Origin of the sequence: Mucilaginibacter oryzae (assembly GCF_003148845.1) — a bacterium.
In the GTDB taxonomy this organism is placed as follows: Bacteria; Bacteroidota; Bacteroidia; order Sphingobacteriales; family Sphingobacteriaceae; genus Mucilaginibacter; species Mucilaginibacter oryzae.
Genome location: NZ_QGHA01000005.1, coordinates 295,446 through 410,788, shown reverse-complemented (window position 1 = coordinate 410,788; position 115,343 = coordinate 295,446). Strand labels below are relative to the sequence as shown.

Genomic DNA, 115,343 nt, shown 5'->3' with positions numbered 1-115,343 from the left:
ACTAAGGTATTTGTAAATTGCTGTCTACACGATGAATGCGGAACAATCAAGGTTAAAGGATACAAGTTGGAAAAAATGGGGGCCTTATGTAAGTGACCGCCAATGGGGCACCGTGCGCGAAGACTACAGCGCTAACGGGGATGCATGGAACTATATTACCCATGATATGGCCCGAAGCAAAGCCTACCGCTGGGGAGAGGAGGGAATTGCCGGTATTTGCGACAGGCAGCAGTACCTCTGCTTTGCCATAGCGCTCTGGAATAAAAAGGACCCAATTATTAAAGAGCGCTATTTTGGTTTAAGCAACCCCGAGGGGAACCATGGCGAGGATGTGAAGGAGATGTATTATTACCTGGATAGCACCCCCACGCACTCGTACATGAAAACACTGTACAAGTATCCTCAAAACGAATTTCCGTACAAACGCCTGGTTGATGAAAACAAGAGCCGCGGCAGGCAGGATCCGGAGTTTGAATTGATGGATACCGGTATTTTTGATGAAAACGAATACTTTGATGTTTTTACAGAATATGCTAAGGCCGCGCAGGAAGATATCCTGATTAAGATAACCATTCATAACCGCGGCGATAAAGACTCGCCGCTGAATATAATGCCTTCATTGTGGTTCCGTAACACCTGGGGCTGGGGGTATGATTCGCGCAAGCCCGATCTCACAGCACATTCAAACAAAGTGATCAGCGTTTTTCAGAAAGAACTTGGCCAGATGTGGCTGCATGTTGAAGGCGGGGCCGAACTGTTGTTTTGTGATAATGAAACCAACTCGCGCAGGTTATATAATTATAACGATGGGCGAAAATATTATAAAGATGGCATCAACGACTATATCGTTTCCGGTGCTGATACTGTTAACCCCAAAAAAACAGGCACTAAGGCGGCGGCGAATTATGACCTGGTGATACCCGGCGGAGAAAGTGTTACCTTACGCTTACGCCTCTCGGAAGATGCGAAATACAGTTTCGAGGATTTTGACCAGATTTTTGCCACCCGCCTTACCGAGGCCGACCAGTTTTATAATGATATCCACGGCGAAGCCATGAGTGCCGACCGCAGGCTGATCCAGCGGCAGGCTTTTGCCGGTATGTTGTGGAATAAGCAGTTTTATTACTCCGATATCCGCCACTGGCTTAGCGGTGATAAGGGCATGCCCAAACCGCCCGCCCAACGCCAGAATGCCCGCAACAGCAAATGGAAGCATTTAAACACCCGCGATATCATATCCATGCCCGATAAATGGGAGTATCCCTGGTTTGCCGCCTGGGACCTGGCCTTTCATTGCCTGCCGCTGGCTACTGTTGATATGGCTTTTGCCAAAAATCAGCTGGTGCTGCTTACCCGCGATTGGTATATGCACCCTAACGGGCAGTTGCCGGCCTACGAGTGGGATTTTGGTGATGCCAATCCCCCCGTACATGCCATGGCGGTATGGAATATTTACAAGGCTGATAAGGAAGCCAACAATGGTAAGGGTGACACCTATTTTCTGGAACGCGTTTTTCATAAACTGATGCTCAACTTTACCTGGTGGGTAAACCGTAAGGACGAGTCGGGGAATAACATTTTTGAAGGTGGCTTTTTGGGGATGGATAATGTTGGCGTTTTTGACAGGAATATGCATTTGCCCTGGGGGCAGCACCTGGAGCAGGCCGATGGTACCAGCTGGATGGCCATGTACTCGCTTAACCTGCTGCGCATAGCTACCGAACTCGCGCAAACAGATAAAGCCTATTCTGATATCGCCTCTAAATTTTTTGAGCACTTTATTTATATCGTTGGCGCGATGTCGAACTTTGGCGAACACGATGAGGGGCTTTGGGACGATGAGGATGGCTTTTTTTACGACCAGATCCGCTTTCCGGATGATGGTTCGGTAAAATTACGGGTAAGGAGCATTGTTGGTCTGATCCCCCTGTTTGCTACCGAAGTGTTGGAAGAAAAGGATATTATGGATAACCCTATTTTTCAGGATCGCCTGAAATGGTTTGCCGAAAAACGACCGGACCTCGCTTCTCTGGTATCGCGCTGGGGCGAAAAGGGTAATGAAAGCAGGCACCTGATCAGCCTGTTGCGGGGTTACCGCATGAAATCCCTGTTGAAATACATGCTGGATGAAAACGAGTTTTTAAGCGAGTATGGCATCCGTTCCTTATCAAAATACCATTTAAAACATCCATACCATGTTTCGGTGAATGGTGTTGAGTTTGGGATAAGCTATGTGCCCGGCGATAGCGACAGCGGCCTTTTTGGCGGCAACAGTAACTGGCGCGGCCCCATCTGGATGCCTATTAATTACCTGATTATTGATAGCCTTCACCGTTTCCATCAATATTACGGCAACGATTTTAAAATTGAATGCCCCACCGGCTCAGGTAATTTTATGAACCTGAAGGAGGTAGCCAACGAGCTTTACGCCCGGGTATCAAAACTGTTTTTGCGCAATGAAAAAGAGGAGAGGCCCGTATACGGTAAAAACGGAAAGCTGCAAACCGATCCGTATTTTAAAGATCACATCCTGTTTTACGAGTTTTTTGATGGCGATACGGGCAAAGGCCTCGGCGCTGCACACCAAACCGGTTGGACAGGTTTGATTGCCAATTGTTTGTATGTGGATTGATTTTAATTTCGGTTATCGGAACCGGCCTGTGGCTAAGGCTTGTGCAGTATGAGCGGATAGCCCGGCCGCTGGCAACGCCCATATTATTGCTAATGCTGTTAATAAACACAAAGAAAAACCGATAAATTCATCAGCTCATAAAAAAAACAAATGGCAGATCAGGACACCTTACCCCCAAATAAAGAGCAAACCGCTGAGGTAGATTTAGGTATTGAAACTTTGTTGAAAGTTACCTCCAGCACCGATCAGCGTTTAAGTGATATGGCAGATAACAAAGCCCAGATCCTGATTACCGTTAATTCCATCATCATATCGGCCATTATAAGTTTGGTGCTGCGTAAACTAAAGGATAATTCGTTTTTGATGGTGCCCTCGTACCTTTTACTCACGGTGAGCCTGGTCACCATGATCCTCGCTATTTTATCAACCCGGCCATCTATACCGCGTGGTAAGTTCAGCGTAAAAGACCTGGAGAATAAAAAAGCAAACCTGCTGTTTTTCGGTAATTTTTACCGTATGAGGCTGGATGACTTTTCTGTTGGCATGAAGCTGGTTTTAAACGATAAGGAATACTTGTACGAAACCCTGATTAAGGATATCCATACGCAGGGCGTAGTGCTGGGGCGTAAATACCGCCTTTTAAGGGCCGCCTATAATGTGTTTATGTTCGGGCTGATTATTGCTATAATCACTTTCATTGTATCATCCATGAAGCATAACAGCCTGCCGGATATTGTTAATTAGTAAATCACGCATTCTGATAATCATCGTGTCTTTTTTACACAATAATTTAATTTGCTGATAATTAATAATTAGCTTTACTGTACCAGTTAATTATTAACCATTATCAAAACATGATTTACAGCAGGAGAAACTTTATTAAAGGCGCCGGTGCGCTTGCTTTGGGCGGCATGGCTTTATCAGGTAAGGCGGCCGGCTTTTTAACGCCAATGGAACATCATCCGGTTGGTTTGCAGTTGTTCACCTTTTTCGGCGTTATAGATGAAGACGTTAAGGGTACGCTTACTAAAATTGCGGGTATAGGCTATAAGGAATTAGAATCGGCCTTTAGTAAAAAAGGCGGGTATTATGGCATGAAACCCAAAGAGTTTAAGGCCATGGCAAATGATCTTGGCCTGAGCTGGGTGTCGCACCACGTATTGGGCGCGCCGTTTAAATTGCCCCCCGGAACCAAAATGCCGGTAGGCGCGGATGGTAAGCCTTTAGTATTGCCCCCTGTATTGAACCTGCGCGATAACATGCAGCAGGTAATTGATGAAGCTGCCGAGGGCGGCGTGAAATACCTGGTTTGCGCAAACTCGCCAACTGCAACCTTAGAGGAAGTGAAAAGCACCATCGGGGTATTGAACAAAACCGGCGAAGCCGCAAAAAAAGCCGGACTTGTGTTTGCTTATCATAACCATGACATGGAGTTTAAAGCAGTTGACGGTAAAGTGCCTTACGATTTATTACTGAGCGAAACTGACGCCCGGAATGTTAAAATGGAACTTGACCTGGCCTGGGCCGTAAAGGCCGGCAAAAATCCGGTTGAGATGTTTAAAGCACATCCGGGACGTTTCCCGCTTTGGCATGTGAAAGACCTGGATGCTTCGCGCGAGAACATTCAACCCGTTGGTAGCGGCACTATTGATTTTAAACCTATTTTCGCCGCGGCAAAATCGGCAGGTATGAAGCACTTTTTTGTAGAGCACGATATGCCTAAGGATGCTTACGCCAGCATAACGGCCAGTATGGGGTATTTAAAAGATAAGTTGATGGTATAGTTGCCCTGCTTCCCGATTTTTTATGACAATAATTACTGCCGGTAAGCAATTTTCCGGCATTTTTATTGTTTGCCGGTCTTAATGGCGAAGAGTAATCGTTTATTTGATGGGATGTTAAGTAAAAACGACTTGTTACGCGATGAATTGGGCTTGATTTCAAAAAAATAATCGTTAACAATTCCATAACGTCTTTCGATTTTGATTTAACTTGTTGTTTAAGTAATTTAAGCCGCTAATTATTATTTGAATCGGGCAGTTTATGGCAGAAAAATCTACAGAGCAATTAAAAAAAGTATTAAAACCAGTTCATTTATGGGCAATTGCTGTAGGTTTAGTTATTTCGGGCGAGTATTTTGGCTGGAATTTGGGGTGGGGGGTATCGGGCACGGTGGGATTGTTGATAGCCACGCTGGTTATCACCCTTATGTACATCGCTTTTATTTTTAGTTATACCGAACTTACTACTTCTATACCTCATGCAGGCGGCGCGTTTGCCTATGCTTACCGCGCTATGGGGCCTTTAGGAGGGCTGATTGCAGGCTACGCCACACTGGTTGATTTTTTGGTGGCTACACCCGCCGTAGCTGTATCGTTAGGCAGCTACCTACACTTTTTATACCCCGGTATCCCGGTAACCGAAGCGGCCGTGGGTTTTGTGGCGGTGTTTATCGTACTCAATATGTTGGGTGTGAAGGAGTCGGCTACGTTTTCGGTGTTTATCACCATTTTGGCGGTAATTGAGCTGATGCTTTACCTGGGCATCGTATCTCCCCATTTCAAAACATCCAATTTCCTTGCCGATCCGATGCCATTTGGCTGGTCGGGCGTTTTTGCTGCTTTACCCTATGCCGTTTGGTTTTATTTAGCTATTGAAGGCGTGGCCATGGTGGCCGAAGAGGTAGATAACCCTAAAAAGAATATACCACGCGGCTATATATCGGCCATCATAACGCTGGTAGTACTGGCTTTAGGCGTAATGATCATCACCGGCGGCCTAACAGACTGGCATAAGCTAAGCCATCTGGATTATCCGCTACCCGAAGCTATAGGCATTGTGCTTGGTAAAGGCAACGGCCTTACCAAAGTATTTGCAAGCATTGGTTTATTCGGTTTGATAGCCTCCCTGCATGGTATTATCCTGGCATCATCAAGACAGGTTTTTGCTATGGCGCGAAGCGGTTACTTGCCAAAGGTGCTGTCTGATATCAACCATAAGTTTAAAACCCCGCACTGGGCGCTTTTGGTAAGCGGCGCTGTAAGCTATGTGTTCATATACAAATTTAAAACCGATCAGATCATTATGCTATCGGTACTGGGCGCGGTAGTGATGTACATTATGAGTATGCTGAGCATTTTCATATTACGCAAAAAAGAGCCGCGTTTAAACAGGCCATTTACCGCGCCGTTTTATCCGTTTTTTCCGGCAATTGCCCTGGTTATTTGCGTGGTATGCCTTTTGGCATCGGTGTATTTTAACCCCGATATGAGTTTGATTTTTGCAGGAGGGATCGCATTGGTATGCATCATTTTTGTTGCATTAGGAAAACACAAAGTTGCTTTAGATGAGGCGATGATGAATGCACCGGTTGAGGAGGGTATCGAGTCATTGGGGCATTGAGTCATTAAGTCATTGCCTTGGCTATTCGGGTGCATGCAAACGACCAAATCACCATGACTTAATGAAACAAAGCAAAAATGACCTAATGACCTAATGAAATAAAAAATGACGCGCAGCAAATGACCTAATGAAATAAAATATGTACCGCCATACCATACATCACCGCGTTTATAAATTTGCCGATCTGAAGGTTTTGCTCGGCAAGGCCTCGCCCTACCGATCGGGCGATGAGCTGGCCGGTTTGTGTGCCGGGGGGTATGAGGAGCGGGTGGCAGCGCAAATTACGCTGGCTGATGTTCCGCTTAAAAACTTTTTGAACGAAACCGTTATCCCATACGAACACGACGAAATTACCCGCCTTATTATTGATGAACATGATACTTTAGCTTTCAGCCAGATCAGTCATCTTACCGTCGGCGAACTGCGCGACTGGCTGTTAAGTGACGAAACCGACTGCCGTACCCTGACAGCCATTGCCCCCGGGCTTACGCCCGAAATGGTTGCAGCCGTATCTAAACTGATGCGTAACCAGGATTTGATAGCCGTAGCGGCTAAGTGCGGGGTGGTAACCCGTTTCCGTAATACCATTGGCTTAAAAGGACATTTCAGTACGCGGTTACAGCCCAATCATCCTACTGATGACCCTCGGGGCGTGGCTGCCAGTATTATTGATGGTTTATTGTTTGGCAGCGGTGATGCCGTTATAGGTATTAACCCGGCAACTGATAGCCCGGCCGCCGTGAGTAATTTACTTAATTTAATGGATGAACTGCGGTATCGGTTCGAGATCCCTACGCAAACCTGTGTATTGAGCCACATCACCACAACGCTGCAACTGGTTAACGAAGGCGCACCGGTTGACCTCTGCTTCCAATCAATCGCAGGCACAGAAAAGGCAAACGCCAGCTTTGGGGTAAATTTAAGTTTGATTGAGGAAGCTTATCAGGCCACCTTATCGTTAAAGCGGGGTACTGTGGGCAACAACGTAATGTATTTTGAAACGGGGCAGGGCAGCGCGCTTTCGGCAAATGCCCATTTCGGGGTTGATCAGCAAACCTGCGAAGTGCGGGCTTATGCGGTAGCCCGCAAGTTTAAGCCGTTGCTTGTAAATACGGTAGTAGGGTTTATCGGGCCAGAGTATCTATATGATGGCAAGCAGATTATCCGCGCGGCGCTGGAGGACCATTTTTGCGGGAAGCTGCTCGGGCTGCCCATGGGCGTTGATGTTTGTTACACCAACCACGCCGAAGCGGACCAGGACGATATGGATACCCTACTTACCCTGCTGGGTGTAGCGGGGTGTAATTTTGTGATGGGCATTCCCGGATCAGATGATATTATGTTGAATTACCAGTCAACTTCCTTTCATGATGCATTGTATCTGCGTAAGGTATTAGGTTTAAAACCGGCACCCGAATTTGAGCAATGGCTGATGAGGCAGGGGATTGTTGATGAACAAGGGAACATGCTGCCGGTAAGGGAACACGGGTTACTGGAAAGTTTAAGGTAAAAGCTGAAAGCTTTTTGACTTGCGCTCGTTTGTAACGAGCGCTTAACACGGTTTCGCGATTGCATCGCGCGGTTTGCGTTATAAACGCAAACCCAATTAAGCACTCGTTGCAAACGAACGCCGGATAATATATATGAGTAAATTACTGCCGATTAAATGAAACGAAATATCCCGCACGAAATTGAACCATTAAAAGCCTTGCAGGAATTTACCACGGCGAGGATTGCCATTGGCCGCGTGGGAACAAGCATTCCCTTAAAACAATCACTGGAGTTTAAACTGGCACATGCCCACGCGCGTGATGCCGTTTATTCAGAACTGGCAGTTGATAAACTTACTTCATCACTTGGGCAGTTCTGTGTGCCTGTTTTACATTTACACAGCCAGGTTACCGACAGGCGGCAGTACCTGCAAAGGCCAGACCTGGGGCGCAGGCTTAATGATGCGTCCTTAAATTTGTTACAGGATTACCGGACGGAAAACGATGTGGCTATTATAGTTGCAGATGGTCTTTCGGCCACGGCGGTAAATGAAAACACCAAGGGGCTGCTTGATGCGCTGATTCCTTTATTAAGCGGTAATGGTTTTAAGCTTGCGCCGATGAGCCTTGTTGAACAAGGCCGGGTGGCTATTGGTGATGACATTGGCTCTGGCCTGAATGCCAAACTTTCACTGATCCTGATAGGCGAGCGCCCCGGCCTGAGCGCGGCCGATAGCCTGGGCGCATATCTTACCTACAACCCTAAACCGGGCTTAACCGACGAATCGCGCAATTGCGTTTCAAACATCCGGCATAAGGGCCTGAGCTATAAAAAGGCTGCAAAGAAAATATTTTATTTAATCAGCGAGGCGTTTAAATTACAGCTATCCGGCGTAGAGCTAAAGGACAATGCGGGGTTGATAGCTGAAAGCTGAAAGCAAAAGGCCTAAAGCTTTATATGCTCCAGGCCCTTTTATGCTTTGTGCTTTTAGTCTTCGGCTTTCAGCTTACTTGCTCCTTGCTTCAATATAGCCTGTAAATGTAATGGCATCGCGATTGGTGCTGATCACCTGTAACGAGCCGTAACCATCCTGCGAAATGCTGAGGTTAAAGCTTTGTACATCGCGCCAGTCGGCTATGTTTTTATCTTTGGGTTTGATGATGATATTCCAGCCGCCCCCTTTTTGTACCGACGAATAGCTGAATCTGGTGGTGTTTACTTTAATACCGCCGTCGGTTGTGCCGGGGTTAGGCGCCACAAACGCCCGACCGAAATAGGGGAGGAAAGCTACCACGGTATCTTTTCCCACCGTGAAATCGTAATCCGATGTTAACTGTCTGTTGCCACCCCTCATTGGCGAAGCGTTGGTTGCTTTAAAAACAAAATTCTGCGCTTCAACCATCTCTTTAATTTTAGCGCGCTCGGCCGCTTTTTTTTCGGCCTTTGTTTTGGTTTGCGCATAAGTACTGTTAACACTGATCAATATGAATAAAGCCGCGAAGGCTAACCGGGTGAAAAGCTTCATGATAAAATGTTTAAAAAAGATTTGACAGTAATTGGTAGCTCAGGTTTAATTAATTACATCCAAATTTAAACAATGTTTCAAATAAAAAAACCACCCTTTAGGAGTGGTTTTTTTATGAAAATATGAAACTGTGGTTAATGAAATTTACCTCAAGAGGCAAAAGTTTTATATCAAACTAACACTGCGTTTAACAAACTCGGTTAAATCGGCACCGGTTAGTAAACCTTGCGATAGTAAGGCCAAATCAAACGCTTGTTTTGAAAGCTGGGCCTGTACGGCTTCATCTTCTTCCTGCAATATGCGGCTTACCAATTTGTGGTTACCGTTTACAATAACTTTGTAGTTATCCGGCATATTGCCATAAAAACCCATGCCGCCACCCATAGCTGCCATATCTTTCATACGGCGCATAAACTCGTCCATGGTAATGGTTACCGGCAGTTCATCAGGGTTTAAGCTTTCAATTTGTACGTTGTAGGCCGGTTTGTTAATAGCTTTGTTAAAGATGTCTTTAACTTTAGTGCTTTGCTCTTCGGTTAGCACGGTTTCAGGGGCATCGTCTTTTTTAATCAGTTTATCGGCAACGTCGGCATCAACGCGTTTCAACGAAGTTTTGTCGAGCTTTTGTTCTAAATGACTGATAAAGTGGTTGTCAATAGGCGAATCCATCACCAGCACATCGTACCCTTTTTTATTAGCCGACTGGATAAACGAATCCTGTTTTGCCGGGTTGTTGGTGTACAGGTAAACCAGCTGACCGTCTTTATCTGTTTGGTTGCCTTCAACTTTGTCTTTGTATTCAGGTAAAGTAAAGTTTTGTTTTTCGGTATTGGTAACCAACACAAAATCTTTGGCTTTTTCGGCAAACTTATCTTCGCTCACCATACCGTATTTTACAAACAGGCCAATGTCGGTCCATTTTTCTTCATAGGCTTTGCGGTCAGCTTTGAAAAGTTCTGCCAATTTATCAGCTACTTTCTTGGTGATATAGCTGCTGATGCGTTTTACATTGCTATCGGCCTGCAGGAAGCTGCGTGAAACGTTCAGCGGGATATCCGGTGAGTCGATCACACCGTGCAGCAGCATTAAAAATTCAGGAACAATATCTTTCACCTCGTCGGTAATAAATACCTGGCGGCTAAATAATTTGATCTTGTTTTTCTGGAACTCGAAATCGTTTTTCAGTTTAGGGAAGTAGAGTACACCGGTAAGGTTGAAAGGATAATCAACGTTCAGGTGGATCCAGAACAACGGATCTTCGCTGAAAGGATAAAGCTGTTTGTAAAAGTCGAGGTAGTCCTCATCCTTTAATTCAGAAGGGGATTTGGTCCAGATCGGGTTGGTGGTATTGATGATGTTATCAACTTCAACCGAAGTGTATTTGGTTTTACCTTCTTCGTCAACACCGTCTTCAACAGATTCTGTTTTGGTGCCGAATTTAATAGGTACAGGTAAAAATTTGCAGTATTTATCCAGGATCTCCTGCAGTTTATACTTACTTAAAAATTCGGTTGATTCCTCGTTGATATACAGCGTAATTTCGGTGCCGCGCTCTTCTAAAATACCTTCGCCAATTTCAAATTCGGTGCTGCCGTCACAAACCCAGAAAGCAGGCTCAGCGCCTTCCTGGTATGAAAGCGTCTGGATTTCCACCTTATCGGCCACCATAAACGCCGAGTAGAAGCCTAAGCCAAAACGACCGATAATCTCATTGGCATCTTTAGCTTCCTTAAACTTCTCCATGAACTCGGTAGCGCCCGAAAAAGCGATCTGGTTGATGTATTTTTTAATCTCTTCGGCGGTCATACCGATACCATTATCACTAATGGTGATTGTCTTTTTGTCGGCATCAAAAGCAACTTCAACGCGTAGGTCACCAAGTTCGCCGTTGTATTGGCCTAATGAAGCCAAACGTTTAATTTTCTGGGTAGCATCTACCGCGTTTGATACCAGTTCGCGTAAAAAGATCTCGTTATCAGAGTATAAAAACTTCTTAATGATTGGGAAAATGTTTTCGGTGTGGATCGAAATGCTGCCTTTTTCTTGCATAACTATATTTTAATAATATTTTAATAAGGTTGATTTAAAATGATTGTTACGCTTGTGCTATCAAGGGTTGTTCCAATTGTGGTTATATTGTCAAATTGGCAGGACCTGGATTTGGAATGATTTCCGGGAAGGCGGGATGACGATATGTACTAAACTTACAAAGTTCCCAAAACTTCGTAAGTTTCCCCAAAGTCATAAGTGACGCGCTTAAACTCCCCCTTTAGGGGGCCGGGGGGCTAAAACGATAATATAAACGCCGAACCTTTACCCTCGGTAGATTGCACCTGGATATTGCCTTTATGCAGCAGCATAATCTGCTTACACAAACTTAAACCAATGCCGCTGCCTGTTTTACGGGTGCTGAAAAAAGGGATAAAGATCTTATCCAACAGTTCAGGCGGCATACCTAAGCCATTATCAATCACTTTTACAAAAGTTTTGCCGCTTTGAATCTCGGCAGTGAGTGTAATGCGGGGTTCTTCGCGGTCTTTTACCGCTTCGATGGCGTTCACCAGCAAATTGATCATTACCTGTTCAATCAGGTTAATGTCGGCTTCAATAGCAAGGGCCGGGTCGCGCAGGATGATCTCCAACTCGATATTTTTTTTCTCGAGGGTAGGGGTCATCAGGCTGTTCAGGTTTTCGAAAATATCGCGAACCATGATTTTATTCAGATCGAGTTTGGTGATCTTGTTCAGGCTGCGGTAGCTTTCGGTAAATTTAAGGAGGCCTTCGCTGCGGCGTTTAATGGTATCAATGCCCAATTCGATATCTTCGAGGTCGCTATGATCAAGGTTTTCGGTAATATCCGGGCTTTGCAGGCGGTTTTTTAAGGTATCAGCCAGTGAAGAGATAGGCGCTACCGAGTTCATGATCTCATGTGTCATCACGTTAAGCAGTTTTGACCATGCTTTTGATTCGGTTTCGTCTAATGCTTCGTTCACGTTCTGGAAAGCGATGAGTTTGTACAGTTTTTCGTCGCTTCGCATCAAACTGGCGCTTACCAGTATTTTAACCTGCTGATTGCCTCGTGTTACCGTGATAATTTTGCTTTCGCCCGGTTTTAGTTTAATGAGTTGGGCGTACAAATCAGGTTGCCTTTTTTCGAGCGAGTGAACTGTTTTAAGATAAGGTACGCCAATGATGTTTTTAAAGGCCTCATTGATCCAACCCGTCTCGCCGGTTTCCTCCTCGTAGGATAAGATGCCGGTATCAACCAATTCAAGTATTTTTTGCAGGTAATGGTATTGTGTTTCGCGCTCACGGCTGATGAGCTTGAAGGTGGTATTGATATCGTTAAACCCTTTTCGTAACGGTTTCAACTCATTGGGCGCTTTTCTTACGTCAAAATGCCTCGAAAAATCACGGTATTGGATCGACTCTACAAACTGACTCACTTCATCCTGGGCTTTTCGCTGAAAACGGATCATATCCAGAACCGAGTAGGCCACGAGTGGCAGCAGGATCACCAGGTACAAAAGCTGACCAAGGTGAACTATTACAAAGGCCGTAACCACTAAAACAACCAGCAGCAAGAAAACGCGCAGCAGGAGCCGCCATTCGTAACGGTTAAATATCATATTTGCTCAATCTTCGGTATAAGGCGGTGCGGGTAAGGCCAAGTTCTTTGGCGGCACGTGTAATGTTGCCGTTATGCTTTTCAATAACCCTGAGTATGGCGTTTTTTTCGAGGGTACTTAGCGGTATGTTGTCGGCATCAGTTACGCTGCTTTCGGTATTGGTTTCCAATATCGAAAAAATCAAATCGTCGGGCCTCAAAATGTTATCATCAGCCATAATTACGGCGCGCTCAATGGTATATTGTAATTCGCGCACGTTGCCCGGGAAGTTGTACATTTTGAGTTTGTTAATGGCCGCGGCGTCAAAATCCATAGCCGGTTTCAGGTATTTGGCGGCATATTGTTTGGCAAAGTGACGCGCTAAAATTACAATGTCCTCATTGCGGCGGCGCAAAGGCGGCATATTGATCTCTACGGTATTGATGCGATAGATCAAATCCTTTCTGAACTTGTTTTCATTAGCCAGTTCGCTTAAGGGTACATTGGTAGCGCAGATCAGCCTGATATCAACGTCAACCGGTTTGTTGGTACCCAGGCGGGTTACCTGTCGGTTTTGTAAAATGGTAAGCAGTTTGGCCTGTTGCTGCAGGCTGATATTGCCTATCTCATCCAAAAAGAGGGTACCGCCCTGGGCTTCCTCAAAGCGGCCCATCCGGTCTTCCCTGGCATCGGTAAAAGCCCCTTTTTTGTGTCCGAAAAGTTCGCTTTCAAATAATGTATCTGTTAAAGCGCCAACATCCACCTTAACAAAAGGTTTATCCGCCCGTAATGAGCGTTCATGAATAGCCTTTGCCATCAAATCCTTCCCGGTGCCGTTTTCGCCCAAAATCAAAATATTGGCGTCGGTAGGGGCTATTTTGTTTACCTTATAAAAAATATCCTGCATCACGTCCGATTCGCCGAGGATCGACGTATCGCCCGCGGCGTTCTTAACGGTTGCTTTGCTGCTTTTTGTACCCCCGCCTTCTTTTTTTTCCAGCAGATCGCTTATGGTGTTGAGCAGTTTTTCATTATGCCACGGCTTCACCACAAAATCATTGGCGCCCTCTTTTAACGAGCGCACGGCCAGATCAATATCGCCGTAGGCGGTTATCATGATCACGCATACGTTGGGTTTCCATTCTTTCACTTTGCGCAGCCAGTACAGGCCCTCGTTACCGGTATTGATGGCGCTGTTAAAGTTCATATCGAGCAATACCAGGTCAACCTCGTTGCGCTGCAACAGCCAGTTAAGGTTTTCCGGGTTTTTTTCCGTGATGATTTCTTTTGCTTCTGGCTTTAATAACAGCTTAACCGCGGTTAATACATCCGGGTCGTCATCAACAATCAAAACGGTGGCTTTTTTTAGTATCATTTATATGTTAGTTAATAGTTCACAGATCATTGTTCATGGCCGCAAATCCCGATGCATGATTAATTGAAGTTGTCAATTTAACAAAAGTTATAAATTTAAAGTAAATTGTACTCCTTTATAAGGCATCGGCAAAAATAAACTTTCACATTCTGCCATGAACCATGATCCATCTACTGTGAACTGTAAAGACTTGTTAACAGCCGCATACGTTACAAAATTTATGCTAAACGCATTGTTTTTTACCATATGCAGGATGTAAATGCTTCACAATGAAGCGGAAAACCAAAGCATGCTGATTTATGCTTAAACAACTTGTAAATACACTGTATCAATACCGTACACTTGCTGTAACAGAAGCGTACGCTTTAAGTGAATAAAAGGTGTTTAAGTTATTGTAAAACAGTTATTTAATTTGTGGCATGTGTTTTTGTTGTCACTTACAAAATATTATAAAAATACAGTGGACAGAAAAATTGAGAAAAAGACCTGGAACAGCAAACGAATACTAACCATTGCAGGTATTACAGGCGTTATTATACTAATTGGGGGCAGCATTTATTTAACATCGGGCAAAAGCAAACTGGATGTTGATACCGAACGATTAACTATAAGCACTATCACTAAAGGCCCTTTCCAGGAATTTATCCCTGTTAACGGTGTGGTTATGCCGCTAACTACCATATATCTTGATGCATCTGAAGGCGGCGTTGTTGAAGAAAAGTATGTTGAAGACGGTGCTACCCTTAAAAAAGGCGACCCGATTTTGAAACTGTCAAACACAGATCTGGAACTTAACCTGGCCAACCAGGAAACCGCTGTATACGCCGAGCAAACCCAGATGCAGATTTCGCATAACAACGCCCAGCAAAATACCATCAGCAAGCTGAACACCATGGCCGATGTAGAAAATGCTTATAAAGAAGCTGAAAGGATTTACAAACTGGATAAGCACCTTTACGATCAAAAAGCTATAGGGCTGCAGGAATACCAATCTGCTAAAAATACTTATGATTACCAGGTTAACCGCTATAAACTGGCCAAACAGATTTTATCGCAGGATACCGCACTGGTTAAGCAACAGGCTTCACAAGCACAGGAACAATACAGCCACATGAAAACCACGCTCGAACTGATGCGCAAAAAAGTGGCCGGCCTGGTATTGAGGGCACCGATCGACGGGCAATTAACTTCGATGGATGCCGAAGTTGGTCAAAACAAAAACAAAGGGGAGCACCTGGGGCAGATAGACGTACAATCAGGCTTTAAGGTTAGGGTTGATATTGACGAACACTACCTTTCACGTATATACACCGGCTTAAAGGGCGATTTCCAGTTTGCCGACAAAACCTATAACCTGGTTATTAAAAAGGTGTATACACAGGTAAAATCTACAGGTAGTTTCCAGGTTGATATGCAGTTTGTAGGCGCCGCGCCGACCGGCATCCGTAAAGGGCAAACCTTGCAGGTACGTTTAGCGCTGAGCGACCAGATGCAGGCCGTGCTTGTACCTAAAGGCGGTTTCTTCCAGCAAACCGGCGGTAACTGGATTTTTAAAGTGAGCGAAGATGGCACCAGAGCCTATAAGGTGAATATACAACTTGGCCGTCAAAGCCCGGATTATTATGTGGTGACCGAAGGTTTGAACCCGGGCGATAAAGTGATCACATCAAGCTACGAAACTTATGGTGATATTCAGGAGCTTGTACTAAAAAAATAAATATTTGCTGCAACGTATCTACAGTGCGGGGCGTCATCATTATATCAAAGCCAATAAATTAATTTAGCATAAAAAAACAAAGCAGCCCCGGTAAGCCGGGGTTGAACAATGGAGGCACCAATGATAAAAATTTCCAATCTCGAAAAATTCTACCGTACCGAAGAGGTAGAAACCATCGCGTTAAACAAGCTGTCGATGGAAGTGGCAACCGGCGAGTTTGTTGCCATTATGGGGCCTTCGGGCTGCGGCAAATCAACCTTGCTTAACATCCTGGGCATGCTTGACGATCCGGATGCGGGCAGTTATATTTTTAATGACATTGAGGTGGCTCGCTTTAACGAGCGTAAACGGGCCGATCTGCGCAAGCATAACATCGGTTTCGTATTTCAAAGCTTTAACCTTATTGATGAGCTTACCGTGTTCGAAAACGTTGAACTACCGTTGATCTACACCGGCGTTGCCGCTTCAGAGCGTGTAAAAAGGGTAGAAGAGGTGTTGGATAAAATGCAGATCATGCACCGCCGTAACCACTATCCGCAGCAGTTATCAGGCGGTCAGCAGCAGCGTGTGGCCATTGCCCGCGCGGTGGTTAACAAACCCAAACTGATCCTTGCGGATGAGCCCACCGGTAACCTTGATAGCAGCAATGGTAACGATGTAATGGAACTGCTTACCGATTTGAACGAACAGGGTACAACCATTATCATGGTAACGCACTCTGAGCACGATGCCCGTTACAGCCACCGCATCATTCGATTGCTTGACGGACAAACCGTTATGGAGAATATCATGGTGTAGTTTTTGAGTTCATGGTTGATAGTTAATGGTTCGTAGCAAAGTGCTGAATTGGAACCGGGACTTAAAACTTATGGCTTAGAACTTATCACCGTCGCCTCCCAAAATCAGTTTTATAATAAGTTAATAAAATGTCTCTGCTGCCCTGCTTCGCTAACGCGGAGCGGGGCTTGTTGGAGTGTTTTTCTTTATTAAACGCCTACTCCTATGCTTAAAAACTATCTGAAAACCGCCTGGCGCAACTTAATTAACACTAAGTTTTACAGTGCCCTTAACATTGTTGGTCTCACTATAGGCCTCGCCGTTGGAATGCTGATTTTGATTTGGGTGCAGGACGAACTGAGCTATGACCGTTTTCATACCAAAGCAGACCAGATTTACAAGGTTAATGCCTCGATAGGCACAGGTGCAAGCAGGCTGGTATGGGGTGGAGTACCCGCGCCGGTAGCCGCTTTTGGCTTAAAGGAAGTGCCGGGCATAGTAACTGCTGTAAGGGTGGTTACCAGTTACAGCTATTCTGTTTTTAGGTACCAGGAAAAATTACTGAAAGAAGATTATGGTAAACTCTCATTTGTAGATGATGCCTTTTTTACACTTTTTGATTTTAAACTATTAAAGGGAAATGTTAAAACGCCTTTCCCTAACGATCAATCGGTTATAATTACAGAAAGTGCAGCCAAAAAATATTTTGGCGATCAGGACCCGATGGGCAAAACCATTTTGGGTGATAGCAAAGATCCTTACACCGTATCGGGTGTATTGGCCGATTTTCCGGCCAACTCAAGCATTGCAGGTGATATGTTATTCTCCATGAATTTGAAACGCAAGGAGTATGATGGTAAGGGCTACTGGAAGGCTATGGACGCCGATTGGGGCAATTACTACACCACCACGTTTTTGCAAGTAAGGCCCGATGCTTCAACCAAAGCCATTGCCGCCAAACTCACCGAGATCCACATGAAAAACCAACCCGGTATTAAGCCAACCGATGGTGTTTTTCAATTACAACCGTTAAAAGAGATGCATCTTTACAATCCCGACGGTTCATCGGCCGGGATCCAGATCGTAAAAATATTTTCGATTGTTGCAGTACTCATTTTATTGATTGCCTGCATCAATTATATCAATCTCTCTACCGCCCGGTCAATGCTGCGCTCAAAAGAAGTGAGCGTACGCAAAATAATAGGTGCCGAGCGGAGCCAGCTTTTTATGCAGTTTATTATCGAAACTGTATTGTGTTTTGTTGTTGCCTTGCTGCTGGCCTTCGGGCTCATTTATGCCGTTATGCCGGTGTACAATACTATCTCGGGCAAACAAATGCATTTCGACCTGTTTAACGCTAACGTATGGCAGGTTATAGCTTTAACTATTATTGCAACGCTTGTTGCATCAAGTATATACCCGGCGCTATTGCTTTCATCTTTTAAGCCCATCAATGCGCTTAAGGGTAAAATATCGGGTGCAGGCAACGCTACATTTCGTAAAATACTGGTGGTATGCCAGTTTGCCTTTTCGGTTGGCCTTATAATTGGCACGCTGATCATCAACAGGCAATTGAGTTACATCCACTCCATACAATTGGGTTATGATAAAGAGCATGTTTTTGCGCTGCCCTTACGTGCCATGCAGGATCATTATGAGGCTATCAGGGCCGAGCTGGTAACCCATCCCGAAATAAAGGGATTAAGTACCGGATCGAGCAGTGTAATAACCAGCAACGGCAGTACCAGCGATACCGATTGGGATGGAAAAGCATCGGATGTAAGTTTGCTTATCAACCCGTATGATATTGATAAGGATTTTATGGGACTGTTTAAGTTGAAGTTTGTCGCAGGCACAGGCTTTACAGGGATAAAATCGGATACAGCGCACTACATCCTTAACGAAACCGCAGTGAGGCTTGCCGGTATTAAAAATCCTATCGGCAAACGCTTTAAACTACATGATCTTAATGGCACCATTATAGGTGTTGTTAAGGACTTCCATTTTGCATCATTAAAGGAAACTATTGCGCCGGCCATATTCTCGTACCGGCCAACAGCATGGCAGCTATATGTTAAAACAACCGGTAAGGATGCACCGGCTGCTATTAAACTGGTTGAAAAGTACTGGAAACAGTATAACGCCAATTTTCCATACGAGTACACCTTTTTGGATGATGCTTATAACGATATGTATAAAACTGAACAGCATACGGCCACGCTGTTTAACATATTTGCGGGCATAGCCGTATTTATTTCATGCCTTGGCTTGTTTGGCCTGGCTACCTATACGGCGCAAATTAAAGTTAAGGAAATAGGCATCCGCAAGGTATTAGGCGCAAGTGTTGCTAATATCACAGCTATGCTGTCGCGCGATTTTTTAGTGCTGGTGCTGATAGCCATCGCCATAGCATCGCCCATAGCCTGGTATGCCATGAATAAATGGCTGATGGATTACGCCTACCGCACCGAACTGCACTGGTGGCTGGTTGCGGTGGCCGGAGCTGTTGCCGTTGTAATAGCTTTTGCAACAATAAGTTTCCAGGCTGTAAAAGCGGCACTGGCAAACCCGGTGAAGAGCCTGAGAAGTGAATAAATCAGTCATTAGGTCATTTGCTTTGCGTCATTAGGTCATTTTGATTGGCGCAAATAAAAAAATGACTTAATGACTTAATGACCCCAATGACTTAATGATATAAAGCCATGTTTAAAAACTATTTAAAAATTGCCTGGCGCAGCTTAATCAAAAACAAATTGTATTCGGCCATTAATATTGGCGGTTTGGGTGTTGGCATGGCGGTGAGTTTTATGTTGCTGCTGTATGTTTACAATGAGTTTACCTATGATGGTTTTCATCAAAATAAGGAACGCCTTTACCGCGTAATGCGTACGCAGCCCAATAACGGCGAAATTTACACCAACCAGTCGATGCCTGTACCTGCTGCGCCGGCTATGAAAAAAGATTTCCCGGAAATTGAACATGTTGCACGGACCGATTGGGGTGGTGATCATTTGTTAAATTATAATAACAAGCCGCTTAAAATGAAGCTGGTGGCCGCCGATGCCTCCTTTTTGCAAATGTTTACTGTTGATTTTGTGAAAGGCACCAGGAATGATGTTTTTCACGATCAATCATCGGTCATCTTATCCGAATCGGCTGTTAAGGCGATATTTGGAGATAAGGATCCGATAGGGCAAACCCTTAAAATAGATGGAAGAACGTCGGCAAAGGTCACCGGTGTTTTTAAAGATTTTCCTTCAAATTCAAGCTTCAAATTTAAAGCCGTGATCCCCTGGACTTTATATGAAGCCGAAAATCAATGGGTAAAACAATCGGGCTGGGGTAATTATTCGTTCCAGACTTTTGTTATGCTTAAACCGGGTGTCGATCTGGAGAAGCTTAACACCAAAATGCGCAAACTTATTGAACGCTATGATCCTAATAACAAGGAAAATAAATTGTTCCTGTATTCATTCACCCGCGGGCATTTGTACGGACAGTTTAAAAATGGCGTTAACTCCGGCGGAGCTATCGAGTATGTGCGTTTGTTCTTTTTCCTGGCTATCGGCATCCTGTTGATTGCCTGTATCAATTTCATGAACTTGTCAACCGCGCGGTCAGAACGCCGGTCGCGCGAGGTTGGGATTCGTAAGGTGGTCGGCGCGCGCAGGTTTGCTATTATCCAGCAGTTTCTGGGCGAATCGATTTTGACCGCTTTGTTTTCGCTGGTGGTTGCCGTTATATTGATGGCGGCATCAATAAATTATTTTAACGAGGTTATTAACAAACACCTTGTTATCCCTTTTAACAATGCTTGGGCCTGGGGAGCCGCCATCACGGTAACGCTGCTCACCGGCATATTGGCGGGGAGCTACCCGGCCTTGTTCCTTTCATCATTTAAACCTGTAAAAGTTTTAAAGGGAGTGAATAAAACGGGTAAGGCAACCTTGCATGCAAGGCAGGTACTGGTGGTTTTACAGTTTGTGTTTGCTACAAGCCTTATTTTGTCAAGTATATTGATATATAAGCAGATTAATTACATTAAAGATCGCCCGGTAGGCTATGTAAAAAATGGTGTGATCGAGATGGATCTCGAGGGTAACCTTGCTAAACAGTACCAGGCTTTCAGAACGGATATTATTAATTCGGGTGCAGCGGTTGATGCTACGGCAACATCAGGAAGTATAGCTAATAGCAACAGTAGCAGCTGGGGGATTAACTGGCCGGGGCAGTTACCGGGAGAGGATAAAATTCCCATCGATCAAATTGTTACTACTTTTAACTTTATATCTACCTATAAGCTTCAACTGCTAAAAGGCCGTGACTATATACCCGGCCGTATGGCCGATACTTTATCGCTCATCATGAATGAGTCGGCAGTTAAACTGATGCGTTTAAAAGAGCCGCTTGGTCAGATTGTAAAATGGCAGGGGCGAAACTGCACCGTGGTAGGGATAGTTAAAGATTTTGTATGGGGATCACCTTACGAACCCGTGAAGCCTGCCATTATAGGCTTCGATCCAAACTGGGCCAACCAGATCGGGATCCGTCTTAATCCCAATCAGCCGGTTTCAAAAAGTATAGAAACTATCGGCAATATTTATAAAAAATACAACGCTGAATATCCTTTCGAATACCAGTTTGTTGACGACAGCTTTGCCGATAAATTTGCCAACGAAAAGCTGTTGGGAACATTGTCAAGTTCGTTTACGGTGCTGGCCATTATCATCTCATGCCTTGGTTTATTTGGCCTGGCCTCATTCTCTGCCGAGCAGCGTAAAAAGGAGATCAGCATCCGCAAGGTACTGGGGGCGAGCATCAGCAGCCTGTGGTTCAATTTATCTAAAGAGTTTTTGATACTGGTTACGATATCATTTCTGATAGGTTCGGCCATAAGCTGGTATTATATGAACCAGTGGCTGTTGCATTATACTTACCGTACGGGTATCAGTATCTGGGTTTTCCTGGCAACAATAGCTATCAGCCTGCTGGTATGCATGGTTACGGTAAGCTGGCAGGCCATCAAAGCCGCCCTGAGTAACCCGGTGAAGAGTTTGAAGAATGAGTGATTGGTTTTGTGAGAGATTAGAGGTTGGTGATTGGATTTTTTGCTTAAAAAAGCGACCAACCGTTGGCAATATGAGATAAGCTGAGAAATTCTTTTAGGTGCAAGTGTAACCTCTATCGTAACCATGTTGTCGAAAGATTTGATGAAATTGGTGCTGATAGCATCGCCGCTGGCCTGGTACGGCATGAGTAAATTGCTGCGAAGCTTTGCCTATAGGGATGATATAAACCGGTGGATATTTGCTGCTGCGGGTATCATAGCAGTAATTATCGCTTTTGTAACAGTAAGCGCACAATCTGTAAAGGCGGCAAATGCCAATCCGGCGCGGAGCCTTAAAAGTGAATAAAGCCTCACCCAACCCTCTCCTGAGGAGAGGGCTTGCAGGCAAAATTATAAACAAATAATTAACTAAAATTCCTCCCTTCCGGGGAGGTAAGGAGGGGCTAATGTTTAAAAATTACCTAAAAACCGCTTATCGCACATTGAAAAAAAATGTGGGATTTACAGCCATCAATATTTTCGGTTTAGCGCTTGGTCTTGCCACCTGTATGCTGATTGTGTTTTATGTGGTTGATGAATTAAGCTACGATAAATACAATACCAGGGCCGACAGGATTTACCGTGCCAATATGCAGATCAGGTTTGGTGGTATCGATCAAAATTATGCCAGTTCGCCGGCACCGTTGGCGGGTGTTTTTAAAAAGGATTACCCGGAAGTTGAAAGTTCATGCCGTTTGTTGCAACGCGGCGGTTATAACGTAAAAAAAGGCAATCAAACCATTCATGAAGATAAGATGGTGTTTGCCGACCCGACACTGTTTGATGTTTTTACGCTGCCTGTGATAGTCGGCGATCCGGGGCATGCCCTGGTTGAGCCCAACACCGTGGTAATAACCGAAACCATAGCCAAACGTTATTTCAATACTGTACAGGCTGTAGGTAAAACCTTTACGTTTGATGACAAACTGCTGTACAAGGTTACGGGAGTCATTAAAGATCTGCCCAGGCAATCGCACTTTCATTTTGATTTTTTCCTGTCCATGGCATCGAAGGATGAGAGCAGGGAGAATGCCTGGCTCAGCAACAATTTTAATACCTATGTGCTGCTTAAACCGGGCGCTGATGTAAAACAATTTGAAGCCAAATTACCCGAGTTAATGCGCCGCAATGCCGGTCCGCAATTGCAGGATGTCCTTCATTTAAACTTCGATGCTTTTGAGAGTGCCGGTAACAGGTACCGCTTAAGCCTTGTCCCTTTGCTGGATATTCACCTTAAGTCAAACCTCATGTCTGAGCTTGACCATAACGGCAATATCCAATATGTGTACATTTTCGGCGCGGTGGCTGTTTTTATATTGCTGATAGCCTGCGTAAATTTCATGAACCTGTCTACAGCGCGCTCGGCAAACCGGGCCCGCGAGGTTGGGGTGCGTAAAGTATTAGGTTCGGCCCGTAAATATTTAATAGCCCAATTTCTGTCCGAATCAATCATGGTAACTTTTGTTGCTACGGTTATAGCCGTTGCGGCAGCATACTTATTGTTGCCTGTGTTCAACAACATATCGGGCAAAAACATCGGGTTAAACGCGGCTTCGCTTGTATGGCTTGTTCCGTGTTTGCTGGTAACAGTATTGGTTATCGGTTTCCTGGCGGGATCTTATCCCGCGTTTTTCCTTTCGGGCTTTCAACCTATTGAAGTTTTAAAGGGTAAGCTGTCGGCAGGTTTTAAGGGCGGTATGCTCAGAAGCTCGCTGGTGGTGTTCCAGTTTTTTATATCGATAGTGTTGATCATCGGTACGCTGGTGATCTATAACCAGCTGAAATATATCCAGAATAAAGATCTGGGCTATAACCGCAGCCAGGTATTGGTGGTGCATGGGGTGTACAACCTCGGCGAGCAAACCAGGGTTTTTAAAGAAGAAGTAAAGCAACTGCCGGGTGTGGCGGGGGTAACCATGACGGGCTTTTTGCCAACCTCAGATTACCGCAACAGCAGCAGCGTTTTCCAGGAGCGTGCCCTCGACCCTAAAAAAGCGGTACTTGCCCAAACCTGGACCGTTGACGATAAATACCTGCCAACCCTTGATATCAAACTGGTTAAAGGCCGTAATTTCTCAGATCAGATGCCAACCGATTCGGCAGCAATGATAGTGAATGAAACCGCCGCGAGGTTGATGGGCGTGAAAGACCCGCTTAATAAACCCATGTACCTGCCTATGGATAATATGGCCAAAACTTTTAAAGAGTACCATATTATCGGTGTAATTAAAGACTTTAATTTTGCATCGTTACGTAATAATATTAGCCCGGTAATATTGATGTACGGACAGGATAACGGCTCGTTAAGTGTAAAAATGCATACGGCCAACATTACCGGCCTAATGGCGCAGATTAAGGATAAATGGAAATCTATCCAACCAGGAAAAGAGTTTAGCTATTCATTTATGGATGATGATTTTGATGCCTCCTACCGCGCCGAGCAGCGCATGGGCACTATATTTATCATTTTTACCACGCTTACTATAGTAATTGCCTGCCTGGGTTTATTTGGACTGGCAGCCTATGCAGCCGAGCAGCGAACCAAGGAGATTGGCATCCGCAAGGTACTGGGCGCTAACGTGGCTAATATTGTAGGCATGCTTTCCAAAGATTTCATAAGGCTGGTATTGATCGCAATTATCATCGCTATTCCGTTTGCATGGTTTTTTATGCACCAGTGGTTACAGGGTTTTGCCTACCGCCAAAATATACAATGGTGGGTAATTGTTTTATCGGCGGTTGCGGCGTTGTTGATCGCTTTTGTAACCATCAGCTTTCAATCCATCAAAGCGGCGCTGGCTAATCCCGTGCGGAGCCTTAAAAATGAATAGGCAATTTGCAGCTGAAATGAACTTTATAACTTTCCCGGGCCCTTGTCATCACGGGCTTTTTTACGTGCACTATTGTGAAATAATTTCACAAACCATGCAACGTATCGGTAAAACAACCCGTCTTGTATTTATAAACCCAATAGCTTTCACTATGAAAAAGTACTTACTTGTGTTATTTGTTGCCTGCGCGGGTAATGCGGCTTTTGCCCAAAATAACTGGAAATCACCATATCTAACCAAATCATTATCGGGCCAAGCAGTTAAAGAGGTATTTGTGAATACGTCTGGTGGCAGCATCACTGTAAGCGGCGCCCCGGGCGAAGAGCCGAGGGTAGAAGTTTTTATCCAGGGAAATAACGGCAATGGTGATTTGCCGAAAGAAGAGATCCAGAAACGCCTTGATGAAAATTACGATTTTAAAGTAGATGTGAACAGCGGCGAACTGCATGCATCGGCAAAAAATAAAAAGAATAACATGGATTGGAAAAAATCGTTAAGCATTTCATTCCGTGTGTATGTTCCGGGCAACGTAACTACTACGTTAAATACCAGCGGCGGCAGTATTCATTTAGATAATTTAACCGGCGCGCAGCAGTTTGAAACCAGCGGCGGCAGCCTGCATCTGGACAAAATTGCAGGGACCATTAAAGGTCGTACCTCCGGCGGAAGCATCCATGTAAACAATTCTAATAATGATATTGATCTGCAAACTTCTGGCGGTAGTATCGAAGCTAATAACTGTACAGGTCGAATCAGGCTCGAAACTTCTGGTGGTTCGTTACACCTTAACGGCTTAAAAGGCGATATCAAGGCCACTACGTCAGGCGGCAGTATCAGCGGCAATAAAATTGACGGCAATTTTGTAACCGGAACTTCGGGTGGAAGCATTAACCTTACCGATTTATCCTGCAGCCTTGATGCTTCAACAAGTGCGGGCAGTGTTCGCGCGCAATTTTTAAGCGTAGGTAAATCGGTTAAAATTGATGTAAGCGCCGGTCGTGTTGATTTGCAATTGCCTTCAAAACAAGGTTTAAACCTTGATGTACGTGCCGATAGGGTAGTAGCTAACCTGGGCGAGGGCTTTGCCGGCAATAAAGACAAAGAGCGTGTAGAAGGCAAATTGAATGGCGGCGGCGCTTTAATAGAAGTACGTGGCGACACCCGGGTTAACCTTACTGTAAACTAATCGATTATAAAATAAACGGGAAGGCCTGCAGCGATGAGTTGCAGGCCTTTTTTAATTGCTGTAACAGTTGTATCATAACCGTACACATGGTGTTACGTCTTCGTACAGTTATAATTAAAAATAATTTATAAGTAATTGATAGTTAGTTGTTTTTGATATTGGTATGCTATTTAAAAGTATTTTTGAGTTAACCGTACGCTTATGTTAAAAAACTACCTTAAAACCGCCTGGCGAAATTTAAAGCGCAACAAAATATTTTCGTTCATCAATGTTTTCGGCCTTTCGGTAGGGTTGGCTTGCTGCATGCTAATCTGCGCCTATGTTTACAGCGAGTTAAATTACGATCAGTACCCGGCGCAGGCCAAACAAATGTACCGCGTTGGCTTACGCACCATCGAAAATAATGGCGTAAGCGAGTACCCGATGGTGGATATCGCCGTGGCACAGGGTATTAAAAATATGTTTCCTGAAGTTACAGAAACCACCAGGCTATCCGGCCGCGGACCTGTGTTTGTGAAATACAACGACCGCCAGTTTAAAGAAGAGCACGTACAACTGGTTGATCCTAACTTTTTACAATTATTTTCTATCCCGCTGATTGATGGCGATAATAAAAGCTGTTTAACCGACCCGAGCGGCATGGTCATTACCAAAGCCATGTCGGTTAAATATTTCGGTAACCAACAGGCTTTAGGTAAAACACTGGCTATTGATGGCAAGCCTTACAAAGTTACCGGGGTAATTGATAAGGTACCGGACGACTCGCATTTTCACGGCGACGCTTTTTTAAGCTTAACACCTTTTACTGAAAACGCTAAGCAAACCTGGAGCAACATCGGTTTCTTCACCTACATTGTGTTGGATAAAAACGCCGATGCCAAAAAACTGGAGGCCGCTTTCCCTGAGATGGTCCGTAAGTTTGTAGTGCCCGAAATTGCGCATGATATGGGTACCAGCGTTGCGCAGGCCGGTAAGGCCGTTAATACCTTCCTGTTTTACTTACAGCCTTTAAGCGAGATCCACCTGCATTCGGCCACTAAATATGAGCTGGAGGCAAACGGCGATATCCATTACGTGTATATTTTCGCTGCGCTGGCGGCTTTTATATTAGTATTGGCCGGTATCAATTTTACCAACCTGTCTACAGCAAGTTCGGCCAAACGCTCCAAAGAAGTAGGCATCCGCAAGGTGCTGGGTTCTGAAAAAAGCGGATTGGTTTCGCAATTCCTTACAGAATCCGTAATGCTTACCGTATTCGCTTTATTGCTGGCGTTAGGATTAGTGTACCTGCTGTTGCCCATGTTTAACAATTTAGCAGGGAAGCATATCGAACCAGCGTTTTTCTTGAGCCCTAAAGCTATCGCTATCGAATTGTTTACCGCCTTTGTGGTTGGTATACTGGCCGGGATCTACCCTGCATTCTTCCTGTCGTCATTCCAGATCATCAGCGTATTAAAAGGAAACAGCTCTACCAAAGCAGAGGGTAAAGGGGCCTTACGAAGCGGACTGATCATTTTCCAGTTCGCGGTTTCTACAGCGTTGATCATATCAACCTTTGTGGTATATCAGCAGCTGCATTTTATGCAAAATAAAAAGCTTGGGTATGATAAAGAACAGGTGTTGGTTATTAACGATACTTATACCCTTGGCCATAATGTTGATGCCTTTAAAAACCAGCTTTTACGTAACCCGCAGATAACCAGTGCTACCATATCAAGCGCTGTTCCCGGAAAATCGGGCGGGATGGATGGTACACAGATTACGGCCAAAGAATTTGATGACAAGGGGGGGCATGCCGATATCCACACCAATATTTATCATGTTGACGAAAGCTATGTTCCAACCTTAGGCTTGCAGGTTATCAAAGGGCGTAATTTTTATCCTTCCTTCCCCGGCGATTCGATGTCGGTGCTGGTGAATGAGGCGTTGGTTAAAGGTTTGGGCTGGGGCAATGCCGATCCGGTAGGCAAAACCATTGTGCGCTCGGCCCGGTCGCAATATAAGGTCGTAGGGGTGATTAAAGATTTTCACTATGCCTCGGCCAAACAAAAAATCGCCCCGTTGATGCTGCTGGCTGGTCATAACACAGGTTCGGTTATTTTGAAGGTGAAAACGGGAGATATTAAATCGCTCATCACCAATATTAAATCAGAATGGGATAGCATGAGGCCCGAAGCACCGTTCAGCTATTCGTTTTTGGATGAGCAATATGCCTCGCTTTACGCTTCAGAACAGCAAACCGGTAAAATTTTTACCGTGTTCTCCTGCGTGGCGCTCATCATTGCCAGCCTGGGCTTGTTTGGTTTAGCAGCCTTCATGATCAGGCTCAGGGTAAAGGAGATAGGCATCCGTAAAGTGCTGGGCGCTTCAACAGGAAGTATTACGGTAATGCTTTCTAAAGAGTTTTTAAAGCTGATCGTGATCGCCTCGGTAATAGCGTTCCCGGTAACCTGGTTTGCCATGAACAAATGGCTGCAGGATTTTGCCTACCGCATCAGCATACAGTGGTGGGTGTTTTTACTGGCCGGTGCAATTGCCCTTTTGGTAGCCGCGTTAACCATCAGCTTTCAATCGGTTAAAGCGGCGCTGGCCAACCCGGTTAAAAGCCTGAGGAGCGAGTAAATACGTCATTGAGTCATTTGTTGCGCGTCATTAAGTCATTGAAACGCGGGTAATTAAAAAAAAATGACTTAATGACCAAATGACTCAATGACTCTGAAGAAAATGATTTAATGACTACAAGATATGTTTAAAAACTACTTTAAAATTGCCCTGCGCAATTTCTGGCGGCACAAATTTTTTACGTTCATTAACGTAATTGGGTTGTCTATCGGTATTAGTTCTGCACTGGTGATCTACCTTATCGTGCATTACGATTTTACGTTTAACCAAAACTTTGACGATAGCGACCGCATTTACCGGGTTGTATCGAACTACACTTTTTCGGGCGAGGAAGCGCATAACCGCGGGGTATCCGGCCCGGTGCCCGAGGCTGTGCGCAACAATATAAGCGGTGTTGAATTAACCGCACCGTTTTTTGTTTTAAGCGAGCCTAACGTACTTGTTCCCGGAAAGGGAGGAGTGCCCGTTAAGTTTAAACTGCAGGATAATGTGATTCTTGCCGATGGGCGCTATTTTGGCATGTTTAAATATAACTGGCTTGCAGGCTCGGCAAAAACGGCCTTGAACGCCCCGAATCAAACAGTACTTACGGCAGACCAGGCAAAAAAATACTTTCCGCAGCTATCATATAGCCAGATGATAGGAAGGGTAGTCACTTATGATACCCTCAATGTAGCTGTTACCGGTATTGTTGAACCCTTAAAAGGTAATACCGACTTTAAGTTTCATGATTTTATTTCATATGTAACCGCCAAAAACAATAAAACTCTTGCTGATGAGCTCGGTTTTACCAACTGGGGTGGAACTACCTCGTCGTCCATCCTGTTTGTGAAGTTGTCGGCCAATGCAACAAAAGAAGGTTTTGAAAAACAACTGAATGAGTTGCTCAAAAAGAACAATCCGCCTAAACCCGAAAATAAAGGTAATACCCGTAACTTTACCCTTCAGCCACTTAGCGATCTGCATTTTAACAGCACTTACGGCACCTTTGATTCTGGCAGCCCGGCAAATAAAACCACGCTTTACGGGCTATCGGCAATAGCGGCCTTCCTGCTCTTATTAGGTTGTATCAACTTTGTTAATTTAACCACTGCCCAGGCCACGCAACGGGCAAAGGAAATAGGTGTGCGTAAAACAATGGGAAGCAGCCGCATGCAATTGATCAACCAGTTTTTAAGCGAAACATTTTTAGTCACCTTACTGGCTGTGATTATCTCGGTGGCTTTGGCTCCGGTAATTTTAAAACTATTTAAAGATTTTATCGCGGCCGGCATTCAGTTCGATCTGTTGCACCACCCCAGCCTTTTTATATTCCTGTTGCTACTTACTGTTGTGGTAAGCCTGCTATCAGGTTTTTACCCGGCAGTCTTGTTGTCGGGTTACAAGCCTGTGCTGGTACTTAAAAACCAGGCAACCTCAAACGGTAGTAAAACACGCAATGCGTGGTTACGTAAATCGCTCACCGTAACGCAGTTTGTAATAGCGCAGTTTTTTATCATGGCTACCGTGCTGGTGAGCAAGCAAATTCATTATGCGCTCACTAAGGATTTGGGCTTTAAAAAAGATGCCATCCTGATGATTAATTCGCCCTGGAAAAACCGAACTTTAAGTAAAAACCAGGTTTTTATGAACAGGCTGAAGTCCATGCCACAGGTAGCGCTGATCAGCATGGGTAAGGCGGCGCCATCATCAACCAGCACCAATTCTACAGATGCTTCTTATATCGACGGAAAAAAGGAAACCAAAGTAGAGTTATATGAAAAATATGGTGACCCTAATTATATCAAGGTATACAACATCAAATTGCTGGCTGGCCGAAATTTACAATATGCCGATAGTACGAACGCGTTCTTAATTAATAACACCTATGCCAAACTAATCGGGTTTAAAAATCCGGCTGATGCTGTGGGTAAGTATATTGATAAGTTTAACGGCGATAAAAGGATGCAGATTATCGGTGTGGTAGCCGATTTTTATTCCGAATCGCTGCACGCGGCCATAAAACCTACCTGTATCCGTATCAGCAATGGTCGTTATGACAACGGTACTTTCCACATCGCCCTTAAACCGCAAACCGCAGGTGGTAACGAGTGGAAAACGGCTATCGCATCGATGGAAAAAGCCTGGAAGGAAGTTTATCCCGAAGATGATTTTGAATACAACTTTTTTGATGAAAGCATAGCTAAATTTTACGACTCGGAACAACATACTTCAACCCTGTTAACCTGTGCAACCGGCTTATCGATCTTTATAAGCTGCCTTGGTTTATTGGGCCTGGCAATTTATAACACCAACCAACGCACTAAAGAGATAGGCGTACGTAAGGTGCTTGGTGCAACCGTAGCGCAGATTGCAACCTTACTTTCGCGCGAGCTGGTCATGCTTATCGGGTTGGCCTTTGTAATAGTTACGCCGGTGGCCTGGTACGCTATGAACAAATGGATGCAGACCTTTGCCGACAGAACAGCGATAAGCTGGTGGATTTTCGCGGCAAGCGGGGCAGGGATGTTACTTACAGCATTGATCACCTCAAGTTTTCAAACCATTAAAGCCGCGTTAGCTAACCCGACTAAAAGTTTGCGTTCTGAATAGGTTGCTCATTGAGTCATTGGCTTCGCTCATTAAGTCATTTTTTGATAGATGAGAAAAGAAAATGACCCAATGACATAATGACCCAATGACTGAAATATATGTTGAAGAATTATTTTAAAGTAGCATTTCGTAATTTAATTAAGCACCGCGCCACTTCGTTTATCAATATTGCAGGGCTTACCGTTGGTATCAGCGCGGCGGTATTCATCATGCTGTGGGTGCAAAACGAACTTAGTTTTGATAATTATCATCAGGATGCGGCCAATATTTATCGGGTAAAAACCAAACTTGATTTAACCAGGAACGAAACATGGATCTGGGAATCATCGCCTTATGTATTGGGTAGCGTTGCCAAAAAGGAAATCCCCGGTATACAGCAATATACTTTTTTGTGGCCCGGTTACATGGTTACTGTTCACAACAACGGCAAACTCATCTCCGAAAAAAAATACGCTTATGTTGATGCCAACTGGTTTAATGTTTTTCATTATAATTTTGTGGGAGGCAGTGCCGAAAGTTTTACCAAAAACCCGTTCAGTTTAATTCTTACGCAATCAACAGCGAAAAAATACTTTGGTGATGCCGATGCGGTTGGCAAAACGCTAAAGGTTGACAGCGTAAATTACCAGGTTCAGGCGGTTGTTAAGGATAACCCGGCCAATTCATCCTTTCAGTATGATATATTAATGCCTGTTGAGGCTAAGCTCAGTAACCCGCATGAAAAAGAACAGGCAACCCATTGGGGTAATTACAATGGTTTAACCTTTATTAAACTACAACCCGGCGTAAGCACCGCGTTGATAGCCAAAGAGCTTACCGCTATAGTGCGGAAAAATAATAAAGGCAGCGAAAACACCACGCTTAGTGTTATCAAGCTAAAGGATATGCATTTTGAAAGCGATTTGCAAAGTTCATCGTTTGAACATGGCAACCGCAGGCTGGTAAATGTGTTTATGGTGCTGGCTGTTTTGCTTTTAGCCACAGCCTGTATCAACTACGTAAACCTTACTACAGCAAGGGCGAGCGTTCGATCAAAAGAAGTCAGCGTTCGTAAAATTGTTGGAGCGGGCAGGCTCCAGTTGTTCGGTCAGTTCATGTCCGAATCGTTGGTGGTGAGCGTGTTGGCCCTGGTTTTTTCTGTTGTCGCTATCCAGGTGTTTTTGCCTGCATTTAATACGGTTACCGAAAAGCACTTCACTCAGCCCTTAACTTCGGGAACAACATGGCTTATTTTATTGGGCACATTGCTCATCAGTTTTGTGTCTAACGGCTTGTACCCGGCTGTTTTATTATCATCATTTAAACCGTTAATTGTTTTTAAAGGGCGTAACGCGCTTAATTTTAAAGACGCCGGGATCCGTAAAAGCCTGGTAGTACTGCAGTTTGGTGTTTCGGTGATGCTGATCATTTGTACCATGGTTATTTACCGCCAGTTGCATTTTATGCAAAAAGTTGATCTTGGCTACAATAGGGAGCATGTGTTTACCTTCAGGGTTCCGTGGACTGCACTGGGTTTTGATGAAAAAAAACGTGTTTCGATGTTAAACAGCATCGCTAACGAACTGCGTGGACAAAGTGCTGTACGCGAGGTAGCGCAAAGCGGCGAGGACAATTTTTACAACAACGGCACTAAAATGTCCGGATCGATGGATTGGGATGGCCGCCCTGCTGATTATCAACCTTCGGCAGCTACATTGGCCGCTGATGAAAATTTCCAAAAGATGCTGAGTTTAAAAATGAAGGAAGGGCACTGGTTTGGCAAGGGTAATGTAGATCAGCATAATGTTATTTTAAATGAAACCGCGGTAAAGCAACTCGGTATTCATCAGCCGGTTATCGGGCAGCGTATGAAATTCAACGGCGATTCAGGTGTAGTGGTTGGTGTGGTGAAAGACTTTAATTTCAGGAGCCTGCACGAAAAAATTGGTCCGATGGTAATTTATAACCATACAGATTGGGCCGCCGCTTTTTATATTAAAACAGCACCCGGAAACACGGCAGGAGCCATCAAAGCGGCGCAGGATGTTTGGAGCAGGTTTGTACCCGAACAGCCATTTGCCTATACTTTTTTAGATGATGGCTATAATAAGCTATACCATGCCGAGCAGCGTTCGTCAACACTGATCACCGCCTTTGCCGGTATAGCTATAGCCATATCGGCCATGGGCTTACTTGGCCTGGCCGCATTTGCCGCCGAGCAGCGCGTAAAAGAGATCGGCATCCGCAAGGTGCTTGGTGCAAGTATACAAAGTATTATCAGGCTGCTCTCTGCCGATTTCCTGAAAACAGTACTCATTGCTAACCTCATCGCTTTCCCGGTGGCGTGGTACCTGATGAACAAATGGCTGCAGGATTTTGCCTACCGCATCCATATTTCGTGGTGGATTTTTGCCGCGGCTGCCATAGCGGCCCTGCTTGTGGCATTGGTAACGGTAAGCATCCAGTCTATCAAAGCTGCGCTGGCCAATCCGGTAAAGAGTTTGAGGAGTGAGTGATTTTGGGGTAAAAGGTTAAGGCATCAGACTTCATACCGTTATAGATTTTTAAAAGCGGCCAAAGTTTTAAAACATTGGCCGCTTTACCCACTCAATTTCGACTTTTCTTCATCATAAAACATGAGCTTTTAAACCCGTGTTTTGTTTGATATTTCCAAAAGTTGGCTGTACATGAAACTGCGTTTCTTTTTCTTTGTATTGCTCCTGGTAAAAACGATAAATTAATGATTTTTACGATGTGAGATTAGTAATTCGGAAAAATGTCCGAAAGCACCCTTAAATTGATAAGCCTTAAAATAATGGTTACCTTTTTTCTTCAAGTAGTAAATCTGACATAAATCTGAAACATTTGTTTCAAATTTGCCTACCTTTGTACCGTTATGGCCAGAAATGTAGAATTCGATGAATCGCTTGCGATACAAAAAGCAATGGAAGTTTTCTGGAAGAAAGGCTATAACGCTACCTCCCTCCGCGACCTGACCGATGCCATGCAGATCAACAGCAGCAGCTTATATAATACCATCGGCGACAAGCAGGAATTGTTTGTTCGTTGTGTGCAACACTATACCGATATCAGGAAGCAGGATTGGGAAAAGCGTTTGGCTGGTAAAAGGTCGCCTTTATCTATATTAGTAGATTACATTCACGAAGCGGTGAACGTGATCATCAATGGCGAAAGCAGTTGTATGGCTGTAAAAACTGCGTTTGAGGTGGCTACCAATGATGAGCGGGTTAAACAGATCCTGGTGGCTGACGATCAGCGTGCTTACAACTTCTTACATGACCTGATCAAAAACGCAATGGAAGAGGGGGAGATCCGTGATGACGAGGACCCTGCTTTACTGGCCGATTACTTTAACAGTACCTGGACGGGTTGGTATGAGTCGTTTATCCTGCACCAGGACCCTGTTAAGATTAAGCGGATGGCTGAATATTTCATTAAACAATTAACCAAATAATTTTTTTAACCAATTCTGAAACATTTGTTTCAGAATAATATTTGTACGAACATGGAGACACAGGATCTTAAAGGAAAAAGGGCATTGGTAACGGGTGGTACCAAGGGCATAGGTAAAGCAATTGCTGATGAGTTAGCAGCAGCGGGTGCACAGGTAATTGTAACCGCCAGAACGAAACCCTGGGAGACGCCGCATCATTTTATTGCGGCGGATCTGACCAATGCCGGGCAGGTAGCGGAACTTGCCAAACAGATCACCGATACCTTCGGCGGTATCGATATCCTGATCAATAACGCGGGTGGCCTAACTACGCCGGGTGGTGGGCATAGCACGCTGACCGATGCCCACTGGCAGCAGGAATTAGATTTAAACCTCATTTCGGCTATCCGGCTCGACAGGATTTTACTGCCGCAGATGATCGGGCAAAAGAGTGGGGTGGTCATCCATATGTCGTCTGTTTCGGGAAAACAGGCACTATGGAATTTGAACCTTGCTTATGCAGTATCAAAAGCCGCGTTGAACAGCTACAGCAAAGCCCTGGCTACAGAACTGGCTGATAAAGGTGTGCGTGTACTAACTGTTTCTCCCGGCGCCACCAGGACAGAGCCTATGATGAAATTTCTGGATGATTACTGTGCTGCAGCAGGCATCACGCCGGAGGAAGGAATGAAACAGTTGATGATACAAACCGGCGGAATCCCGATGGGGCGGATGGCAGAACCGGAAGAGGTTGCACACCTTGTTCACTTTTTGGTATCGCCATCTGCGGCTTATCTTACAGGCTCCGTTTATGCTATTGATGGCGGCTCATTGCCCGTTGTGGGTTAACCAACGTTAATAAATTAAAGAACGCAGCCAGGTGGCGGGTTTGAGATGATAATCCTTTAACTAAAGTAAAGGATCCTGTTTCGGGCCCGCCATTTTTTAATCTTAACAGAACAGAAACTGCTTGTTATCTTGTCAAGGCGCAGTTTTAAAGGATATATATTAGCCGCTAAAACTCTTTTTATTGGTATTTAAAAATCTGACTTATAGATAAATATCTATTTTTAATAAGGAATGCGAAAATGTTGGTTTGTTAGATAAGACGAAGAATGAAGTTAAAAACAAAGTTGCCGTTGTTATAGGTAGTGATATCGGAATAGGTTTCGGCATCGCAATTAGAAAAAAGATGATTTCGGCTAAACCAAACACGGATTCGGATAAGTGTTTCTGCCCTCAACCGCGGTTCTTTGTATCAACATAAAGAAACTATTATGAAAGTATTTGTTACCGGAGCCTCGGGCTTCGTAGGTGCTGCTGTTGTGCAGGAATTATTAAAAGCCGGGCACCAGGTATCTGGCCTGGCACGTTCGGAAGCATCGGCTGCCAAATTAAAAGCGGCGGGCGCCGAGGTTCATTATGGCGACCTGGAAGACCTGGATAGCCTGCGTAGAGGTACGGCACAAAGTGACGGGGTGATCCACTGCGGCTTTATTCACGATTTTACCCGCTTTGCCGAAGTTTGCGCGGTAGATGAGCTGGCCATAGAAACGATAGCCGGTGTACTGGCCGGTTCTGATCGTCCGCTGATCGTGACCTCGGGCACAGCACTGGTGACCCCGGGGAAAGTAGCTACAGAGGACATGCCGTCGCCATTTAATCCCGCCTGGCCCCGTGCTTCGGAGCGCGCGGCAGCGGCGGCTGTAGCCGCGGGTGTTCGTGCTGCTATTGTGCGTTTGCCGCCATCGGTACATGGCCAAGATGATAAACACGGCTTTATTCCTATTTTGGTGAACCTGGCGCGCGAAAAAGGATTTTCTGCCTACATCGGCGATGGCCGGAACCGCTGGAACGCGGGGCACCGGTTAGATGCAGCGTTGTTGTATCGTCTGGCTTTAGAGCAAGCTACCCCCGGTGCATGTTTCCATGCCAATACCGAGGAAAGCATCTTTGTTAAAAGCATTGCGGAGGCCATTGGTAAACAACTGAACCTGCCGGTCAAATCCATCAGCGCTGAAGAAGCAGCCGGGCATTTCGGCTGGTTTGCCCAGATGGCGGCGATCGATTGTCCGGTATCCAGCGAGTGGACACAGGAACATCTGAACTGGCACCCTTCGCATCCTTTGTTGTTAACGGATATTGAAAACGGCGTTTACACTCAATCTCACTAAAAACAAGTACCTTGTGCTATGAGCAGTTTAAAGCTTTTCCGTTTCAGTACCATCAGCGACTATCATAAGGCCGCTGGTTTGCCAAAACCTGCGCATCCGCTGATCAGCGTGGTCCATATGGAAAATATTAGGCTGCTCATTGCCGAGGTTCCGTATAGCCTTGTTAGCGACTTTTACTGGATCTCGATGAAGAAAATGCACCAATTCAAATTTAGATATGGCCGGCAGAGCAGCGATTATGATGACGGGGTGCTATTCTTTATTTCACCCGGTCAGTTATTTGGCGTGGAAAGCATGGAGCATACGGCCGACTTGAAAAAGCCGGAGGGCTGGATGATTCTGGTTCACCCTGATTTTCTTTGGGGTACGCCGCTTGCCAAAAATATCAAGCAGTATGAGTTTTTTAGTTACTCCGTGAATGAAGCGCTGTATCTTTCAGAAAAGGAGGAAGTGATGCTGACCGCTATCGTGACTCAGATTGAACAGGAATATAACACGGTAATCGATCGTTTTAGCCAAAGCGTGATCATCGCGCAGTTGGAGTTGTTACTCACCTATTCGGAACGGTTTTACCAGCGGCAATTTATCACCCGTAAGAAATCCGGTCATGAACTGCTTACGCGCCTGGAGAATTACCTGAGCGGTTATTTCAGCAGCGGCGCGTTGGCAAAGCAGGGCTTGCCCAGCGTAACGCAGATCGCCGAAATATTGAACATTTCCCCGGGTTACCTGAGCAGCCTGCTTAAAACGCTGACCGGTCAAAATATGCAGCAGCACCTGCATCATCAGCTAATTGAACTGGCCAAGGAAAAACTTTCCACCACCAACCTAAGCGTGAGCGAGATAGCTTATGAACTTGGCTTTGAACATTTGCAATCCTTCAGTAAACTGTTTAAAACGAAAACCAGCTTATCCCCGTTAGCCTTCAGGCAGTCGTTCAACTGAGTCTGGGACAGTAACTGTTCGCTGACATTTTAAAATGTTTATTCGCCGGTTAATGTGATTATAAAGCGGTGAGATATGCCTTTACAGCCATTTGCATAAAAAAATGATATTCGTCATTTTTTTATGCAAATAACCGTCATTTTCCGGATGGCGGATTAAAGTCATTTTTGGTTTCATAAATAGATCAATAATGGCTGTAAATATTTCTGCACCAACTACCTGTTACCATTGCGGCAACGATTGCGAAAAGGATCATTATGTATTGGATAATAAAGATTTTTGCTGCGTGGGCTGCAAGGGCGTTTACCAGGTGCTGGCTAACAGTGGCTTATGTAACTATTACAGTTATAACGCGCACCCCGGAGCTACACTTAAAAGTACAGAAAAGAGGTTTGAATATCTTGACGATCCTTCTATAATAAACGATCTGGTTGATTTTACAGATGATACCATCACCATCGTAACCCTGTACATCCCGTATATCCATTGCAGCTCTTGTATTTGGCTGCTTGAAAAGTTAAACAGGTTTAACCCGGCTATTTATTACAGCCGTATAGATTTTCTGAAAAAACAGGTAAACATCCGTTTTAATAACAGGGAAATAGGCTTAAGGCAGGTTGTTGAGCTTTTGACTGATATAGGTTACGAACCGCTCATCAACCTGCAGGATGTAATTAAAAAGCAGCAAACCGGCAAAGGCGATAACCTGGTAAAAAAGATAGCCGTAGCCGGGTTTTGTTTCGGCAATGTAATGCTGCTTAGCTTTCCGGAGTACCTGGGTTTATCGGCCTATGAGCAAACCTTCAGGCATTTTTTTGGCTGGGTTAATGTGATGTTCTCGTTACCGGTAGTGTTTTACAGCGGTCGTGAATATTTTATGTCGGCATATAAAAATCTGCGTAACAGGGTGCTGAATATCGATTTTCCGTTGGCCCTGGGTATCGCTGTGTTGTTTTTACGTACGCTTGCCGAGGTGTTTACTCACAGCGGTGCAGGCTTTGCCGATACGCTTTGCGGGTTGGTGTTCTTCTTGTTGGTAGGTAAGTTTGTTCAGCAAAAAACCTATTATCATATCTCTTTCGAGCGCGACTACCGTTCGTTTTTTCCGGTCGCTGTACAGGCTATTGAAAACGGCGTTGAAAAGCCGCTGCCCTTATCAGAATTAAATGTAGGCCAACGTATCCGGATCCGCAACAACGAAATTATTCCGGCCGACGCGATATTGTTAAAGGGCGATGCCCGTATAGATTTTAGCTTTGTTACCGGCGAATCGGTTCCGGTAAAAAAGGTATGGGGCGAGGTGGTTTACGCGGGCGGCAGGCAAACCGGCGAGGCCATTGAACTTGAGGTGATCAAACCGGTATCGCAAAGCTATTTAACCAGGTTATGGAACAACGAGGCCTTTACCCGGGTCCAGGATAACCGAATGCAAACTTTTAACCAAAAAGTAAGCAGGTATTTTACCATTGTTTTACTCGTTATTGCCTTTGGTTCGTTGTTGTTTTGGCTGCCGGGCGATGTTTATCTTGCGTTTTCGGCATTTACAGCGGTACTTATTGTGGCCTGTCCCTGCGCGCTGGCGCTAAGCACACCGTTTACGATGTCGGCCGCGCTGGGTGTTTTTGACCGTAATTTCTTTTACCTTAAAAATGCCGCGGTTGTTGAGCAAATGGCCGCTATTGATACCATTGTTTTAGATAAAACGGGTACAATTACCGTAGGTGGCGAAAACGGGATCAGTAAAAAGGCGCTGTTAGATAATTACCAGCAACAACTGGTGTACAGCATCTGTCGTAATTCGGCCCATCCGCTAAGCGTTCAGATCTGCAATTACCTGCATAGTTCAAAACAGCTTCCGGTTACCGATTACCTGGAACTGGCCGGTAAAGGGATCTGCGCCACGGTGGATGGTCATCTTGTTAAGGTTGGGAGCCAATCGTTTTTAACAGGGGGGGCCAACATCGCTGCAGCGACAGAAGTTCACGTGATGATTGACGAAACGTATGCCGGGTATTTCGGCTTTACAAATAAATATCGCGACGGACTTGAAGCTATCACAAAATTGGGTACTGATTACAAACTTTATCTGCTATCGGGCGACCAGGACCACGAACGGGAAGCGCTACGCCCTTACTTTAAGGACGACGGTTATATGCTCTTTAACAGATCGCCGCAGCAAAAGCTTGATTTTGTAAAGTCTTTGCAGCTCGCGGGCAAAAAGGTAATGATGATAGGCGATGGGCTCAATGATTCGGGCGCGTTAAAACAAAGCGATTTGGGGATCGCCATTACCGATAATGTAAATAACTTTTCGCCGGGCAGCGATGCTATTTTGGATGGCCGGTCGCTTAAGTTACTCCCTGTTTTTCTTAAATTCTCCAGGGATAGCATTACTATCATTTACATTTCGTTTTGTATTTCACTTTGTTATAACCTTTTTGGATTAAGTTACGCCGTAACCGGTAACCTGTCGCCGCTTTTAGCGGCTATACTTATGCCTTTAAGTACGGCAACCATTATTTCGTTTACCAGCATAGCGGCACACCTTGCTGCCAAAAAAAGAAAATTACGATGAGCATTATTTATTTTTTAATCGGGTGCAGCATACTGCTTGCACTTGTTTTTTTGGGCGCCTTTTTCTGGGCTCAACGTAACGGGCAGAATGAAGACCTGTACACACCGTCGGTAAGGATCCTGCTTGACGACGAGCCCTCGGACGAAAATAAAAAATGACTAAAGTCATTATTCCTTAAAACAATGGTCATTCTACCGGCAAAAAGCGCGCAATACTTTTACACCATCAAAATACTTAACTAATATGCAGCCCGAAAACTTTTACTATGACAATAAGATCGTCCGGAATTTTGGCATCGCCACGGTAATCTGGGGAATTATTGGGATGACCGTAGGTCTCATTGTTGCAATCCAATTGTACAGCCCGGGGATGAACATGGGCAACCAGTACACTACATTTGGCCGCATCAGGCCGCTTCATACCAACGCGGTAATTTTCGCCTTTGTTGGTAACGCTATTTTTATGGGCGTTTACTATTCCTTACAACGCCTTTTAAAAGCAAGGATGTTTAGCGATGCCCTCAGCAAAATCCACTTTTGGGGGTGGCAGCTGATCATCCTTTCGGCAGTTATTACGTTGCCTTTAGGTTTGACCACCTCGCACGAATACGCCGAACTGGAATGGCCTATTGATATAGCCATTACACTTGTATGGGTGGTATTTGGTATCAATATGTTTGGTACTATCATTAAACGCCGCGAGCGGCATTTGTATGTAGCCATCTGGTTTTACATAGCCACTTTTGTAACTATAGCGGTACTGCACATCGTAAACTCGTTCGAGCTGCCGGTATCAGCATTTAAAAGCTATATGGTTTATGCCGGTGTGCAGGATGCCCTGGTACAATGGTGGTATGGCCACAACGCGGTGGCATTCTTTTTGACCACACCTTACCTGGGCATGATGTATTACTTTTTGCCTAAAATGGCTAACAGGCCTATCTACTCCTACAAATTAAGTATCCTGCATTTCTGGGCGCTCATTTTTATCTATATATGGGCAGGCCCTCACCATTTGCTGTACACCACGCTGCCGGGTTGGGCACAGTCGTTAGGTGTTGCGTTTTCAATTATGCTTATTGCCCCAAGCTGGGGTGGCATGATCAACGGTTTGCTAACCCTGCGTGGCGCCTGGGATAAAGTGCGCGACGACGTGATCCTGAAGTTTATGGTGGTAGGCTTAACGGCCTATGGTATGGCTACCTTTGAAGGCCCCATGTTATCGTTAAAACAAGTAAACGCTATAGGGCATTTTACCGATTGGATAGTTGCCCACGTACACGTTGGCGCATTGGGCTGGAACGGTTTTTTAACCTTCGCCATTCTTTACTGGCTTATTCCGCGTATTTATAAAACACAGTTGTTTTCAAAAAAACTGGCATCCTTTCACTTCTGGATTGGTACTCTGGGTATCCTTTTTTATGCTATCCCGATGTACTGGGCCGGTTTTACCCAGGGTTTGATGCTTAAAGAGTTTACTCCCGAGGGCATCCTGAAGTATCCTGCCTTTTTAGAAACTACCATGCGTATTTTACCTATGCACGTAATGCGTTCGGTAGGCGGCGGCTTGTACCTGCTTGGGGTTATTGTAATGGCATATAACCTTTGCCGCACCGCTTTAAAGGGTAAACTTGTTGCAAACGAACCCGCAGCAGCTATGCCGCTACCCGTTTTAAGCAAAGCTAACCATGAAGAAAAATGGCACCGGGTGCTTGAGCGCAAACCAATTCAAATGATGATAGCTGCTTTACTGGTGATACTGGTGGGTACGTTTTTTGAGTTGATGCCTACTTTAACCATTTCGTCAAATATCCCTACCATAGCGGCCGTGAAACCCTATACACCGCTTGAATTACAGGGCCGTGATATTTATATCAGGGAAGGTTGTTCAAACTGCCACTCACAAACGGTAAGGCCTTTCCGGTCAGAAACGGAACGTTACGGGGAGTATAGTAAAGCCGGCGAATTTGTTTACGACCACCCGTTTTTATGGGGGTCAAAACGTACCGGTCCTGATCTGGCCCGCGAAGGTGGCAAGTATGGTAACGCCTGGCACTATAATCACCTGATGGATCCTCGCCTGATGTCGCCGGGAAGTATCATGCCTAATTATGACTGGTTGGTAAAACAAAATTTAGATACGGCTACCACCGCCGCCAAAATAAAGGCAATGCGCACCTTAGGCGTACCTTATCCTGAAGGTTACGAAAAAACAGCCAATGCTGATCTTGTTAAGCAGGAAAAGGAAATAGCCGCTAACCTTTACAATGATCATATAAAGGTTAAAAACAACAAAGAGATAGTAGCCCTTATCGCTTACCTGCAACGGTTAGGTACTGATATTAAAGCCAGTAAAACCGCCGCCAAATAATTAAAGTAATGTTTAAGCAATTTACAGAAAATGTTTCGGGTGCCCAGGCGTACCTGTTATTCTCGCTCGGTATTTTCCTTGTATTCTTTTTAGTAGTAGCTGTTTTGCTGTTCAGGCTCAGAAAGCAACATGTTGAACATATGCGCGATTTACCATTGCAAGATAGCCAAGCTGAAACCTTTAACCCCTACAATTTATGAAATACTACCGCCTGCTTATTTTAATTGTATTGATAGCAACAGTACAGCCTGCATTAGCCGAAGATGACGGCCTGATTCCGGCAAAGTTGATGAATGAAATTGGTTATGGGGCCATTATCGGGATGCTTGTATTGTTTATAGTATCCATGCTGGTACTGCTCCGCGCACTCAAAGCCTTAACAAGGCTTACCCTAAAATCGCAGGGCTACACCGAGGAGCAGATTATTGCCGAACTTAAACCTGCCAAAAAGCCTAAAAAAGCCAAAGGTGAGGTTTGGAACAAGATCCTGTCGTTAAAACCATTGTCTGAAGAGAAAGACCTGATCATTGAGCACGATTATGATGGCATCCAGGAGTTGGATAATCCTATTCCGGGCTGGTTTATGTACCTGTTTTACATTACCATCATTTTCGCGGTAGGTTACATCCTTATCTATCACGTGTTGGGTATAGGGCAGCTGCAGTATGATGAGTACAAAACCGAAATGGCCCAGGCCGACATTGCAAAAAAAGAATACCTGAGCAAAGCTGCCAACCGGGTTGACGAAAATACCGTGAAACTGGTTACTGATCCGGCTGTGCTGGCCTCAGGGCAGGCCATTTTTAAACAAAGCTGCGTACCCTGCCATGGCGATCACGCCCAAGGCGTTGTTGGCCCTAACCTTACAGATGATTACTGGCTGCACGGCGGTAAAATAAGCGATGTGTTTAAAACCATTAAATATGGTGTACAAGCCAAGGGAATGCCAACCTGGGAAAAACAGCTGTCGCCAAAGCAAATTTCTGATGTGGCTAACTATGTCAAATCACTGCACGGCAGCAACCCGGCCAACCCTAAAGAACCGCAGGGCGAAAAGGAAACAGATGATGACACCGTAAAAGGTAAAACAAAAGCATAATAACATAATAACAGGAATGATTTACCGGCGGTTATAGCGATGCGTTGCCGGTACGTCAGGGATGGTTTATCAATGGCGGCGCGGGTTTAAATACTCTTCGCGCCGCCATTTTTCCGTTCTGTATGGCGATGGTTGTTGAACAGCAGGTAAAAGTTTTACCATACAGCAGGTTGTTTTAACGGTAACCATAACTACGAATGGGGGATGATTCATCTGTTAAAAGATACTGGTTAAGACACTTCAAAAGGTGAATGCAAATTTTATAACAGCAATTAATAATTAGTATATGCACTGGGGAAAAGGAATAGTAATAGGAATGATGGCGTTTATGTGTTACATAATAGCCATGGGGGTAGCCATGTTCAGACAGCCCGACGATGTGGACTCGCATTATTACGAAAAAGGGCTTGCCTTTAATACCGATTACGATAAAGAGAAACAAGTGCTAATGGACAACGCCCAGCCAATGATCAATATAGAAGCTAATACCTTGTTGGTGAAATTTGCTAAGCCGGCGAAAGGTACTGTTGATTTAAAGCGCCCGGATAATGATAAGTTGGATAGGCATATCAACCTGCAAAGTAACCAGACAGGTAATGTAGCTATTCCGCTGAACCAGTTAAAGCAGGGTAGGTGGCAGCTTGTTTTTAACTGGGAAAGCAGCGGCAAAAAGTACCTGTACACTACGGAGGTATATACACACGGGCGCTAACCTAATTGCTTTTCAGTAACTCTTAAAGGTGAAAATATGATGACCATCACTTTTTTAGCTGACGGGCATCACCTTACAGGCGGCTGGTTAGGCCCATCTTTACATTATTAAGTAAATAAGTAAAAAGAGCTGTGATGAACAGCTTTTTTATATATACATACAAATTATTATATGCACAGCTTTCATATACCTGTTTTAGGCTTGGGATATTCTGTTGATACGCCGCTTAAGGTGGCGCGGTACGGCATCTCATCCGTTGTTTCAATTGTTGATGACGAACTTATTGAGCGCATGCGGCAATATCATTCGGCTAAAAATGATGTTCCGTTTGTCCCGATTTTCAAGGGTGAGCCCGAAAGCCGTTCAAAACGGATCACAGCTTATCTTAATCTTTTAAATCAGCTTGTTAATAAGCAGTTTGAACAGCTTAAACAGATGCCCTTCAACCAGGATACCGATCTTGACAGATACTTTAACCTGCTGCCCGAAGCAACTGCCTTAAGGCAGGGATATGAACTGATGAGCGACTATACCGAAGGAGAAAGCAAACAAATTTTTCAAAACCTGTTGAGGGCCGGGATGAGTAAAGGAGCCATTGATGTTAATATTATGGCTAAGGTTGATAAGATGAATTTTGATGCCGAAGGGAACTATACAGGCGATACCCACACCGACGCGCTCGCCGCTTTAAAAGGTTTTGCCGAAAGCGATCTTGAATCGTCGGTAGTGCTTTCGGCCGGGATGAACCCGCGCTTGTATAGCTATATTGAAAATTTTAAGGGCTTTTACCCCGATGAAGCGGGAGTGTTGCGCAAGCGGATCATATTAAAAGTGAGCGATTTCAGATCGGCGCTGATCCAGGCTAAGTTTTTAGCCAAAAAAGGCTTGTGGGTATCAGAGTTCAGGATCGAATCGGGGCTGAACTGTGGCGGCCATGCCTTTGCTACCGATGGTTTGTTGCTGGGGCCGATACTGGAAGAGTTTAAACAGCGACGGGAGGATATGATGGCCGAACTGCTGGCCCTTTATCACCCGGCCGTTGCCGAAAGAGGATTTAAACAGGCATGCCCGCAACAAAAAATTAGTGTTCAGGGTGGGATAGGCACCGTGCAGGAAGACGTTTTTTTGCGCGAACATTACCAGATGGATGCCACCGGCTGGGGAAGCCCGTTTTTGTTAGTGCCCGAGGCCACTAATGTAGACGAGGATACACTGCAAAAACTGGCCGGAGCGGAGGCTTGCGATTTTTATGTAAGCTCGTCATCGCCGCTGGGGGTTTTATTCAATAACTTCAGTAAAAGCTCGGCCGAAGAGCTGAGGCTTAGCCGGATAGCCGAAGGCCGACCAGGCAGCCCCTGCAATAAGAAATACCTCGTATCCAACACCGAATTTACCGAAGAACCAATTTGCACCGCGTCGCGCCAATACCAGAATTTAAAAATTAAGCAGCTGCAAAGTAGCGCATTACCTGCCGATGAGATTCAAAGGCAGATAGATGTCGTTACCGAAAAGATTTGCCTTTGCGAGGGCTTGTGCACATCAACCTTCATTAAAAACGGCATATTAAAACCTCGCGAAAACAAGGCCGTTACTATTTGTCCGGGACCTAATATCGCTTTCTTTTCAAAAACCTATACGCTCGATGAAATGGTTGGGCATATTTACGGGCGTAAAAATCTGCTTGAAGGAACTGCCCGCCCTAATATGTTTATCAACGAGCTTAACCTGTATATCGATTACCTGAAAAAAGATATTTCGGGTTATGTGGCAAGCTTCAACGAAAAGAAAGGTAAGTACCTTGCAAAGTTTAAAGACCAGTTGCAGCAGGGCATTTCATATTACAAACAGCTCATCCCTCAAATCAGCAACCAGACCCACGAATACCTGGAACGGATGCTTAATGATTTGCTGCTGTCTGAAGAAAAGCTGAGATCGCTGGAAATCTGAAAAACACAATGGCTTCCGGATTTCCGGAGGCCATTTTAAATAACAGCCGCTGCGGGTTTAATGATAATCGAAGGTACCCGCGGGTTGCTTTCTTTTGATGATCAGATAGGCAAGCAACAGATTGGGAATCCATGATAGCCAGGCAACGATTTTGTACGATGTGCTGAAGTTGCCGGTAACGATAATTAACAAAGGTAGCCATATCCGTAGCGTTACGGCTGCAAAACACGCGGCATAACTATAAATCATCCTGTTCCTGTGCTTTAGAAACTGCTTATTTCTGGCAGCTAAATAAGCTGTTAAAGTAGTATAAAACCAAATTGCGGCCAGGCAACTGAAGCCAAGCGAAGTCCACAGCCCTCCATCCGCAAACAGCGCTATATAAAAGCCGGAAACAGCACTTAATAAAACGGATAAAACATATACTTTGCCAATAAGCTGATGAACGCTGGGGTTATTGCGTCTGAGCATTGTACTAAACTGCACCCATCCTATTAGCAGCGCCAGGCCACCCAAAATGATATGTGTATAAAATAAAGATTTCCAGATCTCGCTATCCAGGAGCCAATCGGGTTTCGTCTTTAAAATCCCCGTCTTTCCCCGGGTTATGAGATATTTAACCGGATATAACCCGATAAGTGTAGACAATACGGCAAACAAGCCCCACAAGATCTTTTTTTTCATTTCGACAACTCAATTTTAAAAGTAAAACGGGCGGCGGCTATGAAATGATGCAGCCACACATTATTTGCAAATATGGGGGTATCGGTATTTAAACAGGTTCAAATAATTTCCAAAATAAAATTGCAGTTAATATATTTTGATATCCATAAAGTGTTAAGGTCGATTTGGAGGTACAGGACTTATCATAGTCATGTTGTATGTGTTTGTTAAGAAATTAATGATCAACCGCAAAGCGATCTATTCATTTTCTGACTGCTCAATACAGGAAGCAATAGACCATCATTGGCGCATTGTGGGTGATCTTCATATTTTGCCATGAGTTCGATCGCTTGTGGTAGTAAATATCTTCCTGTTATCAAGATGTTCAAATGTCGAACATGCTTAATAACAGTAACTTATAAGCATTCTGGTGACCACCGGTTTCACCTCTTAAAAGGTCACCTAAAGGACACCGGAACAAAGCGATTTATTAGTTTATTTTGGTGTGGGCTAAAAACAAAAAGCGCCGTAAATCATTTATTTACAGCGCTTTTGATCCTAATTGAATAATACTTGGCGGAGAGTTAGGGATTCGAACCCCAGGAACCTTTCACAGTTCAACAGTTTTCAAGACTGCCGCAATCGACCACTCTGCCAACTCTCCGGGCGCAAAAGTACAAATCCATGTGATATTCACAAATCAAAAAAATAATTTAAACAAATGTTAGTTGAGCTTTATTTACAAAGCTTCTGTAGTTCAAATTCTTAGCGATTACATTTTTTTTAAAAAAATGTAATCAATGCCAAATATTAACGGAATTGATCACATCTTATAAACTTAGCCCGGCCGGAGGATACCAACTTCATCGGTATCCGTACAGAAATAACCAAATAAAAGTCAATTCTCTTGTTTAGTACACACAACTTTTCGCTATATTTAGCTAATCAGTTATAATCTTAGATGGGGGAGGCCAAATACATCTTAAACCCTCCGGAATGAACAGCGAACCTGTTTTAAGATCAACTTTTGAAAAACGCCTTTGTCCATGCGGACGAACGGAAAGAGCAAATCTTGAACGCATCCGCCGCACCTGGTTTATGCGGTACTTTTTATTTTGGTTGCCGTTAAAACGTTATAAATGTTATGGCTGTATGACTAATAAGTGGTTGATGGATTAGGTTTGCCTATTTAATTCTGCTCATAGTCTATGGTCCGTCTGTCATAACTTTCTTTATAAATGCGGCCGGAAGCCAAGTTTTATTCCATAAGGCGATACAGCAGGATGATCGAGGTAATTAAACCTTTTGATAACATCTATCCTCAAAAACTTAAAAATATTTCCTATCCCAACCCCGCCTTCAACGTAGGGTGTACTGCCAAGCGCGAAAGTGCCGTTGGAACCGTTTGCTGCTTCCGGAAACAAATACAGGTTTTTTGAAACAGCCGGGTTGTTTTCATCGCGGATTCCCCCATATAACACTTTGAACGAAAAAAACTCACGCCACTTTAATTTACGGATCAGCGGGATCTTATTCAGAAAAAAACCGTTAAATGCCTGTGTATAATTAATCCCTATGTAGTGATCGCTTACAAATTCGAGATAATTCATTTTATTGTAGGCATTAGCATCGTACGCTATCGATTGATTGGCCCGTAAAATATTCAGCAACGGAAACGGAACCTTGCCGGTAGTGATATTACCAAGCAGCGTGATATCGGCGTAACCTAATTGCGAAAAGTAAAACCGCTTATAAATATTAGCGTCGATATTGTTATAGGTATATGTGCTGTTAAACACACCTTTAAAACCATGGGTAATTTGCAGGTTAAAAATAGGGAAGGGGCTGCGTATGGTATGGCGTTCTTCGGTACCCTGTATGATTTGTTCATGAGGCGCGTACCGCATATTAAGCTCAAGTTCGGTGGTGGTTAAATTTTTTATCAGCTTATTATCGCCGTTGTTTGACCGGAATTGAAGGGCACCGGCCGCCTGCTGGTTCCAGTTTCGGAAAGCTATATTGAACGAAAAGTGATTTTCAAAATCACGTACATAGGCAGCGGTATAGGTTTTATTATATAACCAGAAATCTGTTTTACCTGTGGTAAACGAAGTAAGAGCGGCCTGTTCAGGAATTACGGTGAGGCTATGGCCGGGTAAATCGGCATCGTAACGGTAACTCAACTTAAAATAGTTGCGCGGGTACCGGAAAGGCGATACCTGGTTTAAGGAAAAATAGGTATTAAGGTTATACTTTACTTGCTTATCCCGAAAACCGTAGGCCACATGGTCTTCAAAATAAATGGTTTTGCTGAGCGCAGGGGTTGTTCGTCCGCCGAGTTGTAGCCTTGATCCTTCCTGCGAGTCGAATGCATATGTTGAGCCAAGCGGCCCCAGTTGTAACGGACCTACCGCCGCATAGCCACCGGTAAGGGTGGAAGCAATCCAGGTATCGCGCTTGAAGGCAGCCATCTTTTCAAGTTTGGTGATATGGGCATATACTGTGGCCTGCCGTCCGCTTAATGTATCCGGACGGTGATGTGCCCAGTAACTTGTATCGTTCTGATTTGGGTTATCAACGATCTGCTGATCTTTTCCCTCATAAAACTCAGGAAGCCGGGGCGTGTTTAGTTTATAGTTGGAAAATACTGCTGTGCGGTCGCCGAATATTCCCATTCCCTTATCCTTAAATAAACCAAAATCTGCCTGTACATCGCTCTTAACCAAAAAATACCGGCCTGAATCGCGCTTAAAATCCTGCCGGATTTTGAGGCTGCGCATAAAGTTGATATTAATCTCCTTGTTTACATTCAGTTCGCATGATTTTACGGCGTAACTGCCATCCATCGTAACATATAGTTTTCCTTCAAATAGAATATCGCCTTTGTTACGTGGCGTAAAACTGATTTCAATTAACTTTTCAGCGGCATTTTTAACGGTATCTGTTATAAAGAACTTATAAAAGGCGGGTGAATGATCGGCAATGGGGCTAAGGAACTGCCTGTTAATGATAAAGATGTTATTCGAGTAAATATCCACGTTGTTCCCATAAAGCCGGTTGAGGTAGATATCAAGCCCTGTAGTATCGATAAACTTAAGGATATTGGTTTGTTTTTGTGCTTTCAGGATTTGGATAGATTTTGACGGGTTTTTGCGGTAGTAATTTTCGGAAAGTTTTTCACTGAAAAATGCGGGCAGTGAAATTTTTGTTTGCCCGTTTATTTTCGACGTACTATCCAGCATAAATTTATACTTGCTGAAAAAGTGTCCGTTCATAAATTTCTCCGACAGGTTAAAAAAGGAAAGGCCGATGCGCTCGTAAAGATCATACTGCAAATAATTTGAGCTTTGCATCCTGTTTTGCTCTTTATGATCAATAATTTGCTGTATAAGCTCAACTGCGGGATTTCCCTTGTTGCGGTAGCGTTTATTTTTTGATGAAGTAATTTTAACCTCTTTCAGCTGTGTTTGGGTGTACCTTAATTTAACAGATAGGGTATTTGCCTGCCCCGGGTTAATTTTACGGCGTTCGGATAGGTACCCCATAAGTGAAAATGAAACTTCGCTAAACAGGCCGGGGGCGCTTAGCTTGTAATTGCCCTGAGCATCTGATGTGGTGCTGTACGAACTGCCCGTAAAACTAACGTGGATAAACGGGAGGGGTGCGCCGGATGCAGCCTCGGTGATGCGACCGCTTACCTGGGTTTGTTGATCAGGGTTGTTTTGCTGCGCGGATACATTTAACGAACAACATAAAATGTAAAAAAAAATAAACTTAATAGTGTGTTTTGCGCCGCTAAACCGGACGGGACTTTGCGTAGTGATAGCCTGCAAAGTTTTGTAAATCAGAAAAATAAAAGCCAACCGAATAAATAATTTATTAATAAAAAATAAAGCAGGTATTTATAAAGTCATTCAGTTACGTTAAAGCGTTTTTATTCAGTCCTAATTTACTTATTTAAATCGGCATTTTGCGGGTAGTTTGATGCTTATTTGCGTTTATTCATACAAGCTTAACCTGTTATTCAAATAACGTAACTCTTCCTGCATTTTTTCTACGCGGGCAAGCAGATGGGATATGGCCTCGATACCTGCAATATTAATATCCAGCTGATGTAAGTTAACCAGTTTTTCCAGTTTTTGCAGTTCAGTTTGCGGGATAAAGGTAGTTTCGTTAATTACGGTAACCTCAACCAGTCCGGCGTTATGGAGCGATGTAATAAAAGTGTATTCAACATTATGATACACACAAAAATCGTTTACGGCTATTAATTCTGCTGTTTTCATGATGTTTTATTCAAGTTGATGATTTTGCCAGTTCTTCAAATAGTTGCCTTTGTTTTTCGGTAAGATTAGTCGGGATCCGGATATCGAAGGTTAAGTATAGATCGCCAAATTCGTTATCCTTTTTATAAACCGGCATCCCTTTACCTTTCAGTTTTACTTTTGTGCCGTTTTGCGTTTCAGGCTTTATTTTTAGCTTAACTTTCCCCGTCAATGTATCGGCAGTTATTTCTCCGCCTAAAACCGCTGTGTAAAGGTCAAGTTTTAAAGTAGCATACAAGTCATTGCCGTCGCGTTTAAAATCGGCATCAGGAGCAATATTAAACTTAATGAACAAGTCGCCGGCGGGGCCGCCGTTTACGCCGGGTGCGCCATGCCCGGCTATTTTAATAGTTTGTCCGTTCTCAATACCTGCGGGGATGGTGATCCGGATATTTTTACCGTTAACGGTAAGCGTTTGCTTATGGGTTTCCAATACATCGCGCAGGTTCAAATTTAGCGAGGCATTATAATCCTGTCCGCGAAATTTCGCGCTTCTGCCGCCGCGTGTACCGGAGCCTGCGCCGCCAAACATCGATTGGAAAAAGTCGGAAAAATCTTCGCTGCCAAAACCCTCGTCCTCACCGTAGCCTTGCGCGTCGCCAAATCCGGCATAACCGCCAAATCCGCCAGCTTGTTGGTTAGCTTGTTGGCGGGCCTGTTGTTCATAAGCTTCGCCGTGCTGCCAGTTTTCGCCGTATTTATCATATTTTTTGCGCTTTTCGGGGTCGCTTAGTACCTCGTTTGCCTCGTTAAGCTGCTGAAACTTTTTATTAGCCTCTTCATCATTAGGATTTAAATCGGGGTGATATTTGCGTGCCAGTTTCCGGTAAGCATTTTTGATGTCCTTTTCCGACGCGTTTTTATCAATTTCCAGTACTTTGTAGTAATCTATAAAAGCCATGGTAGCGTTAGTATTAGCAGATGCGTTATTAACTATAAATATACAGCTTGGTTTTAAACCTACTGCTTTTTTAATGTCATTTGATATCATCCAAATTCATAATACATGAAAGCTTGAACCTCTTCTGAACCGAAAATGGCGTAAAGTTTTTAAAAGCTACCGAAACGATGAAATTTGAAGTAGGTAAACGTTATTTTTGTCAACCTTAATTATTTTATAGCATGTCTGTTATTACACAAGCAACCCTTGCCGATGTTCGCGAGCTAAACGTATTAGTAAATAGCGCCTATCGCGGCGAAAGCTCCAAACAGGGCTGGACAACGGAGGCTGATTTGATAGGAGGCGACCGTATTGATGAAGATATGCTTACAACCTATATGCATGATGAAAAAGTTATCATCCTGAAGCATACCGATGATAACGGTTGTATAACAGGTTGCGTATATCTTGAAATAAGGCATCCGAAACTATATTTAGGCATGTTCAGCGTATTGCCCTTGCTGCAAAATCAAGGCGTGGGGCGCAAATTGATAGAAGAAGCCGAGGTTTATGCTCGCAAATATGGTTGTAATACGCTAATCATGACGGTGATCAGTACCCGTTCAGAACTGATTGCCTGGTACGAACGCCGGGGTTACAAACCAACCGGCGAGGTTCAGCCTTTTCACGCGCACGGCCGTTTTGGCGATGCCAAACAGCCTATCGAACTGATTGTAATGGAGAAGGGTGTTTGAGTCCGAACGTTTGTTAGTCCGAAAGTCCGTAAGTTAAAAGGCTAAAAACTTTGGGCATACATATTATTTTACCAACTCCCAAACTTCATAACAATCTCAAGCACTTCGGTTATCCTATCTACCTGTTTAAAATTTGGATGTGTTAAAACGGTTTCAACGTGTTCATGCGCCCAGGTGGTATGGTAAGGTACATGCACGGCGTAACCGCCTATGGCAATTACCGGCATCACATCAGATCGTAATGAGTTGCCTATCATCATAAATTCAGACGGTTCAATATCAAGGTGTTTGATCAGCTTGGTGTAATCAGCCTCTTTTTTGTCGCTCATAATCTCAATGTGGTGAAAATAATGCGCCAGGCCCGATTTTTTAAGCTTGCGTTCCTGGTCAAGCAGGTCGCCTTTGGTGGCTACCACAAGCCGGTATTGATTTTTTAGTGACGATAGCACGTGCTCCACATCGTTCAGCAACTCTATGGGCTGATTAAGCATCTCCTTGCCGTATTGCAAAATAGTTTCAACAACTTCAACGCTGATGTTCTTTTCAGATATGCTTAAAGCCGCTTCAATCATAGATAAAATATAGCCCTTGATGCCATAACCGTAAAGCGGCAGGTTATCAACCTCAACCTTAAAAAGCTCTTTAGAAATAGTGTGCACGGGCAAAAAGTTTTCAAGCAGGCTGCAAAATTTCTCTTCCGTGGCCTGGAAATAAGGCTCGTTTACCCAAAGGGTATCGTCGGCATCAAATGCTATTACTTTAAGGTTCATGTTGGCAGTAATTATCTATGCAATTATAATACAATGCGTTCATTTACGGGCAAAAAGGTGTTGTGATCGTGTTAAATTGGTAACCTACATTAACACCGCTATTTATGAGGCTGCTTTAACATTAAATAAATTTGTATGCAACCTTGTTCCAAAAGTTACGTCTCATAGCCTGAATGGTGATATAATATTCGTTTAGATGGAAGAGATCCTGCCACCCTTAAAAGAATTTATTGTTGACTACTGCAACAGGTATAAAATCCAAAATATTGATCCTCATAGCCTTAACCTTGATACCAGTATCGATCTCGACCTGGATATATTTGATATAGAAATCGATCTTTTCCTCGCCGATTTTACCGAACAGTTTAATATTGATGCTTCTAAATTTACCTGGTATAAATACGGCTACCCCAGGGGCTCAACACGTGTAAAAATGATCAAGCTGATTTTTGGCTATAAAACAACCTGGGCAAAGCAGCTTGCCCGGTACTGCTATACCCCCAAGTTTAAGGTACGCAACCTGCAGGACGCGGTAAAAACCGGGAAACTTGTTTAATGCGCTAATGGAAGCTGAAGCGTATTTTGTACAATCTCCGATCAAAAGAAATGAATCAGTAACATCGGCCTCATCAAAAATCCATCAAGGATTAAAGGTCTGTTACCCCGGTGTGCTTACGTTTGATAAAGTTCCTGATATCAAGCACAATCCCGGCAAAGAAATAAAATATCAGGGGGAAGCCCACTGCCAGGAATGAGGAATAAATAAAAAAAAGTCTGATTTTGGAGATAGAGATATTAAAACGCTCGCCAAGATAGGTGCATACACCAAAGGAGTACCGTTCAAAAAATGTGAGTATTCGCTGTAGCATGTCAGGCCAGTTTTAGTATTTTATTGCCAACGCCGCATTGCAGGCATTTCTTATAATTGCAGTAATTATTTTTTAATTCCAGCAAAGCCTGCGATTCGAATGCGGTTTCAATTTTCACATCTAAGTTAACAAAACCGGCGATAATATTGTTCTTTTCGGCAGGTAAATTTTCTAATAATTTAAGGCTCCGGCTGATGTAGTGTTGCTGCTGGTGCAGTTTGCCGTAACTAAACAGGAATAAAGCCACCGTATTGAGTAATAAGATATCTACTGATCCATCGCCCATGTTTTTTGATGAAGGTTTAGATGCTACGTCAAAGCGGTAATGATCGTCCCAATAGCTGTTAACCTTTAGCTCGGTAAACAAACCTCGCAGCGCTTTAACCTCTTTAATTTCCAGTATTTTAGATAGCAGGTGATTTGATTGCACAATAAGCGCGGCAAACTGTGCCAGCCTGATGGTAGGGAAGTTTTGAGGCCTGAGGCGCATAAACTTCCACAAATGGTTTTCTATTGGGTTGAGATGATACTTTTTTCGCAAATAGGCATATTCTTTTTGAAGTTTAAGCGGATATTCATCTTTAAACACCCCATCTAAAAAACCGGCTTGCCCAAATACCAGCGCTTCAATCTGCATGGGGTTGTTTTTATTTTTGGCAAGGGTGAGCTGTGGCAACGATTTAGCCATCAGTTCGAACGGCAGGGCGTTTATTTTAAAGCCGAAGTTAGCCGCTAAAAACTGGTAAAACGTTTCCTCCCAATCTCCTTTATTAAGGGCCAGGGCAGCCGCTACATTGGCCGATCGTTTTTCCATCCGTTCCACCAATACACGGGTGAGCCAGTTTTGCATGGTCAGGCCGTCTACGGTTGCGATACTGTTTTCGCAGGGGATGAAAGTTTGATTGCCGAAAACGAGTTTGTGGTATTTTTGATATAATGCTTCGCTGATCCGGTTGTGTAATTCGAGTGTAGGCACTTTACGCCCGTTCGCTAAAAACAGCGGTACATCATTACGGTAAACTACATGCAGGATCACGTTATCATAAGCGCCATCGGTTGTATGACCATGTTTTTCCCAATCAGACGCCGAAAGGTGAACTTCAACATTGCCCGCCCAAACTGTTTCGCCAATGCGGATGCGGGCATTATGAAAATCAGGCCCCGAATCAGAATTATGCAGGCCTGCCGAAAAGATCTCTAATGTTTCACCATCTGCCGTTTGCAGGCTTTCACGTTCAAACAGCCGGAACTTCCAGATATAATGCAGAAAATCTTCGGTAATTAACATTGGCAAATGGTAGATAAGGTTGGATTGTATTGATTATTTGTATTGCTCTCGTTGTTGCAAATGTACCGGTTGTGATCCGGCTATTGCAGCTCCGTTTTAAAATTCTTAATATTACGAAAACCAATAATATCCGCCAAATTTGATGAACGAAATAAAATCACTATCGCCTCAAACTACGGGCGGGCGTATCAAATCCATCATAGGCGGTTCGCTGGGTAACCTTGTTGAATGGTATGACTGGTACGCGTACACCGCTTTTTCTCTTTACTTTTCAGATGCGTTTTTTCCCTCGGATAATCAAACCGTACAGCTTTTAAATACAGCCGGCATATTTGCGATAGGTTTTTTAATGCGGCCCATAGGGGGCTGGGTGATGGGTACGTTTGCCGACAAACGCGGACGAAAAGCTGCTTTAACCGCCTCGGTGTTGCTCATGAGTATCGGTTCGCTCATCATTGCTGTTACACCCGGCTATAAATCAATAGGCGTGGCCGCGCCGGTATTGCTGGTATTGGCCCGGATTATCCAGGGCTTAAGCGTTGGCGGAGAATATGGCACCAGCGCCACCTACCTTAGCGAAATGGCTACTAAAAAGCGGCGGGGCTTTTACTCCAGTTTTCAATACGTAACGCTTATTATGGGGCAATTACTGGCGCTTGGCGTATTGGTGCTGTTGCAACGCGCCTTTCTTTCTGAAAAACAACTTCACGACTGGGGATGGCGCATCCCTTTCGGTATAGGCGCTATATTGGCTGTAACTACCATGTATTTAAGAAGAAGTTTGCAGGAATCAGCTTCGTTTGATCAGCATGGGGATAAAAAGGATGCCCTGCGTGGCACTATCAAGGCATTAACCCGGTACCCCAAAGCGGTATTTACTGTAATTGGATTAACTGTTGGCGGTACGCTGGCCTTTTATACATTTACTACCTATATGCAAAAGTTCCTGGTAAATACTTCGGGCTTCACCAAAAGCGATGCAACCTTGATTTCTACCTTAACGCTGGCTGTATTTATGCTGATACAGCCAGCGTTCGGCTTGCTGTCGGATAAGATCGGTCGTAAACCATTACTCATCGGCTTCGGCATAGCGGGCACTTTAAGTACTGTCCCTATCATGACTTTATTGAGCCATACTAAAGATGTTTGGACGGCATTTGCGCTTATTCTTTGCGCGTTAATTATTATAAGCGGCTACACCTCCATAAACGCCGTTGTAAAAGCCGAACTTTTTCCTGCTCATATACGTGCGCTTGGCGTTGGCTTTCCCTACGCCATAGCCGTTTCCCTGTTTGGCGGTACCGCCGAATACATCGCGTTCAGGTTCAAAAATGATCATCATGCCGAATGGTTTTACTGGTATGTAACGATATGTATAGCCCTTTCGCTGATACTTTATATCACCATGAACGACACCCATAAGCACTCAAAAATTGAAGACCCCTGAACCGGAATTTTCAGAATTTTAGAACGGGCAGAATAAAATACGCGGCATGTTAACATTAAGTTAGCTTATTGTTAATTGGAATACAGATCGGTTTTCGGCGGCAGCTACGTTATTCTACTTATTCTTAAAATTCTGTAAAGTCTGATCAAAGTGTTAATTTTGCCCGTTAATCACCAGGGTTGTTCCCGTAATTTATGACTGATACCAACAATTTATTTCAACAGGCGGTAACTTTGCTGCAACAGCTGATCTCGATCCCGTCGTTCAGCAAAGAGGAAAACCGTACTGCCGATCTGATCAACGAGTTTCTGCAAACGCATGGGGTAACTACGCACCGCAAACTCAATAATATCTGGGCCTGGAACAAGCATTTCGATCCGGCCAAAGAAACAATTCTGCTCAATTCGCACCACGATACCGTAAAACCCAATTCCGGCTATACCCGCGACCCATACGACGCAAAAATTGAAGATGGTAAATTGTTTGGTTTAGGCAGTAATGATGCAGGCGGATGTTTGGTATCGCTTATCGCGGTGTTTCTTTATTTTCATGATCAGGAAAACCTGAAATACAACTTCTGCCTGGCCACCACAGCCGAAGAAGAAATTTCGGGCGTAAACGGTCTTGAGCTTATTATTCCCGATCTTGGCGAACTATCATTCGGAATAGTAGGCGAACCAACGCAGATGCAGCTGGCTATTGCCGAGCGCGGCCTGATGGTATTAGATTGTACTGCTCATGGCCGTGCCGGCCATGCCGCCCGCGAAGAAGGGGAGAACGCTATCTACAAGGCGCTGACAGATATCGAGTGGTTCCGCTCGTTCAAATTCCCTAAAGAATCTGAAGTATTCGGGCCGATAAAAATGTCGGTGACTATTATCAACGCAGGTTCGCAGCATAATGTAGTACCGGCAAGCTGTGTTTACACGGTTGATGTGCGGGTTACCGATGCTTACCGTAACGAGGAGGTATTGGAGATTATCCGTGAGCACGTTGCCAGCGATGTAAAACCACGCTCTATCAGGTTGAAACCATCGTCAATACCCAAAGAACATCCCATAGTGCAGGCCGGTATAGCGCTTGGCCGCATCACTTACGGCTCACCAACCACTTCGGATCAATCGTTATTGGATATTCCTTCAATTAAAGTTGGCCCCGGCGATTCGGCCCGTTCGCATACCGCTGATGAATTTGTGTATGTTGACGAAATCAGGGAAGGTATTGAGTTGTACATTAAAATGCTGGAGCAGATCAATTAGTGTATCATGAAAACAAAATACATCTCAATTTTTATTTGATGTGTTTGATGGATAGGAACAAAACACAACAGGCGCTTTTACCAACCGGTAAGGGCCTGTTGTGTTTTAAATGAGCTTTATTTATTGAACGGCCGGGCGGAGCAGGAGGTGTTAATCCTGCCTTCCCTGCTGGTACTTATAATGTAAATTCTTCAATGTTTCTATAGTAGCTTCATCTGTAGAAACGCCGTAACCTGTTACCAAAGTGCCTTTTTCACCGGCAGGTGATACAAGCGCGTAAACAATGGCTTCGTCGGCAGGGTCGGAGGGGCCTTCATAGCGGTATAGATCGGCTATTTCAAAATCCGATGCCTTGAACGTTTCTTCTCCGTCTTTAAAATAATCGCCTTCAAGGCTAAACTCATGGGTATACCCTTGTTCTTTTAATTTGGCTATAGCCTCGGTTACTGTAGCGTAATGGAATTTTTGTTCTTGCATGAGGGTAGGGTGTTTTAGTAATAGCTAATATACAATTAAAGCACATTGCCTGTTTGTATAATTTCTGCCGAAAATGTTTCGGGCTGTACCAACACAAACCTCACCAAGGTAAATTCATGCTTGATACAATCGCGGATGCGATCAATGGCCTTATTGATTTGCTGTGTATCGAGATCTTCTTTAAAAGCTACTATCAGCATCAAAATAATCTCATCGGGCGATTGATAGGTGGAGAGCATGTGCATCACTTTTAATACGGAGCCGTCTCTTTCCACCAGGCGGGTTATTTTTTCTCTTGATTCGGGTGAGATGCCTTCTCCCATCAGTAAACTCCGGCTTTCGCGGGCCAGTATTGCCGAAACGCCTACCAGTACCAAACCAACCAGTAACGAAGCCACACCATCAAGCACAGGAATAGTGTATCGGTGATTTAGGAACAGGCAGATTGCTACAATAAATAAACCTGCAACTGCGGCGCAATCTTCAAACATCACCAAAAAAGTTGATGGATCCTTACTTTTAACCACGGCTTCCCACCAGGTTTGTTCCCCTCTTACACTATTAAATTCTTTTAGGGCAATAATAAGCGATGAGCCCTCAAATATGATGGATAAACCTAACACGATATAACTTAAGGTAGGATTGCCAAGAGGTTCGGGCTGCCGGATATGGAGGATGCCCTGGTAAATGGATAAGCCCCCGCCTAAACCAAATATCATGATAGAAACAATAAACGACCAGAAATACAATTCTTTGCCATAACCAAAAGGATGCGTTTTATCAGGAGCTTTGCGGCTCCGGTACAAGCCAAGCAGCAGCAATAATTCATTCGCCGTATCAACAAGCGAATGAATCCCTTCCGAGATCATTGATCCGCTCCGGCCAAAAACGCCGGCTATAAATTTGGTAACGGCTATAAGCAGGTTAGCGATCAGGGCGCTATATATCGATTTTTTTGATGATGCCATCTTAATGCGCTATTACCTCGGCATCGCCCAGTTTTTTTACATATAATTCATCAACCAAAATAACTATGATGGCTACAATAGGTACGGCCAAAATGATGCCCAATACCCCCGAAAGTGTGCCCATAACCACCTGGCTGATAATGGTTAGGGCTGGTGGCAAATTGATCATCCGGTTTTGTACTATCGGTACCACGATATTGCTGACGATGGTTTGTGATACTACATAAATCAGCGCCACAATAATAGCCGAATTGGGCCCGATAGTAAGTGCCAGTAATACGCCGGGCACCATGGCTATCACCGAGCCCAGGTTGGGTATGATCTTTAACATTCCGGCAAATAAAGCCAGGATCAAAGCTGCAGGGATGCTCATAATGCTTAAGCCTGTGGTGAGCAGTATTGCAAGCAGCACCATTGAAAGCAGCATGCCCTTTAACCACCCTTTTAACGATAGGCTGATCCTTTCCATAATGTCCTTGCCCAATTGCTTTTTCCTTTCGGGCATTAATATGAGGATGCCGTTTTTATATACATCGGGGTTGGCGGTAAAAAATATGCTCAGGAATAAAATGATGTAGATATCGCCTAAAACGCCAAAGCCCGTGCTGAAAAAATGCTGTACGGTAACCACTACCTTATCCGGATCGTTATCTCCCGAAAAATAACCAAGAATTTGCTGCCCTGTTGGGTTTGAGGCCAGTTTAAGTTTTACGTTGTTAACCGTATGCGGGAGGGTTTCCTTTAACAGCGCAATCTGGTGCTGTATGGTTGTACCCATCAGATAAAATAATCCGGCAATAATTAAAAATGAACCGCCCACTGATATGATCATGGCGTATCTGCGGCGCATTTTGGTATTGCGCTCAATCAAATCGCCAAGGCCATGAAAATAGGTTGCTATCAACGCCCCCGAAAGTATCATCAGCAAAACATTGAAAGCAACACGGGCTATCAATATCACAACAACCAACAAGGCAACAATGGCAACGGTATGCCATACTTTTTCAATATAGGTAAGTTCTTTTTCTTGTTTTGGGGTCATAGAGCAGGTGTTTCCCATTAACACATCTGTATTTGTTAAATGTTTTGTTTTAGGGAAACTTTGGTTAAAATGATGTTCAATATGTTTTAAGCGATGATCAGTGACCTAAAAAACAATGATTGTCATCTTTATTTTAAATCGCTGAACAAGGCGCAGCAATTTAAATAATATTGTGTAAAGTTGACACTCACCGTTTTTTCACGATATTGTTTACGCGTCAAACCGGCGGTTACCAATAAACCATTTTATAATAACAGGAACAACGCAATAAGCACTAATGAGTAAGATAAAAGTAATAGGGATTGACCTTGGCGCTACCAATATCCGCGGAGCTGTAGTTGATAACAACGAAATTGGCAATATCGTATCACGACGGATAAAAAGCGACGGGAGTATTGAGGATGTGCTCAATGATGTTTATACCGTTGCAGATACCCTGTTGCAAAATCATCAACCCTGCGCCGCTATCGGCATAGGCGTACCCAGTGTGGTTGACGTGGCAGCAGGGATTGTTTACGATGTGCAATACATTCCTTCGTGGAAGGAAGTTCACCTTAAAACGCTGATGCAGGAGCGTTACAATATCCCGGTGTATGTAAATAACGATGCCAACTGCTTTGCCGTTGGCGAGCTGTACTTCGGAAAAGGAAAAGGCGTTGACAATATGGTTGGCCTGACCCTCGGTACCGGGCTGGGCACAGGCATTATTACCAATGGTAAGCTGTATACCGGTTATAATTGCGGTGCAGGCGAAATAGGTTTGTTCCCTTACATGGATAACGTTCTGGAGTATTACTGCAGCGGTTCGTTCTTTAATAATGTATACGGATTGGATGGGGTGGAAGTTTTTAATGATGCCCGCGCCGGAGATAGCCTCGCGCTGGAATTATACGCCGAATTAGGTACGCATATAGGCAACGCCATAAAAATGGCGATGTACGCTTACGATCCTGAATTGATTGTTTTAGGCGGCTCGGTGAGCCATGCCTTTGATTATTTTAAAGAGGCCATGTGGCTGTCGGTTAAAACCTTTGCCTATCCTAAAACACTTAATCGGATAAGAATTGAAATTTCTGAAATGCAAAACAGCGCCATTATTGGCGCTGCCGCTTTGTATCTTGATAACCTGTGATTTGCTGGATAGCGTACAGAGTCCTGTCGCACATCGCTGCTACGCATCTAAGGGATGCGCTTTTAATAAATTATAATTCCTTTCTTAACCTTGCCACCGGGATATTCATCTGTTCACGATACTTGGCAACGGTACGGCGGGCAATATTGTAACCCGCATCTTTCAATATCTCGGTCAGCTTTTCATCAGCAAGCGGATGGCGTTTATCTTCTTTGCCGATGTGCTCTTCCAATATCTTTTTAACCTCTTTGTTAGATACTTCTTCGCCGCTCTCGGTTTGGATGGCTTCTGAGAAGAATGATTTTAGCAGGAAAGTACCAAATTCGGTTTGTACATATTTAGAGTTGGCCACGCGCGATACGGTGGAGATATCCATACCAATCCTGTCGGCGATATCCTTCAATATCATCGGCTTCAGGTTTTTATCATCACCGGTAAGGAAAAACTCGTACTGGTATTGCATAATGGCATTCATGGTTTTAAGCAGCGTTTGCTGGCGCTGTTTAATAGCATCAATAAACCACTTGGCCGAATCGAGCTTTTGCTTTACAAACTGTACGGCCTCTTTCAGCTTTTTATCCTTTTGCGAAGCCTTATCATAATGCTGAAACATTTCCTGGTATGACCGGCTTACCTTCAATTCGGGCGCATTTTTTGAATTGAGCGTGAGCACCAGCGTACCATCGTTATTGGTGATGTGAAAATCAGGGATCACCTGCATTTGTTTGGTATTGATCTCGTTCGAATCGCCCGGTTTCGGGTTTAGCTTAAGGATCTCGTTAATCACCCCGCGAAGCTCAACTGAATTTAAGTTCAGCGATTTTTCGAGCTTATCATAGTGTTTGCGCGTAAACTCGTCAAGGTAGTTTTCAACAACCAGTATTGCTTTTTTTATAATGGGATCATTAGGATCCTTTTTGCGCAGTTGAATCAACAAACACTCCTGTAAACTTCGTGCCCCAACACCCGGCGGGTCAAAGCCCTGTATAACTTTCAGCATATCTTCAACCTCCTCGTCTTCGGCAAATACATTTTGCGAAAATGCAAGGTCGTCGGTAAGCGACATGATTGGGCGGCGCAGGTAGCCATCATCGTCAAGGCTGCCGATGATCTGTTTGCCTATCATAAAGTCCTTATCGCTTAGTACTAAAAGGTCGAGCTGTAGTTGCAGGCTTTCAAAAAATGAGCTTTGTACGGCAATTGGTATCTCTTTGCGTTCGTCCTCATCGTCGCCGTTTTGATCATAGCGCGAGCCGTAATCGTTTACGTTATCTTCCTGCAGGTAATCGTCGATATTAAATTCATCCATCTCGCCTTTTTCCTCGTCGTTGTTGTTATAATCATCGTCGGGATCGCGATCGGGATATTGTTCTTCAGGTTCGTTTAAATTAGTTAAACTCAAATCTTCAAGCGCGGGATTTTCTTCCAGTTCTTCTTTTATCCTGGTATCAAGCGAAACAGTAGGCACCTGCAGCAACTTTATAAATTGAATTTGCTGCGGCGAAAGTTTTTGTAAAAGTTTTTGTTGAAGGTTCTGTTTAAGCATAATTAAGATGTAGCCAAAAATACATCAAATTAGTATTAAGTAAAAATTACTTGATGCATCTGCGCTAAAGTTGTTAAATGCTTAAAGCCGTTTTTTGTTTTCGATCAAAACAAAAAACGGCTGCAAACCCTTAGCACAATGGTATTAATTATTAACTTTATTCAACCAAACTTATAATTTATGGCTATAGTAAAAGAATTTAGAGAATTTGCAATGCGCGGTAACGTGGTCGATCTGGCTGTGGGTGTGATCATCGGTGCGGCATTCAAATCAATTGTTGATTCTGTTGTGAACGATCTGATCATGCCGGTTGTTGGCATCGCTTTTAAGGCTGATTTTAGTAATCTGTATATTCCCCTGTCTGATAAAGTAACCAAAGGGCTGGCACTTGCCGATGCAAAGAAACTCGGGCCGGTATTTGCCTGGGGTAATTTTGTCACCGTGGTACTTAATTTTGTTATCCTGGCTTTTATCGTGTTTTTACTGGTTAAAGGTATAAACTCGCTTAAAAAGAAGGAAGAAGAAACACCGGCCGCACCGCCTGCGCCAACCAAAGAAGAAGTTTTACTTACCGAGATCCGCGACCTGTTAGCGAAAAAAGCATAATTGTTGATGGTTTATAGTTGTTCATGGATCATAGTAGATAGTTCATAGCTGCCGGTCTAAAGTACCATCATGCAAACAACCATCAACTATTAACTATGATCCATGATCTATGAACCATCAACTCGCTGACTATTTAGTTTTGGGTAATTTCGGATCGGTAAGGATGATATAATCGGCGAGCTTTGTAAACCTGCTCCAATCGGGGCGATCAAAGCTATCGTCGGAAAGTGAAGCTATATTGAGAACCCTTATTTTAGGATTGTATTTTTTAAGCTGGGCCACGGTTCCCAGCTTTTCTTCGCTATGGAAACCGCCATTTAACTGCAGGATTTTAAAGTCCTTATTATTTTTATAAAACCGGGCTATCGACCAGGCCATTGTAGCATCCCACAGGTTTTGTGCCTGGTAAATCTGCATGCCGGGCATCGAGCCATGCCCACCCATAATCTGCGCAAATTTATCATAGTAGGCTCCAGTAGCGGTATCTATAGGCAGGGGCGCAAGGTAGCTTTTTGCCTGCTTATCAAGCTGTGTCAAAGCATCGAGCCCTAAACGTGTAACCATATTGGTGTAGCGTGTAGGGGCGTTAGCGGCAATAACGGGGATATGATTGGCTTGAGCTAAATCAACCATAGGCTTATAATCTTTATAATTAGGCCATGCGCGGCCCTCGGTAATCAGATTTTTTTCGCGTATAAAGCCGGCTAAGTACTCATTTAAAACCAGCTGGCAATCGGTTTGGAACATTTCCATCGAGAGCGCTGTTTTTTGGGGGTATGTTTCCGCAAGCTTTTTAAACAGGGTGTATTCTAAATAATGGGCAGTCGAGTCGTTATGCTCTTCGCCGAAAAACAAGACATCGGCCGCGGTCATGTCGGCAATGATATCATCGGGCGATACCAGCTTCTGTGCCCTTGTACTATAAATTTTATAATGCGTGGCCGGTAACTCCTGGCTAAAAACCAGTATAGGGAACAATGTTAAGAACAGAAATGACAAACTTTTCATAGAAATTAGTAGGATTTTAAGCACATGCAAATATTCAGCGTTAATTAGTTTTAGTATTTTAACACTGCTTTTTGATCGCGATACTGAATAGTGCTGTAAGGTAGCAACTAATGGTAAATGTAACTTTTTATTTAAAAATGTGAAACAAGAAAAAGCCTCACCCCAACCATCTCCAAAGGAAAGGGAGCACCTTGTTCTTAAAGTACTTTGGATAGATTTTAGTGAGGCTACTTAAAAACTATTTCTTGCCTAAAAACGGGCGCTTATTTTATTGTGTGAATTGCATGGTGTAAGGCGGCAATAGATCACGTCTTTAAGGTCTATTTGATTCGATACAGGTTGGGGTGTGTTGTACGCTGCTAAATGCCTTAGATAAAGCGTGTTATTTGATAAGAAAAATAGTATTTGAATTAATAAATAAAATAACTACATTTGCGCTCTTGTTTAAAAAAGACGACGAATAGAATAAAATAGCCATGAAAAGAACGTTTCAGCCTTCTCAAAGAAAAAGAAGAAATAAACACGGTTTCCGTGAACGCATGTCGACAGCTAACGGCAGGAGAGTATTAGCCGCCAGAAGAGCAAAAGGCCGCAAAAGATTAACTGTATCTGACGAAGGCAGGCACAAAGCATAATTAAGGTTGCCTCGCCCTTTCTAAAAGGGTTCGGAACCGTTTCTATATGCTTACCTCCCGGTTCAATAATGGCAACTATGTATACTTTTAAAAAAGAAGAACGGTTATGTAACAAAAGGCTTATCGACAAGCTTTTTCATAATGGTTCTTCTTTTTTGTGTTATCCCTTCAGGGTATCCTGGCTTTTAAACACGGAGCCACAGCTTTATCCGGCGCAAATTTTGTTTTCGGTTTCGAAAAAGCGCTATAAACACGCTGTTGATCGCAATACGATTAAAAGATTGATGCGCGAAACCTACCGCCTCAATAAACAACAGCAGCTTTACCAGGCGTTGCAGCTTGCCGATAAAAAGGTGCTGATTTCGGTAGGGTATGTGGGCAAAGAGATTGAGCCTTATCTTTTCCTTGAAAAAAAGATGTTGAAGTTACTTAACCAGTTGAGTAACGAACTTGCCGCCTCAAACTTAGCGGCCAGTTAATAACAGGCATATGGAAATGATAGTAAAGGTTTTAAAAGCGATAGCAGGCGGTTTTTTTGTTTTGCTGATCAGGCTTTACCAATATTTCATTTCACCGCTTTCGCCTGCTGTTTGCCGTTACACACCAACCTGTTCGCAATACGGGGTGGAAGCTATCCGCAAGTACGGGGCTTTTAAAGGCGGGTGGTTAACTATTAAGCGCATTGCCAGTTGCAATCCCTGGGGCGGGCATGGCCACGATCCTGTACCTTGAATAACATGAGCACTATCCTACAAATTGAAACTGCCACAACATCCTGTTCTGTAGCGCTTTCGCGCGATGGCAACTTGCTTGATTTTAAACAGATCATTGCCCGTAACATCCACGCGGAAGTAATTACCCTATACATTGATGAGTTGCTGAATAAGCAGGGGGTAAGCTATAATGACATTGATGCCATAGCCGTAAGCAGCGGACCGGGTTCTTACACAGGTTTGCGTATAGGGGTTTCAACCGCCAAAGGGTTATGTTTCGCGCTTGATAAACCGCTGATCGCTGTTGAAACTCTTGAAGCAATGGCTTATGGCGTAATTACTTCGGATGGTTTTGAGCAGGACAGTAAGCTGTTATTGTGCCCCATGATTGATGCCCGAAGGATGGAAGTGTACACCGCTTTATTTGATACCACCGGAAACAGGATAACGGCTACATCTGCCGATATTATAGATGAACAGAGCTTTTCATCGTACCTGTCCGGTAACAAAATATTGTTTTTTGGCGATGGAGCCGAAAAATGCAAGGCTGTGTTAGGTTCAAATCCTAACGCCTTATTTTTAGATGGCTTTGCTAACTCCGCAACTTACCTTACAACCAAAGCTCACGAAAAGTTTAGGGAAGACCGGTTTGAAGATGTTGCTTATTTCGAACCTTTTTACCTTAAGGATTTTATTGCCGGAAAGAAAGCTTCTTAATTGTACGTTTTAAAAATCCGCCCGAATAAACGGCCAAAAAATCCCTTTTCACCCATGGCGATGTAGCTCGAATTCATGGGGTGTTCAATTACGCGGCCAAACTTTAATGAAAAGCCCATGAAAATGTTTGCGCCGGTATAGCTGCCCACATGATTAATCTGCGTTTTGTTTTTCAGCGCGGCAAAAGTCAGCCGACCCGTATTGATCAGCCGTTCGGTGCCTATAAAAAATTCGGCATTGGGCGATTTAACCATCACTTGCAACCCGAGGTTAAAAAGTTTATAATCATCATAAGTAGCTGTTAGGGTACCTATCAGGTTGTTTTTTTGAACAGAGTTTACCCATGCGCCGGTAAATCCCGGATAAAACAACTCTTTTTGGGCAATAAGGGTAGGGAAATACCTGATCGTTTTTTCATCGTCAAACCAGTAGTTTTTTGTCACGCTAAAATCGGCCTTTGCATTGGTTTTGGTGTTAAAACCGGTAACAGCAGCGTTGCCGCTAAATAGTTTATAACTGGCGTTATAAATGTTATCTTCCCTATTTGGGGAGTTAATGCCGTTAATGTTGGCGCTATTGTTAAAATCGTTAATGAACGAACGCTTACTCCAATGAATAAAGCCCAGATCTTTGATGTTGCCTTGTATGGTAATGCCATCTTCGGTTAAATAGCTGGCCCCTATGGTTATTGATGCGCCGGGGTTACGGAAATTTGGAAGAAAATCGCGGCCGTCTAAACGTCCCGGTACGTAGCTGTGATAATAACGCCCCTGCATGGATATTACGGCGCTTTCGTTACCATTTATATCCGGGATGCGGTTAAATTGTATAGCCGAATTTTCCACATCAATTTTATCGTACTTAACACCCGAAAGATAGCTTAGCTTAAAGCCAAAGGCTATTTCCTTGCTAAAGCGTTTCCTGTAGGTGTAACTTAACTGATCGTAGATTTGCAGTTGGTAATGGTTGTTGAATATATTTTCGTAGTGATCGTCGGGAAAAGTTGAAGAGCCTGAAAGTAAACGAATGGTTTCGTCTGTAATTAACCCTTTTGATTCAACTTTGGTCTGGGCCGAAAAACCCATTTCAACATCGCCGCTAAGGTTAGTGTAAAACTTCAGCATCACCCAATAGTTGTTGCCGCCTGCATTAAAATGGTTTAGTCCGCCTTTTCCGGGTGGGGTTAATGCCGAAACATCATAATTGCCTAAAAAGGCCCGGTTTTTCAACGCGCTCTGGGCCCTGCCGGTTACGTAGAAGTTCGCGTCGAAATTCGGGATCAGGAAATTGAAAGCAACCGCCCTGCTTGAATCAGGTATAAAAGCCCTTTGCGACGGATTTTCGAACGAATCATACAATGAACCCGTATTGTATTGAGAAAATTGCTGTGCCGAAGCCGATAGAAACGAAAGAACAAAAAACAGACAAACAAAGATCCTATTCATATTATAGCTCAAATACCATAATCACTTTAATTTTATTATCAAAATCAAAGGATGATTATCGGTAGAATTATTAAAATTTCTATTTTGAATAGTTCTACGGATGTTGAGCTGTATTGGTTAGTGAATACGAAAGAAATTTAGTTTTTTATTGCACTGGTGTCCGGAACGCTCAGTTGCATGCAAAAGTTGGTGTAAAAGTTTTTGTCGGACGCGGCGAGTTGGTAAGCGGCACCATAATAGTTTTTCCAGCCAATATGGGCGTTTTCAAAATCGCTGTAAAATGATTGCTTCAAATCCCTTTTCAATACAGGCTGCGTATTTTTAAAGTTCATGAAAAAGGCTACGTTGCTGCGTTCGGCCAGCAGATTATCAAAGCGGGTAAATTGCTCTGTTTTTCCGATAAACTTGCGGTTAATATAGGTGTCGTAATAACTCTCCAGTTCAGAAACAGAGCCTGCCAGCACCAGGTAATTATCAAGGATAATAAAATAGGGTTTTCTGAACACGCTGAAAGCATCGCCCAATAAAAAGAAGGGTAGTTTGTTGTAGTTAAACTGGCCCACCTTATCGGTAACCATGTTGCTGATATTCATCATCAGGGGTTGTAATTTAGCCCCGTCTTTAACCGAAACAATAGCAAACTTTTCAAAATACCGGGTGGTAACCACGGCGAACTCGTTACCCAGCAGCTTGTCGAAAGCCGGTTTTAAAAACAGGCCCGCGTTCGCTTTTACATCGGCCAGCAACTGATCACGTTCTGGTCCTACGCCGGCTTTGTTTTGCCACGATGCAAGATCGGCGGTAAATTTAGCGGCGTTGGATACCGCAAAGCTCATACTATACGCAGTTGTAGCCGGAAAAATATCTTTCAGGTGATTGACGATAGGTTGCTGCTCCGAAAACAGGTTTAAATAACTTGTTGAACTGCCCTGCTTTTTTGTAAATCCGTTAAACATCAGGGCATCGCTTTTGTAATTGAGTGTTAAGGCACCCAAACCAGGCAATAGCCTGAAGCTTTTAAAAATGTCGGTGTTTTTGTTTTCAAAAAGCTGGTTAAACAAAGGATCGAGCTGAGTATAATTAACATACAGTTCGGCCAGCGAATTGGCGTTTTGCTGTTCGGGAAGTGGTGAGAGGTTGTTCTTATTTTTTTCGTCGATGGCGCTATGTTCTATCAGATCTTTCGAAAAGCTCCCCGAAAATATGTTGTTCCCCTTTTTTAAAATATAAAAATGCCGGTCAAGTGGTTTGATCAACACATCGAAACCTTCGTGCGCTGCAATTGGTATAGCTTTTATCTGTAGCTGGTTTTTGGCCGCGCCTGTTAAATTGGTAAACAGGGAAGGATCAAAAGTTTTGGATGCCCTTGTGGTTATTAGCAGGTTAATATCGTTGTTATTGGCCGGATGGAGGGATATAAACAGGTTTTGACCACTGAAAAACTGGCTGAGTTGCGGCGATGCGATGAGTAGTTTGCGTAAGGTGTCGAGATCGCTTACATGTTGGCCTCCTATAAAAGTTTTTAACAGCTGGCTTCCGTTAAAAATATCGTAAAAACCCTTTTCGTTGTTAAACTGAAATACCGCAACCGCGTTGGCCGGGATACTGTGCATAACTTCGCCGGTGCGTACCCCGGGCGGGCTCAGATTTTTGAAATATAACACCGTAACCAGTACAGTAGCTATAACCAAAAATATAGTGGTTGCAATCAGTCGTTTCATAGGTGCGTTGCTAAGCAAAGATAGAATTTTACCCCGCGCAGGTAAAGTAATACTTTCAATTGGTTAACTTAGCTTTTTATATCTGCATGAACAAACAAATAGTTATTACCGCTTCGTTTTTTGGCATGCTGGCCGTTATTACAGGTGCTTTCGGGGCACACGGGTTAAAAAGTACTTTAACGGCGGCGCAGCTTGAAGTTTGGCATACTGCCGTACAATACAATTTTTACCATGTATTCGCGCTGTTGTTCCTGTCCGCGTTTGCCGGTAAAAATGATGGCGGCCTGATATCGGCAGCGCATTACCTTTTTACATTTGGTATTATCCTGTTTTCGGGTTCGCTGTACCTGCTTTCCTGCCGCGATTTACTTGGCTGGAGCTGGCTGCACATCATGGGGCCAATTACCCCGGTAGGTGGCTTGTTGTTTATTTTAGGCTGGCTGATGCTGGCCCTGGCCGCTATCCGTACTAAATAATTTTACATGCTGGAGTTTGCCGCCGATATTGAACATACCGATCGTAAAACACTTTTTGCCGAAGTGATTTTGCCATTGGCTATTTCAAAAAACTATACCTACCGCGTTCCCTATGAGCAAAATGATGCCGTGGCCATTGGTAAGAGGGTAGTGGTGCAATTTGGTAAAAGCAAACTTTACACTGCTGTTGTAAAAGCCCTGGGCGAATTGGCTCCCGAAAAGTATGAGGCTAAGTATATTATAGAGGTATTGGACGATAAGCCGGTGGTTACCGCCAAACAGCTTGAATTTTGGGAATGGCTGGCCGATTATTACATGTGCAACATTGGCGAGGTGATGAACGCCGCCCTGCCTGCCGCGTTAAAACTGGCCAGCGAAACTAAAATTGTACTAAACCCCGAACAGGTTGATAAAGACACTTTACATGATAAAGAGTTTTTAATTGTAGAGGCTCTTGAAATTCAACCGGAGCTTACGGTTAGTGATATCGCCAAGTTGCTGGGGCAAAAAACCGTAATGCCGATTCTGAAACAGATGTTTGAAAAAAACATCATCAATATTTCTGAAGAGGTAAGCGAGCGCTATAAACCGCGTAAAAAAACTTTTATAACCCTCAACCCGGTTTACAATAATTCCGAAAATCTACGCGAACTGTTTCCTATATTAGAGAAGCGGGCGCCTAAACAGGCAGATGCGCTGCTGGCTTACATCAAGTTAGCCCGCCATCAAAAAAATATCACCAAAAACGAGTTGATTGAAGAAAGCGGCGCGGGCGAATCAAGCATAAAATCGCTTATAGAAAAAGATATTCTGTTTGCAGAAGAGCGGAATGTGAGCCGTTTGCATCATGAGGAAGATGGAGAACCCGGCAACACGTTTGATTTAAGCGTACCGCAGGCAGAAGTTTTGCAAAGTATACGTACGCAGTTTAAAGAAAAGGATGTTACCTTGCTTCATGGCGTAACCTCATCTGGCAAAACACAGATCTATATCCGGTTAATTGAGGAGATGGTGCTTAACGGCAGGCAGGTGCTTTACCTGCTGCCCGAAATTGCCCTCACCACTCACATTATTGAAAGGCTGAGGATGTATTTCGGCGCCGATATTGGTGTTTACCATTCGCGCTTTAATGATAATGAAAGGGTAGAGGTTTGGCAAAAAGTTTTAAGCGGCGAATATAAGATAGTGCTTGGCGCCCGGTCGTCGGTTTTTTTACCCTTTAATGATCTTGGGCTTATCATTGTTGATGAGGAGCACGAAACATCCTACAAGCAATACGATCCCGCTCCCCGCTACAACGCCCGCGATGCCGCTGTTTTTTTGGCCAACCGGCATGCCGGTAAAGTGTTGTTGGGTTCGGCCACGCCATCTTTTGAAAGTTATTATAACGCCCGTACACATAAATATGGCTTTGTTGAATTGGCAGAAAGGTTTGGCGGGGTTGAGCTGCCCGTAGTTGAAGTGGTGAGCATAGCTGCTGAAACAAAGCAGAAAACCATCCAGTCGCATTTTACGGGTGTGTTGATGGATGGTATAAAACAGGCGCTTGAAAATAAGGAGCAGGTGATTCTGTTTCAAAACCGCAGGGGATATGCGCCTATATTGATGTGTAAGATTTGTGCCTACACGCCAAAATGTATCAATTGTGATGTAAGCCTTACCTATCATAAAAGCAGCGGCAAACTGCACTGCCACTATTGCGGGTACAGGGAAGATACTCCCAATATTTGCCCGGCCTGCGGCTCAACCCACCTTGAGTATAAAGGTTTTGGTACCGAAAAAATTGAAGATGAGCTGAGTGTACTACTCCCCGAGGCCCGCATCGCACGTATGGACCTGGATACTACACGTTCACGAAATTCATTGCAAAGTATCCTGAATAACCTGGAAGAAAAAAAGATCGATATCCTGGTTGGTACGCAAATGGTAGCCAAGGGACTGGATTTTTCAGACGTTACTTTAATAGGCATCATTAATGCAGACAGCCTGCTCAAATTTCCGGATTACCGGGCAAACGAACGCGGGTATCAATTACTGGCGCAGGTTAGCGGCCGTGCAGGCCGCAGAGGCAAGCAGGGCAAGGTGGTTATCCAGACCTATGATATTTACCACCGGGTACTAAAGCAGGTAATTGAAAACAATTACCTTGATTTGTACCTGACGGAGATGGAAGAGCGCAGAAATTTTGCGTATCCGCCATTTTACCGTATCATTAACCTTGATATTAAACACAAAAACCCGGATGTGCTGAGTAACCAGGCCACCTACATTGCCGCGCGTTTGCGCGAACATTTTGGTGAACGGGTAATTGGCCCGGAGCCGCCCTTGGTAAGCCGGATCCGCAATTACTATATTCAAAGTATTATGCTCAAGTTTGAAAAGGACGGGATCTCTATAGTTAAAGCCAAATCGGTTTTGCGGGATGTGATCACGCAGTTTCAAACCACAAAGCTAAGTACGGGTAGTATTATCCAGCCTGATGTTGACCCGTATTGATGGTTTCAGACCAGAGTGGCTATTACAGTTTATTAAATGGGGCTACCTCTTCATTACCCTATCCAGCTCAATTTTAGTATCACGCTCCTTCATGGTTTCACGCTTGTCGTAGGTTTTTTTACCCTGTGCCAATCCTATTTCCAGTTTTGCGAAACCGCGCTCGCTGATAAATAGCGCGAGCGGTACAATGGTAAGCCCTTTTTCTTCGCCCCTTGTTTGCAGCTTTTTAAGTTCTTTTTTGTTCAGTAAAAGTATCCTGTCGCGTTTGGCCTCGTGGTTGTAGAATGAACCGAACGAATATTCGGAAATGTGCAGGTTACGTACGTATAGCTGGTTATTAATGAAAGTGCAAAAGGCGTCGTTAATATTGGCTTTCCCCTGCCGTATCGATTTGATCTCGGTACCCAGCAACTGTATGCCCGCTGTGTACTTATCAAGGATATGGTACTCGAAGTAAGCTTTTTTATTTTTTATGTAGATGTTATCCTGGCTCATAATTAATTGAACCGCAAACTTACAAAATTAGTTTGAAGTTGGCTTTACCACCAGTACCGGCACCTTCACCATATGCCTTACCGAATTTACCGTTGTGCCGAATATCAGATCTTTTAAAGCTTTATGCCCATGCGATCCCATTACAATAAAGTCCACCTTTTCACTCTTTACAATTTCGGCTATTGCGTTTGCCGGGTTTCCGTAACCTATCCGGCCATCGGCTGTGTAGCCAAGGTTTTTAAGGGCGCATACATATTTATCCAGGTTATCAAAATCAACCTGTGTTTCGTTGTCCATTACCTGGCCTCCGTAGTATCGTGCGCCGGCGGTTTCCACAACGTGAATTAAGGTATATGCAGCCCTTTTGCCGCCCTGCATAATGGCGTGGCGCAGGCATTCGGTATCATTGCTCGAAAAATCGATGGTAATACCGATATGATTATAGGTAATGGCATCAAGCTCGGTAATGGCGTTAGCAATGCCGTGCGGCACATAAGCAGGCCGGTCGTAATGTTTAAATAGTAATGGTCTTAAAAATACATATAAAAGCAGGATGCCTATTCCGGTTACTATGGGTACAACAATAGCATAGATGAGCAGCGGCGAAGATGTTTCTCCTATCCAATCGCTAATTTGCTCGTACACCAATTTGGCATTCAGGGCTACAATTAACAGGGCGCTTGCCCATGATAAGATCCGTGTTAAACTATTGATGGCGAATTTACCCATTCTTCGCCTGTCGGATGTGAAGTGTATGAGTGGTATCACCGCGAAACCTAATTGCAGGCTCAGAACTACCTGGCTTAATATCAATAACTTGCCCAGTCCATCCTCGCCATAATAAACAATGGTGAATACGGCCGGTACTATAGCCAGTAAGCGTGTAAGCAGGCGGCGCAGCCATGGTTCGATACGAAGATTGATATGCCCTTCCATAATGATTTGCCCGGCAAGTGTACCGGTAATGGTTGAACTTTGTCCTGAGGCTATCAGGGCTATGGCAAAAAGGGTGGGGGCTATGGCGCCAAAAATGTGCTCCAATAATTTGTACGCATCCTGTATTTCGGCAACTTCGAAATAGCCATTTCTGAAAAAGGCGCTTGCAGCTAAAATTAGTATAGCGGCGTTTACAAAAAATGCCAGGTTAAGCGCTATGACGGTGTCAAACAGGTTGAATTTTATGGCAGAACGGAAACCCTCTTCCGTGCGGGTTATTTTACGGGTTTGTACTAATGAAGAGTGCAGGTACAGGTTGTGAGGCATCACCGTAGCGCCTATTATGCCTATAGCTATATAAAGCATCTGCTGGCTCATTTTATCTCCCTTAAACAGGTTACCGGGGATAAAACCTTTGGCAACTTCCACCACATCAGGATGTACAATGAACATTTCCACTAAAAATGAGAGCCCCACTATAGATATCATAGAAATAATAAAGCTTTCCAGTTTGCGCATGCCTTTATTCATTAAATAAAGCATCAGCACGGTATCGGTAATAGTGAGCGCTACGCCCCAGATAAGGGGTAATTTAAACAAAAGTTTTAAGCCGATAGCCATACCGATAATTTCAGCCAGGTCGCAGGCTACAATGGCAACCTGGGCTAATATGTACAGCCAGAAATTAACGAAGCGCGGATAGGCGTTTTTTGAAGCTTGTGCCAAATCGAGTCCGCGCACTATACCTAACCGGGCGGCCAGCGATTGCAGTAAAAGTGCTATCATGTTGGATACGAACAGCACCCAGATCAGTTTATAACCAAAGGCGCTGCCCCCGGCTATATCGGTGGCCCAGTTGCCCGGGTCCATATAACCAACGCTAACCAGGTAGGCCGGGCCTAAAAAAGCCATTAATTTGCGCCAGCCGGTTTTGTTTTCGGTAGTTACAGAACCGTGTACATTTCCTAACGATTCGTTATTGGTGTTATTCATTTGCTATCAGTATGTTGTTAGCCACCTCGCAGCTAATATGTATCTTTTTGTTATTCAGCTGCAGGGTTACGGAATGGTCGTAATCTATAATATCCGTTACCGTGATCCTGCTGCCAATTTTAAGCTCTTGTTTATCGAGATACTGTAAAAATGAAGGGCTATGATCGCAAACCCCCGAGATCACCCCGGTTTGATTGATGGCTGCCGCCGAAACCAGCTTCAACTCATCATGGTTAAAATAGCCATCACAATCGGGTATCGGTTCACCATGCGGATCATGTTTGGGGTAGCCCATAAATTGGTCCAAACGGTCAATGAGCTGCTGCGACGAGATATGTTCCATCTCTTCGGCAAGGTCATGCACTTCATCCCATTTAAAGTTGAGTTTCTCTACCAAAAAATATTCCCACAACCGGTGCCTGCGGATAATGCCCAACGCCACTTTCTGCCCTGATGCCGTCAGGCTTACCCCCTGGTAAGGTATATAATTGATTAAAGCCTTATCAGCAAGCTTTTTGAGCATGTCGGTAACCGAGGAAGCCTTGGTGTTTAGCGAAGACGCGATACTGTTTGTGCCAGCGTTGCCATCATTTACCGTAAGATGGTAGATGGCTTTCAGGTAGTTTTCCTCGGCTAATGTATTCATTTAAACAAATCTAATAAATAATTTAGACTAATCTAAAAATTTCAACGTTAAGAAATATGTTTTTGCTTAATTAGTTTCACAAAAAATTAAATTTCGCAAATCGGGGAAAAGATTATATTTGCTAATAACTATGGCTGCTGAATTAGATAAAATAGACCTACAGATACTCAAGATTTTACAGGAAAACGGAAGGATAACCAACCTCCAGCTATCTAACGAGATAGGGCTTTCGCCTGCACCAACGCTTGAACGCGTGCGCAAACTTGAGAATGCCGAATATATAAAAAGCTACCACGCACTGGTGGATGAGGAAAAATTAGGGTTAGGGATCAAAACCTTTATCCAGATTTCGCTCGATTTTCATCAAAAGAACACCATCCAGACTTTTTTGGATGAGATAAAAAATATCAAAGAAGTTACAGAATGCCACCACGTAACCGGGCAGTGCGATTTTTTGCTGAAAGTGTATGTTCGCGACATTAAATCTTACGAGCAACTGATTATGGAAAAAATAAGCCGCATTACCGTAGTTAAAACTTTCCAAACGATGATGATCATGTCGACCAGTAAAAAGGAACCGATAGTGCCGCTGGAATATTAGCCTCCCAGCCCCCCGGCCCCCTGAAGGGGGAGCTTATAGGTAAGATGTCAAAAAAAGCCCGAATTTTTTTATTCGGGCTTTTTTTGCGCTAAGCACCCCCTTTAGGGGGCCGGGGGGCTATATCTGCCAATCAATAGGTTGCTTGCCCTCTTTTTTCAATATTTCATTGGTTTTTGAAAAAGGCTTGCTGCCGAAAAAGCCCCGGTCAGCAGAGAACGGCGACGGGTGCGCCGAGCGGATGATAAAATGTTTCTTTTCATCAATCAATCCCGCTTTTGATTGGGCGAAGGCTCCCCATAGTATGAATACGACACCTTCCTTTTTATCGGATATGGTTTTGATTACGTGATCGGTAAATTCTTCCCAGCCGCGTTTTTGGTGCGAGCCCGGGGCGCCGGCCCTTACCGTTAAGGTAGCATTTAATAATAGTACGCCCTGTTTGGCCCATTCTTCGAGGTTGCCGTGAGCAGGAGGGGTAAAGCCGGGGATATCGCTTTGCAATTCCTTATAGATATTCATGAGCGAACGCGGAATGGCGATCCCTTTTTGTACGGAAAAGGATAAACCGTGCGCCTGATGTGCGCCATGGTAGGGGTCCTGCCCTAATATCACCACTTTAACATCCTCAAAATGGGTGGTATTGAAAGCGTTAAAAATATCGCTGTTTTTGGGGTATACAACCTGTCCCGAGTCGCGCTCGGTTTTTAAAAATTCTCTTAGTTTTACCATGTAGGGCTTGTCAAATTCCTGCTCCAAAACCTCGAGCCATGATGGTGGTAATGCAATCGCCATAAATATTGATATAGATGTTGGTTTAGCGTACAAATAAACAGATATTTGCGCTAATATATAGTATCACAAATTATGTCAAACATTGTTCGGTTAGTTATTGCCTGTGTGGTGATGGGAGCTGCTATTGCACTTTGTGCATTTGGTTTTTGGGGCTGGGGCATTTTAGTTTTGTTTTTAGGCGGGATCATTCTGTTAAGCTTCTTTTTTAACGAGAACATGATTATTGCCCAGTACTTTTTAAGGAAGGAAGATTCGGCTAAAGCCGAAGCCTGGTTATTGAAGATAACCGATTATGAAAAACAATTGTATAAAAGTCAGCATGGTTATTATAACCTGTTAATCGGTTTGATCGAATCGCGTAAAGCGCCGATGAAAGCGGAGAAGTACTTCAAGAAAGCTTTATCATTGGGAATGAAAATGTCGCACAATACAGCCCTGGCTAAATTGAGCCTTGCCGGTATAGCGATGGCTAAGCGCGATAAACGTGAAGCAACACGGTTATTATCAGAAGCATCAAAAGATGATAAGAACAAATTGCTTACCGAGCAAATAAAGATGATGAAAGGCCAGATGGCACAAATGGATAAACAACAGGTAGTTAGGGGTGGATACCGCCAGTTTTAACAAAACTGAAAGAAGTAAAAAAATAAAAGGGACGCGAAAACCGCGCCCCTTTTATTTTTCTTCAATAGCGCTGAAGTAATCCGGAGTAGCCGAGTGGTTTTGATATGGCTGAACATAGTTGTCTGTATGGAAAGAATAAGTATCTTCCGACGGATTGGCTACTTCAACAAGTTTCAGCAAGCTCCTGATGAACGACAGGTTGAAATTATTCCTGTTTAATTTGATCAGGTATTCGTTTTCGGTTATTTCTAATATTGAGTTAGTCATAATGCGTATGAGTTGTATTATACAATAATATAGAATAACTTAATAGCAAAAGTTTTCCTTTTTTTATGATTTTGTTAACAAATTGTTATCCATAACGATAGTGGGTTGTAAATCGCTAATAATCAGTATAAATGTGTGTTTATATGAATTATAAATCTATTTTTTAAAATAACAGGTAGCACCGCATTTATCTTCAATGTTTTTAACGATATTATCGCACCGATAGTAGTGATAAACTACCAATTGCAAACCAATTATTCAAGGTGCTATGATGTTGAGAAATTTGAAGTTAAAAGCAATGCTGCTGTTACTTTTATGCAGCGGCGTTTGTTTTGCCCAGCCAGGTAAAAACGTGTTACCTAAATGGGCGTTTGGAGGTTTTATCCGCCCGGCAAATTTAAACCCGATCATCTCACCGGACTCTACCTCGAGATTTGCGGACCCGATAAGCCAAAAGCAGGTTCAATGGGAAGCCAACGATACTTTTAACCCGGCCGCAACCATAAAGAATAACAAAATAGTGGTATTATATCGTGCGGAAGATCTTTATGGCATCAACATAGGCTTTCGTACATCCCGCGTTGGTTATGCCGAAAGCAGCGATGGGTTGCATTTTATTAGGAAGAAAACTCCGGTACTTTATCCGGACAACGATGTAGCCAAAAAGTATGAATGGCCGGGCGGCTGTGAGGACCCGCGGGTTGCCGTAACTCCTCAGGGCACTTACGTAGTATTTTATACCGAGTGGAACCGGGAACTGCCCCGTTTGGGCGTTGCTACCTCTACTGATCTCATCCACTGGAAAAAAAATGGCCCGATATTTAAAAAAGCTTACAACGGTAAGTTTTTCAATATTGCCAGCAAATCGGCCTCTATCTTAACCAAAGTGGTTCATGGTAAGCAGGTGATTATTAAAACAGGCGGAAAGTATTTTTTATACTGGGGCGAACATCATGTATATGCCGCAACATCAACCAACCTGGTTGATTGGGCACCGGTAGTTGATGATAAAGGAGAATTAAAAGAACTCATGTCGCCGCGGGATGGTTATTTTGACAGCGATCTTACCGAATGCGGCCCACCGGCTATCATGACTAAAAACGGCGTTATACTATTTTATAACGGCAAAAATAAACCTTCTGAAGGCCGCGACTCCCGCTTCAACGCCAACGCCTACTGTGCCGGCCAGGCCTTGTTTAGCTCCCGGGATCCGCAAAAGTTTGTAACCCGGCTTGATCTGCCATTTCTGCGCCCGATGGCCCCTTTTGAAAAAAGCGGCCAATATGTAAACGGGACGGTTTTTATTGAAGGAATGGCTTACTTTAAAAACAAATGGTTTTTATATTATGGCTGCGCGGATTCGCGTGTGGCAGTTGCCGTTTATGATACTGCTAAACCGGCGCCGCCAGACCAACTTGATGAGTAAAAAACACCTAAATTGGTTTCAAACGAATTCTTTACAGGCGAAATAACATAGAAAATCACAAAAAGAGCCCTGATGGAAATTAGAGCCCTTTTGTGCTTATTATGGCGATGCATTCGCTGGCATGCCTGATCGCGGCCCGGATACGGGATGACGAGTTATAATTACTACCCGCTTCTATATCACATCATATTTCCTGGCGAAGGCCTCAGCATCCAGCTTCCTGAAATCGCTGATGCCGGCAATGAGTTCTTCGCGGGTCCAATCCCACCATTTAATACGTTTTAAAGCAGCTTCAACATCTTCGGTTACCCTTCGGCGGATCACGCGGGCCGGGTTGCCCGCCACAATAGTGTAATCGGCTACATCTTTGGTAACTACCGATCCCGAGCCGATAATAGCGCCGGTACCCACCGAAACACCCGGCATAACAATGGCGGCATGTCCAATCCATACATCCGGACCAATGATAACACGGGCACTGTTGCGCCAATTTGAAACTTCATCGTGGTCGTCATCTTCATTATCCATAAAGTGCGATTTGGCACGATAGGTAAAATGGTGTAATGTGGCCCGCCACATGGGGTGGTTAACCGGGTTGATGCGCACATGTGAGGCTATATTGGCAAATTTACCTACCTCGGCATTAAACACATCTGCATCGCGTATCATATAAGCATAGTCCATCAAATCGCTGGCTATAACTTCACAACGTTGTCCAACTGTTGTCCAGGCTCCCATGCGGCTGTTTTTTACGATGGCTGTTTCATGGATCCAGGGAGCTTCTGTCATGGGTACAGGTCCTCTCCAGGGGTCGGCGAATTCGCCGTGATCAACTTCTATCATGATATATTTTTAAGGTGTCGATAATTAAATAGTGTTTTAAGCGCCTGCGCCTCGTGCGGCAGGACGACCGGTAAGCCGGGGTTTGGGCGCTTTCAATTTTTTGAAAAAATACATAAAGGAAAATACAATGGCTAATACCCCGGCAAGCCCCAGGCAAACGCACAGGTACACAAATATGGATAATACCGAATTACTTGCAGGCACGAGGTACCTGAATATCATTAAGATAATGTAGCCGGTGTAGCCAACCGAATCAACGATATACATCAGGAAACCCACGTTGGCGCGTTCGCGTGTGATGGCCAGCAGGCGCTCAAATACAATGGCATGTACAGCAACGTAAGGGATATAAACCCCAAGTCCCGCCAATACCATAAAATAAAATTTGTCAAGCCCCATGTTTAAACCAAGCACCGTAAGCAGCAGTATTAAAAAGCCGAAGAGGCTGATGGATAAGGAAAAATGGAAAGCCCTGTAGTTATTCCTGATCAGTACTGCCAGCCCAATAATCAGGATAATACCGAATGAAACAATCAATTCTGACTGGGTAAATAACTGCGGGGTTTTACGATAGCCCAACCCATTCCATAATTCAACAGCAAAGTCGGCCCGTATGCTGCGCAATAAGGTAACAAATAGGTATACCAGCGTAACAGCGATGATGCCAGGCGCGTATTTTACAAAAAACTGCCACCTGTCATTCGCATCCATAGTGTTACGCGCCGACCGCCTGGTAATATCGGCTTCGGTTGGTGGGGGAATAACCGCAAGCATAGCCGTGAAAATAAGGGTGGGCACTAAAAAAACGCCACCGGCAACGGCGGGCATCCAATTTTCAGAAATCCCCGCGTTAAGTAACAGCGATCCAACCGTTTTTGAAATCCCATCTGATACAATGAAACTGGCGCAAAGCCCGGCAATTAAAAATTCGGTATTACTCCGGCCTTCTACAAAGCCAAGTACAAGGCCAAAAACTATACCCAATGGCAGGCCGTTCAAAAACAAACAGCAAATATTCCAGGGGCGCGGTATAATGCCAAAAAGCAGCAGCATCAATTCGGCAAAGCCAATCAAAGCTAAAATGCCGCCAATCCTTTGCTGAGGTTTAATTTGCGATACCAGTTTAATCCCCAGCCATTTAGAAGTTACATAGCCAAGCGTTTGCGCTATAATGAGCAGAATTTTATAATCGATGCCAAAAAATGAAGCTTCGGCATAAGTGGATGCGGTGTAAGGCTTCCGGAAACCATACATGCAGAAATAAGTCCCGAAAGCGGCCAGCAAAACCCAGGCGGGATGCGCCGTTATTTTTTTGGTGCGTGTTGTATGTTTAAATTCTTTACCGGTTGTACTCCTGACTATCGTAGATTGTATCATCCTGTTTGGCCGCTCCTGGTTAACATATTGAAGCAGCCTAAATTGGAAAATCAGCATTTGTACAGGGTTAGGCGAAAATTAGATTTATGTTAGGCTATCGCGTTATCGACAAGCCCGTTAATTATCCAGCAACCGCCTGTGATAATTGATCTGCCCCAGGTGATAACCAAGGTGCATGGCCAGGTGAATAAAGAAATATCCGGTTGAGGCGTCTTTTAAATGGATTTCAGCCGGATATTTTTCGGCAAGCACATCTTCCGATATCATATCGAATGTTTTTTCGATCATATTAATCGTTTCGTCTATTTTGTTTAGCAACTCCTGGCGCGGTATATTTTTAAGTGCAAATTCGCCGGGGCGGTTTCTGATATAGCCGGTTTTGCCAAATTCGGCACCGATGTAGGTATTGAGGTTGCCAATGAGGTGTAAGCAAAGGTTGCCCGCCGAATTGGCGATGCTCTTCTCGGTATACCAAAGCTTCTCCTCGTTATGGTAAGCCTTTATCTCCTCACTTAGTTTTGTTAAATCACGAATAATGAGTTCTTTCAGTGTTTCTTTTATCATAACCATCCAATTTGCGCCGCAAAGCAGCAGGTTTTGAAATCGCAATGTAAGTTATTTATACTTCATTTATGAGTAGCATATTTTTTAAGCTACCTTGCCTTTACATGTGTATATTTAAAAACTAAAGCACACCAATCCTATGAAAATTTCCAAATATCTTCATTCATGCCTGCTGTTCGAGTTGGATAATTATCAGTTATTATTCGATCCCGGTAAATTTTCATTTGCCGAGGGCCTGGTAAAAGCGCAGATGTTTAAGGATGTACAAAGCATCGTGATCACCCATGTTCACCCCGATCATTTCGATGTGGATATTTTAAAAAGTATTGTTGATTTAAGCGGGGCAACGGTAATTACCAACACCCAGGTGGCTAAAGAGCTTGACGGAAAAGATATTAAATATATCATCCTGGAAGAAGGCACGCATCGGGCCGGCCCCTTTAAACTCCAGGCCTTTCCCGTTCAACACGAGCTGATTATGGATAACCCCCTGCCGCAGATGACCGGCTTCCTGATCAATAATAAGGTGCTGCACCCTGTTGATTCGATGGAGAAAAAGCTGTTGAATTTTAAGGGTATCGAATTATTGATTATGGTTACCATGGCTCCCTTCACCAGCGAGCCTGTCATAGCCGCCTTTGCAGATGAACTGAAGCCGAAGCAGATTTTCCCGGTGCATGATGGTTATGCCAAAGATTTTTTTATTGCGCAGCGCTATGCCGCTTATGTAAAGCATTTTGATAAACAAGGCATTAAGTTTCATGAAGTTTATAAGGTAGGGGATGGTATTAGTGTTTAGTTGGAAGTTTTAAGTCTTTAGTTGTAAGGTTAAAAGCCGGATGGTACGATTAGCTAAAGATTTTCGATCTAAATACTTACAAAAAAAGAAACCCCCACCGGGCGGCGGGGGTTCTTTGCGGGGTCGGCCTCCTGCTAAGCCTATCCGCGTTAACCTTATCACACTGCTAAAGTGAGGATTAATAATGAAGAAAATATGAACATTAATTCAGGTTAAATCTTCATCTTAGCGAAAACACAATCTCCCCCTATGGTAAAACCCGATAGTTTGATTTTTGATATGGACGGAACCCTGTGGGATGCCGTTGACACCTATGCCGAATCATGGAATTTGATTTTTCAAAAGCACGATATGAAACGAAATATTAAGCGCGATGATCTTTTACACGTTATTGGTCTTGACGGAAAACGGCTTACCCAGGTATTGCTGCCCGAATTTGACGAAAAACGAGGGATGGAAATTTATTATGAAGTAAACCAGGTTAGGCGTGAAATTTTGCCAACCAGCGGGGGCATGGTGTATAAAGGCGTTACAGAAGGCATCAAACAATTATCAACACGGTACAAAGTTTTTGTATTAAGTAATTGCGCTGTCGGCATTATCCCGCTGTTTTTAAACTGGGCGGCCATAGCTGATTATGTTACCGACGTGATGGCGTATGGTACCAACCAGATGCCCAAAAATTATAACATGCATTTATTGATGGATAAGCACGGCTTGAAAAGCCCGGTTTACATTGGCGATACCAATGGCGATGCCGAGCAGACACGCATTGCCGGTTTACCATTTATATTTGTTAGCTACGGCTTTGGCAATACAGACGACTACGACCAAAAATTTGACGATTTTGAATCGCTTAGCCAATATTATATGAGTTTGTAAGTTTTATGTACATGAAACACGCTCTGATTTTTTTGCTTGCCTTTGGTTGGTTTATTAGCCCTGTTCTTGCCCAGCATTCAACAGTCGAATCGGAAAAGTGGATTAACGACGATCTTGGTCACCTTTATTTTGCTGGGGGGAAGGTATATTTCAATTTTGATGGTTTTGACAAGTATAAAAACGGCTACGAAATTAAGCGCGATACGCTTAAAATAATGGATACCTACACCACCAGCGCCGACAACTTCAGGCAGAAACATGTTGAAATATCAACGTTTTTGATAAATTATTTTGACGGAAAAAAGCTGGTGATAAAAGCTGTTAACGAAAACGCTGTGAAACTGGCGGGCCGCCCACCGTTGGAGTTTAAAAATTATAAGGTAAGTTTTGATAACAGTGTCAAATTCTCAAAACTACGTTTTTTATCTTCAACCTGTTATGGTGGTTGCCCCCAGCTTGCCATTAATATATGGGCCGATGGCACTTATCGTTTAAAGGGCGGCGAGCATGCCGAACCTTATAAGGGCGATTTTGCAGGTAAGCTTAGCCCTGTACAACTGGACAGCCTTAACTATTTACTAAAGCGGAGTGAACTGAAAAAAATGTACAACTGGAAGCAGGGCAACCAGTTAGTGGATGTACCCAATTATTATTTCGATATTGATTTTTCAGGGGGCATGGATAAGTTAACCATTACTACCAATGAGCCGCCAATGAATATAACTGATCTGGTAGCATTTTTAATGCAATCTTACAAAAAAATAAAACTTGCCCCATATAAAGGAACTGCTGATTAACAGGTTGATAAAAGATATTTAATATCGAAAAGGGGCAGACTACATGTTATAACCTGATTAAGCATTAACCAGGTTATAAATTAATTTTCCGTTTTGCCGGGTTAGTTTAACCAGGCCCTTTTCGAAAAGATAATCAAGCACCTCCGCTGCATTTTTTTGATGTGTAAAGGCATTTACCTTCGGCTCAAATTCCTTCAGCTTTTTGGTAATATCCTCTAACGTGCCCTGCCTTAACTGCGAAAGCGTATAAATTACCTTATCCTGGGTGCAGGCGCTTTTTAAAAAGCAGCCGTGTACCTGCATACTTTTAGGTGCCTCAAAAACCAATCTGTTTGTGCTGTTCATTTTTTAAGCTAAAGTAATTCATCAGGCGCTTACCGTATCTCTTAACGATTTTACGGTATCATGCGCTTTTTTTAAACCTTCCAGGTGTTCTGTAAGCAGGCTTACCACCTGGTCATCTTCCCAGATCAGCTCCTTATCGTCGAGCGCTTCGCGGTAGGCTTTTTTGGCCACATCTTCGCCGTATTCGCAGTTTGATAAGGTGCTTTGCTTGTCTTTACTTATAAAAACTGATTTTACGTCCATCCATGCATGATAAAATTTGCCGGAAAGCGTTGTGCCTTCTGCCGGGTTACCGCCTAAAACATGAATATAATCGCGTAATTGGTTAACATAAGTTTTGCTTTGTTCAATATACTCATTGAAAAGCAAAGTTAAACCAGTTTCATCCGTAGCTTCAATTGCTTTCTGGTAACCGGCTATCCTGTCGTTATTTATTTTTATCAGGTCGTTTAGCGCCGATATCTGATGTTGTACATGTTGTAAAACTCCCATAGCTGTTGTTGTTTTGTTATAATAAATAACATAGCTTATGGGTTAATGTTTTTTTATTTCAGTTGATTTACCTGGTTCGGGTTAGGTTCCCAGGCTAAGCAGGAGGCTTTAGGGTTTTGTCGGCAACGGATTTTTTAACCGGTTGACGTATCAAATTTCCAAATCAGGTACATCCTGTTTTTCTATATAACGGGCAATCTTGTTCAACAATTCGTCCATTTCAAACGGCTTGGCCAAAAAGTCGTCGGCGCCGGCTTCCATGGCCGATTTGCTGATATCCCGGCTGGCCGAGACCATAATAACAGGGATATCTTTAACAGCATCATCAAGTTTTATCTTTTTACAGATATCTCTCCCGTCTTCACCGCTCATCCAGATATCCAGTAACAGTAAATCGGGGTGCTGCTCTTTCAGATCAGAGAGGGCTGCAGAACCGTCGAGCGTAGACACCACATCGTAACCTTCAAACTCCAGCAGCATTTCTACCGCATCAACTATACCCGGATCATCGTCCGCAATCATGATCTTCTTATTTTTCTTACTCATTTTCAGGTGTAAAGGTTTGGTTAAACCTTTATGATAATTATAATAAAAATTTTTAATAAATCGCGGGTCGATATTAATTATTAATGTCGGTGTTTAAGGGTAACGAAAAGCAAAAGGTTGACCCTTTGCCTTCCACACTGTTTACCCACATTCTGCCGCCTTCGCGCTTAATTATCTCTGCAGAAATATATAGCCCTAAGCCCAAACCGGGGAAAGTATGCTGCTTATTTCCGCTTACCCGGTAAAACTGTTCAAATACTTTGTCCAGTTTGTCTTCCGCAATCCCAATGCCGAAATCCTGTACACAAACAATAGCTTCGTTATTTTCTACGCGTGTGCTGATAATAATCTCATCGGTATGGGGCGAATATTTTATAGCGTTGGTAATTAAGTTGGTAATCACCTGGCCAATACGGTCTTTATCCGAGTGTATTTTAACCACATCACCAAAATAGGTGATCAACTTGTGTTTTTGTGTGGTATGCTGTAAATCTACAACGGTTTCTTTCACGGCTTCATTAAAATCAAACCAGGTTTTATTGAATTGCAGCCTGCCGGAGTTTATTTTGGTCACATCCAGTAAATCGCCGATCAGGTTGGTAAGCCTGTTTACCTGGCTATCCATTCGCAATACCAATTCAGCTTTTTTGTTTTGGCCTTCTTTTTCAAGCATTGCCCCAAGTACCTGCGCATAGGCTTTGATACTGGTAACAGGTGTTTTCAGCTCGTGGCTGGCGATGCCCAAAAAGTCGTCCTTTTGGCGTTGCAGCTGTTTCTGCTCGTCAATATCCGTATTGGTACCAAACCATTTTATAATCTTTCCGTCAATTATAAAAGGTAAAGCCCTTGTAAGGTGCCATTTATAATTGCCGTACCTGTCTTTTAGCCTGAATTCGTATTGGTAAAAACTGCCGCTTGCCAAAGCCGTATTCCATGCTTCGATGCATCCCGGCTGATCTTCGGGGTAAATACCGTCCAGCCAATCCGGCCCTGCTATCTGGCTCGATGGTAAGCCGAAGTAATCAACTGCCCGTTGGTTCACATAATCAATTTGCCCGTCGGTACGTGCAGTCCACAATTGTACCGGCATAAAGTTGGTAACAAATTCAAATTGCTTGATCTGTTCATTAAGTTCCTGGTTTTTAAGCTTTAATTGCTGCTCGGCAAACATTTTATCGGTAACGTCAACACAAGCGCCTATATAACCCGTAAAATCGCCGTCGGCATTATATTGCGGGTTGCCCGACGCAATACAGAAGCGGATTTCGCCATCCCGGCGTTTTATCCTGAAATCAACCTCATAAAACCTCCGGGCCTGCAAATCGTCATTAAATTTTCTAATTGCGCGCTCTTTATCTTCTGAGATAATTGAGTTAGCCCAGCTTTTGCCCATTTGCTGCTGATAGGGGATGCCGGTCCAGTCAATCCAGGTTTGGTTAATGTAAATGATATCGCCATTTTTATCGGCCATCCACAAAGCCGCGGGCGAGGCGTTGGTGATGCTTTGCAACAGGCGTTCACTATCCATCAGCGCCTTTCTGTCGGCTATTTCGCGGCGTAAATCGCGTGCCAGGCTGGCCCTTCCCTGCGGTTTACCAGTGGCCGCGTCGTAAACCAGCATGGTAGTGCCATAAACGGGGATAGCCTCGCCGGTTTCGAAATGCCGGTAAAAAACTTCACCGCTCCATTTCCCGTTGGTCATTAATGATTTGTTGATGTTGTTTTTAAGTTTTTCCAGCTCTCCGGGCATAATATATTCGCTGTTATGCCGCCTTACATCTTCCTTGTTTTTTATTCCCAGCATGTTGCGGCCCGCCGTATTTACGTAACTTACGTTGCCATCTATGTCGGAGAGGCTTACAAAGTCCGAACTATGGTCAATAAGCGATAGTAGTTTGTATTGCTCATTGCGGGCCTCTTTTTCCGGTCTCAAATCGCGGGCTACCGAAGCCATGCCAATAGGTTGCCCGGTTAGCGGGTCATCTATTCTGAAGCAGCTTAAATAAACAGGTATGGTTTCGCCGGTAACAAAATTACGGTAGCGCATCTCGCCGTTCCACCTACCGGTTTCCTTTGCCGATGGCTCTATTTCATGGGTAACCTTTTGTTGATCCTGATCTGCAAAGTACTCAATACCGGGCCTTAATGCTTCATTGGCGGTGTTGATGCCCAGCATGGCATAGCCCGTTTTATTAAGGTAAGTTACCTCGCCGTTCATATTACCAAGGGCAACAACATCGGCGGTGTTATTAATAAGCGCTATAAGCTTTTCCTGCTCCTGCCTGTCAAATATTTCGCGGGTAATATCCTGTACGGTGCCGGCAAAACGAACAGGTTCACCAGCTTCATTAAAATAGGCCTTACCTTTAAGGTGAATCCAGTATTTAAGCGAACCATCGGGGTTAATGGTGCGTACAATTAAATCATACGCCCCGCCCTGTTTCGGGTCGTAAGCTTTGGTTACAGCAGTTTGCAGCCTGTGGGCATCGTCCGGATGTACATAGGTTAAAATATTGGCGTAATTTATTTCATCCTCCTGGTTAAACCCGCATAGTTCCTTACAACGGTCGTCCCAGATCACAATTTGCTGGTTGGGGTACAAGTCCCACGTACCAAGTTCGGCAGCCTGCAGGGCAAACTTCATGCGCTCGTCTTTTTCGGTGAGTTGCTCGCGGGTAAGCACCAGTTCGGTAACATCGGCCGCGGTATTGAGCACACCCCAAACTTCGCCTTTTTCATCTCTTAAAGGTTTAAAGGTGAAATTAAAATAAAAGGTCTCCGGTTTGCCGTTCATCACCAGCTCAACCCGGTGTTCCTTTCCCTCGTACGATTCGCCTTTATAAAAAACGTTGCGCAGTACATCATGATATCCCTGCGTTTCTAATTCCGGAAGAAGGGCAAAGTAGGTGTTGCCGATAACATCCGGGCCTTTCCCCCAAATATCGATGATTGTTTTATTAGCGATCATGATCGTCATTTCTTCCCCTACGTACAAGGCTACAGGCAGCGGCGACTCTTCTATCAGGATGCGAAAAACGTTTTCGTTAAGCTGAAACTGATTGTTAAACGGATAATTCATTTCACAGGTAAATCGTATAAAGATAGTCCATTTAATTCTTTAAACGCAGAAAACGGGAACTGGTTGGATTATTACTGCATCTGGTGCTTAGCCGGGAGTATATTGTTAATAATATGACTGCCGCAAAGTATTGTTTTTCTTTTAATTATGTTGTTGGTATTAGTGCGCTTGGTTTATGAAAATAGTTTAAATGGTTGTGGTTTATTTTCCTTTTAATTCAGTTTTAGTGAGGAGTTTCTTACCTGTAAAATCAAGCTTACTAAAACAATTTGATAAATATTGACATTATTATCCCATTAAAAAGAGGAGATATGTCGCTATGATTGAATGATATCTAACCTATATTAAAAACAGTTTAAATGACTAATGTCAATAAAAAACAAAGCCTTGTCCATCATCCATCGTTGCCAAAAACACCTACAGGCATCAACGGTTTGGATGAAATAACTGGAGGCGGTTTACCTAAAGGCAGGCCGACCCTGGTGTGCGGCGAAGCCGGTTGCGGTAAAACTTTACTTTCGCTTGAATTTATTATAAAGGGAGTTACTGAATTTAATGAACCTGGTGTTTTTATCGCTTTTGAGGAAAAGGCTGAAGAATTAACCACAAATGTTGCTTCGCTGGGCTTTGACCTGGATAAGCTGCAAGCCGATAAAAAGATCAGGCTTGACCATGTACACATCGACCGGAGCGAAATTGAAGAAACGGGAGAATACGACCTGGAAGGGCTGTTTATCCGTTTAGGCTACGCTATTGATAGTATAGGCGCCAAACGTGTGGTGCTCGATACCTTAGAAAACCTCTTTTCGGGCCTGTCAAACCAAACTATATTGCGTGCGGAACTGCGGAGGCTTTTTGGCTTTTTAAAGCAAAAAGGTGTTACCGCTGTCATTACCGGCGAAAGGGGTGAGGGGGCTGCATTAACCCGCCAGGGACTTGAAGAATATGTATCTGATTGCGTGATATTATTGGATCACCGTGTTATTAACCAGATTTCTACCCGAAGGTTGCGTATTGTAAAATATCGCGGTTCGCAGCATGGTACCAACGAGTATCCTTTTTTAATTGATGAAGAAGGTATTTCGGTTTTGCCTGTTACTTCCTTAAAGTTAGAGAAGGATGTGTCAACTGAAAGGGTTTCATCAGGGATTCCGGCCCTCGACCAGATGCTGGGAGGCAAGGGCTTTTTTAAAGGCAGCAGTATTTTGGTATCGGGCACGGCAGGTACCGGCAAAACCAGTTTAGCAGCGTATTTCGCACACGAAACCTGCCAAAATAATAAAAGGTGCCTTTACTTTGCCTTTGAAGAATCGCCGCGGCAAATTGTCCGTAATATGAAATCCATCAGCGTTGATCTTCAAAAACATATAGATTCAGGCTTGCTGATGTTCCATGCATCGCGCCCTACGCTTTACGGCTTGGAAATGCACCTGGCAGTAATTTATAAACTTATTAAAAAGTTTAAACCGGCGGCGGTGGTGCTTGATCCGATCACTAACCTGATTACGGCAGGTTCGGTAAGCGAGGTGAAAACTATGCTGATCAGGCTGATTGATTTTTTGCAGGAAGAACAGATTACCACGATGTTCACCGCCTTAACGCTTAATACGATCATCAACGATCAGACAGACGAAGGGCTTTCCTCTCTGGTAGACACCTGGGTGCTGGTGCGGGATATTGAAAGCAACGGCGAACGTAACCGCGGGCTTTATATCATGAAATCGCGCGGTATGAAACATTCCAACCAGGTGCGTGAATTTGTTATCACCGACAACGGACTTGATCTGATTGACGTTTACCTGGGACCAGAAGGTGTGCTGACAGGATCGGCACGTGAAGCCCAGAAACTAAATGAAAAAACCGGGGTTGCCCTGCGCGATTTTGCCGTTACCCGCAAAGATAGGGAGGTGATGCGCAAACGAATGATGCTTGAAGCGAAGATTTCAACCCTGCAGGCCGAATTTGAATCGGCAGAAGAGGAATTGAACAAAATTTATCTTGAGGAGGAGCTGAAGCAGAACATTATTGAAAAAAACAGGCAGGAAATTACCAATATCCGCCACGGAAACGCCGCTACCCCTAAAGATAACACCAAAAAGGAAAAGTAATGGAAACCGAAGCTGTAACCTATGAATTAAGGTTGTATATCGCCGGAAAAACAGCAAAATCAGTAACGGCGCTAACCAATCTTAAAAAATATTGCGAAGAACATTTAAAAGGGCAATACGTTATTGAAGTGGTTGACCTGTTGCTGCAGCCGCAGCTTGCAGAGGGCGACCAGATATTTGCCGTACCAACACTGGTAAGAAAAGTGCCTGAACCTATCCGTAAAATAATAGGCGATCTGTCTAACGAAGAAAAAGTTTTGGTAGGCCTCAACATAAGGCCCGTTAAATAAAAATAGATGACCGAGCAAAACCGATTTCCTTTGGCCGATACCGACGATGATAGCCATTACAGGTTACGCCTGTTTATTACCGGCGCTTCTCCAAATTCAACCCGTGCCATATCTAATTTAAATGAGATTTGCGAAAAGTATCTGAAGGGTAATTACACGCTCGAAATTATTGACGTACACCAGCAGCCGGCCATAGCGCGGTCAGAACAAATCATAGCCTTGCCCATGCTCATTAAAAAAGCGCCGGGTACTGAGCGCAGGTTAATAGGCGATATGTCTGACACTGAAAAAGTATTAAAGGGGCTTGGCATTAATACCGGGATTTAACAATGGAAGCTGATAAACTTACATATGATCAACTACTGGCCGAAAACGAGCGGCTCAGGATAAAGTTGGAGGAAGCCGGTGATACCATCGACGCTATCCGTAACGGAGAGGTTGATGCTATTGTTGTGAAAAATGACGGCGGGCACCAGCTATACACTTTAAAAACTGCCGACCAAACCTATCGCGTTTTTATTGAGAAGATGAACGAAGGCGCTGTCACATTGAATCGCGAGGGCATCATTTTGTATTGCAACACGCGTTTTGCCGCCATGGTTAACGAGCCGCTTGAAAAAGTGATTGGTTTAAAGTTTGATATTTTTGTTCCGGAGGTATCATGCGATAAGTTTAATGAGGTGATTAAAGATGGCTGGGAAAATGATTGCAAAGGCGAATTACTGCTTTCAAGCCGCGATTTTAATGTAACGCCCTGCCTGATCTCGTGTACAACGCTTGACCTGGATGAAGGTACTGCCCTTAGTTTAATCCTTACTGATTTAACCATTCAGAAACAGGCAGAGTGGGAACTGAAAGTTAAAAATGACCAGCTTGAGGAGGCGCAGGATGCTGCCGAACGATTGAACAACCAACTGGAAGATACGGTTCGAGAACGTACCGCCGACCTGTTGGTTAGCCGCGAGCACTTCAAACTGCTTGCCAATAATATTCCGCAAATAACCTGGACTAACCTCCCCAATGGTGAGTTTGACTTTTGCAACCGGCGCTGGTTTGATTATACGGGCCACCTTTACGGCAAAGCGGCAGCCGGGGGCTGGCAGCAGATTGTACACCCGGATGATTTACAGAAAACCATGGATACCTACCATGCGTCATTAAAAAGCGGCGATGTTTACGAGCTGGAAAACAGGTTTCGCCGATGGGACAATACGTACCGCTGGCATCTTAACCGCGCTGTACCCTTACGCGATGATAGCGGCGAAATTATTTTTTGGGTAGGCACGGCTACCGATATTGAAGAGCAGAAAAAGCAGCTTGATCTTAAAGACGAGTTTATAGGAGTTGCAAGCCACGAGTTAAAAACACCGTTAACCAGCCTGAAAGGTTATCTGCAACTAATATCGGCCTATAAAAAAGAAGAGCTTCCGGCGGTGGTGAAACAGTATGTTGAAAAGGCCGCCGGATCTCTTAACAAATTACAGCGTTTGGTTAATGACCTGCTGGATGTGAGTAAAATTCACGCCGGGCGGCTTGAGTATATGATGACAGAAGTTAATCTTGGCAACCTCGTAGCTTCGTCTGTTGAAAACGCTGCACACATTTATCCCGACTTTGAAATTATAAACACAACTACCGAAGAAGCCTATATTTACGGAAACGCAGGACGGCTGGAGCAGGTAATGATGAACCTGATCAACAACTCGGTAAAATATACTGCCGATGACAAAAGGATCATTGTTCATGCCGGTGTTATTGGTGATCTTGTCCGGGTATCTGTTACCGATTTTGGCATCGGCTTATCGCCCGGGCAGATAGACAGGATTTTTGAACGCTTTTACCGAGCTGAGGATAAGAAATTTACGGCTGGCGGCCTCGGAATGGGGCTGTATATCTCGGCCGAGATTATTGCCAACCACCAGGGTAAAATAGGGGTGGAGAGCGAGCCCGGAAAAGGCGCTATGTTTTATTTTGATATCCCTTTAGTTAAAAGGTGAATTTAACGCGTAATTTAAATTGCGCCTGTCTTAAATACTTCTGATATTAACGGTTTCTATCCTTAAAATTTAATATATGGCGGCGGCAAGCGGAAATGTTTCTGTTTCATTATCTTCATATGGCGTGGCTACGGTAAGTTTTTACCATCCTGCGCAAAATTCTATGTCGGCGCAGCTTTTAAAACAACTCGCCGAAGCTATTGTGGATGCCGGGAGCATGCCCCAAACCAAAGTTATTGTATTGAAAAGCGAAGGCGACCGTACATTTTGTGCCGGAGCCAGCTTTGATGAATTAATTGCTATTACGGATAAGGAATCGGGGGCGCGTTTTTTTGAGGGCTTCGCCAACGTAATCAACGCTTGCCGTAAATCGCCTAAAATAATTGTAGCAAGGGTACAGGGAAAAGCGGTTGGCGGCGGCGTTGGCTTAGCCGCCGCGGCCGATTATTGCCTGGCCACCAATGTGTCATCCATAAAGCTCAGCGAACTTACCATCGGGATCGGGCCGTTTGTAATAGCGCCGGCGGTTGTACGTAAAATAGGCGTATCGGCTTTTACTCACCTTACCCTTAAAGCCACCGATTTTCAAACGGCCTCGTGGGCAAAAGAAAAAGGCCTTTACCATGATGTTTATGATGATAGAGCATCGCTTGATGAAGCGCTGCTAACGTTTACGCAACAATTGGCATCTTATAACCCGGAAGCGCTTGTACGCTTAAAGCAATCGCTTTGGGAGGGTACAGAAAACTGGGACGAACTCCTTTTACAAAAAGCCGCCATAAGCGGTAATTTGGTGCTTTCGGCTTTCACGCAGCAGGCTTTGCGTCAATTTTTGAAAAAATAGAGGAAATCCAATCCGCAGCGAAGCGCTTGAACACATGATGCCGAACTTGAAAGCCCGGATAATGTGATTGTTGAAATGGCTGTTGATGCCGCCTGGCAGGATAAGCAATAAGGTTTTATATACACGTCTGACGTGGGGCAATGTGTATACTTTGCCAATTTACCAACTATGCTGATGAAATCGTCACCGGTAGTTACTTTCCGAAATCCAACCAGTATTACAACCTTGAACTTAGTTACTAATCCTGACCTTTACCTCATTTTTATGGTCGATAAAATATCTGATTGACCAAATTTTTATATTTTTATATATGTATTACTTCGTTGCCGTTGCGTTGGTTTTAGTTGCTATTACGCTGATATTTTATATAAGGTTATATTACAATAAGTTAAGCTGGGCTAAAAAACGACTGGCGAAAATAAAGGGCAAATGGGGCAAGCCCGTTAACGCGCGCCGCAACTTTGATCTGATCAGGTTGTACCTCGATTCGGACGAGGCTCCTAATAAAATTTCCGCGCAAACAGCCAATGATCTTGATCTGAACAGCGTATTCAATTATATTGACCGTACAAACAGCAAGCCGGGCAAGCAATATTTATACAAATTACTTCATCATCCCATAACCGATACCGATATCCTTCATGAGCTTGATGCAGAAATTGAGGACCTTAATATAGATGTGCCCGCCCGCGATAGGCTGGAGGTCGAATTGTCCAGGTTAAACAGCAACAACGCTTATCATATTGTTAATTTATTTTTACGCGCTCACCAGCCGGTTTTTCAATCGGTTTTAAATACGTATATCAGGGTATCGCCTTTTCTTATCCTGGCAGGCTTTGTTTCGCTTGCCATTATTCCCAATATATTCAGCTTTATATTTCTTGTTTTGTTGTTTGTTTATAATGTAGTGATCTATTTTACAAGCCGCAAAAAAATATCGGACTATACCAGTTCGTTGCCACAGGCATTAATTATGCACAGCGTTGCAGTAACACTGGTTAAAAGCGGTAAGTTCAGTCATACCGATGCCGTAAAGCAAAGCCTTACCCGCCTACTGGGCTTAAAGCGCGCCCTTAGGCTTGTTAATGCGGAAACCGCTGTTGTAAGCGCCAATACCGATATAGGCCATGCCGTTTTCCAGTTATTTAAAATATTGTTTGTGGTTGAGCCTTACGTTTATACGTCATCGCTTAAACAAATTGAGAAGTTCCGTGAGGATCTTAGGGTGGTTTACGAATTTATTGGACGTGCCGATGCGCTGATCGCTATACAATCGGTAAGAGCGGGCTTACCGTTTTATAGCAAGCCCGAATTTACAGTCACTGATGGGAAAATTGAAATCGCGGAGCTTTTTCATCCCCTGGTTGTTAATTGCGTACCAAATTCATTGTACACTACCGATGCCGATAGGGGGGCACTGATTACCGGCTCAAACATGTCTGGTAAAACTACATTTATAAAAGCTTTGGGGTTGAACACCTTACTTGCTCAAACTATATTTACAAGCTGCGCCAAAAGCTATAAAGCGCCGGTGCTTAAAATACAAACCAGTATTAAAACCGCCGATAATATTGATGAGCAGAAAAGCTATTTCCAGGCCCAGGCATCAGCTATTTTAGATATTATTGATCATAGCGCCGAAAAAGAAACTATTAAAAGCCTGGTGATCATTGATGAAATTTTCAGGGGCACCAATACCATCGAACGCATCGCGGCGGCAAAATCGGTACTATCATACATTACCGCAAATCAAAACTTTGTTTTTGTTTCAACCCACGACCTGGAGCTGGCCGAGCTGCTGGATGAAGATTTTATGGTTTATTCTTTCTCCGATTCGAAAGACGGACGGACGCTGGTGTTTGATTACATGCTTAAACAAGGGCTGTTAAAAAGTACTAATGGCATAGCTATCTTAAAATCAATGGGCTATCCGGAGTCTGTTATTGAGGAGGCTAATATAGTTAGTGAGCGGATGATGAATAAGTATCTGGTTTAGGCGCTGCTAAATGCTTTCGGGTCTTATTTTTCGATGTTAAAAAGAGGTAAGTTGTTTCCCGAAGCTTACAATTAAGGCAAAACCGGTACTTTTTGATCTGCCGGGACCGACCGTTGCATTACCGCGTAGCCGAAAGCCACAAGCAAACATACACCACCCAGCACCCACCAAAGCATTTCAAAACCGCCGTAAGCAATTACCTGGCTGCCAAAAAAAGGCGCTATGATTTGCGCCCCTGACCACGACATGCTGTACAACGCGGCATATTCGCCCCGGTTACGCACATTTGAGCGGCTTATCCAGAATGTGTTCATAAATGGCATGCTTAGCATTTCGCCAAGGGTAACCATGCTTACAATGAGTACGGCTACCCAGGTTACATGCGGCATAACATTCAGCAAAACAAAACTACAGCCGGTAACCAGTATGCCGGATATAATGTACGTTAACGGGTGCTTTTTGCCTTCAAGCCAGTTAATCAAAACCATTTCAACCAATACGATCAGTATACCGTTCCAGGCCAGCAAGATACCGATCAGGCGTTCGTTAAAATGCCACTGCACTTTGTAAAACACCGGCTGCATAATAAAAAACTGGAAAAAGCAGGTGGCAAACAACGTGGCGAGTAAAATAAAAACAAGATAAATACCATCACGGTAGGCCGACGAAAACACCTCATCAAAACCGGCGGCGGCTTGTTTAATGGTTTTTGCTACTTTTGACCGGGGCATCAATATCAACAGCAATAAGCCCGCGGCAATGTTGGTACAACCATCTACCCAAAAAAGTAAATGATAATTTATAGAAGCCAGCAATCCGCCCAAACCGCCGCCAAAAGCCCATCCTAAATTGGTGGCCAGGCGGTTAAGTGAGTAGGAGCGCGTTTTATTATCTTCGGTGCTGTAATGGGCTATAGCCGTTGAGTTTGCTGGTCTGAATGATTCATTGCAAATGCTCAATATCAGCGTAAAAACAGCCACGCTGGTAAAGCTATGCTGATATCCAAGTATCAAAAACAGCAATCCACCGGTAAGTTGGGCGCCAACCTGCAAATCATAAAAACCTATTTTATTGATCAGTTTACCACCGATAAACCCGCCTGATACCGCGCCGACACCGAAAATGGCCATAATATAACCCGACTGCTCAATAGTAAAATGCAGCTGACGAATGGTATAAATAGTCATGAACGGCACCACCATGGTGCCGCTTCGGTTAATAAACATGACGATGCTCAGGTACCAGCTGTTTTTTGAAAGTCCGCTATAGGCTTGTTGGTATAATTGGATAAGATTGGTAAACATAGCCTTGTAAAGATAGGGGATTGAGCTGAAAGCTGAAGGCTGAAAGCATAAAGCTTTTTATTTGAGCTTAAAGCAAAAGGCCGAAAGCTTAAAGCATCCTATTTAATGCGTTAAGTTTTCGGCCTTTTTAGCTTTTTGCTTTCAGCCTTCAGCCCAATTTTGCTTTTAGCTTTAAGCCTTCGGCTTTTAGCTCAATTTTGCTTTTTGCCTTAAGCTTTTAGCTTAACTTAGAGTTTCTGTTTCTCAGCCAATGATCAGCGAGAACAAGGGCTGCCATGGCCTCCACAATAGGTACAGCGCGCGGAACCACGCATGGGTCGTGACGGCCCTTGCCTGAAATTTCGGCGATGTTTCCCTGACTGTCAATTGTTGCCTGGTTTTTCATGATGGTGGCAACAGGTTTAAAAGCTACCCTAAACTCGATAGGCATCCCGTTGCTGATCCCGCCCTGGATCCCGCCCGAAAAATTGGTAATGGTATGCACATCGCCCAGGTGCGATTTCACAAAAATGTCGTTATGTTCCGAGCCCCGCATTTCGCTGCCCTCAAATCCCGATCCGAATTCAAAACCATGCACCGCGTTGATGCTCAGCATCGCTTTACCTAAGTCTGCGTGGAGTTTATCAAACACGGGCTCTCCAAGGCCAACCGGGCAGTTTTTTACATAGCAGCTGATTTTGCCGCCTACAGTATCGCCATCCTTGCGTACGCTGTCAATAAATTCGATCATTTCTTCGGCAGTAGCCGGATCGGCGCAGCGTACAATGTTTTTTTCTCGTTCTTCGATAAACTCCTGTGCATCATTGATCGATACGTTAGGCGCCTTGATTTTACCTACGCTGCTTACGTGCGCAACAATTTCAATGCCCTGGGTTTTAAGCAACAGCTTGGCCAAAGCTCCGGCCGCTACACGGGCAGCGGTTTCGCGGGCTGATGATCGGCCGCCACCACGGTGATCGCGGATACCGTACTTGGTTTGATAGGTATAATCGGCGTGTGAGGGGCGGAAAACATCCACGTTATGGCTGTAATCTTTTGAGCGCTGATCTTCATTGGGGATCAGCATGGCTATAGGTGTTCCTGTGGTTTTACCTTCAAAGGTTCCCGACAGGATTTTTACCGTATCGCTCTCTTTACGCTGTGTTGTTATTTTTGATTGACCGGGTTTGCGTTTATCCAGTTCGCCCTGAATGTACTCAAGGTCAACCGGTAAACCGGCCGGGCATCCATCTATAATTACGCCTATGGCCTCACCATGCGATTCGCCAAAAGTAGTTATCCTGAATAATTGCCCGAATGAGTTACCTGCCATATTTTTTGATATGAGATGTTAGATATGAGATTTGAGAAAATCGCATCTGATATCTTTAATTGGTTTTGTATTAATATTACGTCATTATAAGGTACGAAGCAATCTCGAACTTTACAGGGTGGACCTGCTCGGGTGCGATTGCTTCGTGCCTCGCAATGACGTGTTGAACTAAGGCTTAGTTATTAGCTTTATGCCTTAAGCCTTTTGCTTTAAGCTTCTTTCTCTTCCACTTCAAACCCTTGCTTTTCCAGGTCTGTCCAGAAAGCGGGGTATGATTTTTCAACTACCGGGCCGTTTTCAAATTCCATTTGCGGCAGGATGAGTGCCAATGGCGCGAATGCCATAGCCATGCGGTGATCGTGGTAAGTATTGATAAAGATATTATCCGGTATAAACTTTCCGCTGCAATCCAGGGTATAAACTTCATCTTTTTCAATCAGTTTAACGCCCATTTTGGCAAGTTCAGTTTGTAAAGCTAAAATGCGGTCGGTTTCCTTGATCTTCAGTGTCTCCAGGCCGGTAAATGATGCTTCGTGGTTTAAGGCCGCGCAAACAACAATTACGGTTTGGGCCAGATCCGGGCATTCCTTCAAATCAAATTCGCGGCGCGAGATGGGTTTGTTCTCTTTTTTTAGGTGAACGCCGCCATCTTTAAATTGCGAGGTGATACCAAAGTTAGCCATGATCTCGGTGATTACGCTATCGCCCTGTAAGCTGTATGGCGTTAGGCCTGTTAAAAACAGTTCAGCCTCATCGGCCAAAGCGGCTATAGCGTACCAGTATGAAGCAGCGCTCCAGTCGGGCTCAACACTTAGCGTTGTAGCGGCAAAATCCTGTTTAGCTATCGAAATTACATTGCCTTCCCAATGATGTTTAATCCCGGCAGTGTTTAACATGGCCAGGGTCATTTCAACATAAGGGCGGGAGGTTAAATCACCTTCAATATGCAGTTCCAGTCCTTCAGGCAAACTTGATGCAATTAACAACAATGCGGTGATGTATTGACTGCTGATGTTGCCTTTAATGCTGATTTTGTTGGTTTGCTGTTTAAAACCACCTTTAAGTTTGATGGGAGGGTAGCCATCGTTCTCTTCATAATCAATATTGGCGCCCAATGCACGTAAGGCATCTACTAAAACACCTATAGGGCGTTCCTTCATGCGTTTACTTCCGGTTAATATCACTTCATCCTGCTGGATGGCATAATAGGCCGTTAAAAAGCGCATGGCAGTACCGGCCGGGCCGATATCCACAATTTCGGATTTGCAATTTTCGATTTCGGAATTAGTATCGCCAGGCAAAATCTCTTGATTCCTGACTCTTGATTCCTGATTCCCTCTTAAAATGCCGGCTAATAAAACAGCATCGGCAGCATCAGAAATATTCTCAACTAATACTTTGCCATTGCTTAGCGCTTCGATGATGAGGGCACGGTTACACTCACTTTTTGAACCGGTGAGGTTAACCGTACCGTTAATGATTTTATTGTTTCTTTTAAGAATGATGTTTTGCATCATTATCAAATTAAGCGTGTGTAAGTTTTTCTGCTTGCCCCTGGCTGGCTTCGGCGTTCATAACCTCTGTTTGCCTGCGGATAGATTCGCTGTGAACCAATTCGAGCAGCTTTTCGGTAAACTCGCCGCTTAATTTCAAGGCTTTACCATAAGTGGTACGTTTTTGCAGGATCTCGTCCCAACGGCCAACCTGTAAAATGGTAATGTTGTTATCTTTTTTGTACTGACCGATTTTCTCGGCAATTTGCATACGCTCGGCAATTTTCTGGATCACCAAATCATCAATTTTGTCGATCTGGTTACGCAGTTCAGCCAGTTTGTCATTTACTTCCGAGTTTTTAACTTCCGGTTTGCGTAACGCTAAATGGTCAATGATATCGGCTAAAGCGGCAGGGGTAACCTGTTGTTTGGCATCAGTCCACGCTACGCTCGGGTCGATATGTGATTCTATCATTAAGCCCTGCATATCCAGGTCTAACGCTTTTTGCGAAACGTAGCCAATCAGGTCGCGGTTGCCGGTGATGTGGCTTGGATCATTGATGATAGGCAGTTCAGGGGCCAGCGTTTTCAGGCTGATCGCAACATCCCACATCGGTTCGTTACGGAAAGCCGATTTTTCGTACGATGAGAAACCACGGTGAATAGCAGCCAGTTTAGTGATGCCCGTGTTGTTGATACGCTCTAAAGCGCCAACCCATAATGAAAGATCAGGGTTTACCGGGTTTTTAACCATTACCGGTACATCAACACCTTTAAGGGCATCAGCAATTTCCTGTACGGTGAAAGGGTTAGCGGTTGAACGGGCACCTACCCAAAGGATATCTACACCGGCGGCCAGGGCCTCTTCAACGTGTTTAGCGGTTGCAACTTCCACAGCGGTAGGTAAACCGGTTTCTGCTTTGGCGCGTTTTAACCACTCTAAACCAATGCTGCCAATACCTTCAAACTCGCCCGGACGGGTGCGTGGTTTCCAGATCCCGGCCCGCAATGCCGAAATTTTACCTGTTTGGGCTAATAAATGAGCGGTTGCTACTAACTGCTCTTCTGTTTCGGCGCTGCAAGGGCCGGAAATTACCAATGGTTCGCTGCTGGTTTTGATCCAACTGCTAAGCGGCTGGATATTTAAATTTAGTTTCATCGTGTTTTTTGTATTAAACGGCTGGTTTTAATGCCGGGAGTTTTTTAAATTTTATTTGTATTGATTTTTTTTCGCTTGCTTAGTTATTACGCCTGATGTTAATGTATTTACGAATACTTCTTTCCGCCCGGTGCTGTTTGGGTGCGGTTGAAGGTTCGTCGTCATGGCGCTCATACTCGCCAAGGATATTGAAATTGTGCGTATACTTCAATATTTGCCTTATTGACGAATCATATTGTTTTTGTTCTTCCCATTCAATATCAACGTAAAAGTTATACTCATTACGCTTGCCTAAAATAGGCATCGACTGGATTTTGCTCATGTTTACGCCTTCTTCGGCAAAAATATTAAGTACTTTAGCCAATGAGCCTACTTTATTGCTTACCTGGAAACACAGCGAAGCTTTATTGGCCGTTTTTTTCTCCACGTTATCATGCTGCGTAATGATTAGGAAACGGGTGAAATTCCTTTTATTTGATTCGATTCGGCGTTCCAAAACATCAAGGCCATACAGCTGCGCGGCCAGGGCATTGGCAACAGCCACCGTATCGGTAAGCTGCTCATCCCTGATGCGTTTGGCGCAGGCGGCGGTATCGCTGCTTTCAACAATTTTAAGGTGCGGGTACTCGTCAAAAAAGTCAACACACTGGCGCAAAGCGATAGGGTGGGAGGTTACATACTTTACATCCTCAAACTTAACGCCGGGCAGGGCCATCAGGTGCAGCTGGATGGGAAGATAAATTTCGCCCACTACCGGGAACCCGTAATCAAGCAGCAAAGTGTAATTAGGCAAAATGCTGCCTGCAATGCTGTTTTCGATAGCCATCACTACATAATCGGCCTCGCGTTTTTTCAGGCTCTCGAATGTTTGTTTAAAGGAGTTACACTCGATGGTTTCCACATTGTCGCCAAAGTACCTGATCGCGGCTTCCTCATGAAACGATGCCCTGATTCCCTGTATTGCAACTTTTGGTCGTTCTATTTTCATAAACCCTGTTAAAGCAAAAAGTCCCGGCTTTTAGGCCGGGACTTTTGGTGTTTTTATATGTTTTGTTTAGTACATATCAGTCCCGGCTCTTACTGGTAAAGTAAAAGTAGTAACCAAAGAAGTATGCACCTGCTAATTTCATTTGTTTGTTTTTTATTACGGCGTAAATGTACGGTAAAAAAAGAGTTTGTCAATAGATAATTTTATTTTTTGTTGAAAATTGTATGTCAGCCAAATTAAATTTGGAACAGGGCTTGATTTTTTTTCTTGTATGTATACTTTATGGCTGTATCGATCATAACATCTAAACATTTTAAACAAAACCTCGCTAAAAGTGCAGTCTGTTATGTTTTACTAATATATTGGCCCAATATAGTGGAACGGATGTTATAGATGGGGATATTAAGTTTTTCGGGAAACTTACCTAACAGTATCCTGGGCGAGATAACAGCCCCCGGATCGATAGTGGCACCGTTATTAAATACAAGGGTAATGCTTTCCGCTTCTCTCTTGCTTTTAATTCGATGGTTGATCTGCGTTATATCCAATTTACTAAGAGTAAAAATGCGTGTACCATCGCTCGAATAAGTAAAAAGATCATTACCCCTTGATATCTGTATAAATTTACCACTATTGGCCTCTGCAAGGTAAGAAGCTAAAAACACAACCATAACTACCGATGCCACGATAAAAACAATTAAGGCAGCAGCAGTTATCACAAACACGCTGAACGCATGAAGGAATATAAATGTTAAGCAAAATAACAAGCCAAGAACAGCTCCTATTATTTGGGGCTTCATCACTATCTCGGCTTTATACATAAAATCATTAGTTATAAAATGCGATTTATTACCAACGTTAAAAAAATGGTTTTTAAACAATTTTAAGTTGAGAGCCTGGTTAAAAAAGTCTGCTACGAGGTTGCAGGCATCCTCAACAGTAGGCACGTGATATTCATACAAATGATTATGGTTATCCAGATAATAAACGCAGAACTTACCGTTAAAGAAAAGCCCTACTTTCAGATAATTAAGATCAGCATCCTGGATAGTTACTGATGGCCCGGTTAACTGAATATCAGTTAATGCACGCTCAGCATCCTATGGAAAATCTTTTATCAAACGGATGGTTTCATCCAGATCGCGTGGTTGTTCGTCAGAAAACTCACCTTTTTCGTAGGTGTTATGTTGTATTTTGGATGTTAGTTGAAGCATCGGTTCAGGTAATTTATGTAATATGACCCTTGCCGGTTTGAAATGTTACGCAGCGGTTTCGTGTTTTTTTTGCGCCTGTTCCATTTTCTTATATTCCCGCTGCAATACACGCGCGGTTTGTGTGCTGCCATCATGGCTCCAACCCGGAGGGTGGATAAAGTAGCCAAATTTCGATTTAAGATCGGGTGCGTTTTTAACGTCGTGCAGTAAAGCTTTCCATTCATGGAATAGTACGTTTACCGGTCCCATATCTTCGGGCTGTTTGGTAAGTCCATATTTTACAGGTTCGGGCAAGTCTTCATCGCGAAAGGTGCCGAATAGCCTATCCCATATGATCAACACCATACCCATGTTTTTATCGAGATAAGGAATGTTTGAAGCATGATGAACGCGGTGATGCGCCGGCGTTACAAAAATCCATCCATACCATTTGGGTAAAGGAATTTTATACTGCGTATGCACCAGGTTTCCATAAAGCTGGGTAATCAAATAGGCATACAAAATATCGAGAGCGGTAAAGCCCATCAACGCCAATGGCAAATAAAAGAAAACACGATACAGTGGTTCGAAAACGGTAGACCGGAAACCTGTGGTAAAGTTAAAATGCTCGGACGAGTGGTGGGTTACATGCATGGCCCAAAACATACGACAGTAATGGCCTGTGTAATGCAACACCCAATACAAAAAATCCTGAACGATAACCAGCACAAACCAATACCAGAACACGTTTTGAATTTGAAACAGCCTGTAATGCTGGTAAGTATAATCAAGAATAAAAAAGGTAAATACCTTAACGCACAGATTGGTAACCACTGCAAGCGAGGTAAGGTAAATGTTGGTAAGCGTATCGCGGGTTTCGTAATATTTACGATCTTGCCAATAACTCAGGCCCATTTCAATCAGGGTTAAAACAATCAGCAAACCCATCAGTGTCAAAGCGGCCTGATTTCGCGAATCTAAATGTTGCAGCATGTTACAGGTTAATGTAATATCTTAAACTATCACAAAGTTCGCTGGCTGTGCATACATTGTCAATACTGTAACGGCCGATGTGTGTCAGTAAGGTGCAATTAATTTCGTTTCCTACGTTTTTTTTATCCTTTTGCATGTTGAGCAGCAGTTCGTCGAAGCTGTCTTCATTAATGGTATATTTGGGGTACAGATTGCTGAGTACCGCAACAATTTCATGAAGTTCAGCCAATGTCAGTCCCGCTTTTTTATGGGCGATGTACGATTCGCAGATCATACCGATGGCAATGGCCTCGCCATGCGAAAGGCTATCTTCATCATGCAGTAACGAATAAGTTTCAACAGCATGGCCGATGGTGTGGCCAAAATTTAATGCCTTGCGTATACCTTTTTCGTGCGGGTCTTCCAGCACAATTTCGTTTTTGATCTCTACCGAGCGGTGTACCAGATCGACCGATGGATTTTTAAGATCACTTGATTTAAGCTTGGTCCAATAAGCAGCATCTACAATTAAGCCGTGCTTCAGCATCTCGGCCAGGCCGGATAAAATCTGGCGCGGGGGCAGGCTTTGTAAAAATTCGTGGGCTATAAATACGGCCTTAGGCATCGTAAATGTGCCGATAATGTTTTTAATCCCATCAATATCAATACCTGTTTTACCGCCAACAGAAGCATCAACCTGCGAAAGCAAGGTAGTGGGTACCTGTACAAAATCAATACCTCTTTTATAGGTAGAAGCCGCGAAGCCCCCCATATCGGTAATAACACCTCCGCCAAGGTTAATCATCAGGCTTTTACGGTCGGCGCCAAAATCAATCAGCATCTTCCAAACGCCCACGCAAAAGTCGATATTTTTATTTTCCTCACCTGACTGAACTTCGATCAAATCATAAGCAAGGCCATCAAGCTTGTTTGTTAATAATGGCAGGCAATGTTCGCCTGTGTTTTCGTCGGTTAAAATGAAAAATTTAGTGTACTTACCTTTTTTTATAAAGTTTACTAATTCGTCAAGAGCGTTATCAAAATAAACCGCGTAATTATCGCTTTGAATAGTGTTCATTATTATACTACAATAATTTTATTCCCATCAAACTCAACGGTATCGCCTTTTTTTACTTTGAGGCGTTTACGATAGTCAACCTCGCCGTTGTATTTTACAAGTCCTTCGGTAACAACTATTTGGGCTTCGCCGCCGGTTTGTACTAAGTTTGCAGCTTTGAGTAGCTGGATCATGGGGATGAAGTCGCCTTCTAACTTAAATTCGATCATGGGATGGCAAAAATAAACTATTCGTGCAATTATGAGTTATCATTTTATAATTTTGCAGATGACCTCTAACGAAAATAACAATAATCAAGGGCAAAATACGCCCTCGTTCGAAAATACAGAAATAGCTTTCCGCCATTCATCCGATGCTGATTTGAACCGCGCTTACTGGCTGTTTAAAATGATCAATGTTAATTTTTTAGTGAAGATCGGGCCACCGGTTACCAACTTTGCCATGAAGGTTGGCTTACCTATCAAAAGCATTATCAAAGCTACTATATTTAAACATTTTTGCGGCGGCGAAACCATTGCCGAATGTGATTATACCATCAAAAACCTTTGCAGCGGCAGGGTAGGTACCATTTTAGATTACTCGGTAGAGGGAGAGGAAGATGAAACCGTATTTGATAACACCCGCGACGAGATTATCCGCACCATTGAGCGTGCTGCTAAAGATAAGGCGATTCCGCTTACAGTATTTAAAGTGACCGGCGTTGGCCGTTTCGGCCTGCTTGAAAAGCTGGACGCGCGCCTTAAACTGAACGATACCGAAGAAGAGGAGTGGAGAAGGGTTCAAAACAGGGTGCTGGCTATTTGCGATAAAGCTTATAAAAATAGTGTACCGGTAATGATTGACGCCGAGGAAAGCTGGATTCAGGATACAATTGACTTGCTGGCGCTTACCATGATGACCAGGTTTAACAAGCAGAAACCCATAGTGTATAACACCTATCAGATGTACAGGCATGATAAATTAGCTTCGATGCTAAATGATCATGCCATTGCGCAAAGCGAGGGCTTTATACTCGGCGCTAAAATTGTACGCGGCGCTTATATGGAGAAGGAACGGAAGCGGGCCGAAGAAAAAGGATATCCGTCGCCTATTCAACCGGATAAAAAATCGGCCGACCTGGATTACGATTCGGCGCTTGACTACTGCACCAGTCATATCAATGAAATCGCGTTCGTTGCAGGTACGCATAATGAGGAAAGCTGCCGCCTGCTGGCCGAATTGCTGAATAACAAAGGCATCGACCATAAACACCCGCACGTGTATTTTTCACAGCTGTTGGGTATGAGCGATAACCTCAGTTTTAATCTTGCCCATACTGATTATAACGTAGCTAAATACGTGCCTTACGGACCCGTAAAGGCCGTGCTGCCATACCTGTTCCGCAGGGCGCAGGAAAACACGGCTATAGCCGGCCAGATGAGCCGTGAGCTTAGCCTGATCACTAAAGAAAGAAAGCGCCGGAAGGGCGCTTAATTATAAGGTATAGAAAGGGAGCATTTATTAAATTAAGTGCTCCCTTTTTGCAAATAGCTGGATAGTGTCGGGCGCGGTCATCAAAAAGGTTTGGATACCTAATTTTTTGGCCGCTTCCAAATGTTGAGGGCTATCGTCTATAAATAGTGTTTCTTCAGGTTTCAGGTTGTTTTCCTGCAATACCTGCTCAAAAATGGCAGCCTCCGGCTTGCGCTTGCCTGTAAGATGCGAATAATATGTTTTTTCGAACAGGTGGTCGTTGCCATCAAAACCAAAATCGGTTTTAAGATAGTTCATGATATAATCGTAGTGAATGGCGTTGATGTTGCTCAACAAAAAGGTGCGGTATTTGTCTTTTAGTTGAAGCAGCAAATCGTGATTACCTTCGGCAATACCAACCAAAATACTGTTCCAGGCGGCATCAATTTGCTCGTCGGTAAGAGTTGGATTACCTGTTTTTTCTCTTACATATGCCCTGAACTCCTCCGGAGTAACCTCGCCCCGGTCAAATTTATCAAAAATTTCGTCCTGTGCTTTGTGCCCAAAAAAAGTTTCGGGGTTGGCTATACCTAACTGATTCCATGATTGTTGAACACGTTTAAAATCGATACTGAAGATGACGTTGCCGTAATCGAAGATGATATTTTTGATATTTTCCATAAAAAGAGTTTGAGATATGGGCGCAAATATGTAAAATTGCACCCGCAAACAAAAACAAAAATAACCGCGCCTATAGCTCAGTCGGTTAGAGTAGAAGACTCATAATCTTTTGGTCCCTGGTTCGAGCCCAGGTGGGCGCACAAAAAGCAGTTTTTCAAGAACTGCAAACCCTCTAAATCGCTGATTTAGAGGGTTTTTCATTTTATTCCGATCCTTTTCAATCCTTACGAATGCACACTTTGGAACACCAATCCGGCGACCTGAAATATGTTTTTACATTTAGGTCGCTCAAACGCTCTAATGGATTGTAGTACAGTATTTTAAGTGAGTTTAAAAAGATCCGAAAGGACTCAAAAGTACTGGAATTCTTATTTCCTGCGGCGACCTGCGAGCGACCTGAAAAATGACGGTTTCAGGCGGTAATTAATCATTTATTCATTTAAAAACTGTTTAAAGATGAAAACATCGCAGTCATTTGGTGTGCATTTCACCATCAAAAAAGAAAAAGCTAAGGACGGAGTGACCAATGTTTACGCCGCCGTCGTGATCAACAAAGAAAAGGTGCTCTTTGCCCTAAAGCATTATGTAAAGGTCGACAACTGGGACAAGGGACGTGGCGGCTTGAAGGTCAAAGTTCCCGAAGCCAAAGAGACCAACGCCTACCTGGAGCAGGTCAAATTCACCATCACTACTTATTATCAGCAGTTGCAGATCGCCGGTAAGGAAGTTACACCGCAATTGCTCAAGGCCATGTTTCTGGGGGAAGAAACGGAGCAGACCTATTCGCTTAGCAAACTGATGGACTACCATTACGAGACCGCCTCTGCGGCCCTGACCTGGAGTACCCTAAAGCATTATGCAGTTACACGCCGTTACCTGGAAAAATTCCTGAAAGAAAAGCGCAATACGACCGATATCAGGATCAATGATATCGACTATAAGTTCATCATTGACTTTGAGACCTATCTCCGGAACCATAAGCCCAAAGACCATCAAAGACCGATGAATAACAATGGCGTGATGAAACACCTGATCCGCCTGCGTAAAATGACTACACTGGCGTTGAAACTGACCTGGATATCCCGTGACCCATTCAAAAACTATAAGTTCAGATACAAAAAAGTGGAAACCGCCTTTCTTAACCAGAAAGAACTTGATTCGATTCAAGGGAAAGATTTTGCCATCGACCGGCTGAATATCGTTCGTGACCTCTTCGTTTTCAGTTGTTATACCGGGCTATCTTATGTGGATTTGATAAATCTGAAAGAAAGCAATATCACAGCGGGTGAAGATGGAGCGCAGTGGATCAAACTATTTCGCCAGAAAAGTAACGAGCCGACCAATATTCCGATACTTCCTGTCGCGCAGCGAATCTTGGAGCGTTACCGAAACTCAGACCGCGCCGAGATCGCAGGTACTCTCTTCCCAAATCTGTCTAATCAAAAGGTGAACAGTTACCTGAAAGAGATCGGCTTTATGAATGGGATAAAGAAGGTGCTCACCTTTGGTGTTGCGCGTCACACATTCGCAACCACGGTCACGCTGTCCAATAACGTCCCTATTGAAACTGTGAGTAAGATGATGGGACACACCAAGATCGCTACCACCCAGATCTATGCCAGGGTGCTACTAAAAAAGATCAGCGATGACATGGGGCAACTCAAAAAGATCATTGAGAAAAATCAGACAAGCAACGAAGAAGACTAACAAGGCAACAGTTGCATTTTCTGCAACAGTTGCTTAAACCTGATTATTCAAATTATAAGAGATCTTAATATGTCAACACCATCAAAGCTTATAGAACTATTGACCGGTAAGGTATTCAAGGTTCGCAACCAAACGGTAGTATTTGATTTCGATGCTGCCGCATTATATGAAGTAAACGTATCTGTTCTGCATAAAGCGGTGACCAAACACTCGAAACGTTTCCCACCCGATTTTATGTTTTGGCTCACCCCGGAAGAGTGGATAGACATTGCCGAGCAAATTTCGCCGGGCTTGTCCGCAACGAAGCCGCTGCCGCCTTTAGCATTCACCAACAGCGGGCTGTTCATGCTGTCTGGTGTATTAAAAGGACCACGTGCGGCCCGAATCAGCGTCCTGATCATCGAACAGCTTTTTTCTTATAAAAATATTATCTAACAAGTTGCCCAATTGGGCAACTTTAATTAAATTTGTATGAATAAAGTAAGAGAAATAGTTTTTTTGAACATTACTTTCAGGATTTTTATAAAGGTCTGAGGCAACCTGTGAGGAAAAAGATCGACTGGATACTTCTATTAATACAGACTCATATCCGGGTACCGGAAAAATATCTTAAACACCTTAGCGGAACGGATGGTCTGTACGAAATCAGAATTCAAGCAGGAAATGATATATTCCGGATATTCTGCTTTTTCGACAGTGGAAGGCTGATTGTGTTAATGAACGGTTTTCAAAAGAAGACAATGAAGACGCCAGTGACTGAAATTGAAAAAGCTGAAAGAATAAAAAAGCAATATGAAAACGCAAGATAAGAATGTAACTACATTTGACAAACATTTGGATCGCGAATATGGCGTACGTGGAACACCAGAACGCGAGCAATTTGAAAAAGAAGCTGAGGCATTTATACTCGGTGCCATGCTGAAAGAGGCCAGACTTTCCAGAGGGTTGACTCAGGAACAACTTGCAGAAAAATGCGGTACTACGAAAGCGTATATCTCTAAGGTCGAGAATAACCTAAAGGACGTGCGCTTGTCTACGCTTCAAAACATTGTTGAGAAAGGCTTGAACGGTCACTTACGATTATCCGTCCAATTGTAGTCCAGTTACGCAATGCCTTACAAAAAGTTCACAATATGTGAACTTTTTGTGTTTTTGAGCGATCGTGAAACCAACGGCCACTAATCAGTCTTACAAAAGGCTACCGTTTATTCATGATCTTTAAAAGATCCAATAAATTTTGGTTTATAGCCATACTTCACATGATTTTTTAGTTCCCCGTTCAGCACCTTATTTCAGTATTTATTCATACCTCTGATCAGGTTATATTTAAACCTTTGAAATAAAGTGGCGTTTTTCGTAATAATCTCCGCATCGGCAAGCATCCCTTGTTTTAAAGTGATCTGATTGCCTCTTTTGTCAATCCTGTCTATATCTACAAATGCAGAATAGAGGCTGTCTTTTGAAGGAATGTCAGTAATAGACCTAATTCTTCCTTTTAATACTCCATATTCTTCAAATGGATAACTCCTTAGTTTAATTAATACTTGTTGGCCTACACGGACTTTTCCCATATTATATTGAGGAACATACATTTCTCCCAGTGTTTCCTTCCCCCGGTTATAAATATAAAACATAGTCTGTCCTGAACTTACAATTTGATTTTCCTGCAAAAGCCCGTTAAAAATCAGGGTACCCTGTTCCGTGGCGGTTAATACATATTTAGCGCGCCAGTCCTCACATTGACTGATCATACTGTTGATGGCTTGTAAGAACTTAGACTTTTCTTCAGCCAACTGATTATTTAACTCAAGCAGTTCCTTTTGTTTCGCCGCTAACTCGCTCCGATTATTAATTAAAGAATTTTCTGTTTGCATTAACGGCATCTTCTTATTTAAATATTTACTCTGCTGCTGCCTGAATTCTGCTGCTGCCTCAACTTTTTGATCCATCAATTTTTGATGCATGGTAAATTCATCTTCAGCAATCTTAAGATCTTGTTGCTGAACTGCTTTTTGCGCTGCCAACTGAGTTTGCTGACTAGCCAGATTTTTTAAATCCCGATACACTAATTCTCTTTTCTTTAAATATATACCATCGCCAATTGACGCATTGTAAGCTAACAAAGCTTCCTGAAATACTTGATAGGCGCTTTCCAATTCTCCTAAGTTTTCGCCTTTTGAATTGGGAATGAGATGATTAGGGTCGATAGTTCCACTTAACAGACACTCCCGCGAACGTTTCAATCCTTCCATTAGTTTTAGAACTTCGTCATGATTGGCTATGCTTTCTAAGTATGCGATGACCTGGCCTTTAGAGACCTGATGATTGTCTTTGACGAACAGTTTCACGATTTTACCGCTGACCTTTGCCGGAAGTGGTTTAGCATTGTTTTCCGACGAAACTTTTAAGTTTGTTCTGACAACGTCCGGGTAACGGATAACTGTAGAAAGGATAAGCAGCCCTAATACAAAAAACCAGAATACAGTAGTGCCCCAACGCACGATCCATGAAGGCACTTTGTAAATGATATCGTTGATGTCTTCACTATAAACCGGCTGATGATTTTTTATAATCGATTCCATATCAGACCCCTAACTCAAGTTGATTTTTGACAAGATTAAAATAATGTCCTTTCATTAAAGTCAATTCGTCATGCGTGCCCTGCTCTAAGATCCGCCCCTTATCCATGAAGATGATATTGTCGGCATCCCTAACGGTACTTAGACGATGAGCAACAATTACAACGGTCCGGTTTTCGAAAAACTCTCTTAAGTTATTGGTAATTATCCGTTCATTATGGGCATCGAGCGCATTGGTTGCCTCATCAAAAAAAAGGTAATGAGGATCCTTATAAACAGCTCTGGCGATCAGGATGCGTTGCCGCTGGCCCTGACTGATACCGTTTCCTTCAGCACCAATTTTGGTATGGAGGCCCAATGGAAGGGTGTCAATAAAATCGCCGATGTTGGCGACCTTTATCGCATGTTTCAGTTTAGTATAGTCAGGATATTGATCTCCGACTGCGATGTTTCGTTCAATTGTATCAGAAAATATAAATCCGTCCTGCATCACTACGCCACAACTGCTCCGCCATGTTTTATATGCAATTTGATTAAGTTGCTGGCTTCCGACAAGGATTTCGCCTTTTTGAGGTTCATAAAAACGGAGCAATAATTTTAATAGTGTCGTTTTTCCGCTCCCGCTCATACCAACAATGGCGGTGGTTTTCCCTTCTGGAATTAAGAGATTTATGTTTTTCAATACGGGATCATTTCCTGCTGATGGATAGAAAAATGTAAGGTCATTAATTGAAATATCTTTGTTGTCAGGTAGTGCGTTATTAAAAGTACGGTCAATTGGTTCTTCATCTGATAATTGATGAATTTCATTTAATCGCTCCAAACTGATTCGCGCGTCCTGGAAACCCTGTATAAAACCCAACAATTGGTCTACGGGGCTGTTCAATTGGCCGACAATATATTGAATGGCGACCATAGCACCTAATGATAACGAGCCGTCAATTACGGCTTTGGCAGTTAAAAATGTTATTAATAAGTTCTTGCTTTCGTTGATCAAGGTCGCCCCTCCTTGCTGATACTGACTTAATGCAAGGCTTTTGACATTAAATTTGAACAATCTTGCCTGGAGGTGCTCCCATTCCCAGCGCTTTGTCTGTTCACAATTATTAAGCTTTATTTCCTGCATTCCGTTAACCAATTGCACAACGTTGCTTTGGTTTTTTGACGCGACTTCAAATGACTTGTAATTAAGTAAACGGCGTCTGCCGAGAAATGCCGTGATCCAGACTATATACAGCCCGCTTGCTATTGCAAAAACTGAAAAAATGGAAGTTTTATAATAAATCAATATAAAAGAAAACAACAATAGATTGACAAGGGAAAAGAGGGTAGTAAGTGCCGAGCCGGTCAGAAAACTTTCAATTTTCTTTTGATCGTTCATGCGCTGCATGATATCCCCGGTCATCTTGGTATCGAAAAAGCTTATCGGAAGCTTCATCAACTTAATCAAAAAGTCCGTTAATATAGAAATATTCACACGCGTGCTGATATGCAGCAGGATCCATGACCTGATAAATTCAACAGATACCCGGCCGATGATCAGAAATATCTGGGCGAGCAGCACGATCTGAACGAAATTCAAATTCCGTGTATTAATACCAATATCAACAATGGATTGCGTAAGAAAAGGAACAATAAGCTGTAGCAAACTACCCAACGCCAACCCCGATAGTAATTGAAAAATCAATTTGCGATAACCGATCAGATATAAAAACAGCGACGACCAACTGACCGTGAATTGTTCGCCTTCATCTTGTTCATGAAATTGGGGAGAGGGGCTTAGTAAAAGCGCAATTCCTTCAAGTGCCTCTTTATCGCTGATCCAATTCTGTTTGATATCGGCGCCCGTAAGTTTAATTAAACCAGCGGCCGGATCGGCCACCCAATAAGTATCTCCTTTAATTTTATACAAGACAACAAAATGGTTTTGCCTCCAGTGCAAGATCGTCGGCAACTCAATCTCTTTTAAATCTTTAAAGGTTACCTTTACGCCCAACGTGCGGAAACCAATTTTTTCAGCTGCTTCGCTAACTCCTAATAACGAAACGCCACTCCGATTGATCTGGCAAAGGTCCCTCAATTCCTGTAGTTTAATGTTCCGGCCATAATGCTTAGCGATCATCCTTAAGCAGGTCGGCCCGCAGTCCATTTGATCATACTGCTTGTAAAAGTCGAATCTTTCCGCCATACAGGTTTATTAATTCCATTCACAGGTTATCGGATTATAACTGCATCTTAAAGGTTTATCGGTTGCGTTCGGAACGAATGCTCTGCAATCAGTGCACATGTACCGGAATTCGCAGACGCGGCAAATGCTAATTTTGTCTT

General features: G+C 43.7%; 99 protein-coding genes and 2 tRNA genes (1 of these 101 only partly in view). 57 read left to right on the top strand and 44 right to left on the bottom strand.

Features of this window, described 5'->3' with window-relative positions; genetic code table 11:
- Positions 1-31 precede the first annotated feature (31 nt).
- The 6 genes from LX99_RS15825 to eutC all read left to right on the top strand — a co-directional run bounded on the left by LX99_RS15825 (position 32) and on the right by eutC (position 8,459).
- Complete coding sequence (locus LX99_RS15825) at positions 32-2,632, top strand: MGH1-like glycoside hydrolase domain-containing protein (RefSeq protein WP_109608748.1); 2,601 nt, start codon at positions 32-34, stop codon at positions 2,630-2,632.
- Positions 2,633-2,782: 150 nt separating this feature from the next.
- The gene (locus LX99_RS15820; RefSeq protein WP_109608747.1) at positions 2,783-3,376 is read left to right on the top strand and encodes a Pycsar system effector family protein; all 594 of its coding nucleotides are present in this window, start codon (positions 2,783-2,785) and stop codon (positions 3,374-3,376) included.
- A 110-nt stretch (positions 3,377-3,486) separates the two neighbouring features.
- Positions 3,487-4,416, top strand: a complete 930-nt coding sequence (locus LX99_RS15815) for a sugar phosphate isomerase/epimerase family protein (protein WP_211319035.1) — start codon at positions 3,487-3,489, stop codon at positions 4,414-4,416.
- 259 nt (positions 4,417-4,675) lie between these two features.
- Complete coding sequence (eat, locus tag LX99_RS15810) at positions 4,676-6,034, top strand: ethanolamine permease (protein ID WP_109608746.1); 1,359 nt, start codon at positions 4,676-4,678, stop codon at positions 6,032-6,034.
- Between the two features lie 139 nt (positions 6,035-6,173).
- A complete protein-coding gene (locus tag LX99_RS15805; RefSeq protein ID WP_109608745.1) occupies positions 6,174-7,544 on the top strand; it encodes an ethanolamine ammonia-lyase subunit EutB in 1,371 nt (456 codons plus the stop codon).
- A gap of 156 nt (positions 7,545-7,700) precedes the next feature.
- Entirely contained in the window at positions 7,701-8,459 is a 759-nt protein-coding gene (eutC, locus tag LX99_RS15800; protein WP_109608744.1) for an ethanolamine ammonia-lyase subunit EutC, read from the top strand.
- A gap of 72 nt (positions 8,460-8,531) precedes the next feature.
- Here eutC and LX99_RS15795 read toward each other — a convergent pair whose 3' ends face one another.
- The 4 genes from LX99_RS15795 to LX99_RS15780 form a co-directional block, all read right to left on the bottom strand.
- Complete coding sequence (locus LX99_RS15795; RefSeq protein ID WP_022833201.1) at positions 8,532-9,050, bottom strand: DUF4251 domain-containing protein; 519 nt, start codon at positions 9,048-9,050, stop codon at positions 8,532-8,534.
- 165 nt (positions 9,051-9,215) lie between these two features.
- Complete coding sequence (gene htpG, locus LX99_RS15790; RefSeq protein ID WP_022833202.1) at positions 9,216-11,099, bottom strand: molecular chaperone HtpG; 1,884 nt, start codon at positions 11,097-11,099, stop codon at positions 9,216-9,218.
- A 236-nt stretch (positions 11,100-11,335) separates the two neighbouring features.
- Entirely contained in the window at positions 11,336-12,679 is a 1,344-nt protein-coding gene (locus LX99_RS15785; RefSeq protein WP_109608743.1) for a sensor histidine kinase, read from the bottom strand.
- A complete protein-coding gene (locus tag LX99_RS15780) occupies positions 12,669-14,033 on the bottom strand; it encodes a sigma-54-dependent transcriptional regulator (RefSeq protein WP_109608742.1) in 1,365 nt (454 codons plus the stop codon). Before LX99_RS15780 ends, LX99_RS15785 begins: the two co-directional genes overlap by 11 nt.
- Before the next feature lie 460 nt (positions 14,034-14,493).
- Here LX99_RS15780 and LX99_RS15775 point away from each other — a divergent pair, with 460 nt between their 5' ends.
- The 21 genes from LX99_RS15775 (at position 14,494) to LX99_RS15675 (ending at position 46,120) form a co-directional block, all read left to right on the top strand.
- The gene (locus LX99_RS15775) at positions 14,494-15,750 is read left to right on the top strand and encodes an efflux RND transporter periplasmic adaptor subunit (protein ID WP_109608826.1); all 1,257 of its coding nucleotides are present in this window, start codon (positions 14,494-14,496) and stop codon (positions 15,748-15,750) included.
- A gap of 120 nt (positions 15,751-15,870) precedes the next feature.
- Positions 15,871-16,548: an ABC transporter ATP-binding protein gene (locus tag LX99_RS15770; RefSeq protein WP_109608825.1), complete on the top strand. Its 678-nt coding sequence runs from the start codon at positions 15,871-15,873 to the stop codon at positions 16,546-16,548.
- A gap of 204 nt (positions 16,549-16,752) precedes the next feature.
- Positions 16,753-19,122 carry an ABC transporter permease gene (locus LX99_RS15765; protein ID WP_109608741.1) on the top strand — a complete coding sequence of 790 codons (2,370 nt, stop codon included), beginning with the start codon at positions 16,753-16,755 and terminating at the stop codon, positions 19,120-19,122.
- Positions 19,123-19,229: 107 nt separating this feature from the next.
- A complete protein-coding gene (locus LX99_RS15760) occupies positions 19,230-21,596 on the top strand; it encodes an ABC transporter permease (RefSeq protein WP_109608740.1) in 2,367 nt (788 codons plus the stop codon).
- A 123-nt stretch (positions 21,597-21,719) separates the two neighbouring features.
- Complete coding sequence (locus tag LX99_RS15755; RefSeq protein ID WP_109608739.1) at positions 21,720-21,941, top strand: hypothetical protein; 222 nt, start codon at positions 21,720-21,722, stop codon at positions 21,939-21,941.
- Positions 21,942-22,041: 100 nt separating this feature from the next.
- Positions 22,042-24,465 carry an ABC transporter permease gene (locus tag LX99_RS15750; protein WP_109608738.1) on the top strand — a complete coding sequence of 808 codons (2,424 nt, stop codon included), beginning with the start codon at positions 22,042-22,044 and terminating at the stop codon, positions 24,463-24,465.
- 151 nt (positions 24,466-24,616) lie between these two features.
- Positions 24,617-25,651 (top strand): DUF4097 family beta strand repeat-containing protein, encoded by a 1,035-nt coding sequence (locus LX99_RS15745; RefSeq protein ID WP_109608824.1) that lies wholly within the window; start codon positions 24,617-24,619, stop codon positions 25,649-25,651.
- A gap of 201 nt (positions 25,652-25,852) precedes the next feature.
- Positions 25,853-28,273 carry an ABC transporter permease gene (locus LX99_RS15740; protein ID WP_109608737.1) on the top strand — a complete coding sequence of 807 codons (2,421 nt, stop codon included), beginning with the start codon at positions 25,853-25,855 and terminating at the stop codon, positions 28,271-28,273.
- A 123-nt stretch (positions 28,274-28,396) separates the two neighbouring features.
- Positions 28,397-30,865, top strand: a complete 2,469-nt coding sequence (locus LX99_RS15735; protein WP_109608736.1) for an ABC transporter permease — start codon at positions 28,397-28,399, stop codon at positions 30,863-30,865.
- A 98-nt stretch (positions 30,866-30,963) separates the two neighbouring features.
- Positions 30,964-33,360, top strand: coding sequence for an ABC transporter permease (locus LX99_RS15730; RefSeq protein ID WP_109608735.1), 2,397 nt, complete (start codon positions 30,964-30,966; stop codon positions 33,358-33,360).
- Between the two features lie 380 nt (positions 33,361-33,740).
- The gene (locus LX99_RS15725; protein ID WP_109608734.1) at positions 33,741-34,319 is read left to right on the top strand and encodes a TetR/AcrR family transcriptional regulator; all 579 of its coding nucleotides are present in this window, start codon (positions 33,741-33,743) and stop codon (positions 34,317-34,319) included.
- A 51-nt stretch (positions 34,320-34,370) separates the two neighbouring features.
- Positions 34,371-35,147 carry an SDR family oxidoreductase gene (locus LX99_RS15720; RefSeq protein WP_109608733.1) on the top strand — a complete coding sequence of 259 codons (777 nt, stop codon included), beginning with the start codon at positions 34,371-34,373 and terminating at the stop codon, positions 35,145-35,147.
- Positions 35,148-35,575: 428 nt separating this feature from the next.
- Positions 35,576-36,472, top strand: a complete 897-nt coding sequence (locus LX99_RS15715; RefSeq protein WP_109608732.1) for an SDR family oxidoreductase — start codon at positions 35,576-35,578, stop codon at positions 36,470-36,472.
- Positions 36,473-36,490: 18 nt separating this feature from the next.
- Positions 36,491-37,417 carry a helix-turn-helix domain-containing protein gene (locus tag LX99_RS15710; RefSeq protein ID WP_109608731.1) on the top strand — a complete coding sequence of 309 codons (927 nt, stop codon included), beginning with the start codon at positions 36,491-36,493 and terminating at the stop codon, positions 37,415-37,417.
- A 190-nt stretch (positions 37,418-37,607) separates the two neighbouring features.
- A complete protein-coding gene (locus LX99_RS15705; protein WP_109608730.1) occupies positions 37,608-39,992 on the top strand; it encodes a heavy metal translocating P-type ATPase in 2,385 nt (794 codons plus the stop codon).
- Positions 39,989-40,150 (top strand): cbb3-type cytochrome oxidase assembly protein CcoS, encoded by a 162-nt coding sequence (gene ccoS, locus LX99_RS15700; protein WP_109608729.1) that lies wholly within the window; start codon positions 39,989-39,991, stop codon positions 40,148-40,150. Before LX99_RS15705 ends, ccoS begins: the two co-directional genes overlap by 4 nt.
- Positions 40,151-40,235: 85 nt before the next feature.
- On the top strand, positions 40,236-42,362 hold the full coding sequence (gene ccoN / locus LX99_RS15695; RefSeq protein WP_109608728.1) for a cytochrome-c oxidase, cbb3-type subunit I: 2,127 nt from the start codon (positions 40,236-40,238) through the stop codon (positions 42,360-42,362).
- A gap of 8 nt (positions 42,363-42,370) precedes the next feature.
- Entirely contained in the window at positions 42,371-42,562 is a 192-nt protein-coding gene (locus tag LX99_RS15690) for a hypothetical protein (RefSeq protein WP_022830329.1), read from the top strand.
- Positions 42,559-43,461 (top strand): cbb3-type cytochrome c oxidase N-terminal domain-containing protein, encoded by a 903-nt coding sequence (locus tag LX99_RS26275; protein WP_022830330.1) that lies wholly within the window; start codon positions 42,559-42,561, stop codon positions 43,459-43,461. Before LX99_RS15690 ends, LX99_RS26275 begins: the two co-directional genes overlap by 4 nt.
- A 286-nt stretch (positions 43,462-43,747) precedes the next feature.
- Complete coding sequence (locus LX99_RS15680) at positions 43,748-44,173, top strand: FixH family protein (RefSeq protein WP_109608727.1); 426 nt, start codon at positions 43,748-43,750, stop codon at positions 44,171-44,173.
- A 171-nt stretch (positions 44,174-44,344) separates the two neighbouring features.
- The gene (locus LX99_RS15675) at positions 44,345-46,120 is read left to right on the top strand and encodes a hypothetical protein (protein WP_109608726.1); all 1,776 of its coding nucleotides are present in this window, start codon (positions 44,345-44,347) and stop codon (positions 46,118-46,120) included.
- A gap of 57 nt (positions 46,121-46,177) precedes the next feature.
- Here the strand turns inward: LX99_RS15675 and LX99_RS15670 are convergent, their stop codons facing one another.
- The 5 genes from LX99_RS15670 to LX99_RS15645 all read right to left on the bottom strand — a co-directional run bounded on the left by LX99_RS15670 (position 46,178) and on the right by LX99_RS15645 (position 52,009).
- Entirely contained in the window at positions 46,178-46,804 is a 627-nt protein-coding gene (locus tag LX99_RS15670) for a DUF2306 domain-containing protein (RefSeq protein ID WP_109608725.1), read from the bottom strand.
- A gap of 553 nt (positions 46,805-47,357) precedes the next feature.
- Positions 47,358-47,447 (bottom strand) — tRNA-Ser (locus LX99_RS15660).
- A 568-nt stretch (positions 47,448-48,015) separates the two neighbouring features.
- Positions 48,016-50,646 (bottom strand): DUF5686 family protein, encoded by a 2,631-nt coding sequence (locus LX99_RS15655; protein WP_170122723.1) that lies wholly within the window; start codon positions 50,644-50,646, stop codon positions 48,016-48,018.
- A 135-nt stretch (positions 50,647-50,781) separates the two neighbouring features.
- Positions 50,782-51,069, bottom strand: coding sequence for a chaperone modulator CbpM (locus LX99_RS15650; RefSeq protein WP_022830544.1), 288 nt, complete (start codon positions 51,067-51,069; stop codon positions 50,782-50,784).
- Between the two features lie 10 nt (positions 51,070-51,079).
- Positions 51,080-52,009 carry a DnaJ C-terminal domain-containing protein gene (locus LX99_RS15645; RefSeq protein WP_109608823.1) on the bottom strand — a complete coding sequence of 310 codons (930 nt, stop codon included), beginning with the start codon at positions 52,007-52,009 and terminating at the stop codon, positions 51,080-51,082.
- A 221-nt stretch (positions 52,010-52,230) separates the two neighbouring features.
- Between LX99_RS15645 and LX99_RS15640 the strand changes: the two genes are divergently transcribed.
- Complete coding sequence (locus LX99_RS15640) at positions 52,231-52,743, top strand: GNAT family N-acetyltransferase (protein ID WP_109608723.1); 513 nt, start codon at positions 52,231-52,233, stop codon at positions 52,741-52,743.
- Positions 52,744-52,811: 68 nt separating this feature from the next.
- Here the strand turns inward: LX99_RS15640 and LX99_RS15635 are convergent, their stop codons facing one another.
- Positions 52,812-53,513: an HAD family hydrolase gene (locus LX99_RS15635; RefSeq protein ID WP_109608722.1), complete on the bottom strand. Its 702-nt coding sequence runs from the start codon at positions 53,511-53,513 to the stop codon at positions 52,812-52,814.
- Between the two features lie 196 nt (positions 53,514-53,709).
- Between LX99_RS15635 and LX99_RS15625 the strand changes: the two genes are divergently transcribed.
- A complete protein-coding gene (locus tag LX99_RS15625) occupies positions 53,710-54,069 on the top strand; it encodes a DUF1493 family protein (RefSeq protein ID WP_109608720.1) in 360 nt (119 codons plus the stop codon).
- A gap of 91 nt (positions 54,070-54,160) precedes the next feature.
- Here the strand turns inward: LX99_RS15625 and LX99_RS15620 are convergent, their stop codons facing one another.
- Positions 54,161-54,382, bottom strand: coding sequence for a PspC domain-containing protein (locus tag LX99_RS15620; protein ID WP_022830549.1), 222 nt, complete (start codon positions 54,380-54,382; stop codon positions 54,161-54,163).
- 1 nt (position 54,383) lies between these two features.
- Positions 54,384-55,670, bottom strand: coding sequence for a DUF2851 family protein (locus LX99_RS15615; RefSeq protein WP_109608719.1), 1,287 nt, complete (start codon positions 55,668-55,670; stop codon positions 54,384-54,386).
- A gap of 142 nt (positions 55,671-55,812) precedes the next feature.
- On the opposite strand from LX99_RS15615, the gene LX99_RS15610 reads away from it, so the two are divergent.
- The gene (locus LX99_RS15610; protein WP_109608718.1) at positions 55,813-57,117 is read left to right on the top strand and encodes an MFS transporter; all 1,305 of its coding nucleotides are present in this window, start codon (positions 55,813-55,815) and stop codon (positions 57,115-57,117) included.
- A gap of 194 nt (positions 57,118-57,311) precedes the next feature.
- Positions 57,312-58,376 carry a M20 family metallo-hydrolase gene (locus tag LX99_RS15605; protein WP_109608717.1) on the top strand — a complete coding sequence of 355 codons (1,065 nt, stop codon included), beginning with the start codon at positions 57,312-57,314 and terminating at the stop codon, positions 58,374-58,376.
- Between the two features lie 150 nt (positions 58,377-58,526).
- Here LX99_RS15605 and LX99_RS15600 read toward each other — a convergent pair whose 3' ends face one another.
- Genes LX99_RS15600 through LX99_RS15590 form a run of 3 tightly spaced genes read right to left on the bottom strand, consistent with a single transcriptional unit; the run spans position 58,527 to position 60,863 of the window.
- Complete coding sequence (locus LX99_RS15600) at positions 58,527-58,853, bottom strand: hypothetical protein (protein WP_022830554.1); 327 nt, start codon at positions 58,851-58,853, stop codon at positions 58,527-58,529.
- Between the two features lie 35 nt (positions 58,854-58,888).
- Complete coding sequence (locus LX99_RS15595) at positions 58,889-59,821, bottom strand: cation diffusion facilitator family transporter (protein WP_109608716.1); 933 nt, start codon at positions 59,819-59,821, stop codon at positions 58,889-58,891.
- A gap of 1 nt (position 59,822) precedes the next feature.
- Positions 59,823-60,863 carry an AI-2E family transporter gene (locus tag LX99_RS15590; protein ID WP_170122722.1) on the bottom strand — a complete coding sequence of 347 codons (1,041 nt, stop codon included), beginning with the start codon at positions 60,861-60,863 and terminating at the stop codon, positions 59,823-59,825.
- A gap of 277 nt (positions 60,864-61,140) precedes the next feature.
- Here LX99_RS15590 and LX99_RS15585 point away from each other — a divergent pair, with 277 nt between their 5' ends.
- Positions 61,141-61,995, top strand: coding sequence for an ROK family protein (locus LX99_RS15585; protein WP_109608714.1), 855 nt, complete (start codon positions 61,141-61,143; stop codon positions 61,993-61,995).
- 70 nt (positions 61,996-62,065) lie between these two features.
- Here the strand turns inward: LX99_RS15585 and rpoN are convergent, their stop codons facing one another.
- Positions 62,066-63,541 (bottom strand): RNA polymerase factor sigma-54, encoded by a 1,476-nt coding sequence (rpoN, locus tag LX99_RS15580; protein WP_022832389.1) that lies wholly within the window; start codon positions 63,539-63,541, stop codon positions 62,066-62,068.
- Positions 63,542-63,721: 180 nt separating this feature from the next.
- Between rpoN and mscL the strand changes: the two genes are divergently transcribed.
- Positions 63,722-64,147 (top strand): large conductance mechanosensitive channel protein MscL, encoded by a 426-nt coding sequence (gene mscL, locus LX99_RS15575; protein ID WP_022832390.1) that lies wholly within the window; start codon positions 63,722-63,724, stop codon positions 64,145-64,147.
- A 129-nt stretch (positions 64,148-64,276) separates the two neighbouring features.
- Here mscL and LX99_RS15570 read toward each other — a convergent pair whose 3' ends face one another.
- On the bottom strand, positions 64,277-65,155 hold the full coding sequence (locus tag LX99_RS15570; protein WP_109608713.1) for a ChaN family lipoprotein: 879 nt from the start codon (positions 65,153-65,155) through the stop codon (positions 64,277-64,279).
- A 476-nt stretch (positions 65,156-65,631) separates the two neighbouring features.
- Between LX99_RS15570 and rpmH the strand changes: the two genes are divergently transcribed.
- From rpmH to tsaB, 4 genes are all read left to right on the top strand, one after another.
- Complete coding sequence (gene rpmH, locus LX99_RS15565) at positions 65,632-65,790, top strand: 50S ribosomal protein L34 (RefSeq protein WP_083878950.1); 159 nt, start codon at positions 65,632-65,634, stop codon at positions 65,788-65,790.
- Between the two features lie 68 nt (positions 65,791-65,858).
- Complete coding sequence (locus tag LX99_RS15560) at positions 65,859-66,269, top strand: ribonuclease P protein component (RefSeq protein WP_342769427.1); 411 nt, start codon at positions 65,859-65,861, stop codon at positions 66,267-66,269.
- 10 nt (positions 66,270-66,279) lie between these two features.
- Positions 66,280-66,522 carry a membrane protein insertion efficiency factor YidD gene (gene yidD, locus LX99_RS15555; protein ID WP_109608711.1) on the top strand — a complete coding sequence of 81 codons (243 nt, stop codon included), beginning with the start codon at positions 66,280-66,282 and terminating at the stop codon, positions 66,520-66,522.
- Positions 66,523-66,527: 5 nt separating this feature from the next.
- Positions 66,528-67,220 carry a tRNA (adenosine(37)-N6)-threonylcarbamoyltransferase complex dimerization subunit type 1 TsaB gene (gene tsaB, locus LX99_RS15550; RefSeq protein ID WP_109608710.1) on the top strand — a complete coding sequence of 231 codons (693 nt, stop codon included), beginning with the start codon at positions 66,528-66,530 and terminating at the stop codon, positions 67,218-67,220.
- On the opposite strand, the gene LX99_RS15545 is transcribed toward tsaB, so the two are convergent.
- On the bottom strand, positions 67,217-68,665 hold the full coding sequence (locus tag LX99_RS15545) for a DUF5723 family protein (RefSeq protein WP_109608709.1): 1,449 nt from the start codon (positions 68,663-68,665) through the stop codon (positions 67,217-67,219). The genes tsaB and LX99_RS15545 overlap by 4 nt on opposite strands.
- A 137-nt stretch (positions 68,666-68,802) precedes the next feature.
- A complete protein-coding gene (locus LX99_RS15540; RefSeq protein WP_109608708.1) occupies positions 68,803-70,386 on the bottom strand; it encodes a hypothetical protein in 1,584 nt (527 codons plus the stop codon).
- A gap of 86 nt (positions 70,387-70,472) precedes the next feature.
- Here LX99_RS15540 and LX99_RS15535 point away from each other — a divergent pair, with 86 nt between their 5' ends.
- Positions 70,473-70,862, top strand: coding sequence for a DUF423 domain-containing protein (locus tag LX99_RS15535; RefSeq protein WP_109608707.1), 390 nt, complete (start codon positions 70,473-70,475; stop codon positions 70,860-70,862).
- A gap of 6 nt (positions 70,863-70,868) precedes the next feature.
- Positions 70,869-73,358, top strand: a complete 2,490-nt coding sequence (gene priA / locus LX99_RS15530) for a replication restart helicase PriA (RefSeq protein ID WP_109608706.1) — start codon at positions 70,869-70,871, stop codon at positions 73,356-73,358.
- 42 nt (positions 73,359-73,400) lie between these two features.
- Here the strand turns inward: priA and smpB are convergent, their stop codons facing one another.
- Genes smpB through LX99_RS15515 form a run of 3 tightly spaced genes read right to left on the bottom strand, consistent with a single transcriptional unit; the run spans position 73,401 to position 76,428 of the window.
- The gene (gene smpB / locus LX99_RS15525) at positions 73,401-73,853 is read right to left on the bottom strand and encodes an SsrA-binding protein SmpB (RefSeq protein ID WP_109608705.1); all 453 of its coding nucleotides are present in this window, start codon (positions 73,851-73,853) and stop codon (positions 73,401-73,403) included.
- Positions 73,854-73,880: 27 nt separating this feature from the next.
- Positions 73,881-75,782 (bottom strand): Nramp family divalent metal transporter, encoded by a 1,902-nt coding sequence (locus LX99_RS15520; RefSeq protein WP_109608704.1) that lies wholly within the window; start codon positions 75,780-75,782, stop codon positions 73,881-73,883.
- A complete protein-coding gene (locus LX99_RS15515; RefSeq protein ID WP_109608703.1) occupies positions 75,775-76,428 on the bottom strand; it encodes a metal-dependent transcriptional regulator in 654 nt (217 codons plus the stop codon). Before LX99_RS15515 ends, LX99_RS15520 begins: the two co-directional genes overlap by 8 nt.
- 130 nt (positions 76,429-76,558) lie before the next feature.
- On the opposite strand from LX99_RS15515, the gene LX99_RS15510 reads away from it, so the two are divergent.
- Positions 76,559-77,029 (top strand): Lrp/AsnC family transcriptional regulator, encoded by a 471-nt coding sequence (locus tag LX99_RS15510; RefSeq protein ID WP_022832833.1) that lies wholly within the window; start codon positions 76,559-76,561, stop codon positions 77,027-77,029.
- Between the two features lie 117 nt (positions 77,030-77,146).
- Here the strand turns inward: LX99_RS15510 and ung are convergent, their stop codons facing one another.
- Positions 77,147-77,821 (bottom strand): uracil-DNA glycosylase, encoded by a 675-nt coding sequence (gene ung, locus LX99_RS15505; RefSeq protein ID WP_109608702.1) that lies wholly within the window; start codon positions 77,819-77,821, stop codon positions 77,147-77,149.
- Between the two features lie 72 nt (positions 77,822-77,893).
- On the opposite strand from ung, the gene LX99_RS15500 reads away from it, so the two are divergent.
- On the top strand, positions 77,894-78,445 hold the full coding sequence (locus LX99_RS15500; protein ID WP_109608701.1) for a hypothetical protein: 552 nt from the start codon (positions 77,894-77,896) through the stop codon (positions 78,443-78,445).
- Positions 78,446-78,496: 51 nt separating this feature from the next.
- Here the strand turns inward: LX99_RS15500 and LX99_RS15495 are convergent, their stop codons facing one another.
- On the bottom strand, positions 78,497-78,712 hold the full coding sequence (locus LX99_RS15495; protein ID WP_022832835.1) for a hypothetical protein: 216 nt from the start codon (positions 78,710-78,712) through the stop codon (positions 78,497-78,499).
- Between the two features lie 298 nt (positions 78,713-79,010).
- On the opposite strand from LX99_RS15495, the gene LX99_RS15490 reads away from it, so the two are divergent.
- Positions 79,011-80,138, top strand: a complete 1,128-nt coding sequence (locus LX99_RS15490) for a glycoside hydrolase family 130 protein (protein WP_245927938.1) — start codon at positions 79,011-79,013, stop codon at positions 80,136-80,138.
- Between the two features lie 174 nt (positions 80,139-80,312).
- On the opposite strand, the gene LX99_RS15485 is transcribed toward LX99_RS15490, so the two are convergent.
- Genes LX99_RS15485 through LX99_RS15475 form a run of 3 tightly spaced genes read right to left on the bottom strand, consistent with a single transcriptional unit; the run spans position 80,313 to position 82,922 of the window.
- A complete protein-coding gene (locus LX99_RS15485; RefSeq protein WP_211319034.1) occupies positions 80,313-80,981 on the bottom strand; it encodes a DapH/DapD/GlmU-related protein in 669 nt (222 codons plus the stop codon).
- Positions 80,982-81,017: 36 nt separating this feature from the next.
- A complete protein-coding gene (locus LX99_RS15480) occupies positions 81,018-82,415 on the bottom strand; it encodes a DUF5690 family protein (protein ID WP_109608699.1) in 1,398 nt (465 codons plus the stop codon).
- A 60-nt stretch (positions 82,416-82,475) separates the two neighbouring features.
- Positions 82,476-82,922 carry a DUF1572 family protein gene (locus LX99_RS15475; RefSeq protein ID WP_109608821.1) on the bottom strand — a complete coding sequence of 149 codons (447 nt, stop codon included), beginning with the start codon at positions 82,920-82,922 and terminating at the stop codon, positions 82,476-82,478.
- A gap of 139 nt (positions 82,923-83,061) precedes the next feature.
- Here LX99_RS15475 and LX99_RS15470 point away from each other — a divergent pair, with 139 nt between their 5' ends.
- From LX99_RS15470 to LX99_RS15460, 3 genes are all read left to right on the top strand, one after another.
- The gene (locus tag LX99_RS15470) at positions 83,062-83,721 is read left to right on the top strand and encodes an MBL fold metallo-hydrolase (protein WP_109608698.1); all 660 of its coding nucleotides are present in this window, start codon (positions 83,062-83,064) and stop codon (positions 83,719-83,721) included.
- Positions 83,722-83,970: 249 nt separating this feature from the next.
- Complete coding sequence (locus tag LX99_RS15465) at positions 83,971-84,603, top strand: HAD family hydrolase (RefSeq protein ID WP_109608697.1); 633 nt, start codon at positions 83,971-83,973, stop codon at positions 84,601-84,603.
- 11 nt (positions 84,604-84,614) lie between these two features.
- Positions 84,615-85,400, top strand: a complete 786-nt coding sequence (locus LX99_RS15460) for a DUF6438 domain-containing protein (protein WP_109608696.1) — start codon at positions 84,615-84,617, stop codon at positions 85,398-85,400.
- 57 nt (positions 85,401-85,457) lie between these two features.
- Here the strand turns inward: LX99_RS15460 and LX99_RS15455 are convergent, their stop codons facing one another.
- The 4 genes from LX99_RS15455 to LX99_RS15440 all read right to left on the bottom strand — a co-directional run bounded on the left by LX99_RS15455 (position 85,458) and on the right by LX99_RS15440 (position 89,862).
- A complete protein-coding gene (locus LX99_RS15455) occupies positions 85,458-85,745 on the bottom strand; it encodes a hypothetical protein (RefSeq protein WP_109608695.1) in 288 nt (95 codons plus the stop codon).
- 21 nt (positions 85,746-85,766) lie between these two features.
- The gene (locus LX99_RS15450; RefSeq protein WP_109608694.1) at positions 85,767-86,237 is read right to left on the bottom strand and encodes a ferritin-like domain-containing protein; all 471 of its coding nucleotides are present in this window, start codon (positions 86,235-86,237) and stop codon (positions 85,767-85,769) included.
- A 150-nt stretch (positions 86,238-86,387) separates the two neighbouring features.
- On the bottom strand, positions 86,388-86,783 hold the full coding sequence (locus LX99_RS15445) for a response regulator (RefSeq protein WP_022833051.1): 396 nt from the start codon (positions 86,781-86,783) through the stop codon (positions 86,388-86,390).
- Positions 86,784-86,856: 73 nt separating this feature from the next.
- The gene (locus LX99_RS15440) at positions 86,857-89,862 is read right to left on the bottom strand and encodes a PAS domain S-box protein (RefSeq protein ID WP_109608693.1); all 3,006 of its coding nucleotides are present in this window, start codon (positions 89,860-89,862) and stop codon (positions 86,857-86,859) included.
- 359 nt (positions 89,863-90,221) lie between these two features.
- On the opposite strand from LX99_RS15440, the gene kaiC reads away from it, so the two are divergent.
- From kaiC to LX99_RS15410, 6 genes are all read left to right on the top strand, one after another.
- Positions 90,222-91,970, top strand: coding sequence for a circadian clock protein KaiC (kaiC, locus tag LX99_RS15435; protein WP_109608692.1), 1,749 nt, complete (start codon positions 90,222-90,224; stop codon positions 91,968-91,970).
- Complete coding sequence (locus LX99_RS15430) at positions 91,970-92,260, top strand: circadian clock KaiB family protein (protein WP_109608691.1); 291 nt, start codon at positions 91,970-91,972, stop codon at positions 92,258-92,260. The genes kaiC and LX99_RS15430 overlap by 1 nt, the downstream gene beginning before the upstream one ends.
- A gap of 6 nt (positions 92,261-92,266) precedes the next feature.
- A complete protein-coding gene (locus tag LX99_RS15425) occupies positions 92,267-92,587 on the top strand; it encodes a circadian clock KaiB family protein (protein WP_109608690.1) in 321 nt (106 codons plus the stop codon).
- 2 nt (positions 92,588-92,589) lie between these two features.
- On the top strand, positions 92,590-94,257 hold the full coding sequence (locus LX99_RS15420; RefSeq protein WP_109608689.1) for a PAS domain-containing sensor histidine kinase: 1,668 nt from the start codon (positions 92,590-92,592) through the stop codon (positions 94,255-94,257).
- A 76-nt stretch (positions 94,258-94,333) separates the two neighbouring features.
- Positions 94,334-95,101: an enoyl-CoA hydratase/isomerase family protein gene (locus LX99_RS15415; protein WP_109608688.1), complete on the top strand. Its 768-nt coding sequence runs from the start codon at positions 94,334-94,336 to the stop codon at positions 95,099-95,101.
- 310 nt (positions 95,102-95,411) lie between these two features.
- Positions 95,412-97,097, top strand: coding sequence for a MutS-related protein (locus LX99_RS15410; protein ID WP_109608687.1), 1,686 nt, complete (start codon positions 95,412-95,414; stop codon positions 97,095-97,097).
- Between the two features lie 71 nt (positions 97,098-97,168).
- Here the strand turns inward: LX99_RS15410 and LX99_RS15405 are convergent, their stop codons facing one another.
- From LX99_RS15405 to LX99_RS15365, 9 genes are all read right to left on the bottom strand, one after another.
- Positions 97,169-98,401, bottom strand: a complete 1,233-nt coding sequence (locus LX99_RS15405; RefSeq protein ID WP_109608686.1) for an MFS transporter — start codon at positions 98,399-98,401, stop codon at positions 97,169-97,171.
- Between the two features lie 217 nt (positions 98,402-98,618).
- A complete protein-coding gene (aroC, locus tag LX99_RS15400; RefSeq protein WP_109608685.1) occupies positions 98,619-99,713 on the bottom strand; it encodes a chorismate synthase in 1,095 nt (364 codons plus the stop codon).
- Between the two features lie 209 nt (positions 99,714-99,922).
- Positions 99,923-101,230: a 3-phosphoshikimate 1-carboxyvinyltransferase gene (gene aroA, locus LX99_RS15395; RefSeq protein ID WP_109608684.1), complete on the bottom strand. Its 1,308-nt coding sequence runs from the start codon at positions 101,228-101,230 to the stop codon at positions 99,923-99,925.
- A gap of 7 nt (positions 101,231-101,237) precedes the next feature.
- The gene (locus tag LX99_RS15390) at positions 101,238-102,365 is read right to left on the bottom strand and encodes a chorismate mutase (RefSeq protein WP_109608683.1); all 1,128 of its coding nucleotides are present in this window, start codon (positions 102,363-102,365) and stop codon (positions 101,238-101,240) included.
- 79 nt (positions 102,366-102,444) lie between these two features.
- A complete protein-coding gene (locus LX99_RS15385) occupies positions 102,445-103,353 on the bottom strand; it encodes a prephenate dehydratase (RefSeq protein WP_022833060.1) in 909 nt (302 codons plus the stop codon).
- A gap of 344 nt (positions 103,354-103,697) precedes the next feature.
- Positions 103,698-104,315 carry a hypothetical protein gene (locus LX99_RS15380; RefSeq protein ID WP_170122721.1) on the bottom strand — a complete coding sequence of 206 codons (618 nt, stop codon included), beginning with the start codon at positions 104,313-104,315 and terminating at the stop codon, positions 103,698-103,700.
- A 297-nt stretch (positions 104,316-104,612) separates the two neighbouring features.
- Positions 104,613-105,539 (bottom strand): sterol desaturase family protein, encoded by a 927-nt coding sequence (locus LX99_RS15375; RefSeq protein WP_170122720.1) that lies wholly within the window; start codon positions 105,537-105,539, stop codon positions 104,613-104,615.
- Position 105,540: 1 nt separating this feature from the next.
- A complete protein-coding gene (gene aroB / locus LX99_RS15370) occupies positions 105,541-106,596 on the bottom strand; it encodes a 3-dehydroquinate synthase (protein ID WP_109608681.1) in 1,056 nt (351 codons plus the stop codon).
- A gap of 2 nt (positions 106,597-106,598) precedes the next feature.
- Positions 106,599-106,805, bottom strand: coding sequence for an RNA-binding S4 domain-containing protein (locus LX99_RS15365; protein ID WP_022833065.1), 207 nt, complete (start codon positions 106,803-106,805; stop codon positions 106,599-106,601).
- Between the two features lie 58 nt (positions 106,806-106,863).
- Between LX99_RS15365 and LX99_RS15360 the strand changes: the two genes are divergently transcribed.
- Entirely contained in the window at positions 106,864-108,069 is a 1,206-nt protein-coding gene (locus LX99_RS15360) for a proline dehydrogenase family protein (RefSeq protein ID WP_022833066.1), read from the top strand.
- Between the two features lie 27 nt (positions 108,070-108,096).
- On the opposite strand, the gene LX99_RS15355 is transcribed toward LX99_RS15360, so the two are convergent.
- Positions 108,097-108,729 carry an HAD family hydrolase gene (locus LX99_RS15355; protein WP_211319033.1) on the bottom strand — a complete coding sequence of 211 codons (633 nt, stop codon included), beginning with the start codon at positions 108,727-108,729 and terminating at the stop codon, positions 108,097-108,099.
- Between the two features lie 66 nt (positions 108,730-108,795).
- Between LX99_RS15355 and LX99_RS15350 the strand changes: the two genes are divergently transcribed.
- The 5 genes from LX99_RS15350 to LX99_RS15330 all read left to right on the top strand — a co-directional run bounded on the left by LX99_RS15350 (position 108,796) and on the right by LX99_RS15330 (position 111,534).
- Positions 108,796-108,869 (top strand) — tRNA-Ile (locus LX99_RS15350).
- A gap of 316 nt (positions 108,870-109,185) precedes the next feature.
- Positions 109,186-110,436 carry a site-specific integrase gene (locus LX99_RS15345; RefSeq protein WP_109608680.1) on the top strand — a complete coding sequence of 417 codons (1,251 nt, stop codon included), beginning with the start codon at positions 109,186-109,188 and terminating at the stop codon, positions 110,434-110,436.
- A gap of 69 nt (positions 110,437-110,505) precedes the next feature.
- Positions 110,506-110,871, top strand: coding sequence for an ORF6N domain-containing protein (locus LX99_RS15340; protein ID WP_109608679.1), 366 nt, complete (start codon positions 110,506-110,508; stop codon positions 110,869-110,871).
- Positions 110,872-110,966: 95 nt separating this feature from the next.
- Entirely contained in the window at positions 110,967-111,245 is a 279-nt protein-coding gene (locus LX99_RS15335) for a type II toxin-antitoxin system RelE/ParE family toxin (RefSeq protein WP_109608678.1), read from the top strand.
- A complete protein-coding gene (locus tag LX99_RS15330; RefSeq protein ID WP_109608677.1) occupies positions 111,229-111,534 on the top strand; it encodes a helix-turn-helix domain-containing protein in 306 nt (101 codons plus the stop codon). The genes LX99_RS15335 and LX99_RS15330 overlap by 17 nt, the downstream gene beginning before the upstream one ends.
- A 194-nt stretch (positions 111,535-111,728) precedes the next feature.
- Here LX99_RS15330 and LX99_RS15325 read toward each other — a convergent pair whose 3' ends face one another.
- The 3 genes in view from LX99_RS15325 to gwsS are tightly spaced (at most 9 nt apart) and all read right to left on the bottom strand, a layout consistent with a single transcriptional unit that may run on beyond the window.
- Complete coding sequence (locus LX99_RS15325; RefSeq protein WP_109608676.1) at positions 111,729-113,018, bottom strand: HlyD family secretion protein; 1,290 nt, start codon at positions 113,016-113,018, stop codon at positions 111,729-111,731.
- 1 nt (position 113,019) lies between these two features.
- Entirely contained in the window at positions 113,020-115,203 is a 2,184-nt protein-coding gene (locus LX99_RS15320) for a peptidase domain-containing ABC transporter (protein ID WP_109608675.1), read from the bottom strand.
- Between the two features lie 9 nt (positions 115,204-115,212).
- Positions 115,213-115,343: the 3' portion of a grasp-with-spasm system SPASM domain peptide maturase gene (gwsS, locus tag LX99_RS15315; protein ID WP_170122719.1), read on the bottom strand. Its footprint extends 880 nt past the window's final position; only the last 131 of its 1,011 coding nucleotides appear in the window; its start codon lies off the right edge, out of view; the stop codon is at positions 115,213-115,215.

Coding starts and splice junctions, on each gene's coding strand:
- LX99_RS15340 (WP_109608679.1), top strand. CDS start 110,506: ATGTCAACACCATCAAAGCTTATAGAACTATTGACCGGTAAGGTATTC.
- LX99_RS15365 (WP_022833065.1), bottom strand. CDS start 106,805: ATGATCGAATTTAAGTTAGAAGGCGACTTCATCCCCATGATCCAGCTA.
- LX99_RS15375 (WP_170122720.1), bottom strand. CDS start 105,539: ATGCTGCAACATTTAGATTCGCGAAATCAGGCCGCTTTGACACTGATG.
- ung (WP_109608702.1), bottom strand. CDS start 77,821: ATGGCGATTGCATTACCACCATCATGGCTCGAGGTTTTGGAGCAGGAA.
- LX99_RS15500 (WP_109608701.1), top strand. CDS start 77,894: ATGTCAAACATTGTTCGGTTAGTTATTGCCTGTGTGGTGATGGGAGCT.
- LX99_RS15765 (WP_109608741.1), top strand. CDS start 16,753: ATGCTTAAAAACTATCTGAAAACCGCCTGGCGCAACTTAATTAACACT.
- LX99_RS15735 (WP_109608736.1), top strand. CDS start 28,397: ATGTTTAAAAACTACTTTAAAATTGCCCTGCGCAATTTCTGGCGGCAC.
- tsaB (WP_109608710.1), top strand. CDS start 66,528: ATGAGCACTATCCTACAAATTGAAACTGCCACAACATCCTGTTCTGTA.
- LX99_RS15670 (WP_109608725.1), bottom strand. CDS start 46,804: ATGAAAAAAAAGATCTTGTGGGGCTTGTTTGCCGTATTGTCTACACTT.
- LX99_RS15515 (WP_109608703.1), bottom strand. CDS start 76,428: ATGAATACATTAGCCGAGGAAAACTACCTGAAAGCCATCTACCATCTT.
- LX99_RS15770 (WP_109608825.1), top strand. CDS start 15,871: ATGATAAAAATTTCCAATCTCGAAAAATTCTACCGTACCGAAGAGGTA.
- LX99_RS15325 (WP_109608676.1), bottom strand. CDS start 113,018: ATGGAATCGATTATAAAAAATCATCAGCCGGTTTATAGTGAAGACATC.
- LX99_RS15680 (WP_109608727.1), top strand. CDS start 43,748: ATGCACTGGGGAAAAGGAATAGTAATAGGAATGATGGCGTTTATGTGT.
- rpoN (WP_022832389.1), bottom strand. CDS start 63,541: ATGCTTAAACAGAACCTTCAACAAAAACTTTTACAAAAACTTTCGCCG.
- LX99_RS15625 (WP_109608720.1), top strand. CDS start 53,710: ATGGAAGAGATCCTGCCACCCTTAAAAGAATTTATTGTTGACTACTGC.
- LX99_RS15610 (WP_109608718.1), top strand. CDS start 55,813: ATGAACGAAATAAAATCACTATCGCCTCAAACTACGGGCGGGCGTATC.
- LX99_RS15455 (WP_109608695.1), bottom strand. CDS start 85,745: ATGAACAGCACAAACAGATTGGTTTTTGAGGCACCTAAAAGTATGCAG.
- LX99_RS15560 (WP_342769427.1), top strand. CDS start 65,859: ATGGCAACTATGTATACTTTTAAAAAAGAAGAACGGTTATGTAACAAA.
- LX99_RS15465 (WP_109608697.1), top strand. CDS start 83,971: ATGGTAAAACCCGATAGTTTGATTTTTGATATGGACGGAACCCTGTGG.
- LX99_RS15445 (WP_022833051.1), bottom strand. CDS start 86,783: ATGAGTAAGAAAAATAAGAAGATCATGATTGCGGACGATGATCCGGGT.
- aroC (WP_109608685.1), bottom strand. CDS start 99,713: ATGGCAGGTAACTCATTCGGGCAATTATTCAGGATAACTACTTTTGGC.
- LX99_RS15755 (WP_109608739.1), top strand. CDS start 21,720: ATGTTGTCGAAAGATTTGATGAAATTGGTGCTGATAGCATCGCCGCTG.
- smpB (WP_109608705.1), bottom strand. CDS start 73,853: ATGAGCCAGGATAACATCTACATAAAAAATAAAAAAGCTTACTTCGAG.
- LX99_RS15780 (WP_109608742.1), bottom strand. CDS start 14,033: ATGATACTAAAAAAAGCCACCGTTTTGATTGTTGATGACGACCCGGAT.
- LX99_RS15415 (WP_109608688.1), top strand. CDS start 94,334: ATGGCGGCGGCAAGCGGAAATGTTTCTGTTTCATTATCTTCATATGGC.
- LX99_RS15805 (WP_109608745.1), top strand. CDS start 6,174: ATGTACCGCCATACCATACATCACCGCGTTTATAAATTTGCCGATCTG.
- LX99_RS15540 (WP_109608708.1), bottom strand. CDS start 70,386: ATGAAACGACTGATTGCAACCACTATATTTTTGGTTATAGCTACTGTA.
- LX99_RS15740 (WP_109608737.1), top strand. CDS start 25,853: ATGTTAAAAAACTACCTTAAAACCGCCTGGCGAAATTTAAAGCGCAAC.
- LX99_RS15645 (WP_109608823.1), bottom strand. CDS start 52,009: ATGGCTTTTATAGATTACTACAAAGTACTGGAAATTGATAAAAACGCG.
- LX99_RS15385 (WP_022833060.1), bottom strand. CDS start 103,353: ATGAAAATAGAACGACCAAAAGTTGCAATACAGGGAATCAGGGCATCG.
- LX99_RS15825 (WP_109608748.1), top strand. CDS start 32: ATGAATGCGGAACAATCAAGGTTAAAGGATACAAGTTGGAAAAAATGG.
- LX99_RS15360 (WP_022833066.1), top strand. CDS start 106,864: ATGACCTCTAACGAAAATAACAATAATCAAGGGCAAAATACGCCCTCG.
- rpmH (WP_083878950.1), top strand. CDS start 65,632: ATGAAAAGAACGTTTCAGCCTTCTCAAAGAAAAAGAAGAAATAAACAC.
- LX99_RS15725 (WP_109608734.1), top strand. CDS start 33,741: ATGGCCAGAAATGTAGAATTCGATGAATCGCTTGCGATACAAAAAGCA.
- LX99_RS15495 (WP_022832835.1), bottom strand. CDS start 78,712: ATGACTAACTCAATATTAGAAATAACCGAAAACGAATACCTGATCAAA.
- LX99_RS15745 (WP_109608824.1), top strand. CDS start 24,617: ATGAAAAAGTACTTACTTGTGTTATTTGTTGCCTGCGCGGGTAATGCG.
- LX99_RS15715 (WP_109608732.1), top strand. CDS start 35,576: ATGAAAGTATTTGTTACCGGAGCCTCGGGCTTCGTAGGTGCTGCTGTT.
- LX99_RS15590 (WP_170122722.1), bottom strand. CDS start 60,863: ATGACCCCAAAACAAGAAAAAGAACTTACCTATATTGAAAAAGTATGG.
- aroB (WP_109608681.1), bottom strand. CDS start 106,596: ATGAACACTATTCAAAGCGATAATTACGCGGTTTATTTTGATAACGCT.
- ccoN (WP_109608728.1), top strand. CDS start 40,236: ATGCAGCCCGAAAACTTTTACTATGACAATAAGATCGTCCGGAATTTT.
- priA (WP_109608706.1), top strand. CDS start 70,869: ATGCTGGAGTTTGCCGCCGATATTGAACATACCGATCGTAAAACACTT.
- LX99_RS15475 (WP_109608821.1), bottom strand. CDS start 82,922: ATGATAAAAGAAACACTGAAAGAACTCATTATTCGTGATTTAACAAAA.
- yidD (WP_109608711.1), top strand. CDS start 66,280: ATGGAAATGATAGTAAAGGTTTTAAAAGCGATAGCAGGCGGTTTTTTT.
- LX99_RS15480 (WP_109608699.1), bottom strand. CDS start 82,415: ATGCTGATTTTCCAATTTAGGCTGCTTCAATATGTTAACCAGGAGCGG.
- LX99_RS15750 (WP_109608738.1), top strand. CDS start 22,042: ATGTTTAAAAATTACCTAAAAACCGCTTATCGCACATTGAAAAAAAAT.
- LX99_RS15795 (WP_022833201.1), bottom strand. CDS start 9,050: ATGAAGCTTTTCACCCGGTTAGCCTTCGCGGCTTTATTCATATTGATC.
- LX99_RS15620 (WP_022830549.1), bottom strand. CDS start 54,382: ATGCTACAGCGAATACTCACATTTTTTGAACGGTACTCCTTTGGTGTA.
- LX99_RS15450 (WP_109608694.1), bottom strand. CDS start 86,237: ATGGGAGTTTTACAACATGTACAACATCAGATATCGGCGCTAAACGAC.
- LX99_RS15720 (WP_109608733.1), top strand. CDS start 34,371: ATGGAGACACAGGATCTTAAAGGAAAAAGGGCATTGGTAACGGGTGGT.
- LX99_RS15460 (WP_109608696.1), top strand. CDS start 84,615: ATGAAACACGCTCTGATTTTTTTGCTTGCCTTTGGTTGGTTTATTAGC.
- LX99_RS15440 (WP_109608693.1), bottom strand. CDS start 89,862: ATGAATTATCCGTTTAACAATCAGTTTCAGCTTAACGAAAACGTTTTT.
- aroA (WP_109608684.1), bottom strand. CDS start 101,230: ATGATGCAAAACATCATTCTTAAAAGAAACAATAAAATCATTAACGGT.
- LX99_RS15405 (WP_109608686.1), bottom strand. CDS start 98,401: ATGTTTACCAATCTTATCCAATTATACCAACAAGCCTATAGCGGACTT.
- ccoS (WP_109608729.1), top strand. CDS start 39,989: ATGAGCATTATTTATTTTTTAATCGGGTGCAGCATACTGCTTGCACTT.
- LX99_RS15705 (WP_109608730.1), top strand. CDS start 37,608: ATGGCTGTAAATATTTCTGCACCAACTACCTGTTACCATTGCGGCAAC.
- LX99_RS15510 (WP_022832833.1), top strand. CDS start 76,559: ATGGCTGCTGAATTAGATAAAATAGACCTACAGATACTCAAGATTTTA.
- LX99_RS15345 (WP_109608680.1), top strand. CDS start 109,186: ATGAAAACATCGCAGTCATTTGGTGTGCATTTCACCATCAAAAAAGAA.
- LX99_RS15600 (WP_022830554.1), bottom strand. CDS start 58,853: ATGCAAGAACAAAAATTCCATTACGCTACAGTAACCGAGGCTATAGCC.
- LX99_RS15815 (WP_211319035.1), top strand. CDS start 3,487: ATGATTTACAGCAGGAGAAACTTTATTAAAGGCGCCGGTGCGCTTGCT.
- LX99_RS15490 (WP_245927938.1), top strand. CDS start 79,011: ATGCTGCTGTTACTTTTATGCAGCGGCGTTTGTTTTGCCCAGCCAGGT.
- kaiC (WP_109608692.1), top strand. CDS start 90,222: ATGACTAATGTCAATAAAAAACAAAGCCTTGTCCATCATCCATCGTTG.
- mscL (WP_022832390.1), top strand. CDS start 63,722: ATGGCTATAGTAAAAGAATTTAGAGAATTTGCAATGCGCGGTAACGTG.
- LX99_RS15640 (WP_109608723.1), top strand. CDS start 52,231: ATGTCTGTTATTACACAAGCAACCCTTGCCGATGTTCGCGAGCTAAAC.
- LX99_RS15520 (WP_109608704.1), bottom strand. CDS start 75,782: ATGAATAACACCAATAACGAATCGTTAGGAAATGTACACGGTTCTGTA.
- LX99_RS15545 (WP_109608709.1), bottom strand. CDS start 68,665: ATGAATAGGATCTTTGTTTGTCTGTTTTTTGTTCTTTCGTTTCTATCG.
- LX99_RS15785 (WP_109608743.1), bottom strand. CDS start 12,679: ATGATATTTAACCGTTACGAATGGCGGCTCCTGCTGCGCGTTTTCTTG.
- eutC (WP_109608744.1), top strand. CDS start 7,701: ATGAAACGAAATATCCCGCACGAAATTGAACCATTAAAAGCCTTGCAG.
- LX99_RS15570 (WP_109608713.1), bottom strand. CDS start 65,155: ATGAAAAGTTTGTCATTTCTGTTCTTAACATTGTTCCCTATACTGGTT.
- LX99_RS15595 (WP_109608716.1), bottom strand. CDS start 59,821: ATGGCATCATCAAAAAAATCGATATATAGCGCCCTGATCGCTAACCTG.
- LX99_RS15675 (WP_109608726.1), top strand. CDS start 44,345: ATGCACAGCTTTCATATACCTGTTTTAGGCTTGGGATATTCTGTTGAT.
- LX99_RS15420 (WP_109608689.1), top strand. CDS start 92,590: ATGGAAGCTGATAAACTTACATATGATCAACTACTGGCCGAAAACGAG.
- LX99_RS15410 (WP_109608687.1), top strand. CDS start 95,412: ATGTATTACTTCGTTGCCGTTGCGTTGGTTTTAGTTGCTATTACGCTG.
- LX99_RS15390 (WP_109608683.1), bottom strand. CDS start 102,365: ATGAAACTAAATTTAAATATCCAGCCGCTTAGCAGTTGGATCAAAACC.
- LX99_RS15430 (WP_109608691.1), top strand. CDS start 91,970: ATGGAAACCGAAGCTGTAACCTATGAATTAAGGTTGTATATCGCCGGA.
- LX99_RS15320 (WP_109608675.1), bottom strand. CDS start 115,203: ATGGCGGAAAGATTCGACTTTTACAAGCAGTATGATCAAATGGACTGC.
- LX99_RS15690 (WP_022830329.1), top strand. CDS start 42,371: ATGTTTAAGCAATTTACAGAAAATGTTTCGGGTGCCCAGGCGTACCTG.
- LX99_RS15470 (WP_109608698.1), top strand. CDS start 83,062: ATGAAAATTTCCAAATATCTTCATTCATGCCTGCTGTTCGAGTTGGAT.
- LX99_RS15615 (WP_109608719.1), bottom strand. CDS start 55,670: ATGTTAATTACCGAAGATTTTCTGCATTATATCTGGAAGTTCCGGCTG.
- LX99_RS15330 (WP_109608677.1), top strand. CDS start 111,229: ATGAAAACGCAAGATAAGAATGTAACTACATTTGACAAACATTTGGAT.
- LX99_RS15535 (WP_109608707.1), top strand. CDS start 70,473: ATGAACAAACAAATAGTTATTACCGCTTCGTTTTTTGGCATGCTGGCC.
- LX99_RS15485 (WP_211319034.1), bottom strand. CDS start 80,981: ATGATAGAAGTTGATCACGGCGAATTCGCCGACCCCTGGAGAGGACCT.
- LX99_RS15585 (WP_109608714.1), top strand. CDS start 61,141: ATGAGTAAGATAAAAGTAATAGGGATTGACCTTGGCGCTACCAATATC.
- LX99_RS15650 (WP_022830544.1), bottom strand. CDS start 51,069: ATGAAAACAGCAGAATTAATAGCCGTAAACGATTTTTGTGTGTATCAT.
- LX99_RS15605 (WP_109608717.1), top strand. CDS start 57,312: ATGACTGATACCAACAATTTATTTCAACAGGCGGTAACTTTGCTGCAA.
- LX99_RS15760 (WP_109608740.1), top strand. CDS start 19,230: ATGTTTAAAAACTATTTAAAAATTGCCTGGCGCAGCTTAATCAAAAAC.
- LX99_RS15820 (WP_109608747.1), top strand. CDS start 2,783: ATGGCAGATCAGGACACCTTACCCCCAAATAAAGAGCAAACCGCTGAG.
- LX99_RS15425 (WP_109608690.1), top strand. CDS start 92,267: ATGACCGAGCAAAACCGATTTCCTTTGGCCGATACCGACGATGATAGC.
- eat (WP_109608746.1), top strand. CDS start 4,676: ATGGCAGAAAAATCTACAGAGCAATTAAAAAAAGTATTAAAACCAGTT.
- LX99_RS15730 (WP_109608735.1), top strand. CDS start 30,964: ATGTTGAAGAATTATTTTAAAGTAGCATTTCGTAATTTAATTAAGCAC.
- LX99_RS15710 (WP_109608731.1), top strand. CDS start 36,491: ATGAGCAGTTTAAAGCTTTTCCGTTTCAGTACCATCAGCGACTATCAT.
- LX99_RS26275 (WP_022830330.1), top strand. CDS start 42,559: ATGAAATACTACCGCCTGCTTATTTTAATTGTATTGATAGCAACAGTA.
- LX99_RS15635 (WP_109608722.1), bottom strand. CDS start 53,513: ATGAACCTTAAAGTAATAGCATTTGATGCCGACGATACCCTTTGGGTA.
- LX99_RS15355 (WP_211319033.1), bottom strand. CDS start 108,729: ATGGAAAATATCAAAAATATCATCTTCGATTACGGCAACGTCATCTTC.
- htpG (WP_022833202.1), bottom strand. CDS start 11,099: ATGCAAGAAAAAGGCAGCATTTCGATCCACACCGAAAACATTTTCCCA.